The sequence below is a fragment of the Isoptericola jiangsuensis genome (assembly GCF_048320105.1).
GTDB classification, from domain to species: domain Bacteria; phylum Actinomycetota; class Actinomycetes; order Actinomycetales; family Cellulomonadaceae; genus Isoptericola; species Isoptericola jiangsuensis_A.
In genome coordinates this window covers 1,927,901-2,040,868 of the sequence record NZ_CP182942.1, presented here as the reverse complement: position 1 = coordinate 2,040,868, position 112,968 = coordinate 1,927,901, and the positions used below count along the sequence as shown (strand labels likewise).

The 112,968-nt window shown below is 73.4% G+C and carries 97 protein-coding genes, 5 tRNA genes and 6 pseudogenes (2 of these 108 only partly in view); 59 read left to right on the top strand and 49 right to left on the bottom strand.

Annotated features, from left to right (window positions below; genetic code table 11):
* Together ACNHYB_RS09565 and ACNHYB_RS09560 are read left to right on the top strand one after the other, a co-directional pair.
* Positions 1-683, top strand: the 3' portion of a protein-coding gene (locus ACNHYB_RS09565) for a TetR/AcrR family transcriptional regulator (RefSeq protein ID WP_418275110.1). 34 nt of this gene lie to the left of the window's left edge; 683 of the gene's 717 nt are visible here — the last part of the coding sequence; its start codon lies beyond the left edge, outside the window; it ends in the stop codon at positions 681-683.
* Positions 683-2,794 (top strand): acyl-CoA dehydrogenase, encoded by a 2,112-nt coding sequence (locus tag ACNHYB_RS09560; protein ID WP_418275109.1) that lies wholly within the window; start codon positions 683-685, stop codon positions 2,792-2,794. The genes ACNHYB_RS09565 and ACNHYB_RS09560 overlap by 1 nt, the downstream gene beginning before the upstream one ends.
* Positions 2,795-2,833: 39 nt before the next feature.
* On the opposite strand, the gene ACNHYB_RS09555 is transcribed toward ACNHYB_RS09560, so the two are convergent.
* Positions 2,834-3,133: a hypothetical protein gene (locus tag ACNHYB_RS09555; RefSeq protein ID WP_418275108.1), complete on the bottom strand. Its 300-nt coding sequence runs from the start codon at positions 3,131-3,133 to the stop codon at positions 2,834-2,836.
* A 146-nt stretch (positions 3,134-3,279) separates the two neighbouring features.
* Complete coding sequence (locus tag ACNHYB_RS09550; RefSeq protein ID WP_418275107.1) at positions 3,280-3,789, bottom strand: hypothetical protein; 510 nt, start codon at positions 3,787-3,789, stop codon at positions 3,280-3,282.
* 181 nt (positions 3,790-3,970) lie between these two features.
* On the opposite strand from ACNHYB_RS09550, the gene ACNHYB_RS09545 reads away from it, so the two are divergent.
* Positions 3,971-4,654 (top strand): hypothetical protein, encoded by a 684-nt coding sequence (locus tag ACNHYB_RS09545; protein ID WP_418275106.1) that lies wholly within the window; start codon positions 3,971-3,973, stop codon positions 4,652-4,654.
* 91 nt (positions 4,655-4,745) lie between these two features.
* Here ACNHYB_RS09545 and crtI read toward each other — a convergent pair whose 3' ends face one another.
* Positions 4,746-6,380, bottom strand: coding sequence for a phytoene desaturase family protein (gene crtI, locus ACNHYB_RS09540; RefSeq protein WP_418275105.1), 1,635 nt, complete (start codon positions 6,378-6,380; stop codon positions 4,746-4,748).
* On the bottom strand, positions 6,377-7,330 hold the full coding sequence (locus tag ACNHYB_RS09535) for a phytoene/squalene synthase family protein (RefSeq protein ID WP_418275104.1): 954 nt from the start codon (positions 7,328-7,330) through the stop codon (positions 6,377-6,379). The genes crtI and ACNHYB_RS09535 overlap by 4 nt, the downstream gene beginning before the upstream one ends.
* A gap of 107 nt (positions 7,331-7,437) precedes the next feature.
* On the opposite strand from ACNHYB_RS09535, the gene ACNHYB_RS09530 reads away from it, so the two are divergent.
* Both ACNHYB_RS09530 and purL read left to right on the top strand, forming a co-directional pair.
* Positions 7,438-7,992, top strand: coding sequence for a MarR family winged helix-turn-helix transcriptional regulator (locus ACNHYB_RS09530; RefSeq protein WP_418275103.1), 555 nt, complete (start codon positions 7,438-7,440; stop codon positions 7,990-7,992).
* A 145-nt stretch (positions 7,993-8,137) separates the two neighbouring features.
* Positions 8,138-10,483, top strand: a complete 2,346-nt coding sequence (purL, locus tag ACNHYB_RS09525; protein WP_418275102.1) for a phosphoribosylformylglycinamidine synthase subunit PurL — start codon at positions 8,138-8,140, stop codon at positions 10,481-10,483.
* Between the two features lie 343 nt (positions 10,484-10,826).
* Here the strand turns inward: purL and ACNHYB_RS09520 are convergent, their stop codons facing one another.
* Positions 10,827-11,312 (bottom strand): Dps family protein, encoded by a 486-nt coding sequence (locus ACNHYB_RS09520; protein WP_418275101.1) that lies wholly within the window; start codon positions 11,310-11,312, stop codon positions 10,827-10,829.
* Positions 11,313-11,462: 150 nt separating this feature from the next.
* On the opposite strand from ACNHYB_RS09520, the gene ACNHYB_RS09515 reads away from it, so the two are divergent.
* Positions 11,463-11,888 (top strand): hypothetical protein, encoded by a 426-nt coding sequence (locus ACNHYB_RS09515; protein ID WP_418275100.1) that lies wholly within the window; start codon positions 11,463-11,465, stop codon positions 11,886-11,888.
* 69 nt (positions 11,889-11,957) lie between these two features.
* On the opposite strand, the gene ACNHYB_RS09510 is transcribed toward ACNHYB_RS09515, so the two are convergent.
* Complete coding sequence (locus tag ACNHYB_RS09510; RefSeq protein WP_418275099.1) at positions 11,958-14,189, bottom strand: NADP-dependent isocitrate dehydrogenase; 2,232 nt, start codon at positions 14,187-14,189, stop codon at positions 11,958-11,960.
* Between the two features lie 145 nt (positions 14,190-14,334).
* On the opposite strand from ACNHYB_RS09510, the gene ACNHYB_RS09505 reads away from it, so the two are divergent.
* The 6 genes from ACNHYB_RS09505 (at position 14,335) to purM (ending at position 22,387) form a co-directional block, all read left to right on the top strand.
* On the top strand, positions 14,335-15,807 hold the full coding sequence (locus ACNHYB_RS09505) for an RNB domain-containing ribonuclease (RefSeq protein ID WP_418275098.1): 1,473 nt from the start codon (positions 14,335-14,337) through the stop codon (positions 15,805-15,807).
* Positions 15,808-15,831: 24 nt separating this feature from the next.
* Positions 15,832-16,203: a sterol carrier family protein gene (locus ACNHYB_RS09500; protein ID WP_418275097.1), complete on the top strand. Its 372-nt coding sequence runs from the start codon at positions 15,832-15,834 to the stop codon at positions 16,201-16,203.
* Positions 16,204-16,369: 166 nt separating this feature from the next.
* Positions 16,370-19,222, top strand: coding sequence for an ExeM/NucH family extracellular endonuclease (locus ACNHYB_RS09495; RefSeq protein ID WP_418275096.1), 2,853 nt, complete (start codon positions 16,370-16,372; stop codon positions 19,220-19,222).
* Between the two features lie 35 nt (positions 19,223-19,257).
* Complete coding sequence (locus ACNHYB_RS09490; protein WP_418275095.1) at positions 19,258-19,677, top strand: hypothetical protein; 420 nt, start codon at positions 19,258-19,260, stop codon at positions 19,675-19,677.
* Between the two features lie 12 nt (positions 19,678-19,689).
* A complete protein-coding gene (gene purF, locus ACNHYB_RS09485) occupies positions 19,690-21,237 on the top strand; it encodes an amidophosphoribosyltransferase (protein WP_418275094.1) in 1,548 nt (515 codons plus the stop codon).
* Between the two features lie 46 nt (positions 21,238-21,283).
* A complete protein-coding gene (gene purM / locus ACNHYB_RS09480; protein ID WP_418275093.1) occupies positions 21,284-22,387 on the top strand; it encodes a phosphoribosylformylglycinamidine cyclo-ligase in 1,104 nt (367 codons plus the stop codon).
* Positions 22,388-22,522: 135 nt separating this feature from the next.
* Here the strand turns inward: purM and ACNHYB_RS09475 are convergent, their stop codons facing one another.
* Positions 22,523-22,729: a DUF3073 domain-containing protein gene (locus tag ACNHYB_RS09475; RefSeq protein ID WP_418275092.1), complete on the bottom strand. Its 207-nt coding sequence runs from the start codon at positions 22,727-22,729 to the stop codon at positions 22,523-22,525.
* A 326-nt stretch (positions 22,730-23,055) separates the two neighbouring features.
* Here ACNHYB_RS09475 and ACNHYB_RS09470 point away from each other — a divergent pair, with 326 nt between their 5' ends.
* Complete coding sequence (locus ACNHYB_RS09470; RefSeq protein WP_418275091.1) at positions 23,056-23,313, top strand: BldC family transcriptional regulator; 258 nt, start codon at positions 23,056-23,058, stop codon at positions 23,311-23,313.
* Between the two features lie 108 nt (positions 23,314-23,421).
* Here ACNHYB_RS09470 and ACNHYB_RS09465 read toward each other — a convergent pair whose 3' ends face one another.
* The 5 genes from ACNHYB_RS09465 to ACNHYB_RS09445 all read right to left on the bottom strand — a co-directional run bounded on the left by ACNHYB_RS09465 (position 23,422) and on the right by ACNHYB_RS09445 (position 24,843).
* Positions 23,422-23,742: a DUF3618 domain-containing protein gene (locus ACNHYB_RS09465; protein WP_418275090.1), complete on the bottom strand. Its 321-nt coding sequence runs from the start codon at positions 23,740-23,742 to the stop codon at positions 23,422-23,424.
* The gene (locus ACNHYB_RS09460) at positions 23,739-24,155 is read right to left on the bottom strand and encodes a phage holin family protein (protein WP_418275089.1); all 417 of its coding nucleotides are present in this window, start codon (positions 24,153-24,155) and stop codon (positions 23,739-23,741) included. Before ACNHYB_RS09460 ends, ACNHYB_RS09465 begins: the two co-directional genes overlap by 4 nt.
* 187 nt (positions 24,156-24,342) lie before the next feature.
* A tRNA-Phe gene (locus ACNHYB_RS09455) sits at positions 24,343-24,415 on the bottom strand.
* A gap of 51 nt (positions 24,416-24,466) precedes the next feature.
* Positions 24,467-24,540: transfer RNA gene (locus ACNHYB_RS09450), tRNA-Asp, on the bottom strand.
* 230 nt (positions 24,541-24,770) lie between these two features.
* Positions 24,771-24,843 (bottom strand) — tRNA-Glu (locus ACNHYB_RS09445).
* Between the two features lie 80 nt (positions 24,844-24,923).
* Between ACNHYB_RS09445 and ACNHYB_RS09440 the strand changes: the two genes are divergently transcribed.
* Positions 24,924-25,286 carry a metallopeptidase family protein gene (locus tag ACNHYB_RS09440; RefSeq protein WP_418275088.1) on the top strand — a complete coding sequence of 121 codons (363 nt, stop codon included), beginning with the start codon at positions 24,924-24,926 and terminating at the stop codon, positions 25,284-25,286.
* 8 nt (positions 25,287-25,294) lie between these two features.
* Here the strand turns inward: ACNHYB_RS09440 and ACNHYB_RS09435 are convergent, their stop codons facing one another.
* Complete coding sequence (locus tag ACNHYB_RS09435) at positions 25,295-26,740, bottom strand: M15 family metallopeptidase (RefSeq protein ID WP_418275087.1); 1,446 nt, start codon at positions 26,738-26,740, stop codon at positions 25,295-25,297.
* A 290-nt stretch (positions 26,741-27,030) separates the two neighbouring features.
* Between ACNHYB_RS09435 and ACNHYB_RS09430 the strand changes: the two are divergent.
* From ACNHYB_RS09430 to ACNHYB_RS09420, 3 genes and pseudogenes are all read left to right on the top strand, one after another.
* Positions 27,031-27,210 (top strand): annotated as a pseudogene (locus ACNHYB_RS09430) (antibiotic biosynthesis monooxygenase); the annotation flags it as partial.
* Positions 27,211-27,233: 23 nt separating this feature from the next.
* The gene (locus ACNHYB_RS09425) at positions 27,234-27,647 is read left to right on the top strand and encodes a hypothetical protein (protein ID WP_418278086.1); all 414 of its coding nucleotides are present in this window, start codon (positions 27,234-27,236) and stop codon (positions 27,645-27,647) included.
* Between the two features lie 10 nt (positions 27,648-27,657).
* The gene (locus tag ACNHYB_RS09420; protein WP_418275086.1) at positions 27,658-29,424 is read left to right on the top strand and encodes a mechanosensitive ion channel domain-containing protein; all 1,767 of its coding nucleotides are present in this window, start codon (positions 27,658-27,660) and stop codon (positions 29,422-29,424) included.
* Between the two features lie 19 nt (positions 29,425-29,443).
* Here the strand turns inward: ACNHYB_RS09420 and ACNHYB_RS09415 are convergent, their stop codons facing one another.
* Both ACNHYB_RS09415 and ACNHYB_RS09410 read right to left on the bottom strand, forming a co-directional pair.
* Positions 29,444-30,211, bottom strand: coding sequence for a glycerophosphodiester phosphodiesterase (locus ACNHYB_RS09415; RefSeq protein WP_418275085.1), 768 nt, complete (start codon positions 30,209-30,211; stop codon positions 29,444-29,446).
* A 16-nt stretch (positions 30,212-30,227) separates the two neighbouring features.
* Positions 30,228-30,303 (bottom strand) — tRNA-Lys (locus tag ACNHYB_RS09410).
* Between the two features lie 207 nt (positions 30,304-30,510).
* Between ACNHYB_RS09410 and ACNHYB_RS09405 the strand changes: the two genes are divergently transcribed.
* Together ACNHYB_RS09405 and ACNHYB_RS09400 are read left to right on the top strand one after the other, a co-directional pair.
* Positions 30,511-30,798 (top strand): Fe-S cluster assembly protein HesB, encoded by a 288-nt coding sequence (locus tag ACNHYB_RS09405; RefSeq protein WP_418275084.1) that lies wholly within the window; start codon positions 30,511-30,513, stop codon positions 30,796-30,798.
* A gap of 198 nt (positions 30,799-30,996) precedes the next feature.
* A complete protein-coding gene (locus ACNHYB_RS09400; RefSeq protein WP_418275083.1) occupies positions 30,997-31,818 on the top strand; it encodes a DUF1206 domain-containing protein in 822 nt (273 codons plus the stop codon).
* A 39-nt stretch (positions 31,819-31,857) separates the two neighbouring features.
* Here ACNHYB_RS09400 and ACNHYB_RS09395 read toward each other — a convergent pair whose 3' ends face one another.
* Positions 31,858-32,598: a M50 family metallopeptidase gene (locus ACNHYB_RS09395; RefSeq protein ID WP_418275082.1), complete on the bottom strand. Its 741-nt coding sequence runs from the start codon at positions 32,596-32,598 to the stop codon at positions 31,858-31,860.
* Positions 32,599-32,831: 233 nt separating this feature from the next.
* Between ACNHYB_RS09395 and ACNHYB_RS09390 the strand changes: the two genes are divergently transcribed.
* From ACNHYB_RS09390 to ACNHYB_RS09380, 3 genes are all read left to right on the top strand, one after another.
* On the top strand, positions 32,832-34,334 hold the full coding sequence (locus tag ACNHYB_RS09390) for a DEAD/DEAH box helicase (protein ID WP_418275081.1): 1,503 nt from the start codon (positions 32,832-32,834) through the stop codon (positions 34,332-34,334).
* A gap of 105 nt (positions 34,335-34,439) precedes the next feature.
* Positions 34,440-34,844 carry a peptide-methionine (R)-S-oxide reductase MsrB gene (gene msrB, locus ACNHYB_RS09385; RefSeq protein WP_418275080.1) on the top strand — a complete coding sequence of 135 codons (405 nt, stop codon included), beginning with the start codon at positions 34,440-34,442 and terminating at the stop codon, positions 34,842-34,844.
* Positions 34,845-34,888: 44 nt separating this feature from the next.
* Complete coding sequence (locus ACNHYB_RS09380) at positions 34,889-35,611, top strand: tyrosine-protein phosphatase (protein WP_418275079.1); 723 nt, start codon at positions 34,889-34,891, stop codon at positions 35,609-35,611.
* Here ACNHYB_RS09380 and ACNHYB_RS09375 read toward each other — a convergent pair.
* Positions 35,580-36,107, bottom strand: coding sequence for a MarR family winged helix-turn-helix transcriptional regulator (locus tag ACNHYB_RS09375; protein WP_418275078.1), 528 nt, complete (start codon positions 36,105-36,107; stop codon positions 35,580-35,582). The genes ACNHYB_RS09380 and ACNHYB_RS09375 overlap by 32 nt on opposite strands.
* 105 nt (positions 36,108-36,212) lie before the next feature.
* On the opposite strand from ACNHYB_RS09375, the pseudogene ACNHYB_RS09370 reads away from it, so the two are divergent.
* Positions 36,213-36,608, top strand: a pseudogene (locus tag ACNHYB_RS09370) (aldo/keto reductase); the annotation flags it as partial.
* 116 nt (positions 36,609-36,724) lie between these two features.
* Positions 36,725-37,239 (top strand): annotated as a pseudogene (locus ACNHYB_RS09365) (aldo/keto reductase).
* Between the two features lie 48 nt (positions 37,240-37,287).
* On the opposite strand, the gene ACNHYB_RS09360 reads toward ACNHYB_RS09365, so the two are convergent.
* The 3 genes from ACNHYB_RS09360 to ACNHYB_RS09350 all read right to left on the bottom strand — a co-directional run bounded on the left by ACNHYB_RS09360 (position 37,288) and on the right by ACNHYB_RS09350 (position 40,993).
* Positions 37,288-38,886, bottom strand: a complete 1,599-nt coding sequence (locus ACNHYB_RS09360; RefSeq protein WP_418275077.1) for an MDR family MFS transporter — start codon at positions 38,884-38,886, stop codon at positions 37,288-37,290.
* A gap of 71 nt (positions 38,887-38,957) precedes the next feature.
* Positions 38,958-39,407 carry a MarR family winged helix-turn-helix transcriptional regulator gene (locus ACNHYB_RS09355; RefSeq protein ID WP_418275076.1) on the bottom strand — a complete coding sequence of 150 codons (450 nt, stop codon included), beginning with the start codon at positions 39,405-39,407 and terminating at the stop codon, positions 38,958-38,960.
* Between the two features lie 128 nt (positions 39,408-39,535).
* Positions 39,536-40,993, bottom strand: coding sequence for a sugar porter family MFS transporter (locus ACNHYB_RS09350; protein ID WP_418275075.1), 1,458 nt, complete (start codon positions 40,991-40,993; stop codon positions 39,536-39,538).
* Positions 40,994-41,162: 169 nt separating this feature from the next.
* Between ACNHYB_RS09350 and ACNHYB_RS09345 the strand changes: the two genes are divergently transcribed.
* From ACNHYB_RS09345 to ACNHYB_RS09335, 3 genes are all read left to right on the top strand, one after another.
* Positions 41,163-41,762 carry a hypothetical protein gene (locus ACNHYB_RS09345; RefSeq protein WP_418278025.1) on the top strand — a complete coding sequence of 200 codons (600 nt, stop codon included), beginning with the start codon at positions 41,163-41,165 and terminating at the stop codon, positions 41,760-41,762.
* A 364-nt stretch (positions 41,763-42,126) separates the two neighbouring features.
* Positions 42,127-42,747 (top strand): DUF47 domain-containing protein, encoded by a 621-nt coding sequence (locus ACNHYB_RS09340; RefSeq protein ID WP_418275074.1) that lies wholly within the window; start codon positions 42,127-42,129, stop codon positions 42,745-42,747.
* Positions 42,748-43,755, top strand: a complete 1,008-nt coding sequence (locus ACNHYB_RS09335) for an inorganic phosphate transporter (RefSeq protein WP_418275073.1) — start codon at positions 42,748-42,750, stop codon at positions 43,753-43,755. It begins immediately after the preceding gene.
* A gap of 100 nt (positions 43,756-43,855) precedes the next feature.
* Here ACNHYB_RS09335 and ACNHYB_RS09330 read toward each other — a convergent pair whose 3' ends face one another.
* The 6 genes and pseudogenes from ACNHYB_RS09330 to ACNHYB_RS09305 form a co-directional block, all read right to left on the bottom strand.
* Complete coding sequence (locus ACNHYB_RS09330; protein WP_418275072.1) at positions 43,856-44,902, bottom strand: NUDIX hydrolase; 1,047 nt, start codon at positions 44,900-44,902, stop codon at positions 43,856-43,858.
* A gap of 9 nt (positions 44,903-44,911) precedes the next feature.
* Positions 44,912-47,139: pseudogene (locus ACNHYB_RS09325) on the bottom strand (RNA degradosome polyphosphate kinase).
* Positions 47,140-47,313: 174 nt separating this feature from the next.
* Entirely contained in the window at positions 47,314-48,303 is a 990-nt protein-coding gene (gene mshD, locus ACNHYB_RS09320) for a mycothiol synthase (RefSeq protein ID WP_418275071.1), read from the bottom strand.
* An 86-nt stretch (positions 48,304-48,389) separates the two neighbouring features.
* The gene (locus ACNHYB_RS09315) at positions 48,390-49,733 is read right to left on the bottom strand and encodes a cellulase family glycosylhydrolase (RefSeq protein ID WP_418275070.1); all 1,344 of its coding nucleotides are present in this window, start codon (positions 49,731-49,733) and stop codon (positions 48,390-48,392) included.
* 467 nt (positions 49,734-50,200) lie between these two features.
* A complete protein-coding gene (acs, locus tag ACNHYB_RS09310; protein ID WP_418275069.1) occupies positions 50,201-52,213 on the bottom strand; it encodes an acetate--CoA ligase in 2,013 nt (670 codons plus the stop codon).
* Between the two features lie 442 nt (positions 52,214-52,655).
* Positions 52,656-53,486 (bottom strand): HAD family hydrolase, encoded by an 831-nt coding sequence (locus ACNHYB_RS09305; RefSeq protein WP_418278024.1) that lies wholly within the window; start codon positions 53,484-53,486, stop codon positions 52,656-52,658.
* A 178-nt stretch (positions 53,487-53,664) separates the two neighbouring features.
* On the opposite strand from ACNHYB_RS09305, the gene ACNHYB_RS09300 reads away from it, so the two are divergent.
* The 7 genes from ACNHYB_RS09300 (at position 53,665) to ACNHYB_RS09270 (ending at position 58,168) form a co-directional block, all read left to right on the top strand.
* Positions 53,665-54,597, top strand: coding sequence for a pilus assembly protein FlpE (locus tag ACNHYB_RS09300; protein ID WP_418275068.1), 933 nt, complete (start codon positions 53,665-53,667; stop codon positions 54,595-54,597).
* Positions 54,594-55,751 (top strand): TadA family conjugal transfer-associated ATPase, encoded by a 1,158-nt coding sequence (locus tag ACNHYB_RS09295; protein ID WP_418275067.1) that lies wholly within the window; start codon positions 54,594-54,596, stop codon positions 55,749-55,751. The genes ACNHYB_RS09300 and ACNHYB_RS09295 overlap by 4 nt, the downstream gene beginning before the upstream one ends.
* Complete coding sequence (locus tag ACNHYB_RS09290) at positions 55,748-56,401, top strand: type II secretion system F family protein (protein WP_418275066.1); 654 nt, start codon at positions 55,748-55,750, stop codon at positions 56,399-56,401. The genes ACNHYB_RS09295 and ACNHYB_RS09290 overlap by 4 nt, the downstream gene beginning before the upstream one ends.
* Positions 56,398-57,003 carry a type II secretion system F family protein gene (locus ACNHYB_RS09285; protein ID WP_418275065.1) on the top strand — a complete coding sequence of 202 codons (606 nt, stop codon included), beginning with the start codon at positions 56,398-56,400 and terminating at the stop codon, positions 57,001-57,003. Before ACNHYB_RS09290 ends, ACNHYB_RS09285 begins: the two co-directional genes overlap by 4 nt.
* An 87-nt stretch (positions 57,004-57,090) precedes the next feature.
* Positions 57,091-57,399: a DUF4244 domain-containing protein gene (locus ACNHYB_RS09280; protein WP_418275064.1), complete on the top strand. Its 309-nt coding sequence runs from the start codon at positions 57,091-57,093 to the stop codon at positions 57,397-57,399.
* A complete protein-coding gene (locus ACNHYB_RS09275; protein WP_418275063.1) occupies positions 57,396-57,740 on the top strand; it encodes a TadE family type IV pilus minor pilin in 345 nt (114 codons plus the stop codon). Before ACNHYB_RS09280 ends, ACNHYB_RS09275 begins: the two co-directional genes overlap by 4 nt.
* Positions 57,737-58,168 (top strand): Rv3654c family TadE-like protein, encoded by a 432-nt coding sequence (locus tag ACNHYB_RS09270; protein ID WP_418275062.1) that lies wholly within the window; start codon positions 57,737-57,739, stop codon positions 58,166-58,168. Before ACNHYB_RS09275 ends, ACNHYB_RS09270 begins: the two co-directional genes overlap by 4 nt.
* 87 nt (positions 58,169-58,255) lie before the next feature.
* Here ACNHYB_RS09270 and ACNHYB_RS09265 read toward each other — a convergent pair whose 3' ends face one another.
* The 3 genes from ACNHYB_RS09265 to ACNHYB_RS09255 form a co-directional block, all read right to left on the bottom strand.
* Complete coding sequence (locus tag ACNHYB_RS09265; RefSeq protein WP_418275061.1) at positions 58,256-58,747, bottom strand: hypothetical protein; 492 nt, start codon at positions 58,745-58,747, stop codon at positions 58,256-58,258.
* Between the two features lie 82 nt (positions 58,748-58,829).
* Positions 58,830-59,696, bottom strand: coding sequence for an HpcH/HpaI aldolase/citrate lyase family protein (locus tag ACNHYB_RS09260; RefSeq protein WP_418275060.1), 867 nt, complete (start codon positions 59,694-59,696; stop codon positions 58,830-58,832).
* Positions 59,693-62,263 carry a DEAD/DEAH box helicase gene (locus tag ACNHYB_RS09255; RefSeq protein ID WP_418275059.1) on the bottom strand — a complete coding sequence of 857 codons (2,571 nt, stop codon included), beginning with the start codon at positions 62,261-62,263 and terminating at the stop codon, positions 59,693-59,695. Before ACNHYB_RS09255 ends, ACNHYB_RS09260 begins: the two co-directional genes overlap by 4 nt.
* 228 nt (positions 62,264-62,491) lie before the next feature.
* On the opposite strand from ACNHYB_RS09255, the gene ACNHYB_RS09250 reads away from it, so the two are divergent.
* On the top strand, positions 62,492-63,307 hold the full coding sequence (locus tag ACNHYB_RS09250) for a transglycosylase family protein (RefSeq protein ID WP_418275058.1): 816 nt from the start codon (positions 62,492-62,494) through the stop codon (positions 63,305-63,307).
* 9 nt (positions 63,308-63,316) lie between these two features.
* Here ACNHYB_RS09250 and ACNHYB_RS09245 read toward each other — a convergent pair whose 3' ends face one another.
* Genes ACNHYB_RS09245 through ACNHYB_RS09230 form a run of 4 tightly spaced genes read right to left on the bottom strand, consistent with a single transcriptional unit; the run spans position 63,317 to position 67,678 of the window.
* Positions 63,317-64,639, bottom strand: coding sequence for a M18 family aminopeptidase (locus tag ACNHYB_RS09245; protein ID WP_418275057.1), 1,323 nt, complete (start codon positions 64,637-64,639; stop codon positions 63,317-63,319).
* Between the two features lie 56 nt (positions 64,640-64,695).
* Positions 64,696-65,679: an ArsA family ATPase gene (locus ACNHYB_RS09240; protein WP_418275056.1), complete on the bottom strand. Its 984-nt coding sequence runs from the start codon at positions 65,677-65,679 to the stop codon at positions 64,696-64,698.
* Positions 65,670-65,927 (bottom strand): cory-CC-star protein, encoded by a 258-nt coding sequence (locus ACNHYB_RS09235; RefSeq protein WP_418275055.1) that lies wholly within the window; start codon positions 65,925-65,927, stop codon positions 65,670-65,672. Before ACNHYB_RS09235 ends, ACNHYB_RS09240 begins: the two co-directional genes overlap by 10 nt.
* A complete protein-coding gene (locus tag ACNHYB_RS09230) occupies positions 65,927-67,678 on the bottom strand; it encodes a carbon starvation protein A (RefSeq protein WP_418275054.1) in 1,752 nt (583 codons plus the stop codon). Before ACNHYB_RS09230 ends, ACNHYB_RS09235 begins: the two co-directional genes overlap by 1 nt.
* A 289-nt stretch (positions 67,679-67,967) precedes the next feature.
* On the opposite strand from ACNHYB_RS09230, the gene ACNHYB_RS09225 reads away from it, so the two are divergent.
* Positions 67,968-70,265 carry a sodium-translocating pyrophosphatase gene (locus tag ACNHYB_RS09225; RefSeq protein WP_418275053.1) on the top strand — a complete coding sequence of 766 codons (2,298 nt, stop codon included), beginning with the start codon at positions 67,968-67,970 and terminating at the stop codon, positions 70,263-70,265.
* A gap of 99 nt (positions 70,266-70,364) precedes the next feature.
* Here the strand turns inward: ACNHYB_RS09225 and ACNHYB_RS09220 are convergent, their stop codons facing one another.
* From ACNHYB_RS09220 to ACNHYB_RS09205, 4 genes are all read right to left on the bottom strand, one after another.
* Complete coding sequence (locus tag ACNHYB_RS09220; protein WP_418275052.1) at positions 70,365-71,228, bottom strand: energy-coupling factor transporter transmembrane component T family protein; 864 nt, start codon at positions 71,226-71,228, stop codon at positions 70,365-70,367.
* Entirely contained in the window at positions 71,225-73,057 is a 1,833-nt protein-coding gene (locus tag ACNHYB_RS09215) for an ABC transporter ATP-binding protein (RefSeq protein ID WP_418275051.1), read from the bottom strand. Before ACNHYB_RS09215 ends, ACNHYB_RS09220 begins: the two co-directional genes overlap by 4 nt.
* On the bottom strand, positions 73,057-74,034 hold the full coding sequence (locus tag ACNHYB_RS09210) for a cell division protein FtsQ (RefSeq protein WP_418275050.1): 978 nt from the start codon (positions 74,032-74,034) through the stop codon (positions 73,057-73,059). The genes ACNHYB_RS09215 and ACNHYB_RS09210 overlap by 1 nt, the downstream gene beginning before the upstream one ends.
* An 85-nt stretch (positions 74,035-74,119) precedes the next feature.
* Positions 74,120-75,913, bottom strand: coding sequence for an HAD family hydrolase (locus tag ACNHYB_RS09205; protein ID WP_418275049.1), 1,794 nt, complete (start codon positions 75,911-75,913; stop codon positions 74,120-74,122).
* A gap of 154 nt (positions 75,914-76,067) precedes the next feature.
* On the opposite strand from ACNHYB_RS09205, the gene ACNHYB_RS09200 reads away from it, so the two are divergent.
* Positions 76,068-77,060 carry a LacI family DNA-binding transcriptional regulator gene (locus ACNHYB_RS09200; protein WP_418275048.1) on the top strand — a complete coding sequence of 331 codons (993 nt, stop codon included), beginning with the start codon at positions 76,068-76,070 and terminating at the stop codon, positions 77,058-77,060.
* A gap of 29 nt (positions 77,061-77,089) precedes the next feature.
* Here the strand turns inward: ACNHYB_RS09200 and ACNHYB_RS09195 are convergent, their stop codons facing one another.
* Together ACNHYB_RS09195 and ACNHYB_RS09190 are read right to left on the bottom strand one after the other, a co-directional pair.
* Entirely contained in the window at positions 77,090-78,088 is a 999-nt protein-coding gene (locus tag ACNHYB_RS09195) for an aminoglycoside phosphotransferase family protein (RefSeq protein WP_418275047.1), read from the bottom strand.
* On the bottom strand, positions 78,085-78,618 hold the full coding sequence (locus ACNHYB_RS09190; RefSeq protein ID WP_418278023.1) for a DinB family protein: 534 nt from the start codon (positions 78,616-78,618) through the stop codon (positions 78,085-78,087). Before ACNHYB_RS09190 ends, ACNHYB_RS09195 begins: the two co-directional genes overlap by 4 nt.
* Positions 78,619-78,718: 100 nt before the next feature.
* Between ACNHYB_RS09190 and ACNHYB_RS09185 the strand changes: the two genes are divergently transcribed.
* From ACNHYB_RS09185 to ACNHYB_RS09175, 3 genes are all read left to right on the top strand, one after another.
* Positions 78,719-79,777, top strand: coding sequence for a hypothetical protein (locus tag ACNHYB_RS09185; protein WP_418275046.1), 1,059 nt, complete (start codon positions 78,719-78,721; stop codon positions 79,775-79,777).
* A gap of 96 nt (positions 79,778-79,873) precedes the next feature.
* A complete protein-coding gene (locus tag ACNHYB_RS09180) occupies positions 79,874-80,398 on the top strand; it encodes a hypothetical protein (RefSeq protein WP_418275045.1) in 525 nt (174 codons plus the stop codon).
* The gene (locus ACNHYB_RS09175) at positions 80,395-81,981 is read left to right on the top strand and encodes a DUF7059 domain-containing protein (RefSeq protein WP_418275044.1); all 1,587 of its coding nucleotides are present in this window, start codon (positions 80,395-80,397) and stop codon (positions 81,979-81,981) included. The genes ACNHYB_RS09180 and ACNHYB_RS09175 overlap by 4 nt, the downstream gene beginning before the upstream one ends.
* Here the strand turns inward: ACNHYB_RS09175 and ACNHYB_RS09170 are convergent.
* The gene (locus tag ACNHYB_RS09170; protein WP_418275043.1) at positions 81,968-82,729 is read right to left on the bottom strand and encodes an alpha/beta hydrolase family protein; all 762 of its coding nucleotides are present in this window, start codon (positions 82,727-82,729) and stop codon (positions 81,968-81,970) included. The genes ACNHYB_RS09175 and ACNHYB_RS09170 overlap by 14 nt on opposite strands.
* A gap of 148 nt (positions 82,730-82,877) precedes the next feature.
* Here ACNHYB_RS09170 and ACNHYB_RS09165 point away from each other — a divergent pair, with 148 nt between their 5' ends.
* Positions 82,878-83,792 carry a CAP domain-containing protein gene (locus ACNHYB_RS09165; protein WP_418275042.1) on the top strand — a complete coding sequence of 305 codons (915 nt, stop codon included), beginning with the start codon at positions 82,878-82,880 and terminating at the stop codon, positions 83,790-83,792.
* Between the two features lie 15 nt (positions 83,793-83,807).
* Here the strand turns inward: ACNHYB_RS09165 and ACNHYB_RS09160 are convergent, their stop codons facing one another.
* Positions 83,808-85,226, bottom strand: a complete 1,419-nt coding sequence (locus tag ACNHYB_RS09160) for a TrkH family potassium uptake protein (RefSeq protein ID WP_418275041.1) — start codon at positions 85,224-85,226, stop codon at positions 83,808-83,810.
* A gap of 109 nt (positions 85,227-85,335) precedes the next feature.
* On the opposite strand from ACNHYB_RS09160, the gene ACNHYB_RS09155 reads away from it, so the two are divergent.
* On the top strand, positions 85,336-86,010 hold the full coding sequence (locus tag ACNHYB_RS09155) for an MBL fold metallo-hydrolase (protein WP_418275040.1): 675 nt from the start codon (positions 85,336-85,338) through the stop codon (positions 86,008-86,010).
* 2 nt (positions 86,011-86,012) lie between these two features.
* On the opposite strand, the gene ACNHYB_RS09150 is transcribed toward ACNHYB_RS09155, so the two are convergent.
* Positions 86,013-87,038 (bottom strand): serine hydrolase domain-containing protein, encoded by a 1,026-nt coding sequence (locus ACNHYB_RS09150; protein WP_418275039.1) that lies wholly within the window; start codon positions 87,036-87,038, stop codon positions 86,013-86,015.
* Positions 87,039-87,044: 6 nt separating this feature from the next.
* On the bottom strand, positions 87,045-87,710 hold the full coding sequence (locus ACNHYB_RS09145) for a TetR/AcrR family transcriptional regulator (protein ID WP_418275038.1): 666 nt from the start codon (positions 87,708-87,710) through the stop codon (positions 87,045-87,047).
* A 98-nt stretch (positions 87,711-87,808) separates the two neighbouring features.
* Between ACNHYB_RS09145 and ACNHYB_RS09140 the strand changes: the two genes are divergently transcribed.
* The 9 genes from ACNHYB_RS09140 (at position 87,809) to topA (ending at position 100,535) form a co-directional block, all read left to right on the top strand.
* On the top strand, positions 87,809-90,343 hold the full coding sequence (locus ACNHYB_RS09140) for a beta-glucosidase family protein (RefSeq protein ID WP_418275037.1): 2,535 nt from the start codon (positions 87,809-87,811) through the stop codon (positions 90,341-90,343).
* Positions 90,344-90,426: 83 nt separating this feature from the next.
* Entirely contained in the window at positions 90,427-92,109 is a 1,683-nt protein-coding gene (locus tag ACNHYB_RS09135) for an ABC transporter substrate-binding protein (RefSeq protein WP_418275036.1), read from the top strand.
* 97 nt (positions 92,110-92,206) lie between these two features.
* Positions 92,207-93,286, top strand: coding sequence for an ABC transporter ATP-binding protein (locus ACNHYB_RS09130; protein ID WP_418275035.1), 1,080 nt, complete (start codon positions 92,207-92,209; stop codon positions 93,284-93,286).
* Entirely contained in the window at positions 93,283-94,263 is a 981-nt protein-coding gene (locus ACNHYB_RS09125) for an ABC transporter permease (protein WP_418275034.1), read from the top strand. Before ACNHYB_RS09130 ends, ACNHYB_RS09125 begins: the two co-directional genes overlap by 4 nt.
* A gap of 3 nt (positions 94,264-94,266) precedes the next feature.
* Positions 94,267-95,298: an ABC transporter permease gene (locus ACNHYB_RS09120; RefSeq protein WP_418275033.1), complete on the top strand. Its 1,032-nt coding sequence runs from the start codon at positions 94,267-94,269 to the stop codon at positions 95,296-95,298.
* The gene (locus ACNHYB_RS09115; protein ID WP_418275032.1) at positions 95,291-96,310 is read left to right on the top strand and encodes an ABC transporter ATP-binding protein; all 1,020 of its coding nucleotides are present in this window, start codon (positions 95,291-95,293) and stop codon (positions 96,308-96,310) included. The genes ACNHYB_RS09120 and ACNHYB_RS09115 overlap by 8 nt, the downstream gene beginning before the upstream one ends.
* A gap of 114 nt (positions 96,311-96,424) precedes the next feature.
* Complete coding sequence (locus ACNHYB_RS09110; RefSeq protein WP_418275031.1) at positions 96,425-97,420, top strand: phosphatase PAP2 family protein; 996 nt, start codon at positions 96,425-96,427, stop codon at positions 97,418-97,420.
* A gap of 88 nt (positions 97,421-97,508) precedes the next feature.
* Positions 97,509-97,643: a carbohydrate-binding protein gene (locus ACNHYB_RS09105; RefSeq protein WP_418275030.1), complete on the top strand. Its 135-nt coding sequence runs from the start codon at positions 97,509-97,511 to the stop codon at positions 97,641-97,643.
* Between the two features lie 129 nt (positions 97,644-97,772).
* Positions 97,773-100,535, top strand: coding sequence for a type I DNA topoisomerase (gene topA / locus ACNHYB_RS09100; RefSeq protein WP_418275029.1), 2,763 nt, complete (start codon positions 97,773-97,775; stop codon positions 100,533-100,535).
* Between the two features lie 40 nt (positions 100,536-100,575).
* Here topA and ACNHYB_RS09095 read toward each other — a convergent pair whose 3' ends face one another.
* On the bottom strand, positions 100,576-100,812 hold the full coding sequence (locus ACNHYB_RS09095) for a hypothetical protein (protein WP_418275028.1): 237 nt from the start codon (positions 100,810-100,812) through the stop codon (positions 100,576-100,578).
* An 82-nt stretch (positions 100,813-100,894) separates the two neighbouring features.
* Here ACNHYB_RS09095 and ACNHYB_RS09090 point away from each other — a divergent pair, with 82 nt between their 5' ends.
* From ACNHYB_RS09090 to ACNHYB_RS09080, 3 genes are read left to right on the top strand one after another with little or no spacing between them, the layout of a single operon-like run.
* Positions 100,895-101,359, top strand: a complete 465-nt coding sequence (locus tag ACNHYB_RS09090; RefSeq protein ID WP_418275027.1) for a MarR family winged helix-turn-helix transcriptional regulator — start codon at positions 100,895-100,897, stop codon at positions 101,357-101,359.
* 9 nt (positions 101,360-101,368) lie between these two features.
* On the top strand, positions 101,369-102,439 hold the full coding sequence (locus tag ACNHYB_RS09085) for a Gfo/Idh/MocA family protein (protein ID WP_418275026.1): 1,071 nt from the start codon (positions 101,369-101,371) through the stop codon (positions 102,437-102,439).
* A gap of 5 nt (positions 102,440-102,444) precedes the next feature.
* Entirely contained in the window at positions 102,445-103,530 is a 1,086-nt protein-coding gene (locus tag ACNHYB_RS09080; protein ID WP_418275025.1) for a hypothetical protein, read from the top strand.
* Here the strand turns inward: ACNHYB_RS09080 and ACNHYB_RS09075 are convergent.
* Positions 103,505-103,903 (bottom strand): pyridoxamine 5'-phosphate oxidase family protein, encoded by a 399-nt coding sequence (locus ACNHYB_RS09075; RefSeq protein ID WP_418275024.1) that lies wholly within the window; start codon positions 103,901-103,903, stop codon positions 103,505-103,507. The genes ACNHYB_RS09080 and ACNHYB_RS09075 overlap by 26 nt on opposite strands.
* A gap of 134 nt (positions 103,904-104,037) precedes the next feature.
* On the opposite strand from ACNHYB_RS09075, the gene tmk reads away from it, so the two are divergent.
* The 4 genes from tmk to ACNHYB_RS09055 all read left to right on the top strand — a co-directional run bounded on the left by tmk (position 104,038) and on the right by ACNHYB_RS09055 (position 107,783).
* Positions 104,038-104,745, top strand: coding sequence for a dTMP kinase (gene tmk / locus ACNHYB_RS09070; RefSeq protein ID WP_418275023.1), 708 nt, complete (start codon positions 104,038-104,040; stop codon positions 104,743-104,745).
* Positions 104,742-105,890 (top strand): DNA polymerase III subunit delta', encoded by a 1,149-nt coding sequence (locus tag ACNHYB_RS09065; RefSeq protein WP_418275022.1) that lies wholly within the window; start codon positions 104,742-104,744, stop codon positions 105,888-105,890. The genes tmk and ACNHYB_RS09065 overlap by 4 nt, the downstream gene beginning before the upstream one ends.
* 165 nt (positions 105,891-106,055) lie before the next feature.
* Positions 106,056-107,561 (top strand): alpha/beta hydrolase, encoded by a 1,506-nt coding sequence (locus ACNHYB_RS09060; protein ID WP_418275021.1) that lies wholly within the window; start codon positions 106,056-106,058, stop codon positions 107,559-107,561.
* A gap of 149 nt (positions 107,562-107,710) precedes the next feature.
* Positions 107,711-107,783, top strand: a tRNA-Thr gene (locus ACNHYB_RS09055).
* Positions 107,784-108,060: 277 nt separating this feature from the next.
* Here the strand turns inward: ACNHYB_RS09055 and ACNHYB_RS09050 are convergent.
* From ACNHYB_RS09050 to ACNHYB_RS09040, 3 genes and pseudogenes are all read right to left on the bottom strand, one after another.
* Positions 108,061-108,477, bottom strand: a pseudogene (locus tag ACNHYB_RS09050) (tyrosine-type recombinase/integrase); the annotation flags it as partial.
* Positions 108,478-108,953: 476 nt separating this feature from the next.
* On the bottom strand, positions 108,954-109,169 hold the full coding sequence (locus ACNHYB_RS09045; RefSeq protein WP_418275020.1) for a helix-turn-helix transcriptional regulator: 216 nt from the start codon (positions 109,167-109,169) through the stop codon (positions 108,954-108,956).
* A pseudogene (locus ACNHYB_RS09040) lies at positions 109,166-110,602 on the bottom strand (replication initiator); the annotation flags it as partial. The pseudogene ACNHYB_RS09040 and the gene ACNHYB_RS09045, both read right to left, overlap by 4 nt.
* 498 nt (positions 110,603-111,100) lie before the next feature.
* On the opposite strand from ACNHYB_RS09040, the gene ACNHYB_RS09035 reads away from it, so the two are divergent.
* Positions 111,101-111,910 carry a hypothetical protein gene (locus ACNHYB_RS09035; RefSeq protein ID WP_418275019.1) on the top strand — a complete coding sequence of 270 codons (810 nt, stop codon included), beginning with the start codon at positions 111,101-111,103 and terminating at the stop codon, positions 111,908-111,910.
* A gap of 864 nt (positions 111,911-112,774) precedes the next feature.
* On the opposite strand, the gene ACNHYB_RS09030 is transcribed toward ACNHYB_RS09035, so the two are convergent.
* A protein-coding gene (locus ACNHYB_RS09030; protein ID WP_418275018.1) for a hypothetical protein crosses the window boundary here: on the bottom strand, positions 112,775-112,968 show its 3' end. The gene runs 244 nt beyond the window's last position; 194 of the gene's 438 nt are visible here — the last part of the coding sequence; its start codon lies off the right edge, out of view; it ends in the stop codon at positions 112,775-112,777.

Sequence of the window (112,968 nt, the reverse complement as noted above, 5' to 3'; positions counted from 1 at the left end):
CCAAGCCCGACGGACGATCGACCCGTTGGGACGATCATCGCGCCCAACGGCGGGCCTCGCTCGTACGGGAGGCCCGGCGCGCCATCCACGACCTCGGTCCGGGCGCCTCGATGGACGACATCGCCGCCGTGGCGAGCACCTCCAAGTCGATCTTCTACCGGTACTTCGAGGACAAGGCCGGCCTGCGTCTCGCCGTCGCCGAGAGCGTCGTGCGCGGGATGCACCGCCGGCTCGCCGAGGCCTCCCACGAGGCGCCGTCGCCGCACGCCGCGCTGCGGGCGATGGTCCGCACCTACCTCCAGACGATCGAGTCCTCGCCGAACGTCTACTGGTTCGTCACCCGCACCGCCATCGGCGGCAACGAGCCCGACGACGACAGCGCCCGCTCGCAGGCGCTCGGCGCCTACCTCGACTCCGTGATCACCCTCGTCGCGGAGCCCTTCGCCGAGGCGGCGGGCGTCCCGCAGGCGACGGCGGCCGCCTGGGCGGCCGGCGCCGTCGGGTTCGTCCGCGGCACGGGGGAGTGGTGGCTCGGCCACACCCGCGCCGACGGCCTCACCCGTGACGAGCTCATCGACCAGGTCACGACCTGGCTGTGGAACGGCCCCGTCGGCGTGCTCCACCAGGAGCCCGCCGGGAACCGTCCCTCCGTCGCACCCCTCACCACCCCGCAGGAGTCCTGATGACCACGATGTCCGACCGCAGCTCGACCCCCCACGACGACCACGTCGGCGCCGACGACGTCGCGACGGCCCGCGTGGACGTCGACGGCATGGCCGAGCTGCTGCTCGGCCGCTGGCCCGACGTCCGCCGCCGCGCCCGCGCCCGCGCGGGGGAGTCCTTCTACGCCAAGGACGAGCACCTGACTCCCGCGGAGCACCGCGAGCGCACCCTCGAGCAGATGCGCGCGATGGTCGACTCCGACGACAAGATCTCGTGGCTCGCCTTCCCCGAGCGGCTCGGCGGGTTCGACCAGCCGGGCGCGAACCTCGCCTGCTTCACCGAGCTGGTCGCGGCCGACCCGTCGCTGCAGATCAAGTCCGGCGTCCAGTGGGGCCTGTTCGGTGCGGCGATCCTGCACCTGGGCACCCCGGAGCAGCAGGACCGGCTGCTGCCCGGCGCGATGGACCTGTCCGTCCCGGGCGCCTTCGCCATGACGGAGACGGGCCACGGGTCCGACGTCGACGCCGTCGGCACCACCGCGACGTACGACCCGCAGTCCGAGGAGTTCGTCATCCACACCCCGTTCCGCGGTGCGTGGAAGGACTACCTGGGCAACGCGGCCGTGCACGCCACGGCGGCGACGGTGTTCGCCCAGCTCATCACGAACGGCGTCAACCACGGGGTGCACTGCTTCTACGTGCCGATCCGCGAGCAGGGTGCGGACGGTCGCGCCGGGGCGTTCCTGCCCGGCGTCGGCGGGGACGACGACGGTCTCAAGGGCGGGCTGCGCGGCATCGACAACGGCCGCCTCCACTTCGACCACGTGCGCGTCCCGCGCACGGACCTGCTGGCCCGCTACGGCTCGGTCGCGGCGGACGGCACCTACTCCTCGCCGATCGAGAGCCCGGGTCGCCGGTTCTTCACGATGCTGGGCTCGCTGGTGCAGGGGCGGGTGTCCCTGGACGGCTCGGCCGTCACGGCCGCCAAGCTCGGTCTGGCCATCGCGGTGAAGTACGGCGCCGAGCGTCGTCAGTTCGCCGGCGTGGGCGGTGACGAGGTCGTGCTGCTCGACTACGCGACCCACCGTCGCCGGCTCTTCCCGCGCATCGCCGAGGCGTACGCCGGGCACTTCGCGAACGAGCGCCTGCTCGACCTGTTCGACGACGTCTTCTCCGGGCAGAACGACACCCCGGAGCGCCGCGAGGACCTGGAGACGACGGCGGCCGCGTTGAAGTCCACGTCGACCCGGTTCGCCCTGGACACCCTGCAGGAGTGCCGCGAGGCGTGCGGCGGCGCGGGGTTCCTCACGGAGAACCGCATCACGTCGCTGCGCGCCGACCTGGACGTGTACGCGACGTTCGAGGGCGACAACACCGTGCTGGCGCAGCTGGTGGCCAAGCGTCTCGTGGCGGACTACGGCCGCGAGGTCAAGGGTGCGACGCGGACCCCGGCGGGCATGGCGCGCTTCGTGGTGGAGCGGGCGACGGACGCCGCCCTGCACCGCACGGGTCTGCGCCGGGTGACCCAGGCGATCGCCGACGTCGGCGACCCCCGGCGTGCCGCGGGCCACCTGCGCGACGCCGAGACCCAGCGCGAGCTCCTGGCCGACCGCGTGGCCACGATGGTCGAGGAGGTCGCCGTCGCGATGCGCCCGGCGCTCAAGGCCGAGCCGGCCGAGGGTGCGCGCATCCTCGACGAGAACCAGGTCGCGCTGGTCGAGGCCGCCCGGGCGCACGCCGACCTGCTGCGCTGGGAGGCGTTCACCGACGCGCTGTCCACCATCGAGGACACCGGCACCCGCCTGGTCATGACGTGGGTGCGTGACGTCTTCGGGCTGACCGTCATCGAGCGCAACATGGCGTGGTACCTGCTGCACGGTCGGCTGTCGGACCAGCGTGCCCGCACCGTCACCGGGTACGTCGACCGGCTGCTGCGCCGGCTGCGCCCGCACGCCGTCGACCTGGTGGACGCGTGGGGCTACGGCCCGGAGCACCTGCGGGCGAAGATCGCCTCGGGCGCGGAGGCCGAGCGCCAGGCGGAGGCGCGGTCCTACTACAAGGCGCTGCGGGCTTCCGGGGACGCACCGGTGAGCGAGAAGTCGCTGCGCAAGCAGCAGGCGTCGCGGCGCTGAGCCCGCGGGGTCGGGTGGGCCCGGTCGTGCCGGTCGTCGTCAGGCGGCGACCGGCGCGGCGGCCACCTCGGGCGAGGTGACGGTGACGGGGCGCGGGGCCGTCTCGGCCACCGGTTCCGGGGCGGCGGGCTCGACGGCCTCGACCGTCTCGCGCAGGGGCAGGCCGAGCGTCACCGTTGCCGGGCGGGCGGCCGCCCGGGGCGGCGGGGTGGCCATGACGACCTTCAGGGTGCCCACGGCACCGATCACCACGGCCAGGACCATCACGACCGTCCATCCCAGCGCGGCCGACGTGCCCAGCAGCACACCGTCGCCGAGTGCGATCATCCCTCCGGTCACCCACACACGTCTCATCTGTCTCGCTCCCCCCACGGACTGGTTCCCCGTGTGCATCTAGCACACGTCAGATCCGCCGCCGCCGCATCCGCAGGGAGCGTCGCGAGGGTCACAAAGCGATACCGACTCCGTGAAGCCTCAGAGAATCCTCAACTCCGGTGGGACGGGCCGGAGTGGCGGCCCACCGCCTCCTGCGCCTGGTGCTCGAGGCTGTGCCCGAGCAGGAGGGGCGACGGCGCAGGCGTGCGGAACCTGGCGTGCACCTCGCCGGCGAGGCGCAGGGCCAGCTCGAAGCGCACGGGCACCGCGGCGTCGGCGTGGAGGCGGCCCCCGAGCGCCGGGTGCGGCATGAAGGTGAGCACCTCGTCCGCCTCGGGGACGACGCCGCGCTCGGCCGCCGCGAGGACGACGTCCTCGAGCAGCAGCTCCTGACGGCCGTCGGGGGAGTCGAGCTCCGCCGCGAGCTCGACCGCCGTCGGCCAGCGCCGCTCGAAGGTGCCCTCCACGGTGTCGAGGAACCACCAGCCCTCGAGCGACTCGACGAGCACGTCGCCGAACACGGTCGCCAGGCGGGGTGTCATGCCGCGCAGGTCCAGCCACGGCCACGCAGCCAGGCCGTACTCGAAGGCGCTGGGTGCGAAGGGCCGAAGATGTTCCACCAGCGGATCAAAGCACGGTCGGCATCTAGGTGGAACCCTCGGTATCAGATGAACAAGGTGTGACCTGGTTCACGGTCGTCTGTCACGTTTTCGGAGGGTTGTTCAGGCGGTCTCGTCCGGGAACCTCCGGGCGTCGCCCCGCGTTCGACGACGGAGAACCTGTTCACGACCGAGGAGCACGATGAGCTCGCACGAACCCGCCGGACGGCTCGACGCGCGTGCCGTCGTCCTCGCCGGTGCCACGACCTTCGCGTGGTACGCGGTGCCCGACGTCCTCGCACGGCGCTGGGCCCGCGCCCTCGCCAAGACGGGGGTGGCCGTCACCGGGGCGGCGCTCGCCGTGGGCGTCACCCGCGGTGGCGCACAGGTCCGCGCCGACGTCCGGGCGATCCGTGACGAGGCCGGGAGGGACGCCGACGCGAGGACCGTGCCCGGGGTGCCCGTCGCGGTCCCCGACCTCGACGCGGCGCAGGACCACACCGGCTCCGGCGACCACGTAGACCTCGGCGCCCACACCGACTCCGGCGACTGCCCGGCCTGCAGCGACAACCCGGCGCCCCTCGACGCGCCGACGGACACCGTCGCGCTCGTCGCGCCGCGGCCGGGTGTCGCGGTGGCCGTCGGTCTCGGTGCCGCCGCCCTCGCCGCCGTGGCGTGCGTCGCGGCCGAACGGTGGGTCCACCGCCGCGCGGAGGCGCTGCGCGCCCGTGGCGTGCGCCGTCCCCACGTGCTCGTCGGGGCGATCCTGGGTGTCGTCGGCGCCGGGATGGCCGCGATCGACGTCCCGCCCGGACCGGCGGACCACGACGCCGTCAGCTCGTCCGCCGCACCGCGACGAGGAGCCGGGTCACCTGGAACCCGGTGACCGGCCGAGACCGAGGGCGCGTCACCCGCCCGGCCCGGCAGGAGCGAGCAGGAGCAGCACCGCAGCCGTGCGGGCCGCGGGCACCCTCAGGTCAGCCGCCGACGGCGTCGCGGTCCCGAGCAGGCGACCCCGTCGCCTGGAGGGGGTGCGCCGAGTCGTCGCCCCGCAGCCGCTTGACCACCAGCTCGGCGCTGATCAGGCACATGGGCAGCCCGACGCCCGGGATCGTCGTCCCGCCGGCGTGCAGCAGGCCCTGGACGCGGCTCGACAGGTTCCCGGCGCGGAACATGGCGCTCTGGCGCAGCGTGTGCGCCGGGCCGAGCATCCCGCCCGACAGGGAGGACAGGTCGGCCGCGAAGTCTCCCGGGCCGACGGTGCGCCGCACGACGACGCGGTCGGCGAGGTCCGCCACCCCGGCCGAGGACGCCACCTGGTCGATCGCGGCGTCGGCGACCTGCTCGACGACCGGGTCGCCGGCGCCGTCGATGCCGCCGCGCCCGATCGTGGGATCCGCGGGCACCGGCACCAGCACGAACAGGTTCTCGTCGCCGTCGGGCGCCACCGTGGGGTCGGTCCGGGACGGGGCGCAGACGTACGCCGACGCCGGGTCGGGGACGCGGCCGGAGCGGATCGCCCCGAAGTTCTCGCCCCAGTCGCGGGTGAAGAACAGCGAGTGGTGCGCCAGCTCGGGCACCCGGCCCTGCACGCCCAGCATGGCCAGCACCCCGCCGGGGCCCGGGTCGCGCCGGTCCCACCAGCGCGCCGAGCGCCCCCGCAGGTCGTCGTCGAGCAGGTCCTGCTCGAGGTGGTGCAGATCGACCGCCGACACCACGACGTCGGCGTCCGCGTGCTGCGGTGCGCCGTCGTCGTCGACCCAGCGCACTCCGGTGACCCGTGCCCGTGGGTGGCGCGGACCGGGAACGGGGGATCCGTTCCGCGCCACCCCCGGACGGGCCCCGACGGCGGAGGTGGTGATCGCCGTCGCCCGTGCGCCCGTGCGCAGGGTCGCCCCCGCGTCGGCAGCGAGCCGGGCGACCACGTCCACCAGGTGCGCGAACCCTCCCAGTGGGTAGCGCACCCCGCCGTCGAGATCGAGGGAGCTCATGAGGTGGTAGAGGGCGGGGGTCCGCTCCGGCGACGAGCCGAGGAACACCGCCGGGTAGCCGAGGACCTGCCGCAGGCGCACGTCGTCGAACCGGCGCGCGACGTGCGACTCCAGCGAACGGGTCAGCAGGGGCGCGAGCTGCGGCAGCCGGGCGACGACGCCGCGGTCGACGAGCGGACGCCAGGAGGAGAACGACGTGTACAGGAAGCGTTCCAGGGCCAGGTCGTACGCCTCGTGCGACGCGTCGAGGTAGGCCTCCAGGCGCGCGCCCGCACCCTGCTCGACCGTCTCGAACGCCGCGACGTTGGCCGCGCGGTCCTGGTCCACGTCGAACGGGGCCGCGTGCCCCTCGAAGAACACCCGGTAGGCCGGATCCGGGGCGACCAGGTCGAGCACGGCCGCCGTCGAGGTGCCCATGAGCGCGAAGAAGTGGTCGAACACCTCCGGCATCAGGTACCACGACGGGCCCGTGTCGAACCGGAAGCCGTCCTGCTCCCACGACCCGGCCCGCCCGCCGAGGCGGCCGTGACGCTCCAGGAGCTCCACCTCGTGACCGTCGCGGGCGAGCAGCCCGGCGGTGGCGAGCCCCGCGATCCCCCCGCCGACGACGACGACCTTCATGAACGCCGTCGCAGGCGCTCGCGGGCGACGGCACGCAGGGCGAGCCGGACCTTGACCGGGTCGGGGACGCGCACCCGCCGGGACCGCAGCTCGGCCGCGGGGGTCGCGCGCAGCCGCCGGTTGAGCTCGGCGAACAGGTCGTGGGCGATGCGCACGGCGAGCCGGCTGGACCTCGGGAGCCGGGTGATGGCGACGGCGGCGGCGGCGAGGTCGGCGTCGATGTCGTCGCAGAGGGCGTCGCGGGTGGCGTCGTCGAGCTCGCCCTGCCCGCCGTCGCCCTGCCCGCCGTCGCCCGGCGCGCCGGAGAGCCCGCCGGTGCCCGGGAAGTAGGCGCGTCCGCGCCCGTCCAGGTCGTCGGCGAGGTCGCGCAGGAAGTTGACCTTCTGGAAGGCGGCGCCCAGGCGGGACGCGCCGGGCGCGAGGCGGTCGTAGGCGGCGTCGTCGCCGTCGACGAAGATCCGCAGGCACATCAGGCCCACGACCTCGGCCGAGCCGTGCACGTAGGTCGCGAAGCTCTCGGCGTCGTGCTCGGTGACGCTGAGGTCGGTGCGCATCGAGTCGAAGAACGGGTCGACGAGCTCGGGCCCGATCCCGAACCGCCGGGCGGTGCGGGCGAAGGCGTGGACGACGAGGTTGCTGCTGTACCCGCGCACGAGGGCGTCGGCGACCTCCTGGTCGAGCTCGGCGAGCAGCGACTTGCGCTGCGGCTCGTCGAGGTCGGCGTCGATGTCGTCGACGATCTCGTCGGCGATGCGCGCCATGGCGTAGACGGCGCGGACGTGGTCGCGCACGTCGGGGCCGAGGAGCCGGCACGCCCAGCCGAAGGACGTGGAGTACGCGTCGATGACGACGGAGGCGCTGCGGGTGGCGACCTGGTCGTACAGGGCGTCGTGCGAGGTGGTCCGCGACGCCGCCGCCGAGGTGTGGTCCTGGCCCTCCAGCCTGGTCATGCCGCGCTCCGTCCGTCGTCCGTGGGCCGCCGCGGCCGACCGCGGAGGTCGACCGAAGTGTCTCGCCTAGAAAGATACTAGGCGAGCAAGCGGATAGCATGTCGGGCGTGAGTGAGGACGCACCGTCGGCGTACTGGTACGCCGACACCGACGCGGAGCCCCGCCGCCTCCTGGAGGCGCTGCGGACGTTCCGGCGCGCCGACGAGGAGATGCGCCTGCGCGCCAGCCGCGACATGGACATGAACCTCACCGACCTGCGGGCGCTGCGCCACGTCATCGCGCGCGGCCAGCACGACGACGCCGTCACCCCCCGCGCCCTCGCCGCCCGTCTCGGCATCTCCAGCGCCTCCACCACCAAGCTGCTCGACCGGCTCTGCGCGTCGGGGCACCTCGAACGCCGGCCCCACCCCGTCGACCGGCGCTCCGTCGTCGTCGTCGCGACCGACGCCGCGCACCACGAGGTGCGCGACCGGCTCACCCGCATGCACGCCCGCATGCTCGCCATCGCCGAGGCCGTCCCCCGGCCAGCCGGGACGCCGTCGAGGAGTTCCTGCTCTCCATGGCCGCCGAGCTCGGCCGCGAGCACGACGAGGCGGCCCGCAGCGTCGCCGAGGACGCTGCGCGCACGTGAGCCCCGCCGTCGTCGGACGCCGGTAGACTGACCCCGCGCCGTAGGGCGCTCCCGGCCCGGACCGACGCCGGATGCCGCCATCGCCATGACGTCACTGCCATGTCGTCACCGCCATGAGCGGTCGTCACCGCGGTGATCACCCGGCCCGGGCACCCCGTGCGACCCGAGGGATGTAGATGACCGCCGCTGCCGACAGCGCCGAAGCCGTGTCCGCCCCGCGCCCGACGCTCGACACCGTCGAGAACGCCGCCGCGACCCCCGACGAGGCCCAGCCGTACGCCGAGCTGGGACTCAAGCCGGACGAGTACCAGCGCATCCGCGACATCCTCGGGCGCCGCCCGACCGCCGCGGAGCTCGCCATGTACTCCGTCATGTGGTCCGAGCACTGCTCGTACAAGTCCTCCAAGGTGCACCTCAAGAAGTTCGGCGAACGCGTCACCCCGGAGATGACCGAGCACCTGCTCGTCGGCATCGGCGAGAACGCCGGCGTGGTGGACATCGGCGACGGCTGGGCCGTGACCTTCAAGGTCGAGTCCCACAACCACCCGTCGTTCGTGGAGCCGTACCAGGGCGCCGCGACCGGCGTCGGCGGCATCGTGCGCGACATCATCTCGATGGGTGCGCGCCCCGTCGCCGTCATGGACCAGCTCCGCTTCGGCGACGTGAACCACCCCGACACCGCCCGCGTGGTGCACGGCGTCGTCTCCGGCGTCGGCGGCTACGGCAACTCCCTCGGCCTGCCGAACATCGGCGGCGAGCTCGTCTTCGACGGCTCCTACCAGGGCAACCCGCTGGTCAACGCGCTGTGCCTCGGCGTGCTGCGCCACGAGGACATCCACCTCGCCAACGCCTCCGGCGCCGGCAACAAGGTCATCCTGTTCGGCGCGCGCACCGGCGGCGACGGCATCGGCGGCGCCTCCATCCTCGCCTCGGAGACCTTCGAGGACGGCGTGCCCGCCAAGCGACCCTCGGTGCAGGTGGGCGACCCCTTCATGGAGAAGGTCCTCATCGAGTGCTGCCTCGAGCTGTACGCGGCCCAGGTGGTCGAGGGCATCCAGGACCTCGGCGCGGCCGGCATCTCCTGCGCCACCTCCGAGCTCGCCTCCAACGGCGACGGCGGCATGCACGTGTGGCTCGACGACGTCCTGCTGCGCGACCCGTCCCTCAACGCCGGCGAGATCCTCATGTCGGAGTCGCAGGAGCGCATGATGGCGGTCGTCACGCCGGAGAAGCTCGACGAGTTCCTCGCGATCACCGGCAGGTGGGACGTCGAGACCGCCGTGGTCGGCGAGGTCAACGGCTCCGGCCGCCTCACCATCGACCACCACGGCCAGCGCATCGTCGACGTCGACCCGCGGACGGTCGCCCACGAGGGGCCCGTGTACGAGCGCCCCTACGCCCGCCCCGCCTGGCAGGACGAGCTCCAGCAGGCGTCCGTCACAGGGCTCGGTCTGGAGCGGCCCGCCACGGGTGCCGAGCTCCGCGAGACGGTGCTGACGCTGCTCGCCTCCCCGAACCTCGCCTCGCCCGCCTGGGTCACCGACCAGTACGACCGGTTCGTGCAGGGCAACACGGCGCTCGCGCAGCCCGACGACGGCGGCGTCGTCCGCGTCGACGAGTCGACCGGACTGGGCGTGGCGCTGGCCACGGACGCCAACGGCCGCTACGGCAAGCTCGACCCGCGCGTCGGCGCGCAGCTCGCCCTCGCCGAGGCCTACCGCAACGTGGCCACCACGGGTGCGACGCCGCTGGCCGTCACCGACTGCCTGAACTTCGGCTCGCCGGAGCACCCCGACTCCATGTGGCAGCTCGTCGAGGCGATCGAGGGTCTCGCGGACGCCTGCCAGGAGCTCGGGGTCCCCGTGACCGGCGGCAACGTGTCGCTGTACAACGGCACCGGCGAACCCGGCCAGATCGACTCCGCGATCCACCCGACCCCGGTCGTGGGTGTGCTCGGCGTCATCGAGGACGTCCGCACGGCGCTCGCCTCCGGCTGGCGCGCCGAGGGGCTGTCCGTGGTGCTGCTCGGTGCCACGGCCGACGAGCTCGACGGCTCCGCGTGGGCCGACGTCGTGCACTCCCACCTGGGCGGTCTGCCGCCGCGCGTGGACCTGGCGGCCGAGAAGGCGCTCGCGTCCGTGCTCGTGGAGGCGCGGCGCTCCGGTCTCGCGCTGGCCGCGCACGACCTCTCCGAGGGCGGTCTGGCCCAGGCGCTCGTGGAGTCGTCGCTGCGTCACGGCGTCGGGGTGTCGGTGTCGCTGGACGCCTTGACCGCGCGCGACGGCGTCACGCCGTTCGCCGCGCTGTTCAGCGAGTCCACGGCGCGCGTGCTCGTGACAGTCGCTCCCGAGCGGGAGGCCGAGCTGGTCGCGGCCGCCGAGGCGGCGGGAGTGCCGGCCCTGTCGCTGGGCACCACCGGCGGCGACGCGGTCGAGGTGGCCTTCGGCACCGACGCGTTCACGCTCGAGCTGGACGCGGCGCGCGAGGCCCACGAGGGCACCCTGCCCCGCCTCTTCGGCTGACCCGCGCCCCTCCGGCGCCGAACATGCCCTGGTGGCCCGTCCCGACGCCGGGACGGGCCACCAGGGCATGTTCGATCGTTCAGAGGGCATGGTCGGCAGCGGTGCTGCATCGCGTCGCCGCGGGGCTGGGGCACCGAGGTCGTCGGTGGTGATCAGCCGGCCCGTCTGCACCGGTCAGGGCCGAGCCTGACCTGACCCGACCTCGCGGGGAGTCCACCCGTGAGGACGCCGCCGGCCCGACGCCTCGCCTGCTCGTCGACGATCCCGTGGCGGCGCAGCAACGGCGCGGCACCCCCTGACGGGGTACCGCGCCGTTCGTGCGTGCCGGTCGCTGCCGGAGGTGTCAGACCTCGGTGTTCTCCGAGGTGATCATCCACGCCTGCTTCTCCAGGTCGGCGACGATCTCGTGCAGGAGGTCCGCGGTCGTGGCGTCCTCGGCGTCGACGTCGTCGTGCACGGTGCGGGCGATCTCGACCGTCTGGGCGATGCGCTCGGCGATCGCGTCGACGGTGTCCCCGACGGAGATGAGGCCCGCCGGGTAGGGGGAGAGCTCCGTGGTGGTGGCGACGGTCTCGGTGCGGCCGTCCGGGACGGCCTGCAGGGCGCGCAGCCGCTCGGCGACGGTGTCGCTGTGCTCGCGGGCGACGTCCACGAGCTCGTCGAGCTGCAGGTGCAGGTCGCGGAACCCGCGGCCGGTGACGTTCCAGTGCGCCTGCTTGCCCTGGACGTGCAGGTCCACGAGGGCGACCAGGACGCGCTGCAGGTGGCCGGTCAGCTGGGCCGACGCCTGGGTGCGCTGCGTGCTGCGGTGGATGCTGGGGGTGCTCATCGTGCTCCTCGCTCTCTCGGGGGTCTCCCGATCGACATTTTCTGGAACGGGTCCAGTTTAGAGCGGTGCGAGAGATCGTGCCAGCAAGGGCAGGCGTGGCTACGTGTGGCAAGGCTGGCCTGGCGTGCCTTCTTGCTGCGGTGGCCGGCAGTGATCCAGGTCACTATCGTGGGGGCAGGGGTGCTCGCGATGTGGTGGCTGTCGGCGTACCTGCTCGGCGTGGGGATCGTCCTCGCCGGCGCGGCGCTGGTCGTGCTGCTGCGAGCGGTCGTGCACATGGTCGCGGTACGACGACGCCGCCTGGCAGCGCCCGACCCCTTGGTGACGCTCGCGATCCAGACCCGGCTCGGGGTGCTCGCCACGGAGCTGCGGACGGTCGTCGACGATCCCGACGTCTTCGCCCGCGCCCACCACTGGCGTGCTGCGCAGGACGCCTACGACGCCATGCTGCGTGAAGCCTGCCGGGCGGCTGGCCTGGCCGTCCTCGACCAGCCGCTGCGCCCCGACGAGCACGTCGACGAGGACGAACGGCTGCGCGAGGAGCTGGAGCTCAGCGCCCGCGGCTGGTCCTGGTGACGACGGACGGTGGGAGGGGGCCGCGCGTGGCGGTCCCCTCCCACCGTCCGGTGAGTCGCTCTGCTCGGGTCAGAGGCTGTCGATCGCGGCGTTGAGGGTCTTCGACGGGCGCATGACGGCGGCCGCGAGGTCACCGTCGGGACGGTAGTAGCCGCCGACGTCGGCCGGGTTTCCCTGCACGGCGAGCAGCTCGTCGACGATCGTCGCCTCGGACTCGACCAGCGACGCGGCCAGCGGCCCGAACACCTCGGCCAGCGCGGCGTCGTCCGACTGCTGCGCGAGCTCCTGGGCCCAGTAGAGCGCCAGGTAGAAGTGCGACCCTCGGTTGTCGATGCCGCCGACGCGGCGCGTCGGGGACCGGTCCTCGTTGAGGAACGTCTCCGTGGCGCGATCGAGGGTGTCGGCCAGCACCTGCGCACGGGCGTTGCTCTCGACGCGGGCGAGGTGCTCGAACGACGCCGCCAGGGCGAAGAACTCACCGAGCGAGTCCCAGCGCAGGTAGTTCTCCGCGAGGAGCTGCTGGACGTGCTTCGGGGCCGAGCCGCCGGCACCCGTCTCGAACAGGCCGCCGCCGTTCATCAACGGCACGATCGAGAGCATCTTCGCCGACGTGCCGACCTCGAGGATCGGGAACAGGTCGGTGTTGTAGTCGCGCAGCACGTTGCCGGTCACCGAGATGGTGTCCAGGCCCTCGCGGATGCGGTCCAGGGAGTACTGCGTCGCCTCGGCCGGGGCCATGACGAGGATCTCGAGGCCCTCGGTGTCGTGCTCCGGCAGGTACTGCTCGAGCTTCGCCAGGAGCTGGGCGTCGTGGGCGCGGTTCGCGTCCAGCCAGAACACGGCCGGCGTGCCGGACTCGCGCGCCCGGCGCACGGCCAGGGCGACCCAGTCGCGGATCGGGGCGTCCTTGGTCTGGCAGGCGCGCCAGATGTCACCGGCGGCCACGTCGTGGGAGATGAGGACCTCGCCCGCGGCGTTCACGATCTCGACGGTGCCGTCGGCCGGGATCTCGAACGTCTTGTCGTGCGAGCCGTACTCCTCGGCCTTCTTGGCCATGAGGCCGACGTTCGGGACCGAGCCCATCGTGGCCGGGTCGAGCGCGCCCTTGGTGCGGCAGTCGTCGATGACGGCCTGGTAGACGCCCGCGTAGGACGAGTCGGGGATGACGGCGAGCGTGTCGTGCTCGGCGCCGTCGGGCCCCCACATGTGCCCGCCGATGCGGATCATGGCCGGCATGGACGCGTCGATGATGACGTCGGACGGCACGTGCAGGTTGGTGATGCCCTTGTCGGAGTCGACCATCGCGAGCGCCGGGCCGGCGGCCAGGCCCTGCTCGATCGCCGTCTTGATCTCCGCGCCGTCCTCGAGCGCGTCCAGGCCGGCGAGGATGCCGCCGAGGCCGTCGCGCGAGGAGAGGCCGGCCGCCTTGAGGCGGGCGCCGTAGCGCTCGAACACCTCGGGCAGGAACGCCTCGACGATGTGGCCGAAGATGATCGGGTCGGAGACCTTCATCATCGTGGCCTTGAGGTGCGCGGAGAACAGCACGCCCTCGGACTTCGCGCGCTCGATCTGCGCGGCGATGAAGGAGTGCAGGGCGGCGACGGACAGGAAGGTCGCGTCGACCACCTCGCCGGCCTCGACCTGCAGGCCGTCCTTGAGGACCTGGGTGCCCTCGGCGGTGCGCAGCCGGATCGTCAGGGTGTCCGCGGTGGGGATGGTCACGGACTTCTCGTTGGAGAAGAAGTCGTTCTCGCCCATCGTCGCCACGGAGGTCTTCGAGTCCGCGGACCAGGTGCCCATGCGGTGCGGGTGCGCCTTGGCGTAGTTCTTCACGGCGCCGGGGGCGCGGCGGTCGGAGTTGCCCTCGCGCAGCACCGGGTTCACGGCGGAGCCCTTGACGCGGTCGTAGCGGGCGCGGGCCTCGCGCTGGGCGTCCGTCGTCGGCTCCTCCGGGTAGTCCGGGATGGCGTAGCCCTGCGACTGGAGCTCGGCGACCGCGGCCTTCAGCTGGGGCACCGACGCCGAGATGTTCGGCAGCTTGATGATGTTGGCCTCGGGGGTGGTGGCCATCTGGCCGAGCTCGCCGAGGGCGTCGTCGACGCGCTGGTCGTCGGTGAGGGACTCGGGGAACTGCGCGAGGATGCGGCCCGCCAGGGAGATGTCCCGGGTGTCGACGGCGACGTCGGCCTGCGCCGCGTACGCCTGCACGATCGGCAGGAACGAGTAGGTCGCGAGCAGCGGTGCCTCGTCGGTGTAGGTGTAGATGATCTTGCCGGCAGTCGGCTGCGACTCGGTGGTCATGCGGGAGCACTCCTGGGGACGACTGTAGGGACGACGAGATTGCTTGACATCAAGATACTTTGCGTCGAGCGGCCGTGTCGAAACGTCGCGGCACGGATGCGGCGCTCCCCGCGCGCCCGATGACCCTCGCAACTACGGTCGAGGCGTGCCCACCCGACAGCTCCGACTCGACCCCGCCGCCCCCGAGGACGTCGCCGCCGCGCTCGCCGCGCTGCGGGCAGAGCTGCAGATCCCGGCCCTCTACCCGGCGGACGCCAGGGCGGAGGCCGAGTCGGCCGCGCTCGGCGACCTCAAGGACTTCCGGCAGGACCGCCGCGACATCGACTTCGTGACGATCGACCCGCCGGGTTCGAAGGACCTCGACCAGGCGGTGCACGTGGCGACCTCCGGCCACGGCTACGTCGTGCGGTACGCGATCGCCGACGTCGCCGCCTTCGTGTCCCCGGGTGGCGCGCTGGACCGCGAGGTCCACCGCCGGGGGCTGACCTTCTACGGCCCGGACACCCGCACCCCGCTGCACCCCGCCGTGCTGTCCGAGGACGCCGCGAGCCTGCTGCCCGGCGAGGACCGTCCGGCGGTGCTGTGGACGATCTCCCTGGACACCTACGGCGAGATCACCAGCGTCGTCGTCACCCGCGCCGTCGTCCGCTCCCGGGCCCGCCTCACCTACGGCGAGGCGCAGACGGCGCTCGACTCCGGCACTGCACCCGAACCGCTCGTCCACCTGGCCGACGTCGGACGCCTGCGCGAGGAGCGCGAGCGCGACCGCGGCGGGCTGTCCCTGGGCGTCCCCGAGCAGGAGATCGTGCGCCGGGAGGACGGCTCGCTCGGCCTCGAGCTGCGCCGCACCCTGCCGATCGAGGGCTGGAACGCCCAGATCTCGCTCCTGACGGGCATCGCCGCCGCCGGGATCATGCGCGACGTCGGCGTCGGCATCCTGCGCACCCTGCCGGCCCCGGCGGACTCCGACGTCGCGCGGTTGCGGCGGACCGCGGCCGCCCTGGGCATCGACTGGCCCGAGGGCACCCCGTACGCCGAGCTGCTGGGCGGCATCGAGTCGCGCCGCGCGGCGCACGCCGCGTTCCTCACCGAGGCGACGACGCTGTTCCGCGGCGCGGACTACCTGGCGTTCGGCGTGCCCGGGCCCGACGGCGGCCCGAAGGTCGCGCTGCCCGACGACGCACGCCACGCCGCCATCGGCGCGGAGTACGCGCACGTCACCGCACCGCTGCGGCGCCTCGTGGACCGCTACGGCGCCGAGGTGTGCGTCGCCCACTCGGCAGGTCGCGCCGTGCCCGGGTGGGCGCTGGAGGCCCTGCCCGGGCTGCCGGCCACGATGCGCACGGCGGCGTCCCGGGCGGGGGCGTTCGAGCGGGCCAGCATCGACGTCGTCGAGGCCGCCCTGCTGGGGCCTCGGGTGGGTCGCACGTTCGACGGCGTGGTCGTGGAGGCCGGGGAGCCAGGCGACGACGGGCTGCGCCGGGGCGAGGTCGTGCTGCGCGAACCGGCGGTGCGCGCCCGCGTGGACGGCGTCGACCTGCCGTTGGGGGAGCGGGTGCGGGTGACCCTCGCGGAGGCGTCCGTGCCGGACCGGCGCGTCCGCTTCACGCTGCCCTGAGCGGGCACGTCCTAGAGTCGCCCCATGCCTGCACGACGACGGACCGACCCGGCCGCCGGGCGCGCCGCGGTCGCGGCGTGGCTCGCGGGGGACGCCTCGCGGCCCACCACGACGACCGCGGTGCGGTTCACCCTGGAGGAGCTGGCCGCCGTGGCGCCCGGCAACGCCGTCGAGGTGCGGGTGCCGCCCGCCGGGGCCGTGCAGGCCGTCGCGGGGCCGCGGCACACCCGGGGCACGCCCCCGAACGTCGTCGAGACGGACGTCGAGACGTGGCTGGCCCTGGCGTGCGGCACCGCGACCTGGGGCGACGCCGTCGCCGCGGGGCGGGTGCACGCGTCGGGCGAGCGTGCGGACCTGGCGGCCTGGCTGCCGCTGCAGGCGGCGCGCCGCCGCTGAGTGCGTAGGTGGCGGGCGGCCCTCGGCGCGCGGACGTCGGAGGGCGCCGCTAGCCTCACCGCAACGGCCGGCAGCCGGAATCACGTTCGTGACCTGCGGTTAAACCGTGGTTCATGCGGTCCTGCTTGGCTGGGTGCACCCGCCCATCTGTCCGAGGAGGACCAGCGTGACCCTCACGTCTCCCACCCCGCGTCGACGACGGGCCGCGTACGCCGCGGCCCTGGTCGGCGCACTCGTCCCCGCTGCCGCGCTCACCGTCCCCGCGGCCGCCGTCCCGTCCGTCGACGCCCCCGTGCTGATCGACGAGGTCTACGGCGGTGGGGGCAACAGCGGAGGCGCGTTCGACCGCGACTTCATCGAGCTGCACAACCCGGGCCAGGAGCCCGTGTCGCTGGCCGGCTGGTCCGTGCAGTACGGGTCGGCGGGCGGGTCCACGTGGTCCGGGCAGACCGACCTCACCGGCGAGATCCCCGCGGGCGGGTCCTACCTCGTGGCCCAGGCGTTCGGGTCGGGCAGCGACCAGCCGGACCTGCCGACGCCGGACGTCGAGGGCAGCATCGCGATGTCGGGCAGCGGCGCGAAGGTCGCGCTCGTGTCCTCCACCGACCGGCTCGACTGCCTCGGGACCGCCTGCGCCGACGACGACGCCGTCGTCGACCTCGTCGGGTGGGGCTCGTCCACCAACACGTTCCTCGGTTCCGGTCCCGCGCCCGGCACCACCAACGCCACCTCGGTGTCGCGTGCGGGCCACGCCAACACCGTGGACAACGCGGCCGACTTCTCCACCGGCACGCCGACCCCGGTCAACAGCGGCGCCGACCCCGAGCCCACCCCGACGCCCACGCCCACCCCGACGCCCACCCCGACCCCCTCACCGTCGGGCGCGCCCGACGTCGTCACCATCGCGGACATCCAGGGGACCGGGCCCGTGGCCGCCCTCGACGGCCAGGACGTGACCACGCGCGGCGTCGTCACCGCGACCTACCCGACCGGTGGCTTCGACGGGATCTACCTCCAGACGGCCGGCAGCGGCGGCGACCCGGCCGACGACGCCACCCCCGGCGCGTCGGACGCCGTCTTCGTCTACTCCGCCGCGCTCGCCGGCCAGGTCGAGGTCGGGGACCACGTCGAGGTGACCGGAGGCGTCACCGAGTACTTCGAGCTCACCCAGGTCCGCGCGGCGTCCTGGACCGTGCTCACCGAGCCCGCCGAGGCCGTCAAGCCCACGGTGACCTCCTGGCCCGCCACGGACGCCGAGCGCGAGGCGCTCGAGGGGATGCTCCTGGCGCCGCAGGGCGACTTCGTCGTCACCGACAACTACAGCACGAACGCCTACGGCACCGTCGGTCTCGCCGCCGGGACGACGCCGCTGGTCCAGCCGACGTCCGTCGGACGCCCCGGATCCGCCGAGGCCGCCGCGCAGGCCGCCGACAACGCCGCACGCGGCGTGCTGCTCGACGACGGCTCCACCTGGAACTACACGTCGGCGTCGCGCTCCGGCACCCCCCTGCCGTGGCTGAACGGCACCGACCCGGTGCGCGTCGGCGCCGCCGTGACGTTCACCGCCCCGGTCGTGCTCGACTACCGGTACTCCGCCTGGGGGCTGCAGCCCACCCGGCAGCTCACCGGCGCGAACGCCGACGGGACCCAGCCGGCGACGTTCGCCGACACCCGGACCGACGCGCCCGAGGACGTCGGCGGCGACCTGCAGGTCGCGACCTTCAACGTGCTCAACTACTTCACCACCACGGGCGACCAGCTCACCGGCTGCCAGTACTACACCGACCGTGCCGGCGACCCGATCAGCGTGCGCACCGGCTGCGACGCCCGCGGGGCCGCAGACGCCGAGAACCTCGAACGCCAGGAGACCAAGATCGTCGCGGCGATCAGCGCGCTCGGGGCCGACGTCGTCGCGCTGGAGGAGATCGAGCAGTCCGCCGCGTTCGACGCGCCGCGCGACCAGGCGCTCTCCGACCTCACCGACGCCCTCAACGAGGCCGACGGCGCGGGCACCTGGGCGTTCGTCGCCTCGCCCGCCGAGGTCCCGGCGTCCGAGGACGTCATCCGCAACGCGTTCGTGTACCGCACCGCCGCGGCGGAGCCGGTGGGCGACTCGCGGATCCTGCTCGGGTCCGAGGCGTTCGGCAACGCCCGCCAGCCGCTCGCGCAGACTTTCCAGCCGGTCGGCGGCGCCGCGGACGCGAGCGACGACGTCGTGGTGGTCACCAACCACTTCAAGTCCAAGGGCTCGGCCGGGCCGTGGCCCGGCGACGCCGACACCGGCGACGGGCAGGGCGCGTCCAACGAGTCGCGCGTGCGCCAGGCGACGGCGCTGGTGGAGTTCGCCGACGAGGTCGCGGCCGACGCCGGGACGGACAAGGTCCTGCTGGTGGGTGACTTCAACGCCTACGAGCAGGAGGACCCGATCGTCGTCCTCACCGACGCCGGCTACACGGACCTCGGTCCCACGACGGGGGAGTGGACGTACTCCTACGACGGTCAGGTCGGCTCCCTCGACCACGTGCTGGCCTCGCCGGCGGCGCTCGAGGCGGTGACCGGCACCGACATCTGGAACATCAACGCCGTCGAGCCCGTCGCGAACGAGTACAGCCGCTTCAACTACAACGTGACGAACCTCTACGACACGACGCCGTTCCGGTCGTCGGACCACGACCCGATCGTCGTGGGTCTGGCCCTCGCCGCGCCGGCGCCGTCCGACCCGGCCTGGGAGGCCGACGTCGTCTACACGGCAGGTGACCGCGTCAGCCTCGACGGGCGCACCTTCGTCGCCCTGTGGTGGACCCGCGGCGAGACGCCGGGGGCGAGCGTCTGGGGAGCGTGGGCCGAGGTCGGGTCCGAGGTGACGACGTCGGCCGGCGTCGCGCACGCCTGGACGCCCTCCGGCATCTACGTCGCCGGTGACACCGTCGCGTACGAGGGCACCCTCTACGAGGCGCGCTGGTGGACCCGGAACCAGACGCCGGGCACCCCCTACGGGCCGTGGGTGGCGGTGGGCTGACCGCTCGCTCACCCGTCGGGCGTTAGGCTCGACGGGTGAGCAGCACCCCGCCCGAGAACGCCGAGTCGCCCGCAGAGACACGCCCAGCGGCACCCCCGCAGACGCCTGCGGGCTCGCCGTCGGAGGCGACCGCCGACCCGTCGCCGGTGACCGACCCGGACGAGCACCTGCTCGTCGACCCCTCCCGGGTGCGGCGCGCGCCCCGGTACCGCGGGTTCTTCACCGTGGGTGCCGTGGTCGGCGTCCTCGTCGGTGTCCTGGGCGGCACCTGGCTCGTCGACCTGTCCGTCGCGAACGACGTCGCGATGCTCAAGCCCGGGGTGTACGTCTCGGTGGTGACGCTCGGCACGACGACGTTCTTCGTGCTGCTCGCCGGGGCGCTGGCGATCTGGGCGGACCGACGCAGCGTGAGGAAGCTCCGCCGGACCTCGGGGCGGGCGCCCGGGCGCCTGTGAGACACTGAAGCCATGCCCTTGCGCCCTGACGGCCGCCTGAACCATGACCTCATGCCCGGCGAGAAGGGACCGCAGGACGCCTGCGGTGTCTTCGGTGTCTGGGCCCCCGGTGAGGAGGTCGCCAAGCTCGCGTACTTCGGTCTCTACGCCCTGCAGCACCGGGGCCAGGAGTCCGCCGGTATCGCCACGAGCAACGGCGAGCAGATCCTCGTCTACAAGGACATGGGGCTGGTGTCCCAGGTCTTCGACGAGACCGCCCTGAACGCCCTGACCGGCCACATCGCCGTCGGGCACTGCCGCTACTCCACGACCGGTGGCGTGACGTGGGAGAACGCCCAGCCCACGCTCGGCGCGACGGCGTCGGGCACGGTCGCCCTCGGGCACAACGGCAACCTCACGAACTCCGCGGAGCTCGTCAACCTCGTCGCCGAGCGGTACGGCGCGCAGCGCCGCGGCGAGCTCGCCCGCGGCAACACCACGGACACGGCACTGGTGACCGCGCTGCTGGCCGGCGACGCCGACCACACCCTGGAGCAGACGGCGCTGGAGGTGCTGCCGCGACTGCGCGGAGCCTTCTCGCTGGTGTTCATGGACGAGCGCACCCTGTACGCCGCCCGTGACCCGCAGGGTGTGCGCCCCCTCGTGCTGGGTCGCACCCAGCGCGGCTGGGTGGTCGCCTCCGAGACGCCCGCCCTCGACATCGTCGGCGCCTCCTTCGTCCGCGAGGTCGAGCCCGGCGAGCTCATCTGCATCGACGACGACGGCCTGCGCTCCACGCGGTTCGCCTCCGCCGAGCGGGCCGGCTGCGTGTTCGAGTACGTCTACCTCGCGCGCCCCGACACGTCCATCCAGGGGCGCCCGGTGCACGCCGCGCGCGTGGAGATGGGACGCATCCTGGCTCGCGAGCACCCCGTCGAGGCGGACCTGGTGATGCCGGTGCCGGAGTCCGGCACCCCCGCGGCGACCGGGTACGCGGCCGAGGCGGGCATCCCGTTCGGCCAGGGCCTGATGAAGAACGCCTACGTGGGCCGCACGTTCATCCAGCCGTCGGACACGCTGCGCCAGCTCGGCATCCGCCTCAAGCTCAACCCGCTGCGCGAGGTGATCCGGGGCAAGCGGCTCGTCGTCGTCGACGACTCGATCGTGCGCGGCAACACCCAGCGCGCCCTGATCCGCATGCTGCGGGAGGCCGGTGCCGCCGAGGTGCACGTGCGGATCTCGTCGCCGCCGGTGAAGTGGCCCTGCTTCTACGGCATCGACTTCGCGTCGCGGGCCGAGCTCATCGCCAACGGCCTCACGCCGGAGGAGATCGGCCAGTCGCTCGGGGCGGACAGCCTCGGCTACATCTCGACCGAGGGCATGATCGCCGCCACCGAGCAGCCGGCCTCGCAGCTCTGCGCCGCCTGCTTCACCGGGCAGTACCCGATCGAGCTGCCCGAGGCCGACCAGCTCGGCAAGCACCTGCTGGAGCAGGCCCAGCTCCCGCTCGGAGCCCCGGAGGACGGTCTGAACCAGCTCTCCGTCTCCGTCGGCGGCAGCACCGCGCTCGACCAGCCCTGAGCAGGCGTCCCGCCGCCGTCCCCGCACGACCTGGAGCCAAGACACCGTGACCGAACCCCTGACCTACGCCGCCGCCGGAGTCGACACCGAGGCCGGTGACAAGGCCGTCGAGCTCATGAAGGACGCGGTGCGCCGCACCCAGGGCCCCGCCGTCCTCGGCGGGGTCGGCGGATTCGCCGGCCTGTACGACCTGTCCGCCTTCAGCGCGTACCGCCAGCCGCTGCTGGCCACCTCGACCGACGGCGTCGGCACGAAGGTCGCCATCGCCCAGGCGCTCGACAAGCACGACACGATCGGCTTCGACCTCGTCGGCATGGTCGTGGACGACATCGTCGTGGTGGGCGCAGAGCCGCTCTTCATGACGGACTACATCGCCACGGGCAAGGTGGTGCCGGAGCGCGTCGCCGACATCGTGCGCGGCATCGCGGCGGCGTGCGAGGTCGCCGGGACGGCGCTGGTCGGCGGGGAGACGGCCGAGCACCCCGGCCTGCTGGCACCGGACGAGTACGACGTCGCCGGCGCGGCGACGGGCATCGTCGAGGCGGACGCCGTGCTCGGGCCCGAGCGCGTCCGCTCCGGGGACGTCCTGATCGCCATGGCGTCCAGCGGGCTGCACTCGAACGGCTACTCCCTGGTGCGTGCCGTCGTGAAGCACGCCGGCTGGGAGCTGGGCCGGCACGTCGAGGACTTCGGCCGCACGCTCGGTGAGGAGCTGCTGGAGCCGACCCGGGTGTACGCGGGCGACTGCCTCGCCCTCGCCCGGGACGAGGCCGCTCAGGTGCACGCGTTCACGCACGTCACCGGTGGGGGGCTCGCCGCGAACCTGGCACGGGTGCTGCCCGCGGGCGTGGTGGCGACGGTCGACCGGTCCACCTGGGAGGTGCCGGCCGTCTTCCGGACCGTGCGCGAGCTGGGTTCCGTCCCGCGCCGGGACCTGGAGAACACGCTGAACCTGGGTGTCGGCATGGTCGCCGTGGTCGGGGCGGACGGCGTGGATGCCGCGCTGGCGCGACTGCGGCAGCGCGGGCTGCCGGCCTGGACGCTCGGGACCGTCGAGGACCTCGACCCCGATGCGGCGACCGAGGACCTGGTGGCCGGCACCAAGGGCGTGCAGGCCGGCGCCGTCCGGCTCGTGGGCGACTACCGCTGACCGAGCCGGGAGTCGTGGCGCCGGGCGCCACGATCCTGCTCGGGAGAGGACAGGCGAAGGGTCGGACGGTCCGTGGACCGTCCGACCCTTCGCCGGTGTCATGCCGTGGCAGTCACGGCGTGGAACGAGGGAGCCTCAGCGCCGGTCGTCGTCCCAGCCGGTGTAGTTGTTGTCGTACTCGGAGTCATCGCTGGTGGAGTCCCAGCTGCGGCTCTCGGTAGCGACGTCGGTCTGGCTCGATTGGAGTTCCTGTTCCAAGGCGTGGTAGTTCGTCTCGGGGCTGTAGTACTTCAGCGCGCGAGCAACCTTGGTGTGCTTAGCCTTCTGACGGCCGCGGCCCATGGCTCCGACCCCCCTCAACGTAGGAGCGGGGCGGCAACGTCCCAGACGTGCGGCCCCGAGGAAGTTTCGTCTGTTCAGGTTCCAACGGTACATGCTCCGGGAGCATTCCCTCCACTCGGTTCGTCACCCGGTGCGTGTCGTCCGTCATGCCAGGCCTGCACTTTGCGGACGCTTGTGACGGTCATCACGATCTCGCCAGGTGGTCACCAGTTCGGGCCGAGCCGGTTCAAGTCGCCTCAATCCCACTTTCTGCACACAATGGCATGAGACGGCCGTCGAGAATCTGGGCGCCGCCCGGACCGGTCGAATGCCAGGAGGTGCAGGGGATGACGTTCCACGGTGACTCCGAGGTGTTGCTGACACCAGCCGAGGTCGCAAGCCTCTTCCGCGTCGACCCGAAGACGGTGACGCGGTGGGCCAAGGCCGGCAAGCTGTCGTCGATCCGAACGCTCGGGGGGCACCGGCGCTACAAGGAGTCCGAGGTCCGGGCGCTGCTCGGCGCGGCCTCCGAAGCAGCAGAGGCGGAGGCTGCGGCGAACGCGGCGGCCACCGATGCGGACGGCGCCGGAGGCCTCGGGCGGTGACCTTCGCTGCGGCGAAGGCCTGATCACGTCATGCCACGGGCCCGGTGACATCGAGGTCACCGGGCCCGTAGCAGCGCCCGGGGCGGGACGACGCCCGCCCCGGGCGGATCAGCATCGGACGATGCTCACGACCACCAGCGCGGCCGCGACGACGCCCGCCGCTGCCGCCCCGAGCAGGATCTTCGCGTTCCGTGCGCGGCGTTCGTCGGCAGGCAGCCCGTCACCGGTGAACAGCCCGCGGGCGTCGACGGACGCCTGCTTGGTGTTCCGGGCGAGCTGGTTGGCCTGGTAGGACGGCGAGAGCCGGGTCGTGAGGGAGTCGACGGCGTCGGCGAGCTCGCGCCGGGCCTGCTTCACCTCGCGCTCGAGCTCCTGCGGCGTGGGCGGGGGGACTGGCGGACCCGCAGGTCGCTGATTGGTCGCGCTCACCGCTTCATCCCTTCCTTCACCGTGGCGACGTCGTCCTTGACCCGGTCGATCGTCTCCGGCTTGCTCGTCGCCTTCTTCAGCTGCTTGACGCCGATCCAGCCGAGCAGCCCAGCGAGGAGCAGCATCGCCACTCCGATCACCAGGGCCGAGAGCCACAGGGGCCAGGCCTCCGCCAGGCCGGTGATCCCGGACCAGATCAGCACGCCGACGGCGTACAGCACGATGACGAGCGCACCGGCCAGGAGGCCGACCCCGATGCCGGACCGCTTGGCCTTCTCGGTCGCCTCCGCCTTGGCGAGCGCGATCTCGGCGCGCACCAGGCGGGTCGCCTGCTCCGAGATCTGCTCTATCAGCCGCCCTACGGAGGGCGGCTGGTCGGCGGGCGGCGGGCGCCCGTCGTCCCAGTCAGTCATCGGCTGCTCCGTTCGTCGAGGTGAGCCTGCTGACCCCACTCAACCCGTACCGGGCGGTCCCGGCAATTCCTGGCGCGGGTTCGAGGGGTCTGCGGTGCGGCTCGGGCGCCCTGAGGGGCCCGGGGCGCACCGGCGTGGTGGTATGCGAAACGCCGCAGGTCGTCTGACCTGCGGCGTCTCGTCCGGGTGGCTCCGACCGGCGTCGATCCGGTGACCTTTCGATTTTCAGTCGAACGCTCTACCAACTGAGCTACAGAGCCTTGACACGAACGCCCGGGGCGCCGTTGCCGACGAACCGGGCGCTTCATGCGCGACCCTGACGGGACTTGAACCCGCGACCTCCGCCGTGACAGGGCGGCGCGCTAACCAACTGCGCTACAGGGCCATCGATCAGGTTTTCACGTGATCGAGGTGCTCGTTTCGAGCCGAGAAGAAGCGTACCCCATGGTTGACCGGATCCTGAAATCGGCTCCTGACCAGGCAAAACACCGGGGAAAGCTTCGTCGTGCCAGCTGTGGACCGCCAGCTGCGAACTGCCAGCCGTGGACCGCCAGCTGCGAACTGCGGACCGCCGACTGCCAGCTGCGGACGCTCACGAGTCCGGAGCCGGCGGAGTACCCCCAACGGGATTCGAACCCGTGCTACCGCCGTGAAAGGGCGGGGTCCTAGGCCGCTAGACGATGGGGGCCAGCCGGGACAGCATACCGGTCACCCGTCATACCGGTCACCCGCGGCATCCGTCACCGGGACGCCCTCGCGTAGGCGAGGATGGGCCCCGTGCTGGAGATGTCGCGTGAGGAGTTCGAGTCGGCGGTGTCGGACGGGCTCGACCAGGTGCCCGCCGAGCTGACCCGCCTGATGGACAACGTCGTCGTGCTCGTGGAGGACGACGCCCCCGCCGACGACCCCGAGCTGCTCGGGCTCTACGAGGGCGTGCCCCTGACCGAGCGCGGCGAGGCGTGGGCGGCGGGCTCCCTGCCCGACCGCATCACCGTCTACCGCAACCCCACCCTCGCCATCTGCGAGTCGCCCGACGAGGTCGCCGAGGAGGTCGCGATCACCGTGGTGCACGAGATCGCCCACCACTTCGGCATCGACGACGACCGGCTGCACGAGCTCGGCTGGGCCTGAACCCGCCCTCACGACAGCGGCGTGTACTCCCAGTGCCACGCCTCCGGCTTGCGACCGTCCGAGCGGGCCCAGTCAGGGTTGTCCCAGCCGAACAGCGGACCGTTCTCACGCAGCCACTCGTACTGCGCGGTGCCGAAGGTCTCCACGCCGCCGTTGAGGTCGACGGCGACGCCCCAGCCGTGGTTCGAGTAGCCGGGCACCGCCGCCAGGTAGCCGCGGGAGGCCTTCACCGCCACCTGCGAGTCGTACGACCGGTAGGAGTCGACGACGTCCAGGTGGTCGCCGAACCGAGCGTGGTAGGCCGCATCGAGGCGTTCGAGCTGCCGGGCGGCGTCGCGTCGGAGCTGCTCGCCCGGGGCGAACGCCGGCTCGGAGAGCGCGTCGGCCGGGATCAGGCCGTTCCCGGCGCCCTCCGTCGAGGTGACGTACTGGCGCAGGTTCTCCGCCGCCTTCTTCGCCGCGGACGCCTGGGCTTCCAGGATCTCCTGCGGGGTCCGGGGCTCGGCGGGTTCGGCGGGCTCGGCGGACTTCTCGGGAGCGGGCGTGGCGTCGACCGCCTCGGCCTCGGCATCCTCGAGCAGCGACACCAGGGACGCGGTCGCCTCGGTGAGCTCGGCCCGGTCCTCCCCGGTGGCCTCGGTGGCCTCGGTGGCCTCGGTGGCAGCGGTCTCAGCAGCCTCCGTGTCCGTGTCCGTCTCCGTGCTCGCGTCGGCGTCGGCGTCGGCAGTGTCTGTGTCGTCCGCGCTGTCCGCGTCGTCGGCGGCGTCCGACGGCGCGTCGTCCGCCGCGGTGGGCGTGGTGGCGTCGGTGTCGACGAGCGGGGAGCGGTCCGACCCCGCGGTGCCGGTCGCCGCCGCGCGGGTGGCGGCGAGCTCGTCCGCGGCCCTGCCGTCCGAGGCCTCGGCCCCTGCGTCGGCCCCGGTGTCGGCGGTCGTCTCCTCGGGTGCGGTGTCGAGGGCCGTGCGCTCGCCCGACCGTGACGCCGCCGCGGAGCCCTGGGGTCGCACGGTGATGAGGTCGGCGACCTTGTCGGCCTGCTCGGTGATCTTCGCCTCGGCCGACCCGCCGATCCCGGTGTGGTCCTCGGTCACCTCGGTCGCGCGCTGGATCGCCTCGGACGCCTCGGCGACCGCCGCGTCCTGGGACAGCACGACGACGGGGTCGTCGTCCGTGCCGTCCTGGTCCTCGTCCGGTCCGGTGACGGCGAGCTGCCGGGCGTCGGCCGGCTCGGCCTCGGCGTCCGCCGGCCCGATGGAGACGGCCGTCGCCGTCGTCGCGGTCAGGGCGAGGACGGCCAGGGCACCGCCGACGGCGGTGCGGGCGCCGGGCACGGCCGGTGCGGTCCGCCGCCGCGGGGTCTCGGCACGGTGCGCACCGCGGCGGGCGCGACGGTTCACGGTGGTGGTGCTGCGACGCCGCGTGAGCCACGGCAGGGTGATGCGGGGCAGGTTCACAGGGTGTTGTCCTCGGTCTCGGGGCCGCGGACCATCGTGGTCCCGTCATGTGATCAGACCCTGGGATCCTGGGGGCGGAGGCCCAGAGGTCCCAAGGACGCTTCGAGACGCTCCGGTGAAGATCGGGACAGGAGCGACGAAGCGCCGCAGGGCCATCACCCGGGGGCGCGGGCCACAGTTGTGGCACGTGTCACCCGCGGCCGTGAGAACGGCGGGAGCGGGCCGAGGATCTGCGTTTCCGGCCCGCAGGCGTGACAGGACCCCTCGCCGTCGGGCCGACACTGGATCCCATGAGCGATGCACCTGTCACCGTGTCGATCCACCGTGTCGTCAGCCCGGAGCACGTGGCGGACGTGACCGCCTGGGTCCAGGCCGGGGTCCGGCTCGCCAACCGGTACCCCGGCTTCCTCGGCTCCGGGTGGATCCGGGTGGCCGAGGGGACCACCGACTGGGTGATGCTCTACCGCTTCGCCGACGCCGCCCGGTTGGAGGCGTGGGAGGGGTCGGCCGAGCGCCGCGACTGGCTGGCCCGGGGGAGGGGCTCGTCGTCGAGCGGTCCGTCACGCGCCGTACGGGCATCGAGGGCTGGTTCGACGCGCCGGTGCGCCAGGACGAGCCCTCCGGCCCGCCGCTGCTGCAGGCGCCGCCCCGCTGGAAGCAGTCGGTGGCGATCTGGCTCGGGTTCTTCCCGGTGAACCTCGTGTTCACCCTGCTGGTCGCGTGGCTCGTCCCGGCGTTCCGGGAGCTGCCCCTGGCGGTGCAGGTGCTGGCCTCGACGCTCGTGCTCACGCCGGTCATGTCGTTCTGGGTGCTGCCGTGGGTCACCGGGCGTCTGCGGGGATGGCTCCACACACCCCGCACACGTTCTGGCCGGTCGCGGCGCGCGGGCGGCACCCAAGGTTCCTAGCCTGGGGGGCATGCTGTTCCTGGACGGAGACCCCGCCATCCCTGAGGAGACCGTCAAGTCGACGGTCTCGCTGACCGTCACGATCGCGTGGGCCGCCGCCGCGATCGTCGCCGCCTACCTGCTCGTCACCATCGCCTCGGCGCTCATCAACCGCCTCGCCCGCGGCCGTCCGCTGCTGCAGGACATGGCGCTGCGCCTGCGTCGTCCGCTGCGCGCGCTGCTCATGGTGGTCGCGATCTGGGTCGCGTTCCGCATCTCCGCCTCCGCCCACCAGGACGAGGCCTGGTACGACCCGTTGCGGCACGGCCTGCTCATCGCGTCCATCATCGCGGGGGCGTGGCTGGTGGGCGCGATGGCGTTCGTCGTCGAGGACCGCACGCTCGCGCGCACGAGCGTCGCCTCGAACGACCGGCACGCACGCCGCGTCCAGACGCAGATCTCGATCCTGCGCCGTGTCACCGTGGCCGTCATCGTGATTCTCGCGGTCGCCGCCGTCCTGCTGACGTTCCCCCAGGTGCGGCTGGCCGGTGCGTCGATCCTGGCCTCGGCGGGACTGCTGTCCGTCGTCGTCGGTGTCGCCGCGCAGTCGAGCCTCGCGAACACCATCGCCGGCATGCAGATCGCGTTCACCGACGCGATCCGGGTGGACGACGTGGTGGTGCTCGACGGCGAGTTCGGCCGGATCGAGGAGATCACGCTGACCTACGTCGTCGTCCACGTCTGGGACGACCGACGCATCATCCTGCCGAGCACCTACTTCACGACGACGCCGTTCGAGAACTGGACGCGACGCGCCGCGGACCTGCTGGGCACGGTCGAGATCGACGTGGACTTCCGGGTCCCCCTGCACGCGATGCGGGCCGAGCTGAGCCGGCTGCTGGACAGCGCGCCGCAGTGGGACCGTCGCACGGGCGTGCTGGAGGTCACCGGCGCCACCGACGGCGTCGTGCGGGCCCGGGCGCTGGTGAGCGCCGCGGACGCCCCCAACCTGTGGGACCTGCGGTGCACCGTCCGCGAGGGGCTGATCGACTGGCTGCAGCGCGAGGCGCCGTACGCGATGGTGCGTCGCCGGTACGAGAGCGTCGAGGCCGCCGTCCTCGAGCAGGCCGAGGCGCCGGGCGCCGTCGAGCAGGGGACGGGGCAGGGCGGCGAGCAGGGCGCCGACGGCTCCGGCGGTGCCGACGGAGCCGCCGGGTCGTCGCCCGCCGACGTCCCGGCGCGGACGCCACGCCCCGGCGCACCGGTGGTGCTGCCCGGCACGCTGACCCCGCGCCGGGACGCCGACGGCGAGGGCACGGGCGAGAGCGACGGGTCGTCGAAGGCGGCGGCCACCCGGTCGCGTCCCGGCAAGGCGCCGCGACGGCCGTCCGTGCACGACCGCCAGCTGCCGACACCGGCCCAGTCCGCGGCGTCGGCCGCCTCGGCGGTCGAGCCGGCCGGGGAGACGGTGCTGCTCGGTGACGTGCGGTCGCCGCGCGCGCAGGACGCGACGGTGGTCATGGCGCCGACGCCGACGGAGCGCCCCGGGTTGTACAGCGGCAGCGAGGAGGCCGAGGCGCGGTCGCGGAACTTCGCCGGGCCCGGCCAGGAGGCGATCGACGAGCGCGAGGAGCTCGCCGAACGACGCCTGACGGGCGAGCTCCCCGTCGGCGACGGCGAGGACGGCGCTGACGACCGCCGTCGGGGACGCCTCGCCCGCGACTCCGGTGACGGGGGTCCGACGGCGGGACCCGGCGAGGGTGGCGACGGCGGTGGTGGCGGCGGCGACGGGCAGTAGCCCGCCGGCCGCAGGTCCCTCAGCCCCGGGTGGCGCGCCCGGCGAGCCAGCCCCGCAGCTCGCCGGGACGGTCCGTGATGATCGCGTCGACGCCGGCGGCGCAGAGTCCGGCCCACTCGGAGGGCTCGTTCGCGGTCCAGGGCATGACGCGCAGCCCGGCGTCGTGCGCCCGGGCCACCAGGGCGGGGTCGGCGAGCACCGCCGCGACGGACGGGTTGACCGTCACCGCACCGCGGTCCGTCGCCGCCGCGAGCAGGTCGGGCGGCACGGCGTCGCAGAGCAGGCCGCGGGGCAGGTGCGGCGCCGCCTCCCGCAGCGCGGTGACCGTGGCGCGCGAGAAGCCCTGCACGAGCACCCGACCGGCGAGGCCCGCGGCGTCGAGGGTCGCGATCGTCGGCGCGAGCTGGTCGGCCGTCCAGGTGCCCTTGTACTCGCACAGCAGGTCGAGGCCGGGCCGCAGCATCAGGAAGTCGACGACCTCGGCGAACGTGGGGATCCGCTGACCGGCGAGGTGGCGGGAGAACCGCGAGCCGGCGTCGAGCGAGCGCACGGTGGCGGCGTCCAGGTCGCCGACCGCCCCCACGCCGTCGGTCACCTTGTCGACCGTGGCGTCGTGGAGGACGACGGGCACGCCGTCGGCGGTGAGCCGGACGTCGAGCTCGAGGGCGGGCGCGCCGGTGCGCCAGGCCGCCTCGAAGGAGGCGAGCGTGTTCTGCGGTGCGACGGCGGCGTACCCGCGGTGCGCGACGACGAGGGGCGTGGACGTGGTGTCGAGGAGGACGGTCACGTCGTCCATCCTGCCCTGGTGGGCCCCGTGGGGATCGAACCCACAACCCGCGGATTAAAAGTCCGCTGCTCTGCCAGTTGAGCTAGAGGCCCGCCGCCGTCCTGCCGGGACGGGGCTGCGGGCCAGCCTACGCGGCGGCGGACGGGCCGACGTCGGCCTGGCCGACGCGAACTTGCGCGAGAGCGACCCGGACCGTCTCACCCAGCGGGAGAAACCGTCTCGTTGGCGCACCCACGTTGCATCCGGCGCCCGGGCCTGCTTCGGTGGAGGAGTCGCGTACCCGACGAGAGGAGCACCCAATGCTCACCGTGACGGACAACGCCCGCACCGCCGTCGACAACCTCGCCCAGCAGGCCGGGGTCCCGGAGGAGGGTGGCCTGCGCATCGCGCAGTCCGCCGACCAGCCGGGGAACTTCGAGCTCGCGCTCGTCCCCGCCCCGCAGCCGAGCGACCAGCTGGTCGACGAGCAGGGCCAGGCCCACGTCTTCGTCGACTCCAGCGCGGCCACCGCGCTGGCGACGCTCCAGCTCGACGCAGAACCCTCCACCGAGGGTCCGGGGTTCGTCCTGACCCCGCAGCAGGACTGAGGTCCCGGCAGGACAGAGGTCCCGCGGGCCTGAGCCTGCAGCAGGACCGTCAGAGCTTCCGACGGCGGGTCGCCCCACGAGGGCGGCCCGCCGTCGTGCGTTGGCGCACGTTTTCGCCGCTCGTGTGGCGGTATGCCCCGATGTGCGCGAGTGTGGTCGCCACGCCGCGAGACTCGCGGCCCACGGAGGTGACTGCACGTGTCCACCGCTCAATCCGCCGAGCACGCCGCGCGCCGCGCGCAGGACAGCGCGCCGCTGCGCACGCTGGCCCGCGTCGGCTACGCCGCGTCCGGCGTGCTCCACCTGATCATCGGCTTCCTCGCCGTCCAGCTCGCCACCGGTGACTCCAGCGGCAGCGCCAGCGAGTCCGGCGCCCTGCAGCAGCTCTCCGAGGCCCCCGGCGGCGCCGTGGCGCTGTGGGTCGCGGCGATCGGGCTCGGCGCGCTCGCGCTCTGGCACATCGTGGAGGCGCTCCTGGGCGTCCCGGGCTCCGAGTCCGCCAAGCAGACCGCCGCTCGCGTCAAGGCCGCCGGCAAGGGCGTGCTGTACGCGGTGCTGGCGTTCCTGGCCGGCCGGTACGCCTCCGGGGGTTCCGGGTCCGGCGGTGGTGAGGCCCAGGAGGGCTTCACCGCCCAGATCCTCCAGCTCCCCGGCGGCCAGCTCATCGTGGGCGCCATCGGTCTGGTCATCATCGGCGTCGGCGTGTTCCACGTCGTCAAGGGCTGGCGCAAGAAGTTCCTCGAGGACCTGCGCACCTCCGGCCCGGGCGCCGTCGGCAAGGCCGTCGTCCGCCTCGGCCAGGTCGGCTACATCGCCAAGGGCATCGCGCTCGGCGTGCTCGGTGGGCTCTTCGTGCTCGCCGGCGTGCAGTCCGACGCCGACAAGGCCGGTGGGCTCGAGGACGCGCTCAAGACGATCCAGGACCAGCCCTTCGGCGCCGTCCTGCTGATCCTGACCGGCGTCGGCATCGCCGCCTACGGCGTGTACTCGTTCGCCCGCGCCCGGTACGCGAAGCTCTGACACCTCCTGCCCGACGACGACCCCCTGGCGCCCGCGGCGTCAGGGGGTCGCCGGCTCCACGATCCAGGTGGCGCCCAGCACCAGGCAGCCCAGGGTGACGACGAGGAAGACGCCGACCCAGACGATGCCCGGCACCCCGGTGAGGCGGCCGAGCTGGTCGGCGTCCGACGTCCGGGCCCGCCCACGGGCGCGCTGCGCCTGCAGCTCCAGGACGGGTCGCACCGATCCGAGCAGCAGGAACCAGGTGACGGTGTAGGCGACCGCGGACTGCGCCGGGGGTTCGAGCAGCCAGGAGACCGCGACGAGCGCCGCACCGCTCACCAGCACCGACCACAGACCGAACCAGTTGCGGATCTTGAGCAGCAGCAGCGCCAGCAGGACCACGAGCAGCCACAGCAGCCCGACGGCGTAGCCGACCCGGAGCATCCATGCCGCGCCGAGGCCGACCAGGCCGGGGCCGACGTATCCCGCGAACGCGGTGAGGATCATGCCGAACCCGCGCGGCCGGCCCGCGGTGACCGTGAGCCCGGAGGTGTCCGAGTGCAGGCGGATGCCGTCGAGACGCCGACCGGTGAGCATCGCCACCACGGCGTGCGCACCCTCGTGCGCGATCGTCACGACATGACGTGCGACACGCCACACCGGCGACACGGCGACGACGGCGAGCGCGACGAGTCCCGCGGCGAGCACGACCGTCTGGTCGGGCGGCGGGACCGGCGTCGTGGCAGCGGTCCAGATCTGACCGAGCACGTCGCCGGTCTTCGCGAGGAAGTCGTCCACGCGGCCATTCCACCACGGCTGCCCGTGCCGCCGGACAGGGGGTTCCGCCCGGTATGAGAGGTCGGCACGGCCCCGTGCGCCGGCTCGCCCACGAGGGATGCGGGCACGACGTGCGACAATGGACGTCGAGGGCAGCGCACCACCCGCGCGCCCCGCGTCGTGGAGATCCCCCCGGATTGCGTGCGGCGGATCCCGACCCGGACGTCGCACGACGTCCCCAGAGAGGCTCCTGCGTGACCACCTTCGCCGATTTCGGCCTGCCCCGTCCTGTCGTCCAGCACCTCACGGACGCCGGCATCACCTCCCCGTTCCCCATCCAGTCGGCGTCGCTGCCCGACACTCTCGCCGGGCGCGACGTGCTCGGCCGCGGCCGCACCGGCTCCGGCAAGACGCTCGCGTTCTCGCTGCCGGTCGTCACCCGGCTCGCCCAGCGCGCCGCCGAGGCCAAGGCCGCCGGCCGTGCGCACCGCCGGGCGAACCGTCCGTCGGCGCTCGTGCTGTGCCCCACCCGCGAGCTCGCCAACCAGATCGACGCCACCATGAAGCCGTTGGCCCAGGCTCTCGGCCTGCGCACGACGACGATCTTCGGCGGCGTCGCGCAGTCCCGCCAGGTGACGGCGCTCAACGGCGGCGTCGACGTCGTCATCGCCTGCCCCGGGCGTCTCGAGGACCTGCTCAACCAGCGCGCCCTCACCCTCGACGGCATCGAGATCACCGTCCTGGACGAGGCCGACCACATGGCCGACCTCGGGTTCCTTCCCGGCGTCAAGCGGATCATGGACCGCACCCCCCAGCAGGGGCAGCGACTGCTGTTCTCGGCCACGCTCGACAACGGCGTGGACGTGCTGGTCAAGCGCTACCTCAAGAACCCCGTCACCCACTCGGTGGACGACGCCGCCGCGCCCCCGCCGCAGATGACGCACCACATCCTCGCGGTGACGGACAAGGAGGCGAAGAAGCTGGTCGTGCACCAGCTCGCCCAGGGCACCGGACGTCGCGTCCTGTTCACCCGCACCAAGCACCACGCCAAGAAGCTCGCGCGGGCGCTCACCGCCTCCGGCGTGCCGGCCGTCGACCTGCACGGCAACCTGGGCCAGGGCGCCCGTGAGCGCAACCTCGCGGCGTTCTCCAGCGGGGACGTCAAGGTCATGGTCGCCACGGACATCGCGGCGCGCGGCATCCACGTCGACGAGGTCGAGCTGGTCGTGCACGTGGACCCGCCGGCCGAGCACAAGGCGTACCTGCACCGGTCGGGCCGTACCGCCCGCGCCGGTTCGGGCGGCGACGTGGTCACCCTCATGCTCCCCGAGGAGCGCGGCGACGTCCGCGACCTGACGCGCAAGGCCCGGATCTCGGCTCAGCCGCAGCCCGTGAAGCCGGGAGACCCGGCCGTCGCGGCACTGGTCGGCGAGGTCGCCGCCTATGTCGAGCCGGTGGCGGTCCAGCAGCCGCAGCAGCAGGGTCGCCAGGGTTCCGGTTCGGGTCGCCAGGGTTCGGGCCGTCAGGGTTCGGGTTCCGGCGGACGCCAGGGCGCCCGTCGCGGCCAGGGCGGCCAGTCGGGTCAGTCCGGCCAGTCGGGCCAGTCGGGCCACGGCGGTCAGTCCGGCCAGGTCGGGCGCGGCGGGTCGGGCGCCGCGGGCGGTGGCGGGAGCCGTCGTCGTCGCGGTGGTCGTGGCCGGTCGGGCCCGGGCGGCCAGGGGCGTCCCGCGCAGGGCCGCCAGGGCTCCGCGCGCTGAGCGCGGCCGGGTCGCGCCGAGCGGCGACCTCCGGCACGTCCGCACCACGACGCCGGTGCTCCCCACGGAGGGAACACCGGCGTCGTGGTGCGTGTTGCCCCAGGCATGACCTACGACGTGGCGAAGACCGACGACGAATGGCGCCTCGAGCTCGACCCCCAGGAGTTCCAGGTGCTCCGCCTGGCCGGCACCGAGCGTGCCTGGACGGGTGAGCTGCTCGACGAGAAGCGTGAGGGCGTGTACCGGTGTCGGGCGTGCAGCAACGAGCTGTTCCGCAGCGACAGCAAGTTCGACTCCCACTGCGGGTGGCCGTCGTTCTTCACGCCCCTCGCCGGTGACCGGGTCGAGTTGATCGAGGACCGCTCGCACGGGATGGTGCGCACCGAGGTGCGCTGCGCCCGGTGCGGGTCGCACCTGGGGCACGTCTTCAAGGACGCCCCCCAGACGCCGACCGGCGACCGGTTCTGCATGAACTCCGTCAGTCTGACGTTCGAGGCGACGGCGTCCTGACCCACGCCGCGGCCGGCCGGGCCGGATGTCGCTACGGTCGTGCCATGAGCGTCGAGATCCCAGTGGCCCCTGACCACCTCGTCAACCTCCGCGACGTCGCCTCGGCCGAGGTGTCCCTGCAGCCGGGCGTCCTGCTGCGCTCCGACGCGCCCCGGGCGGGGGACACGCCGCCCGACGACGTGGCCTGGCCCCCGCGGACCGTCCTCGACCTGCGCGACCTCGGCGAGAAGCGCGACCCGCACCCGCTGCGTGACGTGGCCGACGTGCGCGAGCTGCCCGTGCTCGACGGGGCCACCCGGGCAGCTCCCGCGCAGGACGCGCTGCCGTTCGACCTCGGTCGCCTGTACGTCGAGATGCTGCACGGCGTGGGCGCCGCGCACCTCGTCGACGGCGTGGACGCCGTCGCCACCGCGCCCGGCCCGGTCCTGGTGCACTGCACCGCTGGGAAGGACCGGACGGGCGTGCTGGTCGCCGTCGTCCTGGCGCTGGTCGGCGTCGACCGGGCGCACATCGTCACCGACTACGTGCGGACCGACCCCCACATGCCCGCCGTCATCGCCCGCGCGCGCCGGACCGCACGCGCCGCGACCGCGGACTCGCACGTGCTGGCCGCCCTGCCGCCCGAGCTGCTCACGGCGCCGCCGCACGCGATCGGGACCGTGCTGGACTTCCTCGACGAGCACACGGGCGGGGCCGAAGGCTGGTTCGCGGCGCACGGTGGCACGCCGGAGACCCTCAGGACGCTGCGGGAGCGTCTGCTGCGATGACCGGGCTGCGGGTCTGCTGCAGCCAGGTGACGACGTCCGCGGAGTAGAGACGCAGGAGCGCCGCGATCTGCGACACGTCCGCCTTCTCCCAGTCGGCGAGCGCGCCCTCGAGCATCCCGATCCGCGCGTCCCGCGCGCGACGGAACCGCTCCGCGCCGTCGGACGTCAGCGTGATGAGCTGGCCCCGGGTGTCGGCGGGGTCCACGGCACGGTGCACCAGGCCCAGCGCCTCGAGCCGGCTGAGCTGGCGCGAGACGGTGGCCCGCCCCACCCCGAAGTGCGCGGCCAGGTCCGAGCCCCGGGTGCCGGGGTTGTCGGCGATGTGGGCGAGCAGCGGGTACGCCGAGGCGTTCAGCTCCGGGTGGATGCGCGCAGCCGTGTGGGACGCCGTCGACTGGGCACGTCGGATGAGCACGCGGAGCTCGCGTTCGAGCGCACCGAACGGGTCGGTCTGCGGGTCCGGCAGTGTCGTCTGGGCGGCGGTGGCGTCGTGCATGGGCCCATCATGGCGGTAAAGAACGCGTGACGGGAGGGTCTAGAGGATGACAATTCGGTCTCAGGGAGCCCCAGAGCGGGTGAACTTGCCCCGTCGGCTCGTCGGATGACCGAGTCGACGACCTCCGAGCAGGTTCCTGACCCGCTGCCGGCCCCCGCACCCGGCACCCCCGGATGGATGCGTCCGCTCGGCCGCACCGGCCTCACGGTGAGCGCCGTCTGCGCCGGCGGCGGCCCCCTCGGGTCGATGCCCGGCCTGTTCGGCTACGACGTCGCCACCCGCCAGGCCGTCGACACCGTGCTCGCGATGCTGGCCTCGCCCGTCCGCTTCCTGGACACCTCCAACGGCTACTCCGACGGGCGCAGCGAGCAGCGGATCGGGCAGGCGCTCGCGGCGTGGCGGGCGGAGCACGGGGCGCTGCCCGGCGGACTGGTCGTGGGGACCAAGGTGGACCCGCGCGACGGCGACTACTCGGGCCGACGCGTGCGCACGTCGGTGGCGGAGTCCCGGGCCAGGCTCGGGCTCGACCACCTGCCCCTGGTGCACCTGCACGACCCGGAGAACTTCGCCTTCGAGGAGATGACCGTGCCCGGGGCGCCGTGGACACGCTCGTCGCGATGCGCGAGGCGGGCGAGATCGGGGCGGTGGGCCTGGCGGGCGGTCCGGTCGCGGAGATGCGCCGCTACCTCGACCTCGGGGTGTTCGACGTCCTGCTGGTCCACAACCGGTGGACGCTCGTGGACCGCAGCGCGGGCGAGCTGGTCGCCGTCGCGGCCGAGCGAGGTGTCGGCGTGCTGAACGCCGCGGTCTACGGCGGGGGCATCCTCGCCGAGCAGACGCCGTCGGACCGCCCGGGTCGGACCGGTACGGCTACCGGCCGGCGCCGCCCGAGACGCTCGCCGCCGTCGCCGGCCTGCGGGCCCTGTGCGGGCGGTACGCCACGACGCTGCCGACGGCGGCGCTGCAGTTCTCGCTGCGGGACCCGCGCGTGGCGTCCACGATCGTCGGTGTGTCCCGGCCGGAGCGCGTCGCCCGGATCGAGCAGGCGTGCGCCGAGCCGCTGCCGGACGACTTCTGGACAGAGGCCGAGGCGCTCCTGCCTGAACGACGGGCCTGGCTCGACGGTTCGTGACCGTCGGGCCAGGCCCGGGCGTGCGGTGCCCCAGGGCACCGGGGTGGGTCAGCGGCGGTCGGGCTGCCCGACGAGCGCCTCGTCCGTCTCCAGCGCCACCTCGGTCGCGCTGGGCGCGGCCGGGTTCTGGGTGGCGCGGGCCCGCGCCTCCTCGATGCCGGACCGCTCGCCGAGGGGGATCTCGACGATGAAGCAGATCGCGACGAGCGCGATGAGCGCCAGCGGGGCGGCGATGAGGAAGATGCCCGTGATGGCGTCGGTGTAGGACTGAGCGACGACCTCGGCGACCGGGGCCGGCAGCTGCGACATGTCCGGCACCGCGCCGCTGCCGCCGCTCATCGCGGAGGCCGGCACGCCGATCGCGGCCAGCCCGGACGCCAGGGAGTCCTTGACGTTGATCGCCAGGATCGCGCCGAGGACGGAGACCCCGATCGAGCCGCCGAGGGACCGGAAGAACGCCACGGTGGCGGTGCCGGACCCCATCTCGCGGATGTCGAGGGTGTTCTGCGTGGCGAGGACGAGGTTCTGCATCAGCGCACCGACGGACAGGCCGAGCCCGAACAGGTAGACGGAGATGATGACGAAGCTCGTGTCGGTCTCGATGGTCGACATCCCGAACAGCGACGCCGACAGCAGGGCGGCGCCGCCGATCATGATGCCCTTGTAGCGACCGGTCCGGGAGATGATCCGGCCGAGCACGATGCCGGCCACCATGGTGCCGATGACCATCGGCATCGTCAGCAGCCCGGACTCCGTGGGCGTCTTGCCGCGGGCGAGCTGCATGTACTGCGCCAGGAACACGGCGGTGCCGAACATGGCGACGCCGACGGCCGCGGACGCGACGATCGAGAGCACGAAGGTGCGGTTGCGGAACAGGTGCAGCGGGATGATGGGCTCGGCGACGTGGCGCTCGACGAGCACGGCGGCCACGAGGACGACGACGGCGGCGCCGACCATCGCCGCGGTCTGCCACGACGCCCAGTCGAACTGGTCGCCGGCGAACGTGACCCACAGGAGCAGCAGGGCCACGCCGACGGCGATGAGGGCCGCACCCATGTAGTCGATGGTGACCTTGCGCTGCTCGCGCGTGGGCAGGTGCAGGGTCTTCTGCAGCACGATCAGGGCGGCGACGGCGAAGGGGATGCCCACGAAGAACGTGGAGCGCCAGCCGATCGAGTCGGTCAGGACGCCGCCGAGGAGCGGCCCGCCGATCTGGGCCACGGCCATGACGCCACCCATGAGGCCCATGTACTTGCCGCGCTCGCGCGGGCTGATGATGTCGGCCATCAGGACGGTGGCGAGCGCGGTGAGCCCACCGGCGCCGACACCCTGCAGCGCGCGGAAGGTGATGAGCTCGCCCATGTTCTGGGAGAACCCGGCGGCCGCGGCGGAGATGACGGTGATGACGAGGGCGATCTGGACCAGGGTCTTGCGGTTGGTCAGGTCGGCGAGCTTGCCCCACAGGGGGGTGGAGATCGTCATCGTCAGCAGCATCGCCGTGACGACCCAGGTGTAGGAGTGCTGGGAGCCCTCGAGGTCGGAGACGATGCGGGGCAGCGACGTGGAGGTGATGGTCGTGGCGATGAGGGCCACGAACACGCCGAGCAGGATGCCCGAGAGGGCCTCCAGCGTCTCGCGGCGGGTCATGGCGGGCGCGGAGCCGGCCGCCGTCGCAGGTGAGGTCGCAGGTGAGGTGGCGGGGGAGGGTGGCGTGTCGGTCATCGGGGCGAGGCCTCCTGGTTGGTGCTGGTGATGGCGGCCGCGACGTTGCGGATGTGGTCGATGGCTGCGGTGAGGGCGTCGTCGGTCCAGTCGGCGAACGCGGTGTCGATGAGGTCGTCGAAGCGGCGGTCGGACTCCGCGGCGAACGCGTGCCCGGCGTCGGTGAGCTCGAGGGTGCGGGCACGGCGGTCGTGGTCGTCGACGGTGCGGCGCACGTAGCCGGCGTCGACGAGCGCGCTGACCTGACGGCTGGCGACCGACGGGTCGACCCGCAGGATCTCGGCGACCTCGCAGAGCTGGAGGGCTCCGTGGGAGCGGATCACGCGCACGATGCCGAGGCCGGCGCGCGGCCAGTCGAGGTCCTTGGCGAGGCGGGCGGCGGCCTCCCGCTGGGCGCGCGCGAGCGTCTCCAGCGCCGTGACCAGCGCGTTGCCGGTGTCGGGCATGCCACCCCCCTTGATTGTTCGGGGCAACTCTAGGGTCATTGCTTGCAGTAAGCAAGTGTCTGGTCCGGGCACGACGACGGCGGTCACCGCCCGCAGGTGGTGACCGCCGTCGCGACGGGGCCGGGGCGTCAGGCGCGCCGGCGCACGTCCTCCGTCATGTCCTCCAGCTCCTTGCCCTTCGTCTCCGACACCTTGAACCAGACGAAGAAGAACGACAGGACGGCGAAGAACCCGTACATGCCGTACGGCACGGCCGGTCCCAGGTTCGCCAGCATCGGCGGGAACGTCAGCGTGATCGTGAAGTTCGCCAGCCAGTTCACGGCGGCCGCGAGACCGAGCGCGGCGGCCCGGATCCGGTTGGGGAACATCTCGCCGAGCATCACCCACATCAGCGGGCCCCACGTCGCGCCGAAGAACACCACGAACGCGTTCGCCCCGACCAGGGCGATCGTCGCCCACGGGTCCGCCAGGGACAGCGTCGACTCGCCCGCGGCGTCGACCGTCGTGGTGCCCTGCGTGAACACCGCGGCCATCGTCAGCAGCGACACCGCCATGCCCGCCGAACCGATGAGCAGCAGCGGACGCCGGCCCACCTTGTCGATGAGGGCGATCGCGATGAAGGTCACCAGGATGTTCGTCACCGACGTGATCGTGGAGACGAGGAACGCCTGCGACTCGTCGAACCCGACGGCCTGCCACAGCGTCGTGGAGTAGTAGAAGATGACGTTGATCCCGACGAACTGCTGGAAGATCGCCAGCAGGATCCCCACCCACACGATCGACTTCAGCCCGAGGAACCCGTTGCCGCGCAGGGTGCCCTGCTCGGCGTTCTTCTCGTCCTGGCGGATGGAGTCGCGGATCTCCGCGATCCGGTCGCCCACTCCCTCGTCCGGGCCCAGGACGGAGTCGAGGATCTCCTTGGCCTCGTCCTCGCGCCCCTTGGCGACGAGGTAGCGCGGCGACTCCGGCATCCGGAGCGCCAGCAGGCCGTAGATCAACGCCGGTACCACCCCCACCAGGAACATCCACCGCCAGGCCTCCCAGCCCAGCCACAGCTCGTTCGCCGCGCCGCCCGCCGCCTCGGCGAGCAGCTGGTCGCTCAGCAGCGCGGCGAAGATGCCGACCGTGATCGCCAGCTGCTGCAGGGAACCGAGGGTCCCGCGGATCGAGGCCGGCGCGATCTCCGCGATGTAGGCGGGGGCGATCACCGAGGCGATACCGATGCCCACACCGGCCATGAACCGCCAGATCGACAGGTCGAGCGCCGACCACGCGATCGCCGACAGGACCGAGGAGACGAGGAAGAGCCCGGCACCGAGGACCATCGTGCGCAGCCGTCCCCACCGGTCCGCGAGGCGCCCGGCACCCCAGGCGCCCAGCGCGCACCCGAGCAGCGCGACGGCCACCACGAAGCCCGTCACGGTCGAGCTCAGGTCGAACTGCCCCTCGATGGCCTCGACCGCACCGTTGATGACGGAGGAGTCGAAACCGAAGAGGAAGCCGCCGACGGCGGCGGAGATCGACAGGCCTATCGCCTTGCGGTGCGCGGCGCGGGCCTCCGCGCCGGCGGGAACAGGGCTCGACATGGGTGTCATCCCTCCAACATCGACGACAGCGGCCTGCAGTGGCCGCCTACTGGCGATGCTAGGTCCGTCCGTGCTGGTCGGCACGGTGGAGGGCATCCCGCGGGGGCGACCCGGACCCGCCTGCCACACTGGACGGGTGAGCGACGCCCCGAGATTCCGCCGTCCGGCCATGCTCGACCCGCGCGACGTCGAGAACCTGCCCGGGTCGCTGGACCCTGCCCGCCGCGACGAGGTCGCGCACACCACCGCGCGCGCCGTCGTGCACGCCGCCCGGGCCGCCGAGGACCCGGACGTGGTCGCACGACTCGTGCGGCTCGTCGAGGACGAAGGCCTCGACGTCGTCGCCGAGCTCTGGTCCGACGCCGCCCCCGCCACGCTGCCGGGCGCCCTGTGGCGCCTGTACGCGCTGCGCGAGTGGGTGCGCCGCGACCCGCGCACCGTCGGGCTGCGGTACCGGCTCGGCGTGGACGCCGCGCCCGTGCACGAGGTCGTGGCCGGCGTGCCCCGCCCGCCCACGCCGTCGGACCTGCGCGAGCTCGCCGACACCGTGCTGTCCGGCGTCTACTCCGGCGACCTCGCCGTCGCCCTGGAGCGGGCGGCCGCGTTCTGCCGGATCCTGGCCACCGGCGCCGCCTACGACGCCGACGCCCGCGAGGTCGCCGACCCCGGTGCCGCCGCCCGGATGACCCGCGGCGCCGCCGACCTGGTCGGCACGGCGGCCGAGCTCGAGCACGCGGCGGCACTCTGGCGCAACGACGCCCTCGACTGAACCCGCTGCACCTCGCGACACTTCGCGCCCCCCGCGACATCTCGCGCCCCCCGCGGCATCTCGGGTCCGGGCCTCGTTCCCGGCCGCAGGAGCGCCGATCTGCCGGCGGTGAGGTTCCCCACGTCGTCCGACCTGTCGCCCCCGGGCCGACGGCGCTTACGATGGTCGGGCGACGTCGGACCGCGGTAGCCCCGGGCTCCATCTTCAGCCGCTTCGAGCGGCCACGCGCCGAGAGGCGCTCCCGGTCCGGCGTCGCACTTCTCCCACCGCCCGGGGCGCGCCCGAGGACCGATCGATTTAGTGCTGGATCGGGGCGGGTCCTACGCTGTGTCGTGACCGAGCGTTTCTCCTCCCAGGAGTCCCTGTGCGCCTGCGCCTCACCCCGCGTGACACCACCTACTTCGACCTGCTGGCGGAGATCGCCCAGCAGACCGTGATCGGTGCCACGCTGCTCGCCGAGCTGCTCGGCGCGAGCCGCGCCGACCGGCAGGACATCGTCAAGCGCCTCTCCGAGGTCGAGCACGACGCCGACGACGCGGCCCACTCGATCATGCGACGGCTCAACCGCACGTTCGTCACCCCGTTCGACCGGGACGACATCTACGCCCTGGCGTCGGCCCTCGACGACTGCATGGACGCCATGGACGAGGCCGGCCACCTCATCGTGCTGTACCGCATCGACGAGCTCCCCATGGCCGTCTCCGAGCAGGTGCAGGTGCTGCAGCGGTGTGCCGAGCTGACGGCGGACGCCATGCCGCGGCTGCGCAAGCTCGACCAGCTGCCGGAGTACTGCGTCGAGATCAACCGGCTGGAGAACCAGGGCGACACCCTGCACCGCACGCTCCTCGGCGACCTCTTCGACCGGGCGACCGACCCCATCGCGCTCATCAAGCTCAAGGAGGTCGTCGACGTCCTCGAGGAGGCCACGGACGCCTTCGAGCGGGTGGCGAACCTCGTCGAGACGATCGCCCTCAAGGAGTCCTGAGTGGAGGTCGCGCTCGTCGTCGGGGTCGTCCTCCTGGCTCTCGTCTTCGCGTTCTCGAACGGGTTCAACGACGCGGGCAACGCCGTGGCGACGTCGATCTCGACCCGGGCCCTCACCCCCCGCATCGCCGTGGCGATGGCGGCCGTGATGAACTTCGTCGGCGCGCTGCTCGGCACGGAGATCGCCGAGACCATCGCGACGTCCATCATCGACCTCCAGGGCGAACCCGCGTCCCTCTCCCTGACGGTGCTGCTGTGCGCCCTGGGCGGCGCCGGTGCCTGGAACCTGCTGGCCTGGTGGTACGGCATGCCGACCTCGTCGACGCACGCGCTCGTGGGCGGGCTGCTCGGTGCAGGCATCGCCGGCGGCGTGGCCGTGCAGGGCTCGCTGCTCTGGGACAACGTGGTGCTGCCCACCCTCGTGTCCCCCGTGGTGGGGTTCGTCCTGGCGTTCATCGTGATGGTCGGCGTGCTCTGGGCGTTCCGTGACGCCGCCCCGTCCCGCGTCAACCGGCGATTCCGCGTCGCGCAGACCGCGTCGGCGGCCGCGATGGCGCTCGGTCACGGGCTGCAGGCCGCCCAGAAGACGATGGGCGTCATCTGGCTCGCACTGATCACCGTGGGCACCGTCGGCGCGACCGACGGGCTGCCCCTGTGGGTCAAGCTGTCCTGCGCGACGGCGATGGCGCTCGGCACCTACGTGGGCGGCTGGCGCATCATGCGCACGCTCGGGCGGCGCATCATCCAGCTCGACCCCGCCCGCGGGTTCGTCGCCGAGAGCGTCGCGTCCGTGGTGCTCTACGCCAACGCCGTCATCCTGCACGCCCCGGTGTCGACCACGCACACCATCACGTCGGCGATCGTGGGCGTCGGCGCGACGCGCCGCCTGTCGGCCGTGCGCTGGGGGGTCGCCCGGAACATCGCCGTGTTCTGGCTGCTCACCGCGCCGGTCGCCGGGATCGTGGCGGCGGTCGCCACCTGGGCGGCCGTCGCGGCGTTCGGGGTCTGACCCTCCCGCCGCGGCAGGCCGGTGGCCCCCGGTGGCGGGGCGGCACGCCCGGTGGAACCGGCAGGGTCAGTGGAAAGGCACGGTCAGTGGACAGGCACGGTCAGTGGACCGGTGGGGCCACCCGTTCCGCGGCGACGACGCGTGGACCCTTCGACGTCGACGCGACGTGCGCCACCAGGGCCTCGCCCGGCTCCAGGTACGGGTCGCGCCGCGGCAGCGCGGCCGCGACGGCGGACCGCGAGTGCTGGCCCAGCACGTCCAGGACCGTCGGGAGCACCGGCCGGTGGGTGCACAGCACCGACGCGCGGGACGTCTCCAGCAGGTCCCGCACCGCCGCCGCCACCCGGGCCGGCGACCGCTCGTGCTGCGCCTCGCCGAGGGAGTCGCTGTACTCCGGGCGCAGGCCCGACGCGCGTACGTACGGGTCCATCGTCGTCGCGCACCGCTCCCAGCGGCTCGAGACGACGGTGCGCACCCCGTAGTCCGCCAGGACCGGCACCAGCGCCGCGGCCTGCGCGTGCCCGATCGGCGTGAGGGGACGCTCCTGCTCGTCACCGAACCAGCTCTGGCGGGCCACCGCGCGCCCGTGCCGGACGATCACCAGGGCGCGCGTCGCGAGCCTGCCGCCGTGGTGGGCCTCGACGAGCGCGTCGAGCGGGCCGCGGTCCGTCGTCCGCGTCAGCCGCTCCGCCGCCGCGTCGACGTCCAGCCACACCGTCTCGTCGATCTCGCGCTTGTTCACCGGGGACACCGGGACGCGTGCCGCCAGCGGACGCCCGTCCTCGTCGTGGTGCGCGCGCCGCGCCGCCCAGTAGTGGACCCGCTTCACCCGCCCCTCCGGGGTCAGGTACTGCAGTCCCGGCAGCGGCAGGCCCAGCACCACCGGCTTGCCCGTCTCCTCGGTGACCTCGCGCACCGCCGTCGTCGCCAACGACTCGCCCGTGTCGTGCTTGCCCTTCGGCCACGACCAGTCGTCGTAGTGGGGGCGGTGCACCAGCTGGACCTGCAGGCGCTCGTGGCGCACCCGCCACACGAGCGCACCCGCGGTCTCGATCACCGGGGCGTGCGGCACCGACGTCGCGCCGAGCGGGTCGACGAACGGCGTGGCGGTGCGCAACGGGCGTGCGGAGTGCGGCACGGTGCTCATCGCCGGCCGTCAGCTCCGCGACGGGCGACGACGGTGCCGGTCCACCAGCACGGACTGCAGGTCCGCCGTCGGCTCGCCCTCGGCGTCCTTCACCTGGCGCTCCCACGTGTCGTCCGGGCCGAGGTGCCACGCCGAGGTCTGGTCCGACATGGAGCGGGACAGCAGTTCCAGGAGCTCGGCCTGCTGGCCGGGGTCGGTGAGGCGCACCAGGGCCTCGACCCGGCGGTCCAGGTTGCGGTGCATCAGGTCGGCGGACCCGATGAACACCTCGGGTCCCGACTCGGGCCCCTCGTCGATCTGCGGGCCCACCGAGTTCGCGAACGCGAAGATCCGCGAGTGCTCCAGGAACCTGCCCAGGATCGACCGCACCCGGACGTTCTCGCTCAGTCCCGGCACGCCGGGCCGGATCGCGCAGATGCCGCGCACGACGACGTCGACCTTCGCACCGGCCTGCGACGCCCGGTACAGCGCGTCGATCGTGGCCTCGTCGACCGCGGAGTTCACCTTGATCTTGACCCACGCCTCGTGCCCGGCGCGCGCCGCCGCGGCCTCGCGGTCGATGCGTTCGACCAGACCCGAGCGCACCGACCGCGGTGCGACGAGCAGACGGTGGAACCGTGACCGGGGCGCGTAGCCCGAGAGCTGGTTGAATAGGCGGGTCAGGTCCTGGCCGACGTCGGGGTCGCACGTCAGCAGCCCGTGGTCGGTGTACAGGCGCGCCGTCTTCGGGTGGTAGTTGCCCGTGCCGACGTGGCAGTAGCGGCGCAGCCCGTCCGACTCCTGACGCACCACCAGCGACAGCTTGCAGTGCGTCTTGAGGCCGACGATGCCGTAGACGACGTGCACGCCCGCCTCCTCCAGCTTGCGGGCCCAGGAGATGTTCGCCTGCTCGTCGAAGCGGGCCTTGATCTCCACCAGGGCGAGCACCTGCTTGCCCGCCTCCGCCGCGTCGATGAGCGCGTCCACGATGGGGGAGTCGCCCGACGTGCGGTACAGGGTCTGCTTGATAGCCAGGACCTTCGGGTCCGCCGCGGCCTGCTCCAGGAACGTCTGCACCGACGTGGAGAACGAGTCGTACGGGTGGTGCAGCAGGACGTCGCGCTCGCGGATCGAGGCGAACACGTCGCCCGGCATCGCCGACTCGACCTCGGCGAGCTGGCGGTGCGTCGTCGGGACGAACGGCGGGTAGTGCAGCTCCGCACGGTCGATGTCCGCGATGACGTTGAGGCCCGTGAGGTCCAGCGGGGCGGGGAGCTCGTAGACCTCCTCCTCGACGACGCCCAGCTCACGGATCAGCAGCTCGCGGATGCGCGGCGAGATGCCCTCGGCGAGCTCGAGCCGCACCGGCGGGCCGAACCGGCGGCGCAGCAGCTCCTTCTCCATCGCCTGGAGCAGGTTCTCGGCGTCGTCCTCCTCGACCTCCACGTCCTCGTTGCGGGTGACGCGGAACGTGTGGTGCTCGCGCACCTCCATGCCGGGGAACAGGTGGTCGAGGTGCTCGGCGATGACGTCCTCCAGGGGCACGAAGGACTTCTGCGTCCCCCGGCCTGGGTGGGCGACGGAGCCGCCGGGCGCCCCCGGTCGTCGACGGCGATGAAGCGCGGCAGCAGCGGCGGCACCTTCACCCGGGCGAAGTGCTCCTTGCCGGTGGCGGGGTTGAGCACCACGACGGCGAGGTTGAGCGACAGCCCCGAGATGTACGGGAACGGGTGCGCCGGGTCCACCGCCAGGGGCGTCAGGACGGGGAAGATCTGCTTGCGGAAGAACTTGTGCAGGCGGGCCTGCTCCTTGTCCTCCAGCTCGTCCCAGCGCACGATCGTGATGTTCTCGGCGGCCAGCGCCGGCTGCACGTCCCCGCGGAACACCTCCGCGTGCCGGCTCATCAGCCGGTGCGCGCCCGCGTCGATGCCCTCCAGCACCTCGCGCGGGTTGAGGCCCGACGCCGCGGTGACGGCGATGCCGGTGGCGATGCGGCGCTTCAGGCCGGCCACGCGGACCATGAAGAACTCGTCCAGGTTCGAGGCGAAGATCGCCAGGAACCGGACGCGCTCCAGCAGCGGCAGCGTCGGGTCCTCGGCGAGCTCGAGCACCCGCTCGTTGAACGCCAGCCAGCTCAGCTCACGATCGGCGAAGCGGTCCGCGGGCAGCGGCTCGAGCGGGGCCGGCGCATCGGTCGGTGCCTCCTGGGGCACCTCGGCGATGTGCTCGGCGATGTGGGCGGCGAGCTGGGGGTCCATGCGGCGCGGGCCTGCTTTCACGGTCGTGCGAGGTTCGGACGGTGCGCTGGTCGCAGCGGAGACGAATCGCCCTCGGGCATCACGCCTCCGCGCCGTTCGTGAGCTGGACACGGTCATGTGCCCATCGTGGCACCGATCGGTGAACAGCGGGTGACGTGCGCGCCGTCCGCGCGGTCAGTCGGTGCGGCCGGCGGGGGCGGAGCCCGGGGCGCCGTCGTGGGCGCGCGCCGCGGGGGCGTACTGGGTGTCGACGGCCGCCCGGGTGAACCCGGTGCGCGCGTAGGTCGCCAGCGCGGCGGCGTTGTCGCCGTCGACGTACAGCACGGCACGCGTGCAGCCCGCCGCCCGCAGGCCGTGCAGCCCGACGGCGGTCAGGAACCCGCCGATGCCCCGGCCCTGCGCCTGCGGGGAGACGCCGACGGCGTAGATCTCGCCGTCGCGGTCGTCCTGCGGCTGGTCGGTGGGGATCTTCGTCCAGATCGACCCCGCCAGGGTGCCGTCCTCGTCCTGGGCGAGCCACAGCCCGTCCGCGTCGAACCACGGCTCGGCCATCCGCCGGTGCAGGTCGTCCACGGTGAGCCGGCCCTGCTCCGGGTGGTCCGCGAACGCGCGGGCGTTCAGCGCCACCCACGCCTCGTCGTCGTCCCCGGGGCGGAACGTGCGCAGCGTGATGCCGCCGGGAGCGTCCGGGGCGGGCGGGGCGTCCGCACCGGTCAGCGGCCGGGCGAGGAACAGCAGCTCGCGGACGAGCGTGTAGCCGCGGGCGGCCGCGAACCCGCGGGCGGACTCCAGGTCCCCGTGCGCCCACACGCGCAGCGGCTTGCCCCGCTGGTCCGGGGCGCCGGACCGCTCCGGCAGGCGGGCGTCACGCTCCGCGGTGCCCAGCAGGAGCGTGCCCGTGCCCGCGCGGCGGTGGGCAGGGTGCACGACGAGCTCGGCGCTCGCCACGTCTCCGCCCCGGTCCACCTGGAGGTAGGCCACGGCGTCGCCGGCCGGCCCCCGGACGAGGGCGTGGGTGACGGCGGCGTCGTCGACGCCCAGGTTCAGCAGCGGCTGCTCCGACAGCGGAGCGACGCCGTCGTGGGCCGCAGCCGCGGCGGCGAGCGCGCGGACGGCGTCCTGCGTGGCGGGGGCGAGGGGGCCGATCTCCAGAGGTGCGGACACCGTCCCATTGTCACCGACCAGGCGGCCGTGCCCGCACTCCGGGTGGAGCGCGGGCACGACCGCCTGGTCGAGGGGAGCCGCCTGGGTCAGCCGGCGGTGCAGGTCACCTCCGGAGCGGTGGTCGGCGCGGCGCCGGTGCCGATGAAGCCGGCCGTCGTCGTGCCTCCGGCCGCGAGCGACCCGTTCCACGGAGCGTTCGAGACCTGCTCGCCCGTCGCCGTCGAGGAGTGCTCGCCACCCCACAGCTGCGCGACGCCCGCGCCCGCCGGGAGGGCGAACGTCGTCGTCCAGCCCGCGATCGCCGCGTCGCCAGCGGCGACGGTGAGGGCGCCCTGCCAGCCGCCCGGCCACGAGCCGGTCACCGTGACCGTCGCCGTGCAGGCGTCGTCCGTGGGCTCCTCGGTGGGCTCCTCGGTGGGTTCCTCGGTCGGTTCCTCGGTGGGCTCCTCCGTGGGTTCCTCGGTCGGTTCACCGGTGGGGCCGCCGAACCACGACGCCTCCACCGCGGTCTCCTGCAGGCCCTGCGGCCCCTCGATGATGCGGGTGCCCCAGGCGCTGGGCGTCGAGGCGTCGAAGTTCAGCACCATGTCGAGGTACGGGTCGGTGTTGCCGCTCCACGACCAGGCCAGCCAGCCGAGGTCCAACCGCTCCGCCTCCGACAGCACGACGTCCTCGTCGACGTCCGCCGACGTCTGCTGCCAGCCGAACTCGCCCACCATGATCGGCAGGCCGGCGTCCACGAAGAACTCCAGGTAGTCGGTGATGGTCTGCGGCTGGTTGTACACGCCGTACATGTGGATCGAGAAGATCGTGTTCGCGTCTGGGTCGGCGGCGAACACGTCCGCCGCCGCCGGGCGCATGTAGTTCTTCCAGTCCTGGCCCCAGTTGGGGGCGTCCACCACCAGCGCGTGCTCGTAGCCGATGGTGCGCATCCGCTCGATCGCCGCCGACGTCTCCGACGCCCACGTCGCGTTCGTGGCGTCGTCGTTGCCCATCGGCTCGTTGCCGATGTTGACGAGGATGAAGTCCTCGGTGCCCTCCAGGGTGGGGTACAGGTCCTCCCAGTAGTCGACGGCCTGGTCCAGGGTCGCGGCGTCCGGGGCGTACTGGTCGCCGTAGCCCGTGGTGTCGTGCACCTCGAGCATGCACACCAGCCGGTTCTCGCGGCACAGCTCGACGATGTCCGCCACGTCGGCCGGGTCGTTGCGGGTCCACTGGTCGCCGCTGGACAGGACCACGCGCACGGTGTTCGCGCCGGCCTCCTTGATGTCCGCGAACGAGTCCGTCGTGTGGGTGTACCAGGTGTGGGCGTGGTTCACGCCGCGCATCACCAGGTCGGTGCCGTCCGCCTCGACGATCCGGCCGTCGGAGACGTGGATGCCGGGCGGGGTGTCGGCGTGGGCAGGTGGGGCGGCGACGGCGAACGCCACCGCACCGGTGGCCAGGAGGGTCGCCGCCGCGGCGCCCGCCGTGACCGCCGTCGCACGGGACCGTCGCTCGCCGACCGCAGATGCAGTGCCCGAAAGGGCTGGGGAAGGTGACATCGTCGGACGTCCTTGTCTCTCGGTGGGACCTTTCCGTGCCACTGTCGCGCCGAACGGCGCGCCTCGTCGTCTACTGAAACGCTTAAGCCAAGCGTGCGCGACGACGAGATCGTCGGACCTTTGTCACGGTCCGACGATCTCGTCGAGAGGTGCGTTCAGTGCTCGCGGGCTCGCGGGCTCGCTCCGGGTCGGTCCGCGGTGTCTGTGGTCGGACTGGCCCTGTGCTCGCAAGCTCGCTCCGGGTCGGTCCGCGGTGTCTGTGGTCGGACTGGCCCTGTGCTCGCAAGCTCGCTCCGGGTCAGTCCGCGGTGTCTGTGGTCGGACTGGCCCTGTGCTCGCAAGCTCGCTCCGGGTCAGTCCTCCGACTTGGCGCCGGACGAGAGCCCCGTCGCGATCAGGTCCATCACCGAGGCGTCCGCGAGCGTCGTCGCGTCGCCCACGGTGCGGTTCTCGGCGACGTCGCGCAGGAGCCGGCGCATGATCTTGCCGGACCTCGTCTTCGGCAGCTCCGGGACGACCAGCACGCGCCGCGGCTTGGCGATGGGCCCGATCTCCTTGGCGACGTGCGAGCGCAGCGTCTCCGAGATGGCCGCCGACCCCTCCTCGCTCTCGGCGTCGCCCGCGTGCTCGCCGCGCAGGATGACGAACGCGACGACGGCCTGACCGGTCGTGTCGTCCGCAGCACCGACGACGGCGGCCTCCGCCACGATCTCGTGCGACACCAGCGCCGACTCGATCTCCGTGGTGGACAGTCGGTGACCGGAGACGTTCATGACGTCGTCGACCCGGCCGAGCAGCCAGATGTCGCCGTCGTCGTCCTTCTTGGCGCCGTCGCCGGCGAAGTAGATCCCGGGGAACCGCGACCAGTAGGTGTCCTTGAACCGCTGCAGGTCGCCCCAGATGCCGCGCAGCATCGACGGCCACGGCTCGGACAGCACCAGGTACCCGCCGCCACCGTCGGGCACGGACGTGGCCTCGTCGTCGACGACGTCGGCGCTGATGCCGGGCAGCGCGACCTGCGCCGAGCCGGGCTTCGCCGCCGTCACGCCGGGCAGCGGGCTGATCATGATGGCGCCCGTCTCCGTCTGCCACCAGGTGTCCACGATCGGGGTGCTGTCCGCGCCGATCACGCGGCGATACCACATCCACGCCTCGGGGTTGATGGGTTCGCCCACCGAGCCGAGCACGCGCAGGGACGACAGGTCGAACTCCGCGGGGATGTCGTCGCCCCACTTCATGCAGGTGCGGATCGCCGTGGGGGCGGTGTACAGGATCGACACGGAGTACTTCTGGACGATCTCCCACCAGCGGCCGCGGTGCGGGGTGTCCGGGGTGCCCTCGTAGATCACCTGCGTGGCACCGTTGAGCAGCGGCCCGTAGACGACGTACGAGTGCCCGGTGACCCAGCCGATGTCGGCGGTGCACCAGTAGACGTCGGACTCGGCCTTCAGGTCGAACACGTTCTTGTGGGTGTAGGCGGTCTGCGTGAGGTAGCCGCCGGTGGTGTGCAGGATTCCCTTCGGCTTCCCGGTGGTGCCGGAGGTGTACAGGATGAACAGGGGGTGCTCGGACTCGACCCACACGGGCTCGTGGTAGGTGTCCGCCGCGTCGACGGCGTCGTGCCACCAGACGTCGCGGCCCTCGGTCCAGGCGACGTCCTGCTCGGTGCGGCGCACCACCAGGACGTGCTGGACGGTCGTGGCGGGCTCGCCCTCGCGGGGTTCGAGCGCCTCGTCGACGGCGGGCTTGAGGGCGCTGGGCGCGCCGCGGCGGAACCCGCCGTCAGCGGTGATGACCAGCTTGGCCTCGGCGTCGGCGATCCGGGAGCGCAGCGCGTCGGCGCTGAACCCGCCGAAGACGACGGAGTGCGGTGCGCCGAGCCGGGCGCACGCGAGCATCGCGACGACGGACTCGACGAGCATCGGCAGGTAGATGACGACGCGGTCGCCGGTCTCGACGCCGAGCGCGGCGATGGCGTTGGCGGCGCGGGCCACCTCGCGCTGCAGGTCGGCGTAGGTGACGGTGCGGGTGTCGCCGCCCTCACCCTCGAAGTGGATCGCCACGCGGTCCCCGAGCCCGTTCTCGACGTGGCGGTCGACGGCGTTGTAGGCGGCGTTGAGCGTGCCGTCGGCGAACCAGCGGGCGACCGGTGCGCCCGACCAGTCGAGGGTCTCGGTGAAGGGGGTGCGCCAGCTCACGAGCTCGCGGGCCTGGTCGGCCCAGAACCCGAGGCGGTCCGCCGCGGCCTCCTCGTAGAGGGACGCCGTGGCGTTGGCCTGCGCGGCGAACTCGGCGCTCGGGGGGAACGCGCGGTTCTCGTGGAGCAGGTTCTCCAGGTTGGTGCTCGTGGGCTGGGTGTCGGTCACTGATACCTCCGCGTCGTCGCGATGTGTCCGTCGTCAGGGTCCGCCGCACGCGCGGGGCGTACGTGTCCGTCTGCGGCTCTCCTCGGGGAGTCTATCCCCGTGACGTGCCGGGGATCACACCCTCTCACGATTAAGCAGGCAGCCTCGCAAATATCCTTGGAGGCCGCGGACCGCGTGGCCCACCAGGACGACGACGTGGTCCGGACCGCTCCCCGCGACCTCGGCGTGGCGGGCACGAGTAACGGCGCCCGGGTCACTGCCACCGAGCGCCGCTCCCGCCGGACGGTGCGGTGGGTAGCAGGCGCGTTGCCACTGCGTCGCCGTACCGGGTCGAGCCCGCTCGGCGTGTCCTGACGTGGACTAGTTGAGCGTGGGTCCCCCGCACCGTTCTGGTGCTTCCATGGAACGCCCGACCCGACGTGCCCGCAACCCGCAGGAGGCGTCAGTCGCGGCGTCGGCGGTACCGGCTCACGACCCACCAGGTCACGGCCGCGGCCGCGAGGACGCCGGCGACGGCCAGCACCGGTGTCGGGCGGATGCGCGGGCGCAGGGCCACCGGGCGGGAGAACGTCAGCATGCCCCATCCGTTGTCCGCCGCGAGGCGCCGCAGCGCCCGGTCCGGGTTCACGGCGAACCCGTGCCCGACGGCGGCCAGCATCGGCGCGTCGGTGATCGAGTCCGAGTAGGCGTAGCTGTTCTCCAGGTCGTACCCCCGCGCGGCCGCGATCTCGCGGATCGCCGTCGCCTTGTTCTCGCCGTACGCGTAGAAGTCGATCTCCCCGGTGAACCTGCCCTCGGCGACCGTCATGCGCGTCGCGACGACGTGGTCCGCGCCGAGCATCGCCGCGATCGGCTCGACCAGCTCCGTGCCCGACGCGGAGACGACGACGACGTCGTGACCCATCGCGTGGTGCTCGGTGATGAGGTCGACGGCCTCGGCGTAGACGTACGGGTCGATGTGCTCGTGCAGCGTCTCGGCGACGATCTGCTTCACCTTGGCCACGTCCCAGCCCGTCGCCAGCTCCGACAGGTGCTGGCGCATCCGCTCCGTCTGCGCCGCGTCCGCGCTGGACAGCAGGTACAGGAAGTGCGCGTACGCGCTGCGCAGCACGTCGCCGCGGGTGATGAGCCCACCGGCGAAGAACGACTGGGAGAACGCGGCCGTCGAGCTCGTCGCGATGACCGTCTTGTCGAGGTCGAAGAACGCCGCGACCCGTCGGCCCGCGCGGGAGCCCGGCACGGCACCGGGCACTCGACCCGGCGACGGCGGCAGGTTCGGCGAGACGCTCACGGAACGAGCCTAGTGCTCCCCGCCCGCGCCACGCGTCACGGCCGTCGCACGTCGTGGGCGCAGCGGAGCGTGGCCCGGCCGTGGACCACAGCCCGGGGCCGTCCACAGGTCGCCCGGTCGGCGCGGTGCCCGAGGGCGTCACCTCGTCAGGGTGGGCGGCATGGACATCGCAGACACGCAGTCCGGCCCCCTGGAAGGACTGACCGAAGGACTGGCCGAAGGACTGGCCGAGGGACTGGCGGAGGGGCCGGCGGCGGGACCGTCGGTGGGTCGCCCGGCCGGGTCGCCGGGAGACTCCTGGCCGGTCACGCCCCCGGCCCCACCGGGCACGTCCGCGACCCCGGCGCGCCTCGTCGCCGTCGTGGGCGCGTGCGGAGGCGCCGGGACCAGCCTGCTCGCCGCAGCGGTCGCCCGATCCCTGCGCCGACGTCCGCGCCCTGCCACCCTGGTCGACCTCGACCTGCCCGGGGGCGGGCTCGACGTGCTGCTCGGCATCGAGACGACCCCGGGTGCACGCTGGCCGGACCTCTCCGACGCGCGAGGCAGCGTCGACGGTGCCGACCTGCTCGCGGCACTGCCGCGGTGGGGAGCGGTGCCCGTGCTGTCCGGGACGCGCGCCACCCCCACCACGCCCGACGCCGCCGTCGTGCTCGACGTCGTCACCGCGCTGCTGCGGGCCGGGGAGTGCGTCGTCCTCGACCTCCCCCGCCCCGGAGGGTGGGACGACGCCTGCCGTTCCCTCGTCTCGGCGGCCGACGCCGTGCTGCTCGTCGCCCCGCTGACGGCACCCGGAGCCGCCGGAGCCGTCGCCGCGCACGGCCTGCTCGTCGACCTGGGCGTGCGAGACGTGCTGCTCGTCGCCCGAGGACCGGCGCCGGGGCGCATCGACGCCGCAGAGCTCGCCGCGGCCCTCGGCCGCGACGTCGACGTCGTCGCCGGCTGGGACGCCCGGCTCGCGGGCGACGTCGAGCGCGGCGACGGCCCACCCGGCCGACGCCGCAGCCCGCTGCGACGAGCCGCCGAGGCGGTCACCGCAAAGCTGGACCGCACCCCGGCCACCCCGACCGGCACGCTGCCCGGAGGGTCCGCGTGACCGCCGTCGACCCGACCCTGCTCGCCGACGTCCGGTCCCGGCTGTCGTCCGGACCCGACCTCCCCGACGACACCGCGCTGGCCCAGGCGCTGCGCGCGAGCGGACGCCTCCTGGGCTCCGAGGCCCTGGCCGACCTCACCCGCGCCGCCCGCGCGGAGCTGACCGGGGCGGGACCCCTCCAGGAGCTGCTGGAGTCACCGGGAGTCACCGACGTGCTCGTCAACGGACCCCACGACGTCTGGGTCGACCACGGTGACGGCCTGCGCCGCGCCGGCACCAGGTTCGCCGGCCCGTCGGCGGTCCGGGCGCTCGCGGTGCGCATGGCGGCGCTCGGCGGCCAACGGCTCGACGACGCCAGCCCCGTGGTCGACGCCAGGCTCCCGGACGGGACCCGGCTCCACGCCGCCGTCGAACCCGTCGCGCCCCACGGGGCCGTGATCGCGCTCCGGGTGCTGCGGCAGGCCAGCCTCGACCTGCCTGCCCTGATCCGGGGCGGAGCCGCCCCCGCAGCCTGGGTGCCCGTGCTCGACGGCCTGGTGCGCGGCCGGGCGAACCTGCTGGTCACCGGCGGTACCGGGACCGGCAAGACCACGCTGCTCGCCGCACTCGTCGGCCTCGTGGGCGACGACGAACGCATCATCACCGTCGAGGAGGCGCGCGAGCTCGCCCCCGTCCACCCGCACGTCGTCGCGCTCGCCGCCCGTCGCCCCAACGTGGAGGGAGTCGGAGAGGTCACGTTGAGCGACCTGGTGCGTGGTGCGCTGCGGATGCGCCCCGACCGGATCGTGCTCGGCGAGTGCCGTGGCGCGGAGGTGCGCGAGCTGCTGCTCGCCCTGAACACCGGGCACGACGGCGGCATGGCGACGGTGCACGCCAACGCCGCCGAGCACGTCCCCGCCCGTCTGGAGGCGTTGGCCGCACTGGCGGGGATGCCGCGCGCGGCGGTCGCCGCCCAGGCCGCCGCCGCCCTCGACGTCGTGCTGCACCTGCGCCGTCGGGCCGGGGTGAGGTACCTGGCGCAGATCGCGACGGTCGGGGCCGCGCCGTCCGGTGGCCTGGCGGTGCGGCCCGTGGCGACCTGGGACGGGACCTGCGCCGACGGTCCCCGGTACGCGGCGGGCTGGGACGACCTCGTGGACCGGTGGGTGCCATGAGCGCGGCGCTGGTGGTCGGGGCGTGCGTGGCTGGCGCCGTCTGGTCCGTGACCGTCCCCGCCGGTCGCCGCGCCGCGGCGTTGTCCGTCACCCGCCCTGCGGCAGCCGGGAGGATGCGTCGGCTCTTGCGGACGGCGGCTCAGGACGACGCCGGCCGGGTCCGGGTCGTGCTGGCACAGGTCGTCGCGCTCCTGAGGTCCGGTGCCCCGCCGTCGGTCGCGTGGTCGCGGGCGCTGGGTGTCCGCTCCGGGCCGGACGGCGTCCCCGACGCCGTCGAGCTGGCCCCCGTGGTCGGTGGCCCGGGCCCTGCGGCCGCCGTCGTCGCCGCGGCCCGACTCGCCGGCGAGGTCGGGGCGCCGCTCGGACGGGTGCTCGAGTCCGTGGCCGACGCCCTCGTGGCCGAGGCCGAGGCACAGGCGGACCGGGAGGCGTCGCTCGCCGGACCGCGGACGACCGCACGGCTCCTGCTGTGGCTGCCGCTGCTGGGGACGGTGCTGGGTGCGGCACTGGGTGCCGACCCGGTCGCCTCGGCCACCGACGGCGGGGTCGGCACGGCCGCCGTCTGCGCCGGGGTCGTCGCGCTCGGCGCGGGCCGGTGGTGGACGGGACGGCTCGTGGCGTCCGCGCGGGCGGCCGGGGGTGCGCCATGACGTTCACCGTGGTGTGCCTGCTCTGCCTCGTCGGCACGTCGCCCTGGTGGGCGGCGAGCAGGGTCGCCCGCCGGCGTGCCGGAGACCTGGGCAGGAGCGTCGTGGCACCGGAAGGGGCGACCGGGCAGGTGCCCGGGGCCGCTGTGACGGGTGGCCGCGTCGACGTCCCGGTGCTGCTGGAGCTGGTGGCGGCCGCCGTGCGCTCGGGCGCGGCCGTGCCACGCGCACTGGAGGCCGTCGGCGGCGCCGTCGGAGGGGTCGACGGCCGGACACTGCACGTCGTGGCGTCCGGGCTGCGACTCGGCGCCGACTGGGACGCCGCGTGGGCCGCTGCACCGCCGCCGGCACGGTCGTCGGCACCGCTCGACCCGCTGCGGCAGGCCTTGCGGGGAGCGTGGCACGACGGGGCGGCGCCGGGCGAGGCGCTGCGTGCCGCCGGGCAGGAGGTGCTGCACGAGCGGCGGACCTCCGCCCGGACGGCGGCGGCGCGGCTCGGGGTGCGGCTCGTGCTGCCCCTCGGCGTCTGCTACCTGCCGGCGTTCATCCTCCTCGGGCTCACGCCCGTGCTGCTCGCCCTCGGCACGGACCTGTTGTCCGGCTGATCCAGACGTCGCCCACCAGGGCGTCGGGGCGACCGACCGGTCGCGCCACCGATGCGGGCCTGCGCCCGCCGCACGAAGGAGAAGACCATGACCGAGCACGACGTCCACCCGGCAGGACGTACCGACCGCGCTGCCGACCGCGCTGCCGACCGCGCTGCCGACCGCGCCGTCGACCGCGCTGCCGACCGCGCCGACGAGGTGGGCCCGCCGCCCGGAGCCGGCGTCCCGCAGGTCTCCGCCGAACCCCTCGACCCGGAGGCGGGCCTGGCGACCGCGGAGTACGCGATCGCGACGATCGCGGCCGTGGGGTTCGCCGGGCTGCTCATCGTCGTCCTGCAGAGCGACACCGTGCGGGGCCTCCTGGAGGGCATCGTCGGCCAGGCGCTGACGGTATGACCGCCCGCGACCGGGGTGAGCGAGGGTCCGTCACGGCCGAGCTCGCCGTCGGGCTGCCCGTGGTGGCCGTGCTCCTGGTCGCGGTGCTCACGCTCGTGGCCGCGTCCGTCGCACAGCTCCGTGCGGGGGACGCGGCCCGGGCGGGCGCGCGCCTCGTGGCGATCGGTGAACCGGCCGACGTCGTGCACGCGGCCGTCGCCCGGGTCGGTGGTGACGGCGTCAGCGCGACGCTCGTGGACGAGGGCGAGTGGGTGCGGGTCGTCGTGACCCGCCCGGTCGTCGGTGCCTGGTCCGGGCCGCTGGTGGCGACCGGCGAGGCCGTCGCCTGGGTGGAGCCGTGACCGGCGGCGAGCGTGCTGCCGGTGAGCCGGCCACCGGTGGGCATGCTGCCGGTGAGGGTGCCGGCGGAGGCGAGCGGGGCGCGGGCACGGTGCTCCTGATCGGCATCGTCGCCGTCGTCCTGCTCTGCATGGCCGGCCTGAGCGCCCTCGGCAGCGCCCAGCAGGCCAGGGTGACCGCGCAGTCCGCCGCCGATCTCGGTGCGCTGGCCGGAGCCTCGGCGCTCCGGCACGGCCTCGACGCCTGCACGACGGCGGGGCGGACCGTCGCCCGCAACGGGTCCGGCCTGGCCGGGTGCGTGGTCGAGGAGGGTGGCGTGGTCGCCGTCGTGGCGTCGCGACCTGCCGGCCACGTCGTGGACCTCGCCGGGGTGGCGACCGCCCGGGCGCGCGCAGGTCCGGCCTCCGCGCGCACGAACGGGCCACCGTGACAGCCGTGACAGCTCTGCCGGCTCTGCCTGCCACGCGCCGCCGTGGCGACCGTGCCTGCCCGGGACGGCCGTCACGGACCGGGCGTGTCAGTGCAGCGGCGGCGCGACCTTCGGCCCGGCGGCCTCGGGCGCCGTGCTGGTGGACGGCTGCTGCGGCGCGGGCGCACCGGCCGAGGAGGCCTCTCCGGTGGTCGCCCCGGCGGCCCCGTGGCCGGCCTCGTCACCGGTCCCGTCACCGGTCCCGTCACCGGTCCCGTCACCGGTCCCGTCGGTGGCGCCCTCGGTGGCGGACGTGCTCCGACGTGCTTCTCGCACGGCCTGGAACGCCTGGATGACGGCGAGCAGCGGAACGGCGAAGACGTACCAGGCGATCCAGTACTCCATCGGCAGGAAGAGGTACAGGTAGACGCCGTAGCCCAGCATCGCGAGCCCGAGGAGGCTCGACAGGAGCCGCTTGCCCGCGCTGAGCGAGGAGGTCACGGCGCCGATGACGATGGTCAGCAGGCCGGAGACGACGAGGGCGACGACATAGGTCGCGAACGTGCCGTCCTGGGCGAAGAGTTCAGGGAGGTACCACATGGGAGATGTCCTTGGTGAGGTGGGGATGGGTGACCATGAGGTCGCCGCAAACTACCGCCAACCGGACATTGACGACAAGGTGTCAGGAAGGATTGATGCCGAAGAGCTGAGCGCGCTCCGTGATGAGGCGTGCGCGCGCCAGACGGGGCTTGTCCGAACCGTCGCGGATGATCGACCCGGCCGCCTCGAACTCGGCGAAGAAGTCGACGGCCCAGGCGACGTCCGCCGGGGCGGGGGACAGGCGCTCGTTGACCACGGCGGGCTGCTCGAGGTCGAGGCAGAGGCGCCCCGTCATGCCCATCGCCACCGCGTCGTCCGACTGCTCGCGCAGCAGCGGGTGGCTGGACCCGACGGTCGGCCCGTCGATGGGCCCGGGCAGCCCTCCGATGCGGGAGGCGTTGACGAGCCGCGCCCGCGGGTAGGCCATCGCCAGCGGCTCGTTCGCCGCCCCCGTGTCACGGCGGTAGTCGCCGGAGCCGAACGCGAGGCGGAACGCCCCGGGCGCCCGTGCGATCGAGACGGCCTCCTCGATGCCGAGCGCCGACTCGACCAGGGGGATCACGGGGAGCTGCCCGCCGAGGCGCTGCACCGTGTCCACCACCTGGTCGGCGCTCTCGCACTTGGCAAGCACCACCCCGCACAGCCCGTCGGCGTCGCGGAACGCCCGCATGTCGTCCTCCCAGGCGGGCAGCGTGCGCTCGTTGATGCGCACCCACGCGCGCCCGCCCGCGGCGAACCAGTCCAGCACGAGGGCGCGCGCCTCCTGCTTGCGGGAGTCGTCGACCGCGTCCTCGCAGTCGAGGACGACCTGGTCGGCGCGCGAGAGCTGGGCCGCGTCGAACAGGTCCGCCTTCAGCGCGTTGACGAGCAGCCAGGAACGGGAGTTGGCGGCGTCGACGCGGGAGTCCTCCCGGGCGGCGCGGCGGGTGGGGAGGTCGTCGGTGGTCACGCGTCGATCGTAGGCCCGCCGGGGGCGTGCGACAGGACGGCGTCGAGCAGCCGGATCGCCGCGGACTTGTCGAGCGGGGAGTTCTCGCTGCCGCACTTGGGGGACTGCACGCAGGCGGGGCAGCCGTCGGCGCAGGGGCAGGCGTCGACCGCGTCGCGCACGGCCCGCAGCCACTGCTCGCCCTGTTCGTAGCCGCGCTCGGCGAAACCGGCGCCACCGGGGTAGGCGTCGTAGACGAACACCGTCGCCTCGCCGGTGTCCGGGTGCAGCGCGGTCGACACCCCGCCGAGGTCCCACCGGTCACAGGTGGCCAGCAGGGGGAGCAGACCGATGGCGGCGTGCTCGGCCGCGTGCAGGGCACCGGGAGCGACGTCCTCGTCGACGCCCGCGGCCCGCAGCACGTGCGTGGGCACGGACCACCACACGGCCTGCGTGCCGAGTGTCCGGGCGGGCAGGTCGAGCTGCTCGGTGTCGAGCACCTGCATGTCCGGCACGCGGCGCCGCTGGAACCCGACGACCTGGCTCGTCACCTCCACCGGTCCGAGCCCCCAGGTGACGGGACCCCACTGCCGTTCCCGGGCCGGGGCGGAGCCCTCCGGCGCGGGGTGCTCGGTGTCGCCGGCGGCGGCCAGCGCGATCTCCATGACCTCGTGGGACCAGGTCGCGTGCTGCACGTCGCGGCGCACCACGAGGGCGACGTGGTCGGCCAGGTCGAGCCGGTCGACGACGAACGTGACGCCCTGGTGGACGTAGACGGCGCCGTCGTGCACCTGGGAGTCCGCCGAGCCGGCGTCCACGGTGCCGAGCAGGCGGCCGGTCGTGGCCTCGACGACACGGACGGGCTGCCCGCCGGACCCGCGCAGGTCCGCCATGGCCGCCGCGGGCTGCGCGTGCGTCCAGTACCAGCCGGAGGGGCGACGTCGCAGGAGGCCTCGCGCGACGAGCACGTCGAGGATCTCGCGAACCCGCGCCGGCTCGCCGAAGCCGGCGAGCGCCTCGGCGCGCAGGGGCAGCTCCTGGGCGGCCGCGCAGAGCTGCGGCGCGAGGACGTACGGGTTGCCGGGGTCGAACACGCACGCCTCGAGCGGTGCGTCGAACACGGCTTCGGGGTGGGTCACCAGGTAGGTGTCCAGCGGGTCCTCGCGGGCGATGAACGCGACGAGGCCGTCGGCCCCGGCGCGTCCGGCGCGTCCGGCCTGCTGCCACAGCGACATGCGGGTGCCGGGCCAGCCCGCGACGAGCACGGCGTCGAGGCCGGAGATGTCGACGCCGAGCTCGAGGGCGTTCGTCGTGGCCAGGGCGAGGAGCTCGCCGGTGCGCAGCGACCGTTCGAGCTCGCGGCGCTCCTCGGGCAGGTAGCCGCCGCGGTACGCCGCGACCCGGCCGGCGAGGTCGCCGGAGACGGGCCGCAGGTGGTCCCGGGTGGCCTCGGCCACGGTCTCGGCGCCGCGCCGTGACCGGGTGAACGCGAGGGTGCGGGCGCCGTGCGCGGCGAGGTCGGCGAGGAGCTCGGCGGCCTCGGCGGTCGCGGAGCGGCGCGGGTGCTCGGCCCTGCCCTGCCCGGTGAGGACCGTGTCGGCCTCGTTCGCCCGGGGGTCCAGGGGGTCGGGCAGGGCCCACGGGTCGTCGGCCGCGGGGTCCGTCCCGTCGGGCCGGGTCCGTTCGAACGCGAACCCGGCGATCTCCGGGGGCTGCCACAGCACGACGGTGCGTCGGCCCGACGGGGAGGTGTCGGTGACGACGGCGGTGACCTCGTCCGGGGTGGTGCCGATGAGCCGGGCGGCGCTGACGGCGGGCTCCGCCGTCGTCGCGCTCGCCACGACCACGGTGGGTCGGTGCCCGCCGTGGTGCTCGACGAGCCGGGCGAGGCGGCGCAGCACGAGGGAGACGTGCGCACCGAAGACGCCGCGGTAGGCGTGGCCCTCGTCGACGACGACGTAGCGCAGCCCGCGCAGCAGCCGGGACCAGCGCTGGTGGGTGGGCAGCATCGTGAAGTGCAGCATGTCGGGGTTGGTGAGGACGACGTCGGCGTGGTCGACGATCCAGCGGCGTTCCTCGGCGGGGGTGTCGCCGTCGCAGGTGGCGACGCGCACGTCGGGCGTGCCGGCGGCGTCGAGGAGGCGCACCAGCGCCGAGAGCTGGTCGGCGGCGAGGGCCTTGGTGGGGGAGAGGTAGAGCACGGTGTTGCGGTGGCGCACGGTCTCGATGCGTCCGGCGTCGCGGCGTGCGGCCTCGGGGTCGGTGCGGCGCGCCTCGCGGACGGCGGTGAGCGCGGGCAGCCAGAAGCCGAGTGACTTGCCGGATCCGGTGGAGGTCGCGAGCGCGACGTGCTCGCCGCGGTGCGCCGCCTCGGCGGCCTCGACCTGGTGCACCCAGGGGCGGTCGACGCCGAGGGCACGGTAGCCCGCGACGATCCGGGGGTCGGCCCAGGTCGGCCAGTCGGCTTGCACGCCGGGGCGTCCGGGCAGGGTGCGGGCGCAGGTGAGGCGGTCGGCGCGGGTCCCGTGCGCGGTGAGGACGTCGAGCAGCGGGTGGTCGGCCGCTGCGGTCGGGGACTCGTGGGGCACGGGGGACATCCTCGCACCAGGGCCTCGCAGGTGGTCGTGCCGGGCCTTCGATCAGGCCTCTGGTGCATTTGTCACGACAAAGCACGGTGAATGCTTTTTAGGCGGCCTTGCCTTTCTGCGATCAATGCGAGAAATAATGTGCGCGCCACGTCGAACATTGTTGAAGAAATGGTGAAGCAATTCCGGAACGGCTCGTTATCACTTCGTGATCATCGTTCCCTGGTGGGCGTGCCCCGACCCCCACGGATCGCCGCCGCCCTCGCCACCCTGACGGCCGCCGCCCTCGTCCCCCTCACCGTAGCCCCCGCCTCCGCCGCACCCGCCGTACCCGCCATCTCCACGTCCCCCGTCACCGCCGTCGTGCCCACGCCGGCGACCACGGCCGCCGGACGCGTGCAGGCCGCCTCCCGGTCCACCGTGCGCTGGGTCAAGGTGGACCGCGCCAAGGTCACCACGATGCGGAACCGGTCCAGCCGTGTGGTCGCCCGGCCCGACGACGGCACGCGCGTCGTCGTCGTCGGCCGATCCGCGAAGCTGCTCAAGGTCAAGGTGGGCTCGAAGACCGGCTGGATCGGCAAGAAGGCCGTCACCACCACGCGGCTCACGGACGTGACCGGCAAGCGGTTCACCACCGGCCGCGTCAAGGTCACCCAGCAGATCGGCACGAAGTCGCGCACCGTCGGGCACGTCGCGCTCGGCACCGAGGTCAAGCGCCTCGCCCGCACCACCGGTCGTGACACCAACCGGGTCAAGGTCCGCATCCCCGGCGGCAGGACCGGGTGGGTGTCGGCCAGCCGGCTCACCCAGCGCGACGTCTGGCGCCAGCTCGCCCAGTGCGAGTCCGGCGGCCGCGCGGGCATCAGCACCGGCAACGGGTACCACGGCATGTACCAGTTCACGGCGCGCACCTGGCGGTCCGTCGGCGGCAGCGGCCTGCCGCACCACCACAGCGCCGCCGAGCAGACCAAGCGCGCCCAGATCCTCCAGGCCCGCGCCGGATGGGGCCAGTGGCCCCACTGCACGCGCAAGCTCGGCCTGCGCTGAGCCGCCGGCTCAGCGCACCAGCACGGCCGCCATCGCTCGCGACAGGTACCAGGGGTCGACGACGGCGGTCAGCTCGCGCGCCGAGTGCATCGACAGGATCGGCACACCCACGTCGACCACGCGGATGCCGAGCCGGGTCGCCGTGATCGGCCCGATCGTGGAGCCGCAGGGGATCGCGTTGTTCGAGACGAACTCCTGGCCGGGCACCCCGGCCGCGTCGCAGGCGGCCTGCCACAGGGCGGCACCGTGGGCGTCCGTGGCGTAGCGCTGGCCGGCGTTGATCTTGAGGATCGGCCCGCCCCCGGCCACCGGGTGGTTCGCCGGGTCGTGCCGCTCCGGGTAGTTGGGGTGCACGGCGTGCCCGACGTCGGAGCTGATGCACACCGAGGCGGCCAGCGCCCGACGGCGGTCCTCGCCGCCCGCGCCGAGGGCCCGCGACACGCGGCCCAGCACGTCCGCCAGGAACGGCCCGGCCGCGCCGGAGCGGGACGCGGAGCCGATCTCCTCGTGGTCGAACGCCGCCACGACACCGACCGACGACATCGACGCCGGGTCCGCGTCGAGCAGGGCGACCAGGGCGGCGTGCGTCGAGAGCAGGTTGTCCAGGCGCCCCGAGGCCCACAGCGAGCGGCCGGCACCGAACGCGCGCGGGGACTGGGTGTCCGCGACGACCACGTCGTAGCCGGCGATCTCGGCCGGGTCGAGGACCCCGCCGTCGGGCAGCTCGGCCCGGGCCGCGAGCTCGGCCAGCACGTCCGCGTCGCCGACCTCGCCGAGCCCGAACACCGGCTGGGTGTGCCGCTGCCGGTCGAGGGTGAGGCCGTCGTTGACCGAACGGTCCAGGTGCACGGCAAGCTGCGGGATGCGGGCGAACGGTCCGGTGCGCACGAGGTGCTCGGCGCCGTCGCGGGTCACCAGGCGACCGGCGAGCTCGAGCTCGCGGTCCAGCCAGGAGTTCAGCAGCGGACCGCCGTAGACCTCGACCCCGGCCTGCCACCAGCCGTCGCGACCGCCCGTGGGCTGCGGCTTGAGCTTGAACCCGGGGGAGTCGGTGTGCGTGCCCAGCACCGAGAACGGCGTCGTCGGGCCGGCGTCGGGCGGGACGACGACGGCGATCGCCGACCCGTCGCGCACGACGACGTAGCGGCCGCCCGGAGCCAGGTCCCAGGCGTCGGCCTCGTCCAGGACGACGAACCCGGCGTCGACGGCGCGGCGGGCCACCTCGGAGGCGGCGTGGTACGAGGACGGTGAGGCGACGACGAACCGACCGAGGTCCTCGGTGTGGGTCCGGGCCTCGTCGGGGACGTGCGTGCTGTTGGCTGCGACAGACATGCCCGCATCTTCCCACCCCCGCCCGCGCACGCCGAGACGAGGAGGTCGGTGCCGGGCTACAGATAGGTGGCGAGCCGGGCGAGCGCCTCGGGGCCGACCAGGTCGTCGGGCAGCAGGGGCACCTCGTCCAACGGCAGGTGGCCGAGCCGGTCGCCCAGCGTGGCCAGGTGCTCGGCCTCGGTGGCGCGCCGGGCGTCGAGCAGCGGCCCTGCACCGGCGGGGGAACGCTTGTTGACGACGAGCCCCCCGACGGGCACCTGCAGCTTCTCGAGCTGGGCCACCAGCTCGACAGTCTCCAGCACGGGCAGCCGCTCGGCGGCGAGCACCGCGACGAACGCGCTCCGGGCCGGGTCGGTCAGCACCTCGCGCAGCAGCGCGAAGCGGTCGCGCCGCCGGGTGAGCACCGAGCGGATCTCCGCGTCCCGGCCCGCCTCCGCCTCTCCGCGCCCGCCGAGCATCTGCGCGGCGGCGCCGAACCGTTCCGACCGGTCCCGCCGGCGCAGCAGCCCGTCCGTCCAGGCGCCCATCGTCTCGGGCAGGGATAGCAGGCGGGCCGTGTGGCCCGACGGCGCGGTGTCGAACACCACGAGGTCGTAGCGGGTCAGACCCACCTCGACCAGGTCGGCCACCCGTTCCAGCACGGCGGCCTCGTGCATCCCCGGGGCGTCCCGGGCGAGGTCGAGGTGCCGGTCGACCTCGCCGCCGAGGTGCTCCGGCATGAGCCGGCGCAGCGTGGCCCGTACCGCGGTCAGGTGGGCCGCGGTCGTGCGCTCCGGGTCCACCTCGACGCCGTCGAGATACCCGGCCGGGGTGCCGTCGTCGTGCGCGGGGACGCCCTCGGCGAGGCGGACGACGTCGTCGCCCACCGTGCGCTGCCACAGGTGGCCCAGGTTGTGGGCCGGGTCGGTGGACACCACCAGGACCCGCCGGCCGGCGCGGGCGCGGGCCAGCGCGGTGGCCGAGGCGATCGACGTCTTGCCGACGCCGCCCTTGCCTCCGCAGAACAGCACCCGCCGGCGGGCCGCGAGGTCTAGCAGCACGACACGTGCTCCAGAGGAGAACGGTCCATGCCGAGCCGGGTGTGCCACTCGTGCACGCGGTCCGCCAGCAGCGGCATCAGCTCGACCGTGTAGTAGGAGGCAGGGTTCGGCACCCCGAGCGCCTCGGCGAGGACGACGAGCGTGAACAGGTCGTCCTCGTCGCGGCGGGCTCCCGCGAGAGTACGCCGGTAGGGCGCCTCGTAGAACTCCCGCAGGCCCGCCGAGACGGCGCTCAGGGTGCCGCGCATCAGCGGTCCTTGACGTCCGTGCCGCTGCTCCCGGCACCCGTGGACGAGGTGCCGCTGCTGACCGAACCGGTGGGCAGCGGCTCGTCCGTCTCCGGGTCGAACGAACCGCGGCGAGCGGCGTTCATGGCGGCGGCGGCCTCGATCGCGACCCAGGCGGAGGCCACGAGGATGATGAGGTCCAGGACCAGCAGGAACCAGTTCTGGTCGCTCCAGAAGGTGCCGAGCTGCACGATCAGCGCGTACACCGACATGACCAGCACGAAGACCAGCGGGATGAGCACGACCACGGGGTTGCGCCGTCGACGCAGCAGCATCACGGCCACGACGGACAGCGTGAGCGAGGCCAGCAGCTGGTTCGTGGTGCCGAACAGCGGCCAGATGAGCAGCCCGCCCGCACCGTCGCCACCGGCGCTGAAGGTCAGCCCGACGGCCACCGCGAGCGCGATCACGGTCGCGACGCCCTTGCGGACCGTGATGCCCATGATCTCGCCGGCCTCCTGGACGACGAACCGCTGCAGCCGCACCCCGGTGTCCATCGTGGTCGCGGCGAACAGGACGGCCATCGTGGCCAGGATCGTCGCGGACAGGGAGGCCGGGATGCCGAGGCCGGCGTTGACGATCGACGCGCCGCCGTCGACGAACGCGACCACGCCGCCCTCGTTGAACGCCGAGTAGACGGCCTCCCAGTCGGCGAGCGTCTGGTAGCCGGCCGTGGCGGCGATGATCGCGCCGAGGGCCAGCATGCCCTCGCCCACCGCGCCGAAGTAGCCCACGAAGCGGGCGTCGGTCTCCTTGTCGAGCTGCTTGGACGACGTCCCGGAGGCGACCATGCCGTGGAACCCGGAGATGGCGCCGCACGCGATCGTCACGAACAGCAGCGGCACCATGCTGGGCGTCCCGGCGGGGACGGCGTGGTTGATCGCCGGGGCGACGACGGCAGGGCTCGCCAGCACGACCGACAGGTACAGGATGCCGAGGCCGATGAAGAGCTGCACGCCGTTGATGTAGTCGCGCGGCTGCAGCAGCACCCACACGGGCAGCAGCGACGCGATGCCGGCGTAGGTGAACAGGGCGACGATCCAGAAGGTCGCGGGCGACATGCCCAGGATCGGGTCCGGCAGCACGACGGGGAACCTGTCGCCGACGATGATCAGCGCGTACAGCGCGACGACCCCGACGACGGTGGTGACCAGCAGGTTGATCTTCCAGCGGTAGATCATCTGGCCGACGACGAGCGCGACGAGCACGGCACCCCACACGGGGATGACGGAGGTTGGGGTGGAGATCAGCAGGTTCTTGATCACCGTGGCGAACGCGGCGACCACCATGAGCAGCACCAGGAAGATCACCACGAGGAAGAGTGCCCGGCCGCGGGCGCCGATGTAGCGGCCCGAGAGCATCCCCATCGACCGGCCGCGGTTGCGCACCGACGCCCACAGGGCCCCCAGGTCGTGCATGCCCGCGAAGAAGACGGTGCCCAGGGTGACCCACAGGAAGGCGGGCAGCCAGCCCCAGATCACCGCGACCGCCGGGCCCACGATCGGTGCCGCACCGGCCACGGAGGTGAAGTGGTGCCCCCAGAGGACGAACTTGTTCGTCGGGACGTAGTCGACGCCGTCGCGCAGCTCGTGCGCCGGCGTGCGGAAGTTCTCGTCGAGCCGGTAGATCCGGCTGGCCAGGAACTTCGAGTAGAGGAAGTATCCGGCCAGCACCATCGCCAGGCCGATGACCATCAGCACCAGGGAATTCACGACATGCTCCGATTCGGTCGTCTTTGACTGTCTCGCGGCGAGTCTACGACCGGTCCGGACCTGTGAGGTACATCGCGGCGTGACACCCGTGCGTCGACCGCGCGACGCCGGGGCACCGATCGTGCGACGTGCGACGACGCGACGGCGCGCGGTCACGTTCGTGACCGTCGTCACATGTGGGTAGACTCGCGCGCATCCCCGTCGTCAACGGCGACGACGGGGTCTTACCGCAGGTGCAGGTCCTGCTCGACGTCGACAGGGCACGCGCAGCACACGTCGAGGAGGACGGATGCTCACACTCGGGAGCGACAGCATCACGATCGTCGCGGTCATCGCGGTGATCGGACTGGCGTCGCTGATCTGTGCGGCCACGCTGCGCAGGCAGGTCCTCGCCGCGGGCGACGGCACCGCCGCCATGCAGGACATCGGCCGGGCCGTCCAGGAGGGCGCCTCGGCGTACCTCAGCCGCCAGTTCCGCACGCTCGCCCTGTTCGCCGTCGTCGTCTTCGCGCTGCTGTTCCTGCTGCCCGGCGACGGCGACGTCCGCATCGGGCGCTCGATCGCGTTCCTCGTGGGCGCCGCCTTCTCCGCCGCCATCGGCTACCTCGGCATGTGGCTCGCCGTGCGCGCCAACGTGCGCGTCGCCGCCGCCGCCACCCAGCCCGACGGCCGCGCCCAGGGCGCCCGCATCGCCTTCCGCACCGGCGGCGTCGTCGGGATGTCGGTCGTGGGCCTCGGGCTCTTCGGCGCGGCGCTGGTCGTCATCATCTACAAGGGCGACGCGCCCGCCGTGCTCGAGGGCTTCGGCTTCGGTGCCGCGCTGCTGGCCATGTTCATGCGGGTGGGTGGCGGCATCTTCACCAAGGCAGCCGACGTCGGCGCCGACCTCGTCGGCAAGGTCGAGCAGGGCATCCCCGAGGACGACCCCCGCAACGCCGCCACCATCGCCGACAACGTGGGCGACAACGTCGGCGACTGCGCCGGCATGGCCGCCGACCTCTTCGAGTCCTACGCGGTGACGCTCGTCGCGGCGCTCATCCTCGGCAAGGCCGTCATGGGCGAGCAGGGGCTCGTGTTCCCGCTGATCGTCACCGCCATCGGCGCGCTCGTGGCGCTCCTGGGCGTGCTCATCACCAAGGTCCGCGGCACCGAGTCGGGGCTGACGGCGATCAACCGCGGCTTCTACATCTCCGCCGTCGTCGGGGCGGCGCTCGCCGCCGTGGCCGCCTTCCTCTACCTGCCGGGCTCGTTCGACGGGCTCGGCGGCACGGCCGACCTCGACGGCGTCACCTCCGACCCCCGCGTGGTCGCCTCGCTGGCCGTGCTCATCGGGATCGTGCTCGCCGGGGTGATCCTGTGGATCACCGGCTACTTCACGGGCACCGACTCCAAGCCGACCAAGCACGTCGCCGCGACCTCCAGGACGGGTGCCGCGACCGTGATCCTGTCCGGGATCGGCGTCGGGTTCGAGTCCGCGGTCTACACCGCGGGCATCATCGCCGCCGCGATCTGCGGGGTGTTCCTGCTGGCCGGCGGCTCCATCTGGCTGTCGCTGTTCCTCGTGGCGCTCGCCGGGTGCGGCCTGCTCACGACGGTCGGCGTCATCGTCGCGATGGACACGTTCGGTCCCGTGAGCGACAACGCGCAGGGCATCTACGAGATGTCGCGGGACGTCGACGCCGACACCGACGACGGCGAGGCCGCGCAGATCCTCACCGACCTGGACGCCGTCGGGAACACCACCAAGGCCATCACCAAGGGCATCGCGATCGCGACGGCGGTGCTCGCCGCCACCGCGCTGTTCGGCTCCTACGCGGACGCCGTGGAGAAGGCCGTCGCCGAGGTCTCGACCGTCGGGTCGGGACTCGTGGGCTCCATGCTCAGCTACGAGATCATCTCGCCCGTGACCCTGGTGGGCGTGATCCTCGGCGGTGCCACGGTGTTCCTGTTCTCGGGGCTGGCCATCGACGCCGTGACCCGCGCGGCCGGGGCGATCGTCATGGAGGTGCGCCGCCAGTTCCGCGAGCACCCCGGGATCATGACCTACGACGAGCGCCCCGAGTACGGGCGCGTGGTGGACATCTGCACCAAGGACTCGCTGCGCGAGCTCGCCACGCCCGGTCTGCTCGCGGCGTTCGCGCCGATCGCGGTCGGGTTCGGGCTCGGGGTGGGGCCGCTGGCCGGGTTCCTCGCCGGCACCATCGGCACGGGCGTGCTCATGGCGATCTTCCTGGCGAACTCGGGCGGCGCGTGGGACAACGCGAAGAAGATCGTCGAGGACGGCGCCTACGGGGGCAAGGGTTCCGAGGCGCACGAGGCCACCGTCATCGGCGACACCGTCGGCGACCCGTTCAAGGACACCGCGGGCCCCGCGATCAATCCGCTCATCAAGGTGATGAACCTGGTCTCGCTGCTCATCGCGCCGGCCGTCGTGATGCTCAGCGTCCCGGCCGACGCGAACCACGTGCTGCGCATCGCCATCGCCTGCGTGGCCGCGCTGATCGCGATGGGCGCGGTCGTCTGGTCGCGGCTGCGGGCCGCCCGCGTGGACGCCGAGACGCCGACGGACGCGGTGCCGGTGCGCTGAGCCGGTGCGCGGTGCTGGTCTCGTTCGGCAGTTCGCGCTTCGTTCGGCAGTTTGAACTGCCGAACAAAGCGCGAACTGCCGAACGACCTGGCCGGGCCGTCAGGCGATGGCAGGCAGTCCCACGTAGGCGGCGACGATGACGACGACGGTCACGGCCAGGAGTGCCGTGTCACCGGCGCGCCAGCGCAGGTGCGCGAGCCGCTGCTCACGCCCTGCACCGGACTCCATCGCCGCGGTGAACCCGCGGGTCTCCAACGCCTCGACGGTGGTGCGGGTGCGCTTGGCGGTGTTGAGGATCAACGGGTAGAAGGCCTGGACGGCGATCCGGCCCCCGCGCACGATCGCCCGCCAGCCGAGCAGCCCCGGGCCACGGGAGGGCGCCCCCCGCATCCGGTGGCCGTCCACCACGGTCTGGAACTCGTCGACCAGCACCGGCACCATCCGGTAGCCGTAGCTGACGGCGAACCCGAGGATGGCGGGCGCCCGCAGGGCGATCAGCGCGTCACAGATCTTCTCCGGGTCCATCGACACGAACGCCGCCATCGACACCAGCGACACGGTGCTGAGCTTCAGGTAGGCCTGCGTCAGGGCGACGACGGACCCCACCTCGCCGCCCAGCACGAGGACCAGCACCAGCAGGTATCCGACCTGGCCGATCGTGGACAGCACGAACAGGCCCAGCAGCAGCGGACCGATCCGCGCCGCCAGCGCGCAGCCCAGGGCCGCGACGAAGAACACCGTCAGCAGCCGCAGGTCGTAGGTGAACCACGGCGCCAGGGCGCACACCGCGTACCAGGCGACGACACCGCGCGGGTCGCGGGCGGCGAGGAACCCGCCGCGGGTCGCGTAGGCGACGCGCATCAGCTCGAGCTTGACCCACTCCACCCCGGAACGGTCCAGGCCGGTGCGCTTGCGGGGCTGTCGCGGCTTGCGGACCGCCGGGTCCTGCACGGTCGCGCTCATGCCGGGACCTCCAGGGGACGACAGACGGCGGCGACCAGCTGGTCGACCGTCAGGGGGACGGGCGAGACGCCGAGCAGCGCACCGACCTGGCTGACCTGCGGCGGCACCAGGCGGGCCTGTCGCAGCAGGTCCGGGGAGCCGAACAGGGTGGCGGGGTCGGTGTCGGCGAGCACGCGACCGGAGTCCAGGACGACGACGCGGTCGGCCCAGTGCGCGACCAGGTGCATGTCGTGGGTCGCCACGACGGTGCAGCGGATGTGGTCCGTCATGGCCGCGAGCATCGCCACGACGTCGTCCCGGGTCCGCACGTCCAGGCTCGACGTCGGCTCGTCGAGCAGCAGCAGGGTGGGCCGCATGGCGAGGGCGACGGCGAGGGCGGCGCGGCGCTGCTGCCCACCGGACAGCAGGCGCCCGTCGCGCTCCGCCAGGGCGGTGAGCTGCATCTGCGCGAGCACGTCCTCCACCAGCGCGTCGGCGTCGGGCACCTGGCGGCCGAGCGGGTGCATGGCGACGTCGCCGCGTACCGAGTCGGTGAGGAACATCTCCTCGGGCCGCTGCACGAGGTAGCAGACGTCGTCGGCGATCTGCGCGGCGCTCGCGTGGCGGGTGTCGCGTCCGCACACCTCGACCGAGCCCTCGCGGGGCAGCGACAGGCCGGCGAGCAGGCTCAGCAGCGTGGACTTCCCGGCGCCGTTCGACCCGACCAGGGCGACCCGTCCGCCGTCGTGCAGGTCGAGGTCCACGCCGTCGAGCACGGTGCTGCGCGGGCCGGCCACGGTGCGGTACCCGTGGACGACGTCGCGCACGCGCGCGACCGGCTCGGGGCGCGTGCCGTCACCGTGGGCCTGTTCCCCCTGTCGACCATGCCCTGATGACGGTCGATCATGCCCTCGTGGCCCGTCCGGCGGGCCGGACGGGCCGCCAGGGCATGGTCGGCGTCCGGGGAGGGGGCTGGTGGGGAGGGTCGCGGTCAGCAGGGTGGCGCACTCCTCGACCGTCAGGGGCAGGCGCGGGGTGCCGGGGACGAGGCGCCGGGCCACGTCCACGACCTGGGGCGCCGGGATGTCGGCAGCGGCGAGGTCGTCCACCCGGCCCAGCGCCTCCCGCACGGGCAGGTGCCAGCGCGGTGCGCCGTCGGCCATGAGCACGACCGACCGGGCGTACCGGGCGACCAGCTCGGCGTGGTGCTCGATCACCACGACCGTGACGCCCTGGGCGTTGAGGCGCGCCAGGTGCTCGTAGATCGCGGTGGCACGGGCCGGGTCCACCTCCGCGGCGGGCTCGTCCACGACCAGCAGCCGCGGGGCGAGCGCCAGCGCACCGGCCAGCGCCGTGAGGTGCTGCTGCCCGCCGGAGAGCTGCCAGGTGAAGGTGTCGCCGATCGGCTCGAGGTCGAGCGCGGCCAGCGCGCGACCCGTGCGGGCCTCCCAGTCGGGGTGGCCGTGGTTCAGCGGGGCGAACGCGACGTCGTCGCGCACCGTGGGCCGCACGAGCTGGTTGCCGAAGTCCTGGAACACGTACCCGACGTCGTGGCCGAGCTCGGCCACGCTCGACGTCGTCGTGCCCCGGCCCAGCACCCGCACGCTCCCGGACAGGTCACCGTTCCAGAAGTGCGGCACCAGGCCGTTGAACGCCTTGCACAGCGTGGTCTTGCCGGAGCCGTTGCCGCCGACCACGGCCACGAAGTCGCCCTGCTCGATCCGCAGGTCCACCCCCCGCAACGAATCGCGCTCGGCGCCCGGGTAGCGGAACGTCAGGCCTGCGATCTCGACGGCGGGCACGTCGTCCGCCACAGGGTCCGACGGCGGGGCCGTGGTCGGCGACGTCATCAGCGGCCGCCGTCGGAGTCGAGCGCGGCGCGGGCGTCGCGACGGCGGCGCACCAGCGCGGCGACAGTGAGCACCACGGCCAGGCCGACGACGAGCCCGACGAGCGCCGCGATCCACGGCACGTTCGCGCCGTAGGTGTCGGCGAGCTCGGCGTCGAACGACCCGACGGTCGTCACGGCGTCGTCCTCGCGCCCGACGAACTCCTCCCACTGGCTCAGCACGCCCATCGTGGCCGCCAGCAGGATGCCGAGGACCGCCACCCACCAGAACGACAGACCCCACGGACCCACGAGCCGCGGCGGGTTCTGCGGGTCGCGCGGCCGCAGGCCCATGAGCGGCTCGATCTTGCCGTAGAGGCGCGGGGCCAGCCAGGCCGCTGCGAGGCCGCCGAACACCACGCCGGTGATGATCAGCGCCATGACGAGCTCGAGCGTCTCCGAGATCGCGACGGCTGCGAGGGTGCCGCCGGCGTCGTCCAGGGTCTCCGGGTCCACGCCGACGGCGACCTTGGCGACGTCGATGATCGCCGAGGAGACCTTGTCGATCGAGACCAGGGCGAGGGCGGCGGCGAACAGCTGGGACACCTTGCGCGGGTCCTTCACCAGGCAGCCGGCGACGTACGTGCCGATGAAGAGCTGCAGGAACCCTTCCAGCTCGCCGAAGCCGCCGAAGCTGCCGAGCAGGAGGTCGGCGATGACGGCCTCGCCGATCGCGACACCCAGCGCCACCCACAGCGGGCTGAGCAGGGCGGCGAGCACGACGGGGATGAACGCGAAGTAGGCGACCTCGAACTCCAGGGGGCCCACCTCGAACGACGGCAGCATGTCGGCCACGATGTCGGCGACGCCGAACAGCGTCATCGACAGCACGAGGATCATCAGCTTCTGGGAGCCGGAGACGCCGTGCGGGTCGTGCGCACGGCGGTGCGGGGGACGGGGTTCGGTGCGGGCGGGCTCGGTGGTCGGCGAGCTGGTCATGGTGGCCTTCCTGGGTCAGGTGGTGCTCGTCGGGATCGTGCAGGGTGGTGGAGCGGGTGTGGTGGTGCGGGTGGTGCGACCCGGCTCAGCCGGGAACGTGCGCACCGGTGACCAGCGCGACGACGTCGGCCGGGTCGGGGAGCACGTGGTCGGGGGTGGTCGCGCCGCCGGCGGGCAGCGCGTCGAGGGTGGCGTCGTCGGTGGACCCGCCGCGCAGCAGGACGACGGTGCCGACCCCGGCGGCCCGGGCGGCGGCGACGTCCCGCTGGGGCTTGTCGCCGACGAAGACCGCCCGCGCGGCGCCCTGCGCGTCGACGCCGAGCGCGCGCAGCGCGGTGCGCACCGTCGTCGGGTCGGGCTTGCGCCGTCCCAGCTCGTCGGAGTAGACGTGGGCGCCGACGAGGTGGTCGAGACCCTCCTCGACCAGCTCGGCGCGCACCGCCCGCCCGCACACGGTGTTGGAGACGACGGCGACGGGGACGCCCGCGGCGCGCGCGGCCTCCAGCAGCTCGCGGACGCCGGGCCGCACCGTGGGGACCGACTTGGTCCGCGCGTAGCCGAGCATGAGGTCGTGCGCCTCGGCGCGCAGCCAGTGGCGCACGGCCTCGCCGTGCTGCTCCAGCTCCGGGCCGACGAGGTCGACCCAGAACGTGGGCGCGTCGATCTCCGGGACCGCGCCGTCGTCGGACCCGCTGCCGGCCTCGTTGTCCCGCTTCCACGCCTTGTGCGCGGCGCGGGCACGGTGCAGCACCTCGGTCGCCTCGTGGGTGGTGGTGGCGAATCCGGCGGCGGTGAGCCGGTGCGCGAGCTCGGCGGCGAACTCCCGGCGCACGGCGTCGTCGAGGGTCGAGACGGCGATCACCCCGCCGTGGTCGAGGAGCAGAGCGGTGGCCGGGTCGCGGCGCTCGCCGGTGCGGAGCGCCGCGCGGGTGTCGGTGCTCGCGCTGGGGACCGTGCTGGCGCCCGGGCCCGTGCGGTCGTGCGCGGGGAAGGGTGCGGCGTCGCGCAGCAGGTCCACGAGGCCGCGCGGGTCCGGCAGCTCGAGGTCGGGGGAGTCGCCGACGGCGAAGGGGGTGCGGTCGGTGTGGTGGTCGCGGGTGAGGATCACCGCGCCCGCGGCGGCCCGCCGTCCGGCGACGACGTCCCGGTCGAACGTGTCGCCCACGTACCAGCAGTCCTGCGGCGTCGTGCCGAGGGCGCGGGCCGCCAGGTCCAGCATGCCCGGGTGAGGCTTGCGGATGCCGACCTCGTCGGAGTAGACCTGCACGGCGAACGCGTCGGCGATCCCGGCGTCGGCGAGGATCTCGCGGTGCGCGCGGCCCGAGTGGGCGTTGGAGACGATCCCGACCGGCACGCCCAGCTCGGCCGCAGTGGCGAGCAGGTCGCGGATGCCGGGCCGCACCGTGTGATCGGTGAGGGTGCGCGTGAGCCGGTGCTGCAGCTCGCCCGCGGAACCGGCGAGCACCTCCCGCTCCGCCGGCGTGAGGGCGGAGCCGTAGAACTCGCGCCAGATGGTGCGGTGGTCGAGCTCGACCGGTTCGAGGCGGCGCGACGCCGCGTTCTTCCAGTAGCCGAGGGCGGTGCGGCCGGCGCGCAGGTGCACGGCCAGCTCGGCCGCGGAGCGACGGTGGCCCGCGCGGGCCAGCACGTCGACCAGGTGCCGGGCCATCTCCTCGGTGCCGCCCGCTCGCTCGGACGTGGTCAGCACGACGCCGCCGAAGTCGAGCAGCAGCGCGGCCGGCCGCACCCGCAGCGCCGGTGCGGGCACGGCGGCTCCCGTGGCGTCTTCCGTGGCGTCTTGCACGGCGCGGGGCGCGGCGTCCTCGGCGTCCGGGGCGTCGGGAGCGGTGGAGGGGGTCGAGGTGGAGGCGATGGTCACGACGTCGACGCTAGGGACGGGCGGCGACGTCGCGGCGTCGTGCGCGTGGCCTGGCGGTGAACGACGGCGGAACGTCTGGAACGTTCCAGGTCGAATCAGGTCCGGCGGGCGCGGCGCCGTCGCGCCGTGGCCGCACGCTGGGCAGGATGAGCCCGTGCCCGCCTCACCGACACGCCCGCCGCGCCGCGCCCGCCCCACCCTGCTCGACGTCGCCGCCGCGGCCGGGGTCTCCAAGTCGCTCGTCTCGCTCGCCCTGCGCGGCGACCCCGGCGTCTCCGCCGAGACCCGGGAACGGATCGTCACGGTCGCCGACCACGTCGGCTACCGGCCCTCGCTCAGCGCGCGCGCCCTCAAGCAGGGCCGCTCCATGCTCGTCGGCGCCGTGATCTCCAGCCTCGACAACCCGTACCACACAGAGATCGTCGCCTCCGTCGAGGACGCCGCCGAGACCGCCGGGCTGTCCGTCGTCCTCGCGCACGGATCCCGCGAGCGCGGCCGCCTCGGCGACCGCGTCCACCAGCTCCTCGACCTCGGGGTCGACGGCCTCGTGGTCGTGTCCTCCTGGGTGCCCGAACCCGTGCTCGTGGCGGCCGCCCGGCGCGCCCCCGTGGTCGTCGTCGGCCGCACCGCCGAACCCGTCACCGGCGTCGACTCGGTCAACAACGACGACGAGCACGGCGCCGCGCTCGTCGTCGACCACCTGGTGGCGCGAGGCCACGAACGGATCGTGCACGTCAACGGGTCGCGACGACCCGCCGGCCTCGCCCGACGCCGCGGCTACGAGGCCGCCATGCAGGCGGCAGGGCTCGGCGGGCTGTCCCGGGTCGTCGAGCCGGACGCCACGGCGCTCGCCGGACTGCTCGACGACGGCACCACCGCCGTGTTCGCCCGCAACGACGTCGAGGCGTGCGACGTGCTCGACGGCGCCCTCGACGTCGGCCTGCGCGTCCCGGCCGACCTCGCGGTCGTCGGGTACGACGACACCGTGCTCGCGCGGCGTGCCCGCCCCCGGCTCACCAGCGTCCAGCAGCAGCGCGAGGTCATGGGGGCCAGGGCCGTGGAGCTGCTCGTCGACCGGCTCGGTGGCCGCGCCGAGGACGTGCACGAGGTGCTGGAGCCGCGGCTGGTGGTGCGTGACTCGACCTGAGGTCCCGGCCGCCGGGAGGTACACGGCGCTCACCCCACCAGGGGCAGCAGCACCCGCGCGATCACCCGGTCCGGGGCCGACGACCACGTCGAGTCCGTCGCCCCCGCCTCCCACACGAGGTTCTCCAGCACGCGCACGCAGGTCCACGCGGCGGCGCGCCCGCGATCCAGCCCTTCGCCGGCGCGCAGCACGTCGAACCGGTGCAGCACCCGCCGCTCCAGCCGACCTCGGGAGCCACCACGCTCGCCACCGGGTGCCCCATCCCGCACGGCCCCTTCCCGCGCGGCACCGCCTCGCACGAGGTCGTCCCACCGGTTGTGCAGCGGAGCCAGCAGCTCGTAGCCGGGGTCGCCGACGAGAGGCTTGGGGTCGATCGCCAGCCAGGAGCCGCGCTCCGGCTCCCTGGACGCCAGCACGTTCGCGCAGTGCAGGTCCCAGTGGAGCAACGTCTCGCCGGCAGCGTCCCCGGCCAGCTCGCGCCCGACGGCGGCGCACCGGTCGAGCAGGTCGTTCCCCTCGGCGTCGCGCAGCGTGCCGCGGGCGGCGTCGGCCCGCTCCAGCAGCGAGGCGAGCACGTCGTCGAGCCGTCGCAGACCGTCCGGCGCAGGGTGGCGGTGCAGGTGGGCGAGCAGCTCGGCGATCACCTCGGTCGCGGTGACGTCGTCGGGCACGTCGGCCAGCGACCGGTCGTCGAGGCGCTCGAGGAGCATCGCGCCGGTGTCCGGGTCGTGCTCCAGCAGCCGCACCGCGCCGTCGCCGGCCCAGGCGCGCAGAGCGGTCGGCTCGCCGGCCGTCTCGGCGTCGAGGGGCTGCAGCTTGAGCGTGGCCGGGGTGCCGTCGGAACGCCGGACGGGCAGGATCCACGCGACCCCGCCGTGCGTCGTCGGGCCGTCGGGAGCGAGCCGCCACTCCTCGGTGAACCGGGCGGCCAGCGCGGGTGCGGCAGCGTCCCAGGCGGTGCCGGCGTCGCCGTAGAAGGTCAGGTGCGACGCCCGCAGCGCTGCGGGGACGGACGACCAGGGGCTCACAGGCCGATGCGGCCGTCCACGCACTCGCGCAGCAGGTCGGCGTGCCCCATGTGGCGCGCGTACTCCTCGACCATGTGGATGACGACGTCGCGGACCTCGACGGTGCCGCCGTCGAACGGGACCTCCCGGTCGAGGTCCTCGTCGACCATGTGCTCGTCGGCGGCGTCGACGGCCGCGTGCCACGCCTGCCACGCCTCGACGACGCACTCGTCGGTGCCGATGGCGTCGTCGAAGTCGACGTCGTCCGCACCGGCGATCTCGAAGGGACCGAGCTCGTTGGTGCCCCGCAGCACCCGGGTGAACCAGTGGTGCTCCACGTTGGCCAGGTGCCGCACCAGGCCGAGCAGCGACAGGGTCGAGGGGACGACGCTACGGCGAGCGAGCTGTTCGGCGTCGAGGCCGTCGCACTTCATGACCAGGGTCATGCGGTACCGGCAGAGGTATTCCCAGAGGGTCTCCTTCTCGCCGATCGGATCGACCCCGGTGGTGCGCGGATCCTTCTCGGGGGCGACCCACATGCCCGTTGTCATCGTCACTCGCATAATCTCGCCGTCGGGCGCCTGCCAGGTCAAGGTCAAGAAGGCAACGATCTGGACAAGGTCGGCGCGCCGCGCGGTAGCCTTCCCGATCATGAGGCAGCCCCCCGCCCCCGGCGACGTGTTCGGGCACGTCGCCGACGGTGCGGACGTGCGGGCCGACGTGCCCTCCGAGGCTCCCGCCGCGGGAGCGTCCACCGACCGACCTGTGTGGGCGCCCAGGGCGTTCGCCGTCGACGTCCCGGCGCTCGACGACGTCCTCGACGGGACGGTCGACGTCGCGGGCACGTTCCGCGACAAGCCCACCCGGCGCACCAAGGGGCGCAAGAAGTCCCCGGGGTCCAAGAAGTCCCCGGGGTCTCCGGGGTCCCGGGGATCCCAGGGGTCCGCGGGAGCGCAGCGCCCGCAACCCCGGCCGGACGGCTCCGCGACGCCGTCGCCCTTCGACGTGCTCACCACGCCTCGCCCCGACCAGGGCCGCGGCCCCGGTGCGGGCTCCGATCCCTTCCCGGACCTCGGCGCCGGCGCCGGCCCCGGCCCCGTCCCTGGCACCGGCCCGGACCCGCTCCCCGACGCCGGCTCCGACGCGCCGAGCCGCCGGGAGCGGCGCCCCACCTCGCGACCCGACGTCCAGCAGTGGGTGGGGGAGAACGGCCGCCGGGCCGTCGGCCTGGCACGACGCCGTCCCACCGGGGTGTTCGCCCGCCGCGGCACGCTGGTGGCGGCGGCCGGGGTGGCGCTCGTCGCGGGGGTCGGTGCGGGGGCCGGCCTGGACGCGGTGGGCGGTGGCGACCCGTCGGCGACGGTCACGGCGGCCGCGGTGTCGCCGGCGGCGTGCTCCGAGGCCCAGGTGTCGTGGGCCCGGGCGGCGGCCGCGCAGGTGCGCATGGACCTGGCGTCGCCCGAGACGCTCCGCAAGGGGTTCGTCGGGGCCGAGGAGGCGCTGGCGTCCTCGACGCCGCCGGCGCCCGTCGCCCAGGACTGGCAGATCGTCCTGGCGTACGTCACGGCGATGGCCGACGCCGTCGCCGACGTGGAGGAGGACGGCGTCGAGCCCGCGGTCGTCACCGCGCTGGCGTCCCTCGACACGGACGAGATGACGGCGGCGTCGCAACGCGTCACGGCCTATCTCGGCGACAACTGCGCGCTCTGAGCGGTGCGTCCGGTTCGTCCGGTTCGCCGCGTGAGAACGGTCACGGGTCGGGGTGGCAGATTTCCGCCTGCCTGCGTCCTGGGCCACCATGGTGTGATGCCGACCTCTGCCCTGCGTACCCGACGAGCCCTGGTGAGGACCGTCGCCGTGCTGGTCCCGGCGCTGGTCCTGGGCGCCTGCAGCTCCGACGCGGACCCGGCGCCCGCGCCGTCCGAGCCCGTGCCCGGCATCTCCATCGACTCGAACCTGACGGTGGGCGGCGGTGACGTGCCCTCGCCGTCCACGTCCCTGAGCGCGGAGTGCGCCGAGCTGCAGCAGGCGTGGGCCGAGACCAACCGTGCTCTCGCAGGCATCGACGAGGAGCGTCCGCGCCTGCTGGTGGCGGGGTTCCGGGAGGCGTACCGGTCCCTGTCGTCCGCGGAGGCGCCGGAGGGTCACGGCTTCGACGGGATGGAGACGTACCTGAAGACGGCCGTCGACGCGCTGGCGGACGTGGACGCGGACGACGCCGACGAGGTCGCCTCGGTGCTCACGCTGACGTTCACCGACGTGGACACGACGCGCGCCGCGGCCGCGCACGCGCAGGTGACCGCCTACCTCGACGACGGGTGCCGCGGATGACCTCCGCGCCGCCCCCGGCGGGCGACGTCGCCGGCCTGCGGTCGGCGTTGCACGACTCGGGCTTCACGGTCGACGGCGTCGAGGACCTCCTGGGGCCGGTCGCCTCGGCGGCGCTGCACCGCGAGCAGCCGCTGCCGGCCCGTCGGGTCACGGCCGCGGCGGGCAGCGACCCGCGCGCGACGCTCACCGAGCTCTTCCTCCTGGGCGGCCAGGTGCGCCGGGCGGCGCTCGACGCCGCCCTGCCGGGGGTGGGTGCCGCCGGTGCGGCAGCGCTCGGCCTGGTGGACGTGGCCGGGGCGGGGGACGACGACGCCGTCCGTGCCGTCGTCGACCTGCGGCCGTACGCGGCGACGGACGCCCGTGGCCCGGTCCAGTGGTGGTTGTCCAGCGACCTGGGCGAGGCGGTGACGGCCGGGCGGCTGGCGACCGACCACGTGCTCGGCGCGGGGGGAGCCTCGACGACGCTCGCCCAGGTGACGGTGCGTACCCCGGTCGGGCGGGTGCTCGACCTCGGCACGGGGTGCGGCATCCAGGCGCTGCACGCCGCGCGGCACGCCGACGCTGTCGTCGCCACGGACATCTCGCGACGCGCGCTGGGCTTCGCCCGGTTCAACGCCGAGCTCAACGCCCCGCGGGCGCACGTCGACCTGCGCCACGGTTCGATGCTGGAGCCCGTCGCGGACGACCGGTTCGACCTGGTGGTGTCCAACCCGCCGTTCGTCATCACCCCGCACGCGGGGGCGGCGGGTGCCGCCGTCTCCGAGGCGCTGGGGGAGTTCGAGTACCGCGACGGAGGCCGGTCGGGCGACGACCTGGTGCGCGACCTGGTCACCGGTGTCGGGGAGGTGCTCGCCCCCGGAGGTGTGGCGCAGCTGCTCGGCAACTGGGAGCACCGCCGTGGTGAGGACTGGACCGAGCGGGTCGGCTCCTGGCTCGACGCCTCCGGGCTGGACGGCTGGGTGATCCAGCGCGAGCTGCTCGATCCCGCGGAGTACGCCGAGACGTGGATCCGTGACGGGGGCACGACGGCGGACCGGGACCCGGCGGCGTGGGCGGCGGCCTACGGCGCCTGGCTGGACGACTTCGCGAGCCGTGACGTGGAGGCGATCGGGTTCGGCATCGTCACCCTGCGTCGCCCGGGTGGCGGTGCGTCCGACGGCGCGGCCTCCTCCCACCCGGCGCTGCGGCGTCTGGAGGACCACCACGGCGCGGTGCGCCAGCCGCTCGGCGCGCACCTCGCCGCCTCCCTCGCCGCGTACGACTGGCTGACGGCCCGCGACGACGCCGCCCTCGGCGCCGAGCGGCTCGTGCGGGCCGACGACGTCTCCGAGGAGCGCTACCTCACGCCCGGCGCGAGCGACCCGAACGTCGTCGTCGTGCGTCAGGGCGACGGGCTGGGCCGCGGCGTGCACGCCTCGACGGGCCTGGCGGCGTTCGTCGGGGTGTGCGACGGCGAGCTGACCGTCGCGCAGATCGTGGGGGCGCTGGGTGCTCTGCTGGGCGTCGGTGCCGACGATCTCGCGGCCGAGCTGCTGCCCGCGGTGCGCGGGCTCGTCCGGGACGGTTTCCTCAGTCCTGCGTGAGGTACTGGTGGGCCCAGGCGCTGATGATGCGTCCGGCCCGCTGGGCCTGACCCTGCCGTGTGAGCAGGTGGTCGGAGCCCTCCAGCGACACGAAGCTGCGGGGGTGGCGGGCGGCGCGGAAGATCTCGCTGGCGTTGTCGATGCCGACGGTGTTGTCCGTGGGCGAGTGCATCACGAGCAGCGGCAGCCCGAGCTGGGGGATCCGGTGCGCGAGGTCGGCGGCGCGCACGTCCTCGACCATGCCGCGCTTGAGGTTGAGGCGCTTGCCACCGACCTGCCAGACGGCGTTGCCCTCGGCGAGGACCTCGTCGACCAGGTCGTCGTAGTGGTGCTCGGCGTGGCTCGGGTCGAACGGCGCACACACGGTCGCGACGGCGCGGGCGCCCGGGATGGCCGGAGCGGCGGCGATGGCGGCCGCCCCGCCCCAGGAGTGCCCGGCCACGAGCTCGACGGGGGTCCCGCGGTCGGCCATGAGCTCCGCGGCGAGCACGGTGTCGGCCACCTTGACCGTGAACGACCCGTCGCCCCAGTCGCCCTCGGAGTCGCCGAGCCCGAGGTTGTCGTAGCGCAGCATCCCGATGCCCTCGGCGGCGAGCTGCTTGCATATCCGGGCGGCGGCGGGGGAGTCCTTGCCGAGGGTGAACCCGTGCACGAACACTCCCCAGCCCCGCACCTCGCCCTCGGGGACGTCGACCAGCCCCGCGAGCTTCGATCCCGTGCTGCCCGTGAAGGTCACTCGTTCGGCCATGTCCTCGTCCTCTCGATCGGTCTGACACCGTTGTCGCACGATCGATGTTTCGCCCGCATGTCGTCCCGGGCGCCGGACGCCCTGTCGCCATCGTGCCGCACGCCCGGGGCCCTGTCGCTCGAGGCGGTGGCCCGGTACGGTTCCGGGGATGCCTCGTCGCGTGGAACGTTCGTCCGGGTTGCGGCAGGTCGGTGCGCTGCTGACCGCGCTGTCCTCCGGTGCCGCCCTGGTGGGCGTGCTGGTCGTGGTCGCGCCCGACGTCGCGCAGCTCCCGGTCGCGCAGGGCGAGGGCGCGCAGCTCATCGCGGCGTGGCGGTACGACGACGACGTCGCCGCGGAACCGGGTGGCGGGGTGGACGAGCTGGCCGCAGCGGCGGCAGCGGCCGCCGACGGTGCGTCGCCGGACGGCACGGACGGCCAGGGCGGGGACGGCGGGGCCGATCGGCCCACGGACGAGGGCGCCACGGACGAGGGCGCCACGGACGACGAGGCTGCCGAGGAGGAGCCGGCCCAGGACGCGAAGGACGAGCCCGCGAAGGACGAGCCCGCGGACGACGGACCCCGCGACGCCGACGAGCCGGCCGACGAGCCCGCCGACGAGCCGGCGTCCGACGACGACACCGCGGACGCCGGCGGCGCCGACGAGCAGGCCGAGGAGCCCGCCGAGGAGCCCGCCACCGACTCGGACCAGGGCTCGTCCGGCGCCGTCCTCGCCCTGGTCAACTCCGAGCGTGCCCAGGCCGGGTGCGGCGCGCTGAGGGCGGACCCGGCGCTGGACGGGCTCGGCGCCGCGCACTCGGCGGACATGCGCGACCGCGGCTACTTCTCGCACACGGACCCGGACGGCCGCACGCCGTGGGACCGGGCGGAGTCCGCGGGCGTGGCCGGCGTGGCGGCGGAGAACATCGCCCGGGGTCAGCCCGACGCGGCGGCCGTGGTCGCGGCGTGGATGGAGAGCCCGGGGCACCGGGCGAACATCCTCGACTGCTCGCTGACGAGGCACGGCCTGGGCCGGGCGGGCGGGTCGGGCGGCCCCTGGTGGACGCAGGTGTTCGGCCGCTGACGGGGGGCGCCGACGTCAGCCGATGATGACGGCACCCTCGGGGTGGCGGACGACGCGGGTGCGTTCCCGCAGCGCGAGCCCCGTGCCGAGGGTGATCGGCCCGAGCCGACCCAGGAACATGAGCACCACGAGGACGAGCTGGTGCCAGGGCTCGAGGTCCGCGGTGATCCCGGTGGACAGGCCGGTCGTGGAGAACGCGGACACGACCTCGAAGAGCACCCGGTCCAGCGGGACGACGGTCGGCGGCACGGTGACGGTGATCGCCAGGGTGGCCACGATGACGAGCGCCACGCCGCTCAGCGCCACGGTGAGGGCCTGGCGGAGGGTGGAGGGCATGAGTCGCCGGTCGAACACGGTGACGTCGCGGTCGCCGCGCAGCTCGGACCAGATGATGAACGCCAGGATCGCGAACGTGCCGACCTTGACGCCGCCGGCGGTGCCCGCGGACCCGCCGCCGATGAACATCAGCACGTCGGAGAAGAACCAGGTGCCGTGGTTCATCTCGGAGGTGTCCACGGAGTTGAAGCCGGCGGTGCGGGTCATCACGGAGTGCGTGAACGAGGCGAGGAGCTTGCCGGGCACGTCGAGCGGTCCCATGGTGCGGGGGTTGGCCCACTCGACGGCGAGCACGAACAGCGTCCCGGCGGCGAGCAGGATCCCGGTGGTGGCGATGGTCAGACGGGTGTGGATGCTCCAGCGGGAGAAGGTGCGCAGCGGGTGCGGGCGGTCCTTGTTGCGGCGGCTGCGGGCGAGCCGCCACAGCTCGATCATCACGGGGAAGCCGAGGCCCCCGACGATGACGGCGAAGCAGATGGGCAGGCACATCCACGGGTCGGCGACGAACCGCACCAGGGAGTCGGAGTAGATGGAGAAGCCCGCGTTGTTGAACGACGACACCGAGTGGAACGCGCCGGACCACAGGGCGTGGCCGAGGCCCTCGCCGTAGCCGACGACGAGCCGGGCGGCCAGCCACAGGGCCAGCACGCCTTCGGCGACGAGGGTGATCCACAGCGTGCCGAGCATGACGCGCTTGACGTCGCCGAGGCTGATGGAGTGGGTGGACTCGGCGGCGACGAGCCGGCTGCGCAGGCCGAGGCGGCGGCTCAGCACCAGGCCGAGCAGCGAGGCGACGGTCATGACGCCGAACCCGCCCACCTGGATCAGTGCGAGGATGACGGCCTGGCCGAACGGGGTCCAGAACGTCTGCGTGTCGACGACGGCGAGCCCGGTCACGCAGGTGGCCGACGTGGCGGTGAACAGCGCCTCGACGAGGCTCGCCCGCCGCCCGGTCGCCGACACGGGCAGCAGGAGCAGCAGCGTCCCGGCCGCGATGGTCGCCAGGAACCCGAGGGTGACGATCTGGGCGGGACGACGGCGCAGGCTCGCCGGGGAGGGGCGCTGACCTGCGCGGCGGCGTGGACCGGGAAGTGGCACGAGATCAGAGTGTGACACCGAGTGGCGCCCCGCGCGCTGACGGGCCCCGCGTGTCCCGGGTGCGCGTCGTAGGGTCGGGGTCGACGACGACTGCGACGGAGGACCGATCGTGACCGGTATCGAGCTGAGCACCTGGGGGCAGGCGGGGGTCCGCCTGGAGCGTGACGGCGCGCGCCTCGCGATCGACCCCGGTGCCCTCACGGACCCGCAGGTGCTGGACGGCGCGGCGGCGGTGCTGATCACGCACGAGCACCCCGACCACGTGGTCCCCGAGCGGCTGGCGGCCACGCTGGAGGCCCGCGCGGACCTGCGAGCGTGGGCGCCGGAGCCGGTGGTGGAGGCGTTGCGGTCGGCGGGCGCCCCGGCCGACCGCCTGCACGCGGTGTCGTCCGGGCAGGAGTTCTCGGCCGGCGGGTTCGCGGTGCGGGCACTGGGCGGCAGCCACGCGGTCATCCATCCGGCGCTGCCCGTCCCGGCGAACCTCGCCTACCTCGTCGAGGGCGTGGTGCTGCACCCGGGCGACTCGTACACCCCGGCGCCCGACGGCGTCGACGTGGACGTCCTCGCGCTGCCGGTGGGCGGCCCGTGGGTGAAGGTCTCCGAGGCCGTGGACTACGCCGTCGCCGTGGCCCCGCGCGTCGTGGTGCCGATCCACGACGCGGTCCTGTCGGACGCCGGCAAGGGTGCGGCCGACCGGATCGCCGGCGGGCTGGTGGACCGGCTGCTGGAGTCCGGGACGTACCGGCGACTGGCGCCGGGCGAGGTGCTCACCGTCGTCGGCTGACCTCAGCCGACGGCTGCGGCCAGCCGCATCGTCGCGAGGGTCAGGCTGCGGGAGTGGTTCGTCAGCACGACGACGGCGTCGCCGCGGTCGGGCCGCAGGACCAGGGCGGACCGGAAGCCTCCGGTGCCGCCGCTGTGCCACAGCAGCCGGTCCTTCCCGGCGGGTCGTTCGTCGCCGCGCCAGGTGCGCTGCCAGGCCAGCCCGATGTGCGGGGCGTGCTCCGCGACGGCGAGCCGCAGGGCTGCACCGAGCTCGCCGTCGGGCGGGCGCAGGTGGGCGTCGGCCCAGCCGAGCTGGTCCCCCGCCGTGGACAGCAGCGCTCCCGCGCCCGGGAGCGCGTCGAGGTTCCAGTCGGGCGCGGGCGTGCGACGCCGGTGGTACCCGACGGCGGTGCGGGCGACCTGGTCCGGCGTCGCCGCGCCGCGGGTGCCGGTGTCCGCCAGGCCGAGCGGCACCGTGAGGCGCTCGCGGACGACGTCGGCCCACGGGGCTCCCGCGCGACGGGCCAGGGCGATGCCCAGCAGCCCGAAGCCGCTGTTGGAGTAGGCCTGCCGCCCGGTGCCGGGGGTGCGGCCCAGCCGCCCGGCCCGGATCGCCTGCAGCAGTCCCGCCTCGGTGTGGTCCCGGTAGGGGTCGACGCCGCGCAGCACGTCGAGGGTGCTGCCCAGCGTCGAGAGGTGGGCCCGGGGCAGGCCGGAGGTGTGGGTGGCCAGGTGACGCAGCGTGACGAGGACGCCGTCGCGCCCGAGCCCGGCGACCTCGTCGACGAGGTCGCCCACGGGCGTGTCGAGCGAGACGTCGCCCGTGACGACGGCGCGTGCGAGGAGAGCCCCGGTGAACGTCTTGGTGATCGAGGCGATCTCGAACCGCGTGGCGGCGTCCGGGGCGGCGCCGTCGGGCGGGGTGAGGCGCCCCGCACCACGGAACGTCGTCGTGCCGTCGGGGGCGAGGTGGCCGGCGACGACGCCGACGCGGCGTCGCGCAGCATGGTCGGCGAAGCGGGTGAGCAGGACGTCCACGTCGCTCATGGGGCCTCAGTCCAGGGGAGGGTCGCCGAGGTCGGGCGCCACGACGTGGTCGATGCCGCCGAGGACGGCGGTGAGGATCGCCTCGATGGCGAAGGTGGTGGACTCGGGCAGGGAGACGGCCTGGGGGTCGAGGAGCCACTGGTTCTGCAGGCCGTCCATGACGCCGATGACGGCGCTGGCGGCCTGGTCGGCGTCGCTGCCGGTCAGGGTCACGCCGCGTTCCTCGGCGACGGCGAGCAGGGCTCGGTGGATCTCGCCGCGCAGCACCTCGAAGCGTTCGCGCACCCGTTCGGCGGCGGGGTGCCCGTCGGTGACGGCCTCGCCGGTGAGGACGGCGTAGGCCTGCACGATGCCGCGCCGGTCGGCGTTCATCCGGGCGGTGCGCAGGAGGTGGCGGAAGAGCTCGCTGCCGCCGGGGATGTGCTGGCCCTCGAGGTGCTCGACGTCGATGCGGTCGCGGTACTCCAGCACCTCCCAGAGCAGCTTGTCCTTGCTCCCGAAGTGGTGCAGCACACCGGCGTGCGTGATCCCGACCTGCTCGGCGACGTCGGCGAGCGATCCCGCGTGGTACCCCTTCGAACCGAAGACGCGGGTGGCTGCCGCGAGGATCTCCTCGCGGCGTTCTGCCCGGGGTACCCGGCGGGCCCGGGGTGTGGGTGGGGCGTTGGTCATGACGTCACCATACTGTGATCTGCGCTACTTACTAACCTGTCAGTAACTGTGGTTCACTGTGACCCGACGCACAGCCGCGCCAGACAGGAGACCCCCGCGTGTCAACGCCGACCGCTTCACCCACCACCGCCGTCGAGACCGCCCTCGACGCCCTCGTGGCGACCCTCACCCGGCAGGAGAAGGCCGGGCTCGTCGTCGGCGCCGACCTGTGGAGCACCCGCGGGCTCGGCCGCATCGGGCTCGACCCCGTCGTCATGTCCGACGGCCCCGTCGGCGTCCGCGACCCCTTCGGCGGCGGCTCGTCCGCGATGCTGCCCGCCCCCTCCGCCCTCGCCGCCACCTGGGACCCGGCGCTCGCGGCCCGCACCGGCGACCTCTTCGCCGCAGAGGCCCGCCGTCACGGCGTCCACCTCGTGCTCGCCCCGCAGGTCAACCTCCAGCGCACCCCCGTCGGCGGGCGCCACTTCGAGTGCTACAGCGAGGACCCGCACCTCACGGCCGAGATCGCCGTCGCGCTCGTCACCGCGGCCCAGGACGCCGGCACCGGCATGTGCGTCAAGCACTACGTCGCCAACGACTCCGAGACCGACCGCACCCGCTACCTCGCCCGCGTCGACGCCCGCACGCTGCGCGAGGTCTACCTCGCCCCGTTCGAGCGGCTCGTCGCCGCCGGGGCCTGGAGCGTCATGGGTGCCTACAGCGGCATCGACGACGGCCAGACCGCGGCCCCCGCCCTCGAGCACCGCGCGCTGCTCACCGGCGTCCTCAAGGAGGAGTGGGGCTTCGACGGGCTCGTCGTGTCCGACTGGGTCGCCACGCAGAGCGTGGTCCCCGCCGTGCGCGGCGGGCTCGACCTGCAGATGCCCGGCCCCGACGGCGCCTGGGGCGACGGCCTGCTCGACGCGCTCGACGTCGGTGAGATCGTCGACGCCGACCTCGACGACAAGGTGCGCCGCCTCCTGCGGCTCGCCCACCGGCTCGGCGTGCTCGACCTGCCCGGGACGCCGGCGGACGGGGACGCCGCGACGCCCCGGACCACGTGGGCCCCCGCCGCGCGGGAACGTCACCTGCGCGAGCTCGCCGCGCGGTCCGCCGTCGTGCTCAAGGACGACGCGGCGCTGCTGCCGCTGCCCGGCACGCAGGAGGACGCCCCCCTGCGGGTCGCGCTGCTCGGCGCGAGCGCCGTCGAGCCGTTCTTCCAGGGCGGCGGGTCCTCGCTGGTCACCCCGGACCGGTTGTCCTACCCCGCGGACGCCCTCACCGAGGCGCTGCCCGTCGGGTCGCACCTCGACGTCGTGGGCGGGTCGCGGGCGCTGCGCAACCCGCCCGCCCTCGACGTGGCCCGCTGCACCGACCCCGTCACCGGCTGCCCGGGCGTGCGCGTCGAGATCCTCGACGCCGCCGGGCGGGTCCGCCGCGCGCACACCACCGCGCAGTGGGACGGCTGGTACCAGGACCTCGGGCCCGACGACGCCGTGCTGCGGCTGCGCGCCCGCGTGCGCCTCGACGAGCACGGCACCCACGAGCTCGGGGTCGGCACCGTCGGCGTGCACCGCGTCACGGTGGACGGCGAGGTCGTCGCCACCGGGGACGTCGTCGCGACCGAGGACGTCATCCTCGCCTCCAAGCACAACCATCCGGTGGCGACCACCGTCGACGTCACCACCGGCGAGGCCGAGCTCGTCGCCGACCTGCAGGTCGTCCACCCCGTCGGGTACGACCGGTTCGTGCGCGCCCAGCTCGTGCACCGGCTGCCCGGTGCCGCCCCGGCCGAGGACCTCGCCGCCGCCGAGGCGGCCGCCCGCGCCGCCGACGTCGCCGTCGTCGTCGTCGGGACCACCCACGAGGTCGAGTCCGAGGGCTTCGACCGCACCGACCTTCACCTGCCCGGCAACCAGGACGAGCTGGTCCGGCGCGTCGTCGCGGCCAACCCGCGCACCGTCGTCGTCGTCAACGCCGGCGCCCCCGTGCTGCTGCCCTGGCTCGACGACGTGCCCACCGTCGTGTGGGGCTGGCTGCCCGGCCAGGAGGCCGGCGGCGCGCTGGCCGACGTCCTGACCGGCGTCACCGAACCCTCCGGACGCCTGCCCTGGACGCTTCCCGCCCGCGCCGACGACGTCCCGGTGCCGCACGCGGTGCCCGTCGACGGCGTCGTCGACTACGTCGAAGGGCTCGACGTCGGCTACCGGGCCTGGCAGCGGCGGATCGCCGCGACCGGTGGCCCCGTCCCGGCGGCGCCGTTCGGCCACGGGCTCGGCTGGACCACCTGGCGGTACGACGACGTCCGGGTCGTGCGCGAGGCGACGTCCGACGCCGGTCCCGTCCTGCGGGTCGAGCTCACCAACACCGGCGAGCGCCGCGGACGCGAGGTCGTGCAGGTCTACCTGGAGCCGGACGACGCCGTGCTCGCCGCCGACCCGCAGCGACCCGTCAGCCAGCTGGCCGCCTTCGCCGTCGTCGACGCCGATCCCGGTTCCGTCGTCACGGTCGACGTCCCCGTCCCCGCCCGCGCCCTGCAGGTGTGGGACGTCACGACCCGCCGCTGGTCCGTGCCGCCCGGCACCTACCGGCTGCGCGCCGGCCGATCCGCCGCCGACCTGCGAGGAGGCGTCGAGATCACCGTCGAGCACTGACGCTTCCCCGACCCCACCACACACCGACTCACCGCAGAGACCAGACCCGGCCACGACGGCCGACACGTGCAAGGAGGCACACGATGAGGAACAACAGGCTCATCACGACGGCGGCAGGCGCCGCCCTCGTGACGCTGCTCGCCGCAGGATGCAGCGGCGGATCGACCGGCGAGACCGGGTCGACCGAGGAGGCGGCCGCCACCGGCGCCGTCCTGACCGTCGGCATGCCGAACGGCACCCAGACGGAGAACCAGTCGCCGTTCGCCACCGGTTCGGCGGCGCTCTCCCTCGGCTACGCGTTCGTGATCTACGAGCCGCTGATGATGCTCAACGACGCGATGCCCTCCGAGGAGCCCGCCCCCTGGCTGGCCGACTCGATCGAGTGGAACGACGACTACACGCAGGCCGTCATCACGCCGCACGAGGGCATCACCTGGTCCGACGGCGAGGCCTTCGACGCCGAGGACATCGCCTTCTCCATCCAGCTCCGCCAGGACTTCGAGGGTCTCAACACCTCGGCGCTGCCGATCGAGTCCGTGGAGTCCGACGGCGCGACCGTCACGGTGTCGTTCGGCGCCCCGCAGTTCGTCAACCAGGCCAAGCTCGCCGACATGCTCATCGTGCCGGAGCACCTGTGGAAGGACGTCGAGGACCCGACGACGTTCACCAACACCGAGCCGGTCGGCACCGGCCCGTACACGCTCGACTCGTGGACCCCGCAGGCCGCCACCCTCGTGGCCCGCGACGACTACTGGGGAGGCGACCTCGCCGTCCCCGAGCTGCGCTACTCGTCGTACAACGACAACAACGCCCTGACGACCGCCCTGACCACGGGCGAGGCGCAGTGGGGCTGGACGTTCATCGCGGACTACGAGAACGTCTACATCGCCGCCGACCCGGACCACCACCACCAGTACGCCGCCGCCGGTCTGGGCGTCGACGCGCTCTTCCTCAACAACACCGAGAAGCCGTTCGACGACGTGGCCTTCCGCCGGGCGCTCAACATGGCCGTCGACCGCGCGGAGATCACCCAGATCGCGACCTCCGGCGTCAACCCGCCGCTGACGAGCGTCACCGGTCTGCCGCTGCCCGCCGGCGAGGACTTCGTGTCCGCGGAGTACGCCGGTCAGGAGTACGCCGTCGACGTCGAGGGCGCCAAGCAGCTCCTCACCGACGCCGGGTACACGGGGGTGGGGGAGGCCCTGGTCGACCCCGACGGGGAGCCCGTCTCGTTCGAGCTCACCAACCCGGCCGGCTGGAACGACTACCTGACGGCGCTGGACCTCATCAAGAACGCCGCCGCCGAGCTCGGCGCCGAGGCCACCGTCCAGCCGGCGAACGCCGACGGCTGGTTCGCGGACATCATCCCGCCCGGGAACTTCGACGCCACCCTGCACTGGACCGACGGCGGTGCCACCCCGTGGGACCTCTACTCCAACATCATGGACGGCGCCCAGTACGCGCCGGTCGGCGAGCCGGCCACGTGGAACTTCGGCCGGTACCAGAACGACGACGTGACCGAGGCCCTGGCCACGTACGCGTCCACCACCGACGACGCCGAGCGGACCGAGGCGCTCGCCACCGTCCAGCACGGGTTCGTCGAGGACGTGCCCGCCATCGCGATCTGGGCACGCCCCGCGACCGCCCAGTACTCGACCGCCAACTACGAGGGCTGGCCGTCCGAGGAGGACCCGTACAACCAGCCGCAGCCGACCGGGTCGCAGGCCGTGCAGATCCTGCTCAACCTCACCCCGACGACCGAGTGACCCGCCGCACCGGGACCGGCCGGCCGACCCTGACGGCCGGCCGGTCCCGGTGCGACACCGCACCTCCCGACGTCCACCCCCGACCCCAGGTGACCGCATGAGAACCCCAGCCCTCGGGGCACCCCCTCCCTCGCCGTCGAGCACCGCCGAGCCGGTGCTGCGCACCACCGGCCTGACCAAGCACTTCGACGTGCGCGGGCGCCGCGGCGCCGTCGTGCACGCCGTCGACGGCGTCGACCTGACCCTGCACCGCGGGGAGGTCGTCGCGCTCGTCGGCGAGTCCGGCTCCGGGAAGTCCACCATCGCGCGGCTGCTCGCCCAGCTGATGACCCGCACCGCGGGGGACCTCGAGCTGCACGGCCAGGACGCCACCGTGCGCGGACGTCGCGCCTTCCGTGCCTACGTGCGACGCGTCCAGATGATCTTCCAGGACCCCTTCGGGTCCCTGAACCCCGTGCACACGGTGCGGTACACGCTGGACCGCAGCGTGCGCATCCACCAGGGCAGGCTGCGCGGCGCCGAGCTCGACCGGGCCGTGCACCGCCTGCTGGAACGGGTCCACCTCACGCCCACGGCGCGGTACGTCGACAAGTTCCCCCACGAGCTGTCCGGCGGGCAGCGTCAGCGGGTGGCGATCGCCCGTGCGCTCGCCGCCGACCCGGAGGTGCTGCTCGCCGACGAGCCGATCTCGATGCTCGACGTGTCCATCCGGCTCGGCATCCTCAACCTGCTGCAGGACCTGCGCGACCGCCTCGACATCGCGATCCTGTACATCACCCACGACATCGCCTCCGCGCGCTACTTCGCCGACCGCACGGCCGTGATGTACGCCGGGCGCATCGTGGAGGAGGGTGACAGCGAGTCCGTCACCCAGGTGCCGAAGCACCCCTACACCCAGCTGCTCATCGGGTCCGCACCCGACCCGGACGACCTGTCCGCGCGGGCGCACGGCGCCCGCGGCGAGGCCCCGAGCCTCGTGGACCCGCCGTCCGGCTGCCGCTTCAACCCTCGCTGCCCGTTCGCCACCGACCTGTGCCGCACCGAGACGCCCGAGCTCGTCCAGGTCGGCGGCCAGCGGGTGGCGTGCTGGGGCTACGCCGACCGTCCCGACCGCCCCGTCCTCGGCGACGTGCTCGACGTGTTCGGCGAGCGACCCGACCAGGGAGGTGCCCGATGAGGTTCGCCGTCCGCCGCACGATCTTCTACCTGTTCACCGCGTGGGCCGCGGTGACGATCAACTTCTTCATCCCGCGGATGATGCCCGGCGACCCCGTGACCGCCCTGATGGGCCGGATGCAGGGCCGGATCGACTCCAGCGCCGAGGAGTCGATCCGGGTGCTCTTCGGGCTCGACACCACGTCCTCGCTGTGGGAGCAGTACGTCGACTACTGGGGTCTGCTGCTGCACGGCGACCTCGGGCTGTCGTTCACGTTCTTCCCGACGCCGGTCGCCGACATCGTGCGCCAGGCGCTGCCGTGGACGATCGGCCTGGTCGGCATCGCCACGATCATCGCGTTCACGCTCGGCACGGGCATCGGCACCGCCATCGGCTGGCGCCGGGGCACCTGGGCCGACGCGCTGCTGCCGATCACCACGTTCTTCTCCGCCGTGCCGTACTTCTGGCTGGGCCTCATCGCGATCACCGTGTTCTCCGTGACGCTCGGCTGGTTCCCGTCCAGCGGGTCCTACGACCGCGGGCTGGTGCCGACCTGGTCGTGGGAGTTCGTGGGGTCGGTGATCTACTACGGGTTCCTGCCGGCCCTGACGGTCGTGCTGTCGTCCATCGCGGGCTGGATCCTCGGGATGCGGAACATGATGGTGACCGTCTCCAGCGAGGACTACGTCACGGTCGCGCACGCCAAGGGGCTCAGCGACCGTGCGGTGACCGTCGGGTACGCCGCCCGCAACGCCATCCTGCCGCAGGTCTCCAGCTTCGCGCTGTCCCTGGGGTTCGTGGTCGGCGGCACCCTCATCATGGAGATGGTCTTCTCCTACCAGGGCATCGGCTACACGCTCTTCCAGGCGGTCAACACCCAGGACTACCCGCTCATGCAGGGCTGCTTCCTGGTCATCACGTTGTCCGTGCTGGCCGCCAACATCGTCGCCGACTTCGCGTACGCGGCACTCGACCCGCGCACCCGCCAGGAGGGCTGAGCCATGGCCGCAGACACCAGCCTCACCGAGTCGCTGCCGCAGACCACGGTCGAGCACGACCAGGACAACCCGCGCAAGCGCAAGAAGTTCCTGTTCCTGCGCAACACCAAGGCGCTGACCGGGCTGGCGATCCTCGCGTTCTTCGGGATCCTGGCGCTCGTGGGTCCGTGGATCGCGCCGTTCGACCCGAGCCAGGTCTCGCCCGACCTGCTGCAGCCGCCCAGCACCACGCACTGGCTCGGCACCGACCACACCGGCCGCGACATCCTGTCGCAGATCATCGTGGGCACCCGCGGGGTGCTCGTGGTGGGCCTCATCGCCGGGGTGTCGGCCACGGTGCTCGGCGTGATCATCGGCGTCACCGCCGGATTCATCGGCGGTGCCGGGGACGAGGCGCTGTCGGCGGTGTCGAACGTGTTCCTCGTGATCCCCCAGCTGCCGCTGATCATCATCATCGCGGGCCAGCTGCCCACCGCCGGCGGTGTCACGGTGGCGCTGGTCATCGGGGTCACCGGCTGGGCGTGGGGCGCGCGGGTGCTGCGCGCCCAGACGCTGTCGCTGCGCAAGCGCGACTTCGTGGAGGCGGCGCGGGCCAACGGGGAGCGCACGTGGCGGCTCGTCCTGGCGGAGGTGCTGCCGAACCTCACGGCCATCATCGCCGCTGGGTTCGTCGGCACGGTCACCTTCGCGGTGATGTCCCAGGTGACGCTGGCGTTCATCGGCATCACGCCCGTGTCCGACTGGAACTGGGGGACGATCCTGTTCTGGGCGCAGAACAACCTCGCGCTGCAGCGCGGCGCCTGGTGGTGGTTCGTGCCCGCCGGGCTGTGCATCGCCCTGCTGGGCATGGCCCTGACCCTGATCAACTTCGGCATCGACGAGTTCGTGAACCCGCGCCTGCGCAGCACGGGGATGAACGCCCGGACGCTGCGCCGCCGGCGCATCCGCCCGCGCGTCGGGTTCACGCCCGTCGTCCGTGAGAGGTCCGGCGCCGCCGCGGCGACCGGACGGGACAAGGAGGACAGCCGTGGCTGAGCCCGTGCTCGAGATCCGTGACCTGCACGTCGACTACGGGTTCGACGACGACCCGACGCACGTGCTGCGCGGCGTCGACCTCACCCTGCACCGCGGGGAGGTGCTCGGCATCGCGGGAGAGTCCGGGTGCGGCAAGTCGACGCTCGCGTACGCGGCGACCCGGCTGCTGCCGCCGCCCGGCCTCATCACCGGAGGGGAGGTGTTCCTCACCGACCGCGAGGGCCGCCGCCGGGACATCCTCTCGCTGGGCGACGCCGAGCTGCGCTCCGCCCGCTGGCGCGACGTGGCCATCGTGTTCCAGGGGGCGATGAACTCCCTCAACCCGGTGTTCCGGGTGGGTCGGCAGATCGCCGACGCGATCATGGCCCACCGCCCCGGCGTGCGGCGCGCCGAGGCGTGGGAGCAGGCCGCCGATCTCCTGGAGACGGTCGGGATCTCCGCCGACCGGGTGCGCGACTACCCGCACCAGCTCTCCGGGGGCATGCGCCAGCGCGTCATGATCGCGATGGCGCTCGCGCTGGAGCCGCAGGTGCTCTTCATGGACGAGCCGACCACCGCGCTCGACGTCGTGATGCAGCGCCAGATCCTCGAGCAGATCTCCGAGCTGCGGGACCGCCTCGGCTTCTCCGTCGTGTTCATCACCCACGACGTGTCGCTGCTGGTCGAGATCGCCGACCGGATCGCCGTGATGTACGCGGGCGAGATCGTCGAGGAGGCCGTCGCCGGGGACGTGTACCGCCGTCCGCGGCACCCGTACTCCCAGGGCCTGCTGGGCTCCTTCCCTCCCCTGCACGGCCCGCGCCGGGAGCTCACGGGGATCCCGGGCACCCCGCCGGACCTGTCGGCCCTGCCCCCGGGCTGCCCGTACGCGGCGCGCTGCCCGCACGCGATGGACGTCTGCCGCGAGGTGCGGCCCGCCCTGACGCCGACGGCTGCGGGGGAGCCGGCCCGCTCGGTGGCCTGCCACCTGCACACCGAGGACGTCCGGCTCCCGGAGTCGCTGGCCGTCTGAGCGGGGCCGTCCGAACGGGGTCGTCCGAGCAGGGCGGCGGCCGGGCCGCGGGCTCCCGCGGGATTGCACCAGGCGTCCACGGAGGCACCACATCAGGTGGATAGGCTGACCTGGATGAACGTCGACACCCGCGAGCAGCCTTCCGCGGCCCGGCCGGGGGGCGACCCCGGGGGGCCCGACGGCGTCGTGCCCGTCGCCCGGTTGACGCCGCCCCCGCCCCCGCGGGTGCGCACGGGCGCGCACGTCGTCGCGGGCGTCGTCGCCCTGCTCGCCGTCGTCGCCCTCTGGCTCACCTACCGGGTCTTCGTCACCACGACGGCGGGTCAGCACGTCGACGAGCTCGCCCTCGAAGGGGCCGAGCACGGCCAGAACTCGCTGTGGCAGGTCGCCGAACCCGTGCTCGACGTCGTCTCGGTGACGTTCGTGGTCCTCGGCGTCGGGGCGGCCATCGCCGTCGCCCTGGTACGACGACGGTGGATCCTGGCGCTGCAGGTCGCCGTCCTCGTGGGCGGCGCCAACCTCACCACCCAGGTGCTCAAGCACTACGTGCTGGACCGGCCCGACCTGCTGTCCGGCTGGAACGGACCCAACACCCTGCCGAGCGGGCACACGACGGTGGCCGCGTCGGTGTCGGTGGCGCTCCTGCTCGCCACGCCGCGCGCCTGGCGGCCGGTGGTGGCGCTGCTCGGTGGCGCCTACACGGCGGCGACCGGCGTCTCGGTGCTGATCGGGCAGTGGCACCGGCCCTCGGACGTGGTGGCCGCGCTGTTCGTCGTCCTCGCCTGGGGCGCGCTCGTCTGCGCGCTCACGCCGGCGAGCTCGCTCGACCTGGCGCCCCGACGTCACCGGGCGGCGTCGGGGGTCGCCAGACCCGGTGCGTTCGCGACGCCCGGGTCCTCGGTGGTCGCCGGTCTGCTGCTCCTGGGGGCCGCCGTCGCCGGCGGGCTCTCGGCGGCCGCCGTGGTCCGGCTGACCGGAGACGGGACCACCGGGGTGCCGTCGGACGTGGCCGCGTACGCCGCGGGGTCCCTGGCGGTGCTGGGGGCGACCGCGGTGACGTTCGCGCTGCTGCTCCTGCTGCGTCAGTCGACGGCGCGGCCGCGCGCCTGAGCGTCCGGCTCGCTCCTTCGGGGGAGCAGGTCCTCCAGGGTCGCCGTCCACGTGGTCCGAGATCGCCGAGGCCGGCGACGGTACCGCGGTGTGGACGCCGTCACGGGTCTTCGTGGCGGGTGACCTCGTCGTGCACGACGACGTGACGTACGTCGCGTGGTGGTGGACCCGCAACCAGGTCCCCGGCGCCTCGGCGTGGGGTCCGTGGGGGCTGCTCGCCTGAACCGGGGCGGGGTCGTGGACGGCGGCGCGCCGACCGCGCCGCTCGTGGGTAGAGTGCCGCCGTCGCGTCCGGTGTCGTACCGTGACATGACTGCCGTACCGGCGAAGCCCCCATCGAAAGCAGGAACGGATGCCCCAGGCCCGCAAGCTCGTGATCGTCGAGTCGCCCACCAAGGCTCGCAAGATCCAGGGCTACCTCGGCGACGACTACGTCGTGGAGGCCAGCGTGGGGCACATCCGCGACCTCCCGCAGCCGTCGGACCTGCCGGCGGAGATGAAGAAGGGCGCGTTCGGCAAGTTCGCCGTCGACGTCGACAACGGGTTCGCGCCGTACTACGAGGTGTACGCCGACAAGAAGGCGAAGGTCCGTGAGCTGAAGAGCCTGCTCAAGGACGCCGACGAGCTCTTCCTCGCCACGGACGAGGACCGCGAGGGCGAGGCCATCGCGTGGCACCTCATCGAGGCGCTGAAGCCGAAGGTGCCGGTCCGTCGCATGGTCTTCCACGAGATCACGCGCGAGGCGATCGGTCGCGCGCTGGAGAGCACCCGCGAGCTCGACTCCGACCTGGTCGACGCCCAGGAGACCCGTCGCATCCTGGACCGCCTCTACGGCTACGAGGTGTCCCCGGTGCTGTGGCGCAAGGTCCGCCAGGGGCTGTCGGCCGGGCGGGTGCAGTCCGTGGCGACGCGCCTGGTCGTGGAGCGCGAGCGGGAGCGCATGGCGTTCGTCGCCGCGGACTACTGGGACGTCACCGGTTCGTTCGCCCCGACCGGCGGCGACGACGCCGGTCAGCTCTTCGCCGCCCGTCTCACCGGCCTCGGCGGAGAGCGGGTGGCGTCGGGCCGTGACTTCGACGACCTCGGCCGGCTCAAGGTGCGCACCGGCGTCGTCCACCTGGACGAGGCGGCCGCGACCGCCGTCGTCGCGGGCCTGGACGACGCGGCGTTCGCCGTCCGCTCCCTGGAGACGAAGCCGTACTCGCGCAAGCCCGCGGCGCCGTTCACGACGTCGACCCTGCAGCAGGAGGCCTCGCGCAAGCTGCGCATGGCGTCGCGTGCCACGATGCGTACCGCGCAGGCGCTGTACGAGAACGGCTACATCACCTACATGCGGACGGACTCGCCGGCGCTGTCCAGCGAGGCGACGGACGCCGCCCGGCGCCAGGCCGCCGAGCTGTACGGTCCCGAGTACGTGCCGGGTGCGCCCCGCCTGTACTCCTCGAAGAACAAGGGCGCCCAGGAGGCGCACGAGGCGATCCGCCCCGCGGGGGACTCGTTCCGCACTCCCGCGCAGGTCGCCAAGGAGATCTCGGGCGACCAGTTCAAGCTCTACGAGCTCATCTGGAAGCGCACCGTCGCCTCGCAGATGGCGGACGCCAAGGGGTCGACGGCGTCGGTGCGGCTCGGCGCCCGCCTCGGCTCGGGTGCGGGGGAGCGCGCCGGGTCCGACGCCGTGTTCTCGGCGTCCGGCACGGTCATCACGTTCCGCGGGTTCCTCGCCGCCTACGAGGAGTCGACGGACGTGGAGGCGCCCGAGGGTGCTGCGGCGTCCGGGGCGAAGGAGTCGCGGCTGCCGCGCATGGCCGAGGGTGACGTGCTGGCCGGCACGGACCTGAGCGCCGAGGGTCACTCGACCTCGCCGCCCGCCCGTTACACCGAGGCCTCCCTGGTCAAGGCGCTGGAGGAGCGGGGGATCGGCCGCCCGTCGACGTACGCGGCGACGATCTCCACCATCCAGGACCGCGGCTACGTGCGGACCAAGGGTCAGGCGATGATCCCCACGTGGCTGGCGTTCGCCGTCACCAAGCTCCTCGAGGACCACTTCACGTGGCTCGTGGACTACGACTTCACGGCCGAGATGGAGGCCGACCTCGACGAGATCGCCGCGGGCGACCGCGAGCGCGTGGCGTGGCTGACGCGGTTCTACTTCGGCGACGGGTCGGGCGAGACTGCCGGCTGGGGCCTGCGCGACCTGGTGACCGACCTGGGCGAGATCGACCCGGTGGCGATCAACTCGGTGGCGATCGGTGAGGGGCTGCGGGTGCGGGTGGGCCGGTACGGCCCCTACCTGGAGGACCTCGCGGCCGAACCGGACGCGGAGGGCAAGGCGCCGCGCGCGTCCGTGCCGGACGACGTCGCACCGGACGAGCTCACCGTCGCCAAGGCGCGCGAGCTGCTCGCCGCGGGCGCGGACGACGGGCGGGTGCTGGGCGTCGACCCGGAGTCCGGCAACGAGATCGTGGCGAAGAACGGCCGCTACGGCCCGTACGTCACCGAGGTGCTGGATCTGCCGGAGATCGACCCGAGCCTGTCGGCGGCCGCGAAGAAGAAGGCGAAGGCCGCGCAGCCGAAGCCTCGCACGGGCTCGCTGTTCAAGTCGATGGCGCTGGACTCGGTCACGCTGGACGACGCCCTGCAGCTGCTGTCGCTGCCGCGCGTGGTGGGCACTGACCCGGAGTCGGGCACGGAGATCACGGCGCAGAACGGCCGCTACGGCCCGTACCTGAAGAAGGGCACCGACTCGCGCACGATCGCGAGCGAGGAGCAGCTGTTCACCATCACGCTGGACGAGGCGCTGAAGATCTACGCCGAGCCGAAGCGTCGTGGCCGGGCGGCTGCGGCGCCGCCGCTGCGCGAGCTGGGCGACGACCCGAACAGCGGCAAGCCGATCGTGGTCAAGGACGGCCGGTTCGGTGCGTACGTGACCGACGGCGAGACGAACCGGACGCTGCCGCGCGACCTCACGCCGGAGTCGATCACCCCCGACCGGGCGATCGAGCTGCTGGCGGAGAAGCGCGCGCAGGGGCCGAAGAAGCGCACCACGCGCGCCTCGACGGCGAAGAAGCCCGCCGCGAAGAAGGCGCCCGCGAAGCGGAGCACCACGAAGAAGTAGCGACCCGGCGCTGTGCCCGTGCGGTGCGAGGCGCTGCGCGTCAGGACTCGGGGCCGGCCCGACGCTCGACGACGTACGGGTGCCCGTCCGCGCGGGTGACGACCTGCAGGGAGTCGCGCAGGGCGGCCTCGCGCGCGAGGTCCTCGGCGCTCGGCGGGACCGGGGGCGTGCGGCGGATCGACGCCGGCCCGAAGATCGGCAGGAACGTCTCGGTGAGCCGCATGCCCCAGGTGCGGTCGTCGCCGGGCCGACGGCGGAACAGGCCCATCGCGTTCATCCCCCTGGTCCGTGCTCGACGGGGCACTACTGCTTGGTGCCCCAATGATTGGTGGGCCAACCATACCCGTACGCTGTCCTCCATGAGCACCTCGGACCCGGCACCGGACCCCCTCGCCCTGGAGGCGCAGGTCTGCTTCGCGCTGTCCGCGGCTGCGCGCGCCATGGTGGCGACGTACCGGCCGGTGCTGGAGCCGCTCGGCCTGACCCACCCGCAGTACCTCGTGCTCCTGGGGCTGTGGCAGGACGCCGGCGCCGGCCGCACCACCACCGTCACCGGCCTCGCGTCCCGGCTCCACCTCGACCCCGGCACGCTGTCACCCCTGCTCAAGCGGCTGGAGCAGGACGGCAGGATCGAGCGCCGCCGCTCCGCCACCGACGCCCGCGTCGTCGAGGTGCACCTCACCGCCGACGGGGCCGCGCTGCGTGCCGACGCGCTGCAGGTGCCCGGCCGTGCGGTGGCGGCCTCCGGGCTGGACCTCGCGGAGCTGGAACGCGTCCGGGACGCCGCCGACGCCGTGATCGCCGCCGCCCGGGGCGCCCGGTAGCGTGACCGCATGACCGAGAGCCCCGCCGTCGACCCGGCCACCTTCGCCGCACGCCTGACCACCGCCGACCTGGCCGACGCCGTGCCCGACCTGATGGACGCGCCGCCGGTGCGGTGGGGGATCCTCGGCGCCGGCAACATCGCGGCGTCGTTCGCCGACGGCGTCCGGGAGCGCACGGCGAGCAGCGTGACCGCCGTCGGCTCACGGTCGGCGGCGAAGGCGGCCGCGTTCGCGGACGACCACGCACCGGGCGCGCGGGTGCACGGCAGCTACGAGGCGCTCGTCGCCGACGACGACGTCGACGTGGTGTACGTCGCCACGCCGCACTCGCACCACCTGGAGCACGCGCTGCTGGCGATCGAGGCGGGCAGGCACGTGCTCGTGGAGAAGCCGATCGCCCGGTCGACGGCCGAGGCCCGCACCCTGCTCGACGCCGCGCGGGCGGCCGGGGTGTTCTGCCTGGAGGCGGTGTGGACGCGCTACCTGCCCCACGTCGCGGCGATCCGGGCGGCGATCGCGCGGGGTGAGATCGGCGAGGTGCGGACCGTGATGGCGGACTTCGACGTGTTCTTCGCCTACGACCCCACCCACCGGCTCTTCGCCCCGGAGCTCGCGGGCGGCGCGCTGCTGGACCTCGGCATCTACCCGATCACGTTCGCGCACGACCTGCTGGGCGCGCCGGACACCGTGATCGCGCACGGCACCCTCGCGCCCACGGGCGTCGACGACCACGTGAGCATGATCCTCGGCTACCGCGGCGGTGCGCAGGCGGTGCTGCACACGTCGTCCACGGCGAGCGGCGGGGCCAGCGCCCGCATCATCGGCACGCGCGGCCGCATCGAGGTGCCGGAGTTCTTCTTCGGCCCCACGGGGTTCGAGGTGCTGCACGACGACGGCACCTCGTGGACCTTCACCTCGCCGCAGGGTGAGGGCAAGGCGTACGAGGCGGCGGAGGTGGCCCGGTGCCTCGCCGCGGGCCGCACGCAGAGCCCGCGGATGCCCTGGTCCTCGACGCTGGAGGTCATGGGGATCCTGGACGAGGTGCGCGGGCAGCTCGGCGTCGTGTACCCCGGCGAGTGACGTCGATGCGCGGTGCGGCCGCCGACACCCGCCGAGGCACGCTCGCCGTGGCGGACGCCTGGGCGCGCCACCCGCGGGGGGCCCTGGCCCTCAAGGCCGCCGTCTCGGCGGCGATCGCCTGGTTGATCGCGTACAACCTGCCCGAGCCGTGGTCCGACTACGCCTACTACGGGCCGCTCGGCGCGGTGGTGGCGTCCGGCACGACGGTGGTGCGCTCGGCGGGCGCGGCGGTCGGCGCGGTGGGCGCGATCCTCGCGGGGGCGCTGCTCGGCCGGCTGACGGACGTGGTGGTGCCGCCCGGCGGTCTGGCCGTCGCGGTCGCGGTGGGTGTCGGCACGCTGATGGCCGGGTGGCGGCGGTGGGGCGGTTCGGGCGACTGGGTCGTGAACTCGGCGCTGTTCGTGCTGGTCCTCGGCAGCAACGACATCCTGGGCTTCACGGGCGTGTTCCCCGTGCTGGTGGCGATGGGGGCGCTGGTGGCCACGGGCGTCAACATCCTCGCGCCGCCGCTGCTGGTGGCGCCGTCGCGCCGCGAGCTGGACCGGCTGCGCGACGTGCTCGCGGACCAGCTCTGCGAGCTCGCCGACGGGCTGCGCAGCGACGAGCTGCCCGACGACGAGCAGTGGCAGGGGCGCTGGCTCTCGGTGCGCCCGGTGCTGCGCCGGGCGACGGCGGCCGTCGACCAGAGCCGCGAGTCCTCCCGGGCGAACCTGCGCGCACGGCGCCACGCGGACGCCCTGGAGCGGGTCACGTTGCGCGCCTCGGCGCTGCAGGTGGCCGCGGAGATGGTCGACGACATGGCCCGCCACGTCATGAAGTGGGAGCGTGCGGGCCGCGACGACGTCGCCTTCGGTCCGGCGGTGCGCCCGGCGGTCGCAGACGCGTTCGAGCAGACGGCCTCCGCCCTGCGCTCGGAGCCGGACGAGACCGACGCGGCGGTGGACGAGGTGCGCCGGTCGGCGGAGCGGGTCCGGGAGGCGGTGCGCGAGGCGCGCGACGACGACGGCGGCGACTACTTCGCCGCGGGGGCCGTGGTGCTGGCGCTGGAACGCACCGCGCGGGCGCTCAGCGAGTCAGCCGACGCCCGCTGACCTGGGTGGGCGTGATGCGCACCCAGATGCTCTGGCCCGAGTCCGCGAAGGGGCGCACCCCGGTCGCCTCGGCCTCGGCGATGTCGGCATCGGTGTCGAGGAGCTCGGCGACGCCCTTGACGACGATGCTGGTCGCCGTCTGCTCCGTGTGCTCGTCGCTCTCGAACGCGACCCGGGAGTTCACCACCAGCTCGACGAGCTTGGTGCCCGGCATCGTGACGAAGTAGAGCCGCCGCTCGGCCACGCCGAACGACACGGGGAAGATCTCCGGCTCGCCGCCGACGGCGGTCGCGAGCCGACCGATCGACCGCGTCCCCAGCACCTCCCAGCACTCCTCGTCACCGAGTGTGGTGATGGTCGCCTCGCCGGCCATGGTGCCTCCTTGGGTCGTGGTGCTCCTATCGTCCTCGCACGTCGCGGCGGGCGCCCGCCGAGAACGGCCGGTGGGCGAACGTCACATCCCCGGCCGGCAGGGTTCGCGTGGGCGGCGCGGACTAGGGTGAGCGCGTGAGCAACGGACCCGGTTTCTTCATCTCGTTCGAGGGCGGCGACGGCGCAGGCAAGACGACGCACGTGCGGCTGCTGGGCGAGTGGCTCGCGGAGGTGACGGGCCGGGAGGTCGTCACGACGCGGGAGCCGGGCGGCACGGCGCTCGGCGTGGAGCTGCGCCGGCTCGTGCAGCACGGCGAGGACATGGGCCCGCGCGCGGAGGCGCTGCTGTACGCGGCCGACCGCGCCCACCACGTCGCCTCCCTGGTGCGCCCGGCGCTGGCCCGGGGTGCCGTCGTCGTCACCGACCGGTACCTGGACTCCTCGGTGGCGTACCAGGCCGGGGGCCGCGAGCTGTCCGAGGCGGAGGTCGAGGGCATGTCGTTGTGGGCCACCGGTGGCCTGCTGCCGGTCGTCACCGTGCTGCTGGACGTGGACCCGGCGGTCGCGGCACGTCGCCGCACCGGCGACCCCGACCGGCTGGAGCGCGCCGGGTCGGACTTCCACCGCCGCGCGCGCGACACGTTCCTGCGCCGGGCGTCCGCGGAGCCGGAGCGCTGGCTCGTGGTCGACGCCACGGGCTCGGTCGACGACATCCAGTCGCAGATCCGGGTGGACCTCGCGGCACGCCTGGACCTGACGCCGGTCGTCGACGAGGCGGTCGCGCCGCGCAAGCAGCACCCCGAGCCCCGGGCCGTCCCGGAGCGCACGGGCGGGCTGCAGTGAGCGTCTGGGACGAGGTCGTCGGCCAGCCGGAGGCCGTCGGCGTGCTGCAGCGCGCGGCGTCGGACCCGGCGGCGATGACGCACGCCTGGCTGCTCACCGGCCCGCCGGGGTCGGGGCGGTCGGTGGCGGCGCGGGCGTTCGCCGCGGCGCTGCAGTGCACGGGCGACGGGCCGGTGGCCGGGTGCGGGAGCTGTCACGCCTGCACGACGACGCTGGCCGGCACCCACCCGGACCTGACGGTGGTCGCCACGGAGAAGGTGGTCATCACCATCGACGAGGTGCGCGACCTCATCATGGCGGCCGCCCGCACCCCCGCCGTCGGCCGGTACCGCGTGATCGTCGTCGAGGACGCCGACCGCATGGCCGAGCGCACCACCAACGTGCTGCTGAAGTCCATCGAGGAGCCCCCGCCGCACACCGTGTGGGTGCTGTGCGCGCCCAGCGCGCAGGACGTCCTGCCCACGATCCGGTCGAGGTGCCGCTCCGTGGCGCTGCGGGTGCCGCCGGCACGGGACGTCGCGGACCTGCTGGTGCGTCGTGACGGCGTCGACCCGGCGGTGGCGCTGCAGGCGGCGCAGGCCGCGCAGTCGCACGTCGGGCTGGCGCGCCGGCTCGCCCGCGACCCGGAGGCGCGCCGGCGCCGCGACGCCGTCCTCGACGTCGCGCGGCGCATCCGCGGGGTGCCCGACGCCGTCCTGGCCGCCGCGGAGCTCGTCGACGTCGCCAAGGCGGAGGCGACGTCCGCGACGGCCGAGCGTGACGCGGTCGAGAAGGCGGAGCTGCTGCGCGCCCTCGGCGCGGGCGAGGGGGAGACGCTGCCGCCGCGGCTGCGGTCTCAGCTCAAGCAGCTCGAGGACGACCAGAAGCGCCGCGCGACCCGGCGGCAGCGCGACGTCCTGGACCGGTCGATGGTGGACCTGCTGTCCCTGTACCGGGACGTGCTCGTGGTGCAGCTCGGCGCGGACGTGGACCTGGTCAACGGTGAGCACGCGGGGACGGTACGGGCGCTGGCGCGGGACTCGACGCCGGAGCAGACGGTGCGTCGCATGGACGCGATCGGTGTGGCGCGCGAGCGCCTGGAGGGCAACGTGGCGCCCCTGCTGGCGCTCGAGGCGATGTCGATCGCGTTGCGGCCGCAGGGCTGAGGATCCCGCCCGGCGGGGGCCGTGCACCGCGGCGCGTGCGGTGCCGCGAAGGTTCGGTGAAGGCTTCCCTGGTGGTGGGGCCTCTACCGGTACGTTGTCCTGGTGATCCTGCCTGTTCGCCCCTCGCGCACGCCTGCCCGCCCGACTCTCCGTGGTGGTGGGGCAGTGGCTGCGGTCGCGGTGCTCGCGCTCACCCTGGGTGCGTGCTCCGGGACGCCGGGCAAGTCGGCCACACCGGTCGACGAGGCGACCGCGGCGTCGGGGCCCTCGGGCGGCCCGGAGGGCTTCGAGGAGTTCTACTCCCAGGACCTGGAGTGGTCCGCGTGCAGCTCCGGCTTCGAGTGCGCGACGGCGGACGCGCCCCTGTCGTGGGACGACGCGGACGCCGGCTCCATCGAGCTGCAGCTCAAGCGCTACCGGGCGACGGGGGAGAAGCAGGGCTCGCTGCTCGTCAACCCGGGCGGTCCCGGCGCGTCGGGTGCGACCTACGTGGAGACTGTCGCCGAGACGTACGGCGACCGGCTCAAGGAGTCCTTCGACCTCGTCGGCTTCGACCCGCGTGGCGTGCAGGCCTCGACCGAGGTGATCTGCTTCGACGACGCGGCCAAGGACGCCTACCTCACCGAGGACGTCGACCTGAGCACGGACGAGGGCATCGCCGACGCGCGGGCCGACGCCCAGGCGTGGGGCGAGGCGTGCGCGGAGAACACCGGTGAGCTCCTGGGCGAGGTGGACACGCAGAGCGCCGCCAAGGACATGGACATGCTGCGCTCCGCGCTCGGCGACGAGGAGCTGAACTACCTGGGGGCGTCGTACGGCACGGACCTGGGGGCCACCTACGCGGGGCTCTTCCCGGAGCGTGCCGGGCGGCTGGTGCTGGACGGCGCCATCGACCCCAGGCTGACCCCGCAGGAGATGTCGCAGGGTCAGGCGGTCGGGTTCGAGAACGGGCTGCGCAACTACGTCGAGGACTGCCAGGCGGGGCCCGAGTGCCCGTTGACGGGGTCGGTGGACGACGGGCTGGAGCAGGTTCGCCGCGTCCTGGACCAGGCCCACGACCGCCCGTACCCGACCAGCGGTGACCGCGTGGTCACGCAGACCCTCGCGTTCTACGGTGTCGCGATGCCGCTGTACTCCGAGGACTGGTGGCCGATGCTCACCCAGGCCCTCGACGAGGTGATCAACGCGGGCACCGCCGACATGCTGCTCTACCTCGCGGACCTGTACAACGACCGCAACGCCGACGGCAGCTTCGCGTCGAACTCCACCGAGGCGTTCACGGCGGTCAACTGCCTGGACACCCGGAGCTCGCCCGACGTGGAGACGATGCGCAAGGAGGCTGCCGAGATCGAGGCGGCCGCCCCGTACCTGGGCTCGTTCTTCGCCTACGGCGGCATCTCGTGCGCCGACTGGCCCTACCCCGTCGCCGAGCGGGAGTACGACATGGCCGCGCCGGGTGCGGCGCCGATCGTCGTCATCGGCACCACCGGTGACACCGCGACCCCGTACGTGTGGGCGGAGGGTCTGGCGGAGACGCTGGAGTCCGGCGTGCTCGTCACCTACGAGGGCGAGGGCCACACGGCGTACACCCGCTCGAACGACTGCATCAGCGACGCCGTCGAGGACTACCTGGTGGAGGGGACCGTCCCGGAGGACGGCCTGACCTGCTGAGGCCGGGTGCGGCGACGGCCGCGATGTGACCGATCCGACGACGACGGCCGTCCGGGACGTTTTGGATTCACCCTGCGCGGTCAGGTAGTGTTGGGACGCCCGCTGATCAGGGTCGGCCAGGTCCGCCTGTCGCCGATCAGTTCCAGCGTGCCGCCTTAGCTCAGTCGGTAGAGCGGTTCACTCGTAATGAACAGGTCGTCAGTTCGATTCTGACAGGCGGCTCCGACACGAAAGCCCCCGCTGACCTGGACGAACGGTCCAGAGTCCGCGGGGGCTTCTCGCGTCTCAGGCATCCCGGCGCCCGTCTCGCGCACCCCCGGCGCTTCCCGGGCCCTCGTTCAGCCTGTTCAGACCGGCCCTGTCGGCGCTCGTCCCCAGGTGGTGCAGGTAGAGGTTCGTCGTCGCGATCGACTCGTGTCCGCACCACGCCTGGACCGTCCCGGGGGTCGACGCCGCGGGCGAGCCACAGGCACGCGGCAGTGTGACGCAGATCGTGCAGCCGGCGGCCCTGGCCGGTCCCGACCTCGTGCCCCGCGCGGTCCTTCGCGGACCAGCGGAGGGTCCGGAGCGTGGACGTGCGCCAGAGCTGCGCGCCGCCTGCCGACGTGAACAGCAGGTCGTGCGGGGCCTTGCCCGCCGCCATCTCGCGCACGATGGGCAGAACCCGGTTCGCGAGCGGGACCCGCCGCGTACGCCGACCCTTCGTCCCCTTGACGGGGTACCGCTCCGGCTGGCTGCGGCGCACCATCAATGCGGCGGTGGGGACCTCGACGAACGAGGACACCTGCATGGCCCGCATCTCGCCCCAGCGAAGCCCGGTCCAGCCCAGGACGAGGAGGATGTCGGCGAGCCGTTCGTCCTTCTGCCTCCAGACGAGGTAGGCCGCTTCGAGCTGGTCCTCGGTGAAGGGGTCCATCTCGTCCACCTCGTCGGAGCCCTTCGGCACCTTGACGGTGGTCACCGGATTCCGGGTGACCAGCTTCTCCCGGACGCACCAGGCGAAGTACGCCGACAGGCTCGCCCGGTAGCGGACGACGGAGGACTCCATCAGCCCGCCCGTGAGGAGTGTCTCGAACGACCGCGCTACCTCACGCTCCGTGATCGCGGACAGGTACACGTTCCGCATGCTCGTCGGCAGGATCCTCACCATGTTCTTGTCGGCGTAGTAGGTGGTCGGCGCGACGGTCCGCTCGCGGACGGCGAGCCACCGGTCGATGGCGCTGCTCACACGCTCCTTTCCTGCCCGGGGGTCGTGCCCGCCGTCGAGGGCGGCGCGTTCGCGGCGGAGCCAGGCGTCGGCCTCGCGCTTGGTGTCGAAGGTGCGGGAGGTGACGAACTCGCGTCCGCTCTTGAGCTGCGCGCGGAAGCGTCCCTTGGCGGTCTTGCGGACGGTCATGCTGCGACCGCGTCGAGCCAGGCCGCGATGTCGGTGCGGCGGTAGCGGGGCGGGGACGGCGAGAGCCAGGTCACGCGGGGGCCGCGGCCGGCGAGCCGCCATCGGCAGACGGTTGAGGGTGCGACCTTGAGCCAGGCGGCGACCTCCTCGGTGGTCAGGTACTCGTCGCGGGGGATCGTGGCGATCGCGTCCCGGTGGGCGTCGTTGCTCATGGGTCCTTCTCCTGTCGATGTCGCTGAAATCTCTGTCGCTGAACGTCGGTGCTGGGTGGTCCGAGGATTACGCCGCCGTGGTGGCCCTCCACTGTGCGTACTCGCGGGCCCGCGCGGCTGGCGGCGTCGGCGAGGGCCTTGTCGCCGGGGTTGGTCCAGCCGGTGCCGGCGTAGGTCCAGTGCCCGATGACGAGCGTCGTGTCTTCGTCGTCGGCGAGCAGGCGGTTCTCGAGGTCGGCGGTGTCCATCGGGGTGCCGTCGCGGTCGGCGTCGGCCTTGAGTCTCTGGAACCGGGGGCGGGCTCGGCGGAGCCGTCCGAGGGGGATGGAGTAGCGCCGGGACTTGCTGGAGAAGTGGCCGCGGAAGCCGAGCATGTGCGCCCACTTGGTCAGCAGCCGGTAGGGGCTGTCGGCGCAGTGGCCGCACAGGCAGCCGTCGTCGTCCTCGGGGTCGGGGCCGGCGAGCCCACGGCACGCGGTGGCGGCGCGTTCGGCGAGCCATCGGCAGGTGCGGATGAGTCGCTGGTGGTGCGGCCTCGGTGCGGACGGGTCGGTGCCGGTGCCCTTGGTGGAGTACTTGGCGAGGTAGCCGGCCACCTGCTCGGGGCGCAGGTCGTCGGTGCCGTCGTCGTTGTCCGGCACGCCGGAGCGCACGCACCGCACGTCGAGCTGCTTGCCGAACCGCAGCACGCGGGGGACGTCGCCGCCGTCGACCGGGGGAGCGGTCACCACGACAGACCGAGCGGCGTCCTTGGCAGCCTGGGCCAGGGCCTCGCCGTCGAGGGGTGCGGGGGAGCCGGGGCCGTCCGGCCCGTCGAGACGGATGAGGGCGTGGAAGTGCACGAGGCCGCGCACCTGGTACTCGGCGACCTTGGCGAACTGCACCGACGCGACGTCGCGCAGTGCAGACTCGCGGACGCCGAGACGGTCGGCGACCTGGCGGCGTAGCGCGATGGTGAAGCGGCGCCACAGCTCGGGGGCGTGCCACTGCCACACGACGGCGGAGTGCCAGTCGTAGCAGCCCTCGCACAGCGGCCCGCCCACGAGGGGGTCGGTGTCGGAGTGCTGGGTGGTGCACGAGCGCGGGCGGCCGTGCGGGCAGACGCCGGTGCCGTGGGGGTGGCAGCGTCCGCCGCCGTGCTTACCTCCGGTGCCGTGGACGTGCCCGAACGACGGCGCGGTGAGGGTGGCGAACACGAGCGGGTTGTCCGCGACGGTGTCGGGGACGGTCTTGCCGCCCAGCAGGCCCGCGCGGATCATCTCGAACGTGTCGCGGGCGTAGACGCGAGAGCAGGCAGGGCAGACCGACTCGCGCCGGTTGCCGCACGCCCGGTACAGGGTGCCGAGCGGAGCATCGGTGGAGCTGAACTGCGACAGCACCTCACCCGTCGCCGCGTCGATCGTCCTCGAGGTGCCCTGCAGCCGGACGGGGTGGGAGCAGTAGCCTGGAGTACTCGGGGGACGGTAGGAGCGTCACCCTGGTCTTTCGGGAGGTCGCGTTTCTGGGGAAGCTGAGATGAGGACACTAGGCTCGACTAGGTTCCTGCTGGGCGGGAATATTGTCGTGGATGCTTTCGGCACTGCATTCTTTCTTGCCGGCATCGGATTCTTTGGTGTCAACGGTCTCGGACTTTCGGGTTCGAACGTTCTACTTGGGCTTAGTGCGGGCGGGCTGGTTGGGGTAGTCCTCTCCTATCCGATTGCGTCATGGTCGGACCTCTTGGGTGCGCGTCGATTGTTGCTCATAATTCAGGCGTTTCAACTCTTGGTGTACGGAAGCCTACCGCTATCTGCGGGGGAGGGGCCGTAGTCCTGATCGCGACTGGCGCAGCGCTTTCGCGGGTGACATCACCGGTGCGTGGAGCGTTGCCGCCAAAGTACCTAACTCGCGATGATATTACTCCGTTCAAGGCTCGCGTGAAGGTTCTTACCATGGCTGTTTCGTTGGCGGGGGCAGCCGGCGCGGCTTTGCTTGGGGCGAGCGGTTCGCTCACGCTGCTAAAGTTGATTCCTATTGTCAACGGTGCAACATTTCTCATTGCCATGTTGTTTACGATTGGCCTTCCTAAGCCGGTGCTTGCCGTTGGCCATGCGTCGCGTCGAGGCGTTCTTGGTATGTATCGTCCGACGGCGAGCATTTTGGCTGTTGCTGTCCTGCTCGGGCTAACGTTCGTAATATCTGGTGTGCCTGGATCTGCAATTGCAGTCCTAGTTGCCTCGGAGTCATACCTTCCTGCCTGGATTGTCGGGGCATCTCCTATTCTGGGATTGCTGATCGCGGTTGGTGGCCAGCGTTTCATGCGAGAGCATTCCAATGAGGTGGGGCGTCGGTTGCCATTGTTCGTACTCATTTCATGCTCTGGTGGCGTGATTGCAATGGTCCTGCTTTGTCTGGTTCGGTATGGCGTGGTTCCTGCTACGTCCTGGAGTATCGCACTCGTTGTATCAGCAGACGTTCTTGCGGAGGTCGCAGGGATTCTCACCAGCTATGCAGTGTGGGATGTGCAATATCGCGTTGGTAGTGATGCGGATCGGGGAGGAATTGTCGGGCTCTTCGGTGTGGCGGCGTCGGCCAGTATCGCATTGTCTCCTGGTATTGCGGGCTTGTTGCTTTTCGAGGGCGCGCCTGCAACGTTGATGGTTCTCGTTCTCGGAACGGTTGCCACATTGGGATGCTCAATTGTGGTTGGGCGTATCAAAAGGGGTGCTGCATTGTCGGGATCTGAAGCCCAGACAATCTAGGGCGTGCGCTTCTTGGAGTGCCCCTCCTTGTGTCAATGGCTTGATGTTCGTTTCCGTGTCGCGCAGTCGAGAGTTGAGGAAGAGGAGCATCTGCTGAGCGCCGTCGCGAACGATTGCTCGGAACGTTTGCGGTGGAATTGCGTGCAGGCCGTGGTCAGATTCCGTGGAGGCTCGCGTCATTCGAGGGTGATGTCGGGTCCGCAGCTTGGCTTAAGCGTTGCCGTACCCTCGCCTATGCTTGACAAGGGTGAAACTGCCTCCGGCTGGCGCTCGGGTTGAGCGTGTGAGGACTTTCCTTACTGACTCAAGGCGGCGCTCACGCGCCGCGCACGCCCGGCCCCGGTGGGGAGGGAACCTTGCTACGCGGCGGCCCCCTCCCCACCGGGGCCGGGCGCGCACATACGACGAGGCGGCCCCCGGGTTCAGTCCCGAGACCGCCTCACTGTCCGCCGACGCCCCGACAGCCGAGCATCCGGCCGTCACCGGTGACGCATCAAGGGCGCCTGCGGCGTCGCTCCGCGATGGACTGCGTCCACCCTTGACCCGTCACCGCCGTCGTCCTGCTGTGCTCCGCTATCGAGTCGGCGGCTCCGAGTGGCCCTCTTATCGGCGCACCCCGCGCGCGAGATGCGACGCACGTGTCGCATCCGATGCACGCGAGATCCTGCCGACGACGGGGCTCGGCCAGGGGCCCGCAGGCACTCGTAATGAACAGGTCGTCAGTTCGATTCTGACAGGCGGCTCCGATCGGAAGACCCCGGCGATCTGGACCAACGGTCCAGATCGCCGGGGTCTTCCGCGTCTCGGGCGTCGGCCGGCCGTCTCGCCTCGACGAACCGTCGCGACAGTGCGAAGGCGGCCTGCTCACGTGTCGTAGTCGAGTCCGTCCCACGGCTCGTAGTAGGCGATGAAGTTGCCGGGCTCGACGTTGACCGAGTAGTCGCCGTCGTACCGGTCGACCTTCCAGCCGAACGTGACCCCGTCGACGTCCTGGGTGAAGGGTTCCACCTCGATGGGTTCGAGGACGAAGTCTCCGAGCTCGGCAAGGCGGGAGGAGA

What these genes read in the sequence shown, in the direction of transcription:
- ACNHYB_RS09330 (WP_418275072.1), bottom strand. Translation starts at nt 44,902, where the DNA reads ATGAGCACCGTGCCGCACTCCGCACGCCCGTTGCGCACCGCCACGCCG.
- topA (WP_418275029.1), top strand. Translation starts at nt 97,773, where the DNA reads ATGCCCCAGGCCCGCAAGCTCGTGATCGTCGAGTCGCCCACCAAGGCT.
- ACNHYB_RS09165 (WP_418275042.1), top strand. Translation starts at nt 82,878, where the DNA reads ATGCCTCGTCGCGTGGAACGTTCGTCCGGGTTGCGGCAGGTCGGTGCG.
- purL (WP_418275102.1), top strand. Translation starts at nt 8,138, where the DNA reads ATGACCGCCGCTGCCGACAGCGCCGAAGCCGTGTCCGCCCCGCGCCCG.
- ACNHYB_RS09545 (WP_418275106.1), top strand. Translation starts at nt 3,971, where the DNA reads ATGAGCTCGCACGAACCCGCCGGACGGCTCGACGCGCGTGCCGTCGTC.
- ACNHYB_RS09535 (WP_418275104.1), bottom strand. Translation starts at nt 7,330, where the DNA reads ATGACCAGGCTGGAGGGCCAGGACCACACCTCGGCGGCGGCGTCGCGG.
- ACNHYB_RS09225 (WP_418275053.1), top strand. Translation starts at nt 67,968, where the DNA reads ATGCTCACACTCGGGAGCGACAGCATCACGATCGTCGCGGTCATCGCG.
- ACNHYB_RS09275 (WP_418275063.1), top strand. Translation starts at nt 57,396, where the DNA reads ATGACCGCCCGCGACCGGGGTGAGCGAGGGTCCGTCACGGCCGAGCTC.
- ACNHYB_RS09215 (WP_418275051.1), bottom strand. Translation starts at nt 73,057, where the DNA reads ATGACGTCGCCGACCACGGCCCCGCCGTCGGACCCTGTGGCGGACGAC.
- ACNHYB_RS09045 (WP_418275020.1), bottom strand. Translation starts at nt 109,169, where the DNA reads ATGAGCAACGACGCCCACCGGGACGCGATCGCCACGATCCCCCGCGAC.
- ACNHYB_RS09120 (WP_418275033.1), top strand. Translation starts at nt 94,267, where the DNA reads ATGGCCGCAGACACCAGCCTCACCGAGTCGCTGCCGCAGACCACGGTC.
- ACNHYB_RS09345 (WP_418278025.1), top strand. Translation starts at nt 41,163, where the DNA reads ATGCTCGACCCGCGCGACGTCGAGAACCTGCCCGGGTCGCTGGACCCT.
- ACNHYB_RS09510 (WP_418275099.1), bottom strand. Translation starts at nt 14,189, where the DNA reads ATGACCACCGAGTCGCAGCCGACTGCCGGCAAGATCATCTACACCTAC.
- ACNHYB_RS09220 (WP_418275052.1), bottom strand. Translation starts at nt 71,228, where the DNA reads ATGAGCGCGACCGTGCAGGACCCGGCGGTCCGCAAGCCGCGACAGCCC.
- ACNHYB_RS09440 (WP_418275088.1), top strand. Translation starts at nt 24,924, where the DNA reads ATGGGCCCCGTGCTGGAGATGTCGCGTGAGGAGTTCGAGTCGGCGGTG.
- ACNHYB_RS09095 (WP_418275028.1), bottom strand. Translation starts at nt 100,812, where the DNA reads ATGAACGCGATGGGCCTGTTCCGCCGTCGGCCCGGCGACGACCGCACC.
- ACNHYB_RS09265 (WP_418275061.1), bottom strand. Translation starts at nt 58,747, where the DNA reads ATGTGGTACCTCCCTGAACTCTTCGCCCAGGACGGCACGTTCGCGACC.
- ACNHYB_RS09245 (WP_418275057.1), bottom strand. Translation starts at nt 64,639, where the DNA reads ATGTCTGTCGCAGCCAACAGCACGCACGTCCCCGACGAGGCCCGGACC.
- ACNHYB_RS09210 (WP_418275050.1), bottom strand. Translation starts at nt 74,034, where the DNA reads ATGACCAGCTCGCCGACCACCGAGCCCGCCCGCACCGAACCCCGTCCC.
- ACNHYB_RS09420 (WP_418275086.1), top strand. Translation starts at nt 27,658, where the DNA reads ATGCTGTTCCTGGACGGAGACCCCGCCATCCCTGAGGAGACCGTCAAG.
- ACNHYB_RS09080 (WP_418275025.1), top strand. Translation starts at nt 102,445, where the DNA reads ATGCGCGGTGCGGCCGCCGACACCCGCCGAGGCACGCTCGCCGTGGCG.
- ACNHYB_RS09475 (WP_418275092.1), bottom strand. Translation starts at nt 22,729, where the DNA reads ATGGGCCGCGGCCGTCAGAAGGCTAAGCACACCAAGGTTGCTCGCGCG.
- ACNHYB_RS09355 (WP_418275076.1), bottom strand. Translation starts at nt 39,407, where the DNA reads ATGCCCGACACCGGCAACGCGCTGGTCACGGCGCTGGAGACGCTCGCG.
- ACNHYB_RS09560 (WP_418275109.1), top strand. Translation starts at nt 683, where the DNA reads ATGACCACGATGTCCGACCGCAGCTCGACCCCCCACGACGACCACGTC.
- crtI (WP_418275105.1), bottom strand. Translation starts at nt 6,380, where the DNA reads ATGAAGGTCGTCGTCGTCGGCGGGGGGATCGCGGGGCTCGCCACCGCC.
- ACNHYB_RS09125 (WP_418275034.1), top strand. Translation starts at nt 93,283, where the DNA reads ATGAGGTTCGCCGTCCGCCGCACGATCTTCTACCTGTTCACCGCGTGG.
- ACNHYB_RS09350 (WP_418275075.1), bottom strand. Translation starts at nt 40,993, where the DNA reads ATGTCGAGCCCTGTTCCCGCCGGCGCGGAGGCCCGCGCCGCGCACCGC.
- ACNHYB_RS09170 (WP_418275043.1), bottom strand. Translation starts at nt 82,729, where the DNA reads ATGGCCGAACGAGTGACCTTCACGGGCAGCACGGGATCGAAGCTCGCG.
- ACNHYB_RS09185 (WP_418275046.1), top strand. Translation starts at nt 78,719, where the DNA reads ATGAGGCAGCCCCCCGCCCCCGGCGACGTGTTCGGGCACGTCGCCGAC.
- ACNHYB_RS09130 (WP_418275035.1), top strand. Translation starts at nt 92,207, where the DNA reads ATGAGAACCCCAGCCCTCGGGGCACCCCCTCCCTCGCCGTCGAGCACC.
- ACNHYB_RS09520 (WP_418275101.1), bottom strand. Translation starts at nt 11,312, where the DNA reads ATGAGCACCCCCAGCATCCACCGCAGCACGCAGCGCACCCAGGCGTCG.
- ACNHYB_RS09085 (WP_418275026.1), top strand. Translation starts at nt 101,369, where the DNA reads ATGACCGAGAGCCCCGCCGTCGACCCGGCCACCTTCGCCGCACGCCTG.
- ACNHYB_RS09300 (WP_418275068.1), top strand. Translation starts at nt 53,665, where the DNA reads ATGGACATCGCAGACACGCAGTCCGGCCCCCTGGAAGGACTGACCGAA.
- ACNHYB_RS09470 (WP_418275091.1), top strand. Translation starts at nt 23,056, where the DNA reads ATGACGTTCCACGGTGACTCCGAGGTGTTGCTGACACCAGCCGAGGTC.
- ACNHYB_RS09135 (WP_418275036.1), top strand. Translation starts at nt 90,427, where the DNA reads ATGAGGAACAACAGGCTCATCACGACGGCGGCAGGCGCCGCCCTCGTG.
- ACNHYB_RS09175 (WP_418275044.1), top strand. Translation starts at nt 80,395, where the DNA reads ATGACCTCCGCGCCGCCCCCGGCGGGCGACGTCGCCGGCCTGCGGTCG.
- ACNHYB_RS09150 (WP_418275039.1), bottom strand. Translation starts at nt 87,038, where the DNA reads ATGAGCGACGTGGACGTCCTGCTCACCCGCTTCGCCGACCATGCTGCG.
- ACNHYB_RS09235 (WP_418275055.1), bottom strand. Translation starts at nt 65,927, where the DNA reads ATGCGCGGCACCCTGAGCGCCGTCTCGGCGGGCCTGCGGGAGTTCTAC.
- ACNHYB_RS09290 (WP_418275066.1), top strand. Translation starts at nt 55,748, where the DNA reads ATGAGCGCGGCGCTGGTGGTCGGGGCGTGCGTGGCTGGCGCCGTCTGG.
- ACNHYB_RS09145 (WP_418275038.1), bottom strand. Translation starts at nt 87,710, where the DNA reads ATGACCAACGCCCCACCCACACCCCGGGCCCGCCGGGTACCCCGGGCA.
- purF (WP_418275094.1), top strand. Translation starts at nt 19,690, where the DNA reads ATGCCCTTGCGCCCTGACGGCCGCCTGAACCATGACCTCATGCCCGGC.
- ACNHYB_RS09285 (WP_418275065.1), top strand. Translation starts at nt 56,398, where the DNA reads ATGACGTTCACCGTGGTGTGCCTGCTCTGCCTCGTCGGCACGTCGCCC.
- ACNHYB_RS09460 (WP_418275089.1), bottom strand. Translation starts at nt 24,155, where the DNA reads ATGACTGACTGGGACGACGGGCGCCCGCCGCCCGCCGACCAGCCGCCC.
- ACNHYB_RS09190 (WP_418278023.1), bottom strand. Translation starts at nt 78,618, where the DNA reads ATGACAACGGGCATGTGGGTCGCCCCCGAGAAGGATCCGCGCACCACC.
- ACNHYB_RS09280 (WP_418275064.1), top strand. Translation starts at nt 57,091, where the DNA reads ATGACCGAGCACGACGTCCACCCGGCAGGACGTACCGACCGCGCTGCC.
- ACNHYB_RS09405 (WP_418275084.1), top strand. Translation starts at nt 30,511, where the DNA reads ATGCTCACCGTGACGGACAACGCCCGCACCGCCGTCGACAACCTCGCC.
- ACNHYB_RS09075 (WP_418275024.1), bottom strand. Translation starts at nt 103,903, where the DNA reads ATGGCCGGCGAGGCGACCATCACCACACTCGGTGACGAGGAGTGCTGG.
- ACNHYB_RS09375 (WP_418275078.1), bottom strand. Translation starts at nt 36,107, where the DNA reads ATGCACGACGCCACCGCCGCCCAGACGACACTGCCGGACCCGCAGACC.
- ACNHYB_RS09110 (WP_418275031.1), top strand. Translation starts at nt 96,425, where the DNA reads ATGAACGTCGACACCCGCGAGCAGCCTTCCGCGGCCCGGCCGGGGGGC.
- ACNHYB_RS09380 (WP_418275079.1), top strand. Translation starts at nt 34,889, where the DNA reads ATGAGCGTCGAGATCCCAGTGGCCCCTGACCACCTCGTCAACCTCCGC.
- msrB (WP_418275080.1), top strand. Translation starts at nt 34,440, where the DNA reads ATGACCTACGACGTGGCGAAGACCGACGACGAATGGCGCCTCGAGCTC.
- ACNHYB_RS09035 (WP_418275019.1), top strand. Translation starts at nt 111,101, where the DNA reads ATGGCTGTTTCGTTGGCGGGGGCAGCCGGCGCGGCTTTGCTTGGGGCG.
- ACNHYB_RS09180 (WP_418275045.1), top strand. Translation starts at nt 79,874, where the DNA reads ATGCCGACCTCTGCCCTGCGTACCCGACGAGCCCTGGTGAGGACCGTC.
- ACNHYB_RS09360 (WP_418275077.1), bottom strand. Translation starts at nt 38,886, where the DNA reads ATGACCCGCCGCGAGACGCTGGAGGCCCTCTCGGGCATCCTGCTCGGC.
- ACNHYB_RS09090 (WP_418275027.1), top strand. Translation starts at nt 100,895, where the DNA reads ATGAGCACCTCGGACCCGGCACCGGACCCCCTCGCCCTGGAGGCGCAG.
- ACNHYB_RS09500 (WP_418275097.1), top strand. Translation starts at nt 15,832, where the DNA reads ATGCCTGCACGACGACGGACCGACCCGGCCGCCGGGCGCGCCGCGGTC.